Source organism: Paraburkholderia sp. FT54 (genome assembly GCF_031585635.1).
Taxonomy (GTDB): domain Bacteria; phylum Pseudomonadota; class Gammaproteobacteria; order Burkholderiales; family Burkholderiaceae; genus Paraburkholderia.
In genome coordinates this window covers 1,201,550-1,313,268 of record NZ_CP134195.1, presented here as the reverse complement: position 1 = coordinate 1,313,268, position 111,719 = coordinate 1,201,550, and the positions used below count along the sequence as shown (strand labels likewise).

Here is a 111,719-nt window from a genome sequence, read left to right as displayed (position 1 = left end):
CAAAGTCAAAATCCAATTTAGACCGATCATGGACTTATAAAGAATCGGTGGCTGCAGTCGCGACAATGGCTTGGTGCCAAGGAGAACGTCCAACGTGCGTTGCGTGAAATCGCGCGAAAAGAACAAGCCACTGATATACACAGACAACATGGCAATCGACGCGATCATCAGCCCCGCAACGAACTGATGCGCACCGTGAAGAGCCAAAGTATGGATTCTGAGATCTCCGTTTGCTGCCTGAGCGATCGCCACGATAGCAGCCAGCCCGGCACCGTTCAGGATGGCGAGGTGCTTTACAACCTCGAACCCCCAGTTCATTGCGCCCTGAACCACGGCGTCCGTCACGGCAGCGAGTTGGCGCCCTATTGCGGCTTGAGCGGCCGGCGTTAGGCTGGTCAAATAAGTCTGCTCAGCCCTTCTCTTTTTATCATCCGCTGCCCCCATTTGCGTCCTCGTTAGTTTGTTGATTCGTCCGGCACATTATCACCGAACTTCGAAGCGACATAGGCGCGCATTGCGGCTTCAAGCGCTGTCCCGCCGTGGCGCGCCAAACGGTATTGTTCTCCGGACTCAACCATGTCGCAGCCATTCTCATTCGTAACAATGGCGCGCCAAGCTGACGACCCGAGGTATTCAACGCCAATTCGCTCACGCTCGACAATCGGTCCCCCGTGCGTCCAGTTGCTCGACGGCTCGAAATACCGCGCACAGTTCCACGAGGTCTTTGAGATGGACAATCGACCAAGCGTGTTGACCAAGGCATTTCCCCACACACCCGGGCTCTGCGTGTAGCACTTGCCCTCAGCGCGCGCAACCCAGAGGTCGAGGACCGCCCCTTGCAATTCGGCCACCTTCATGCCGATTCCATCGTTTTGATGATGTTGCGAAGCGCGAGCATCGGCAGGAGTGCCTGCTTCGCCGATTGGTAGATTTCGTGCCGATCGGCCACCGGCGCGCGGCCGGTGTTCCAAACCTTGTGGCCGCATTCCTTGTTGCGCATGCTGGTGCTGATCGCCGCTCGCATCTCCGCCGTCAGCGTACCGCGGTGCGAAAGGTCATCCATGACGGTGTCGACCTGCGCAGCAAGCTGGTCGTCGACCCAGTCATAGGCCTCTTCGGTCAGTTCGTCGACACCGGCCGGCGTCTCATAGCCGCGGCACGTCCGATCTTCGGGGCGGTAGTAGTGCGCGAGCAGCTCGGCATTCGATTGGCATATCTGCCAGCGGTACCAGTTCAACAGCAGTTCTTCGATTTGTTCGCTTTGGTCCAGCGTCATGTTCACCCCGTCAGAATATTTCTTGCAGCGCCGCATTTCGTAGATGTCCGTCGAAGCTTTCTGGACGCCACTGCTACATACGTATTTCCGCGTTCCTGACCACCGGCTGATCTGCAACTGTTCGCAGCCGAGGCAGGTTGCTTCCTGTTTTTCCTCAAGCACAATCGCCGGGTCGCGCGCGTCGCGCCAGTAGGCCCTCATACACAGCCCGCCGATGCGCGGTACTTCGCGTAGGGCTTGCGGATATGCTGGTCGAACCGGGCACGTGCCGCGGCATCGTGGTCGAGATCCGCACGGCTCGCGACGCCGCACACGGCACGAATGAATGACGCCGCCATAGTCGGTCCGTTGCACGGGTTTTCCTGAATCAGGCCCACCCAATCCCAGAAGGCCTGCTCGTTCGACCACATACCGGCCAGCTTTGCGAGTTCTCCGCCCTTGCGGCGTTCGGCCCGCGCGCTCACATGACCACCGTGAAGTGAATGCCCCAGTGCATCAACCAGTCCACCAGCGCGCCGCGCAGCTCGGCACTCCGCGGGAACGGGAATTCGATCTGGATGCGGCTGTCGCTGAGAACTTCGAGATGGCCGCACATCGGGCAGCCGTCGAAGGCGATGACCTTGGCTTTTGTGACGCTGTCGACGTACTGGCTGCTCGACGCGATCAAGACGTCAGGGACGTTGGCGTATTGGATGTATGCGTGTGCGCTCATACCGAAGCTCCATAACGTTTCTGGACCGATAGCGCCTTTTCACACGCCTTACAGCGGGAGTAGTTGCCGGGCAAGAACAACTCAACATCGGTGGCATACACCCGGCCACATAGCGAATGACGCTCACCCTTCCGGTTCACATCGCCGCGCATCCAATGCACCTTGTCTCCGCCGAACATCTTCAGCGCCCATTGCGGGAAGCCACGACCTTCTGCCGCATTGCCGCTAAAGAACCCTTCGCGAATGCGCCCGTCGACGAAGACTGCCGGCTGCATTTCGCCTGGCACAATCGGAGTGAGTCTGATAACGCCCTTCATGCCATCTCCCTAACGTCCCACTCCAGATCACCACTGGCGAGAAACGCTGCCAGCGTCTTTCGATGCGTGTTCACCCACACCTGTATGCGTACCGTTCCGTCTTCTCTGAAAATGCAGTCGGCGTGTTGGCGAACATCCTCATCAAGCTCAATGTCGGCCCAGATATAGCCGCTGCCCTGACCTCGATACCAATTCGTGCGCTCTGGACCAATCAAGCGCACCGCCTTGAACCATCCGCTGTAATAGGTCGACTGCGCGCGGCCGGCAACTTTTCGGAGCGACTTGAGCGGCACATTCACAAACAACTGCATTACGCTGCCTCCTGCATTTCCAATCCCATCTTTCGGGCGCGTACCGGCGCCCACAATTCATAAGCCGCGTCCCACACATCAAACTTGACCTGCCTCGGTGTGCCGACGCGGTTCTGATCAATCCAGCCATGGCACGGATTGCAGCCCGGTACCGTGAATTCGTTGTCCGCCTTGAGCCCACCTGCCTTACCGTGGCGCAACTGATTCGAATGGCACGGCACCACGGTGTCGTCCGCCGGATTCAGCTGGCACACGCCCGGTACGCGCAAATAGCACGGCTCATTGCGGCAGGCAGCGAGATACTTCGAACCCTCGGCGACCGAGACGCGCTTCTTCTTCGTCTTGATCGCAGCCTTGCGCATCAGTGTTTGGGTGTGAAACGTTGTCTTGAAGGCGTCCGCCTGCTTACGTTTGAACCCGGTGCGCGCGAGCGGTGCGCCGCGCTTCATCGGTGCCGATCGCTTCATTCGCCACATCCCCTGCCGATCTCGCCTGGGTTTTCCGCTGCGGTAAAGCGCTTCCAGTGCACCCAGCCGGCGAACGGGCAGTGAAAACCCCATTCGCGGTAACGCGGGCCCGTGATGAAAATCGTCCAGCACTCGCCGTCGACGAGTTCCAGGCGGTGCGCGGCGCTTCCAAACAGGCGCAGCTTCCAATCGCCCGCGTATCGTTCCGTGCGCACATTGACGCCGCCGGCATCGATCGTGTGCTCGATGTACATGCCGCGCAGGAGGATCGACAGATTGGTCCACGGGTGATCATGGAGCGCGCGGTCGTCGTCGCTGCGGAGGAAACGATGCAGGTAGACGTTGAAGAATCGATTGCGAGGAATCACCCACCAGCGGATAAGGTAAGGGTCCGCCGGGTCTCCGATCACTACGTCCTGCTTGCGGCGCGTCACGCGCGCGATGATGCGGTCGGCGATCTTCATGCTGCACCGCCCCCAAAGAACGCCTCGGTGAGTGGATCGCGCTTTATCGCGCCGGTCTTGATCTTGCGGTTCAGCGTGTACTGCTTTCGCTTGAACTTGTGTTCGATCGGGTCGACGTTGTCACGGAAGCGCTTGCCCTTCTCTTGCTCGGTGAGCTTCGTCGGCCGTCCTGCTGATTTGCCTTTGCCGATCTTGAAACACGCCTCGTTGCGTCGGTAGCGTGGCGCCATACCATAGCCGGCAATGTGGAATTCTCCGCGCTCAACAGCGTTGACTAGCAGGACATGAAGATGGGATCGACCGGCGTTGATCGCGCGCGCGATTTCCTTCGAGCTGCGCGGCTTCCTGTCGGCCATCAGTACCTTGGCGCGCTCGAGCTGGTGCGAGGCGACATGCGCCTTTCTGCCCAGGCCCAGCTTCGATGCTTCCTTCGCAATACTCGCGAACGTGCGACCCGGAAGCACCGGGACCTCGCACTTAAGAAGCGAAGGCGTCTTCCAGATCGCCCTCACGATGTCGCGCTCGGCATCTGTCCATTTCGCTGCCATTACTTCACCTCCTTGATCGTGATGCCGCGCGCGGCCATCAAATGACGTTTGATGCGGTATCCCTCGGTGACTCGCCCCTTCACGTCTTCCACCACCGTCTTGCCGTCCTGCTCGTAGACGAAGTCAGCGACATAGCGCAGCGCCGGGCGCTTGCGGCCGGCGATCACCACCGGATCCGCCAAGACGAACGGCACCTGCAATTCGAGTTCGCTGATTTCGCCGCGCGCCTGCATCTGCACCAGGTCGTGCCAGCGCATCATCTCCCGCTTGCTGTCGAACTTGATGCCGCCGCTTTCGCACTTCGTGTTGCGGTACTTCGGTGTCTTCGCCGGGCCTGCCGGCTTCGTCAGGCGTGTGATCGCTTTGCCGAGCGGTGCGGGCTGGCCGATTTGGGCGGCGACAGTGGCAGAAGCCTTCACGCTCTCCGAGATGCCGTCGGCAACCTCGTCGAACGTGCTGTGCGGCGCATTGCCGGTGCGGCGCATCAACTCGCGCTCGGCAAAGCTGCGGCCGACCGTCTTGTCTTCGCGCACACGTGCGGTGCCGACGGTCTTCGTGCCTTCCGGGTAGCGGAGTGCGTTGGTGCGGGCCGTCACTTCATGAACCCCGCAACGATGACGCGCGTGATTTCAACCAACGTATTGCCTGCCACCGTGCCGCCGAAAAGGATGATCAGGATCGTCAGGACCGGATGCCGATCCATGAATTCGAAAATGTTCACTCTTTGCTCTCCTGTTTTGCGATTGCGGCGCGTACGCGGATCGCAATGGCCGGCACCGGTTCATCGTCCGAGAACGACACGCCCATTTCCTTCGCCATTGCTTTGATGCCGCTTGCGGACTTGTCCCAGTCGCCTGATGCGCGCGTGCCGTCCGGATTGCGCTTGACTGCCATGCGCCCTTTGACGTCGCCGAAGCCTTTCGGGCTGATCAGATAATCGAAGCCCGCGCGCGGCGGGAGATCGACCTTGTCGCGCACAGCCGGGAAATACCGCTTCCATGCCTCAGGATCAGCAGCCAGCTTCCCCATGAATGCGCGGATCGCGCCGGCGCGCGCCTCGACGAAGACCCCCTCGTCCACCGTGCCGATACGCTCCCCGAGTGCCTGGTTGAAGGCTCGGATCACGGCAAGTTCGTCATCGGTGTACGCAGCTTGAATCTCGTCCATCCAGCCGCCATCGCTTAACCACGTCGCTGCATGCGGCTGGTATTGCGGGTTTCGCCACTGCTCCGAAGTCTTGGCCCGCTCCAAACCTGCCATCAGGTCATTGAAGAGCTGCTCGTCCGGATTGACCTTGGCAAAGGCCTTTTCTGCTGCTTTCTTGGATCGCTTACGCGGGTAGCTCGCCCAGAAAATCTCGAAGCGTTCGCGAAGCGAGCGCGAAAGGTTTTCTTTTGGAGTTGTCTTTTGGTTATGTCTTTTGGAGTTGTCTTTTGTGGTTATCGTTTCGATAACACCATCGTTATCGTTTTGATAACCCTCACTGATCGTTTCGATAACAGTGCTGTTATTGTTTTGATAACCCCATACCTTCGACACGTCGACCTTGGCCTTACCCGTCCACTGGGCATACGCCTTATTCACAGCCAGACACGCTGCGTACTTGCCGGGCGTCTTGATTAGCACGCGCATAGCCACCAGTTCTTCAATGGCCGTGGAAACGTTCGGCGGCAGGATGCCCGTCTTGTCGTGGAACTGCGACAGGCTGACCTCGTCGGCCTTCTTGTTGTAGCCGTACGTCTGCCGGCACATCACCAGCATGATCTTGTAGTGGCGCTTGCCGAGATCAGCCAGCGCGAGCGCCTCCATGATCCCGTGAGCGACACGGGTGAACCCGTCCTCGACCTGGACCGAGCGAGGCTGTTCGGGCATCTGGATGACTTCCGCGAGCGCCATATCAGAACGTCCTGACCTTGATGATGAGTACGCCCTTAGCCAGCCGCTCAGCCTCGATCAGGCCAGCGCGCTCGAGGCGCTTGAGCTGGTCGCGCACGCACGACTGCGAGAAGCCACAGGCCTGCGCGAGATCCAGCGTCGTGGTCTCGACCTTCCCCGTCGACATCGTCGCGAGGTGCGAAAGGACGCAGAGAATCCACTTCGGCGTTCCCGGTAGGCTGATACCCATCGCGATGTTGACGAGGTGGTGGCTCACGCAGCCGCCTTTGCCACGACAGCCAGAAGCTGCTGTTTCGTGTGCGTGGCGAGATCTTTGCGACTGCCGACGACGGCCAGACGACCAGCGTCGAGCAGCTCGCGCACGCGGCCGCAGACGCTGCTGAGCTTCATGTTGGTGATCGCGGCAATGTCCTCGCGCGTCAGCGGCGGACGGCCGTTTTCGAAAGCCTCGAGCACCATGCGCTGCTTCGCGCCGAGCGTCTTGGCACTCAGAGCGTGATAGGCGTCCTGCTGCGTTTCGGCGACGCGGCGGCCAGAACGACCGCTATAGATTTCCGTCTGCATGGCGGATCTCCGGTTTAGAACGGATAGGTCGAGAATGAGTCGTTCGACTGATGCATCACCGGCGCGCTACGCGGGGTGCCGCTCGGGAAAGTGCTGACCATGTAGCAGCGATGCGCGCGCACCTGCTCTTTCTTGCCGATGTGCGGCATGTACTTGCTGCGGTTGTGCGGCGTCTGGGCCGACACCATTTGACGTGCACGCTTTGTCCCGCCAGCGATGCGACGACCACCACCAACGGCCGCGCCGCTCACAGCACGATCGAGTCGCGCCGACGCCGCGCCCATTGCCAGCGCCAGTGCGGCGCCGATAGATGCAATCTTCATGTGATCTCCTGGGATTAACTAGCGGCGTGCCGCTTAGTAGTGCTAAATCGGTACATAAGACGCCTACCCTGCAAGAGGCTTATGTGTCGATTCATCCCATTTGATGCGCCGGCCGGTCCGACCGGCGCCTTACTTCAGTGGCCCTGCTGTGTCTGCTGCATCAACTGCCCGACATGCCTGAATGCCTCGAACAGCGTTGGATCTTCGGTCCGTAATTTCTTGAGCCCCTCCCGGATTTTGTGAGTGTCGTTTCCGACCTTGTTTTTTACTTGTTCGAATGCCCCCTGGACTTTCGAGAGTGCTACCTCATCGTCCATATCACCTCTTGTTGGCGATCATCCTTTCCAAAATGGTCAACTCAGCCCGGTCCGCCAGCCATTGACTCACCGCGCGATTACCCACCACACGCTCGAACTCGTCGACCTTGTCGGCCGGCAAGTCCGCCCGCTTCTTGCCCTTCTGGTCGAACGCTTGTGGATTCACGAAGTTGGTCACGTGCGGCGCATACAGCCCGCACAACTCCGCCAGCGTTCTTTTCGTCATGCCGCGCACTGCCCGGTTTTCCCAGGCAAGCCAAACGGCATCGCGAAAAGACGCGCAGCCAGCGATCTCTTCTTCCGGCAAAAAGCGCGGCGCCGGCGCGTCACGCTCCGGCTTAAGGCTATGTGCAGCGGCCTTGTGCGGCGTTTGTTGCGTCTGCATCTAGTTACCTCGGTTGAAAAAATTCATCGGGTTACGACTTGGATTACTACTTTGGCGCGGTGCCAAATGAAGGGGTCCTAAGACCCCTCCGAACTACATGAACCAGCTAAACAATCATCCGAGCCATCTTGTCGCCGCGTTTCACATTCCCCGCAGGCGGCTGAGCATCGTCGCTTGCAGCCGCGCGGTCGGTGGCGCAGCCGCTGTCCTTGGTCGCAAGCTCCGGCCAGATAGACTCCCAGTCATCCGGGCGAAGCATCTGGCGAGTCACGCCGCCGGCGGTCGCCTGCTCGATCGGCGTACAGTGCTCGATGGGCACCTGCCGATCGGGAGACATCCATTGATGAACCGCGCCCTTCGTGACGCCAAGGATGTCGGCCAGTGCTTTGAAGCCACCGACAGTAGCCGCGGCAATCGCGACGGGGTGTTTGGTCATTTGGAGGTGGGCCGTGAGTGATCTTCCGAGCAAGTATAGATTTGCTAGACCTATAAGTAAAGAAAAACGAGACCCGACCCGTTTAGATTTCCTATACATTCCCGCCATGGAAATGAGAAACTGGATCCGGTCTGCCCGGAAGAAAGCCGATCTAACACAAGAACAACTCGGCGAAAAGCTCGGAGTGACCAAAGGAAACGTGTCTGCTTGGGAAAACGGCAGGCACGAGCCGAGCTATGCTCAGATCCAAGAGATTTCGGTCGTCACGAAGTGCCCAATGCCGGATTCTCAGCCAAGCATCGGCAGCACCACCGCGCTCGACGTCAAAGACGTCGCAGAGCGAGTGCAGGAGATGCTCACGGAAACTGGCATGGATGCCGGCGCCTTTGCTGAAAAGGCCGCGGTGCCGCTTGAGAGAGTGGAGTCGTGGCTGAAAGGCACCGCGATCAGCGTCGAGGACGCGGTCTCAATTCAAACTGCTTTCGGCTACAACAGCGCCTGGGTGCTGGCCCGCGTGGGTCAAAAGAAGGTCGCTATCCAGTACAACGACGAGTTCCGCCCCAAAGGCCTCGGGAAACGGAAACGACTAGCGGTGGTAGGTATGGCGCAACTTGGCGACAACGGATACTGGGCCGACATTGAATACCCTGTAGGCCATGGCGACGGCTATATTGACTGGCCGACATCTGATCCAGACGCGTACGCAATCGAGTGTTCCGGCGACTCGATGCGACCTCGCATCAAGCATGGTGAATTCGTGATTATCGAGCCGAATCATCCTATCCAGCCCGGCGAAGAGGTGATGGTCAAGTCCAAAGACGGCCGCGTAATGGTGAAAGAGCTGGCCTATAAGGCTGGCGGCCGCTACACCCTACTCTCGGTCAATGAGGCGCACGGCAAGATCACGCTTGGTGAGGATGAGATCGACAAGATGCACTACGTAGCGGGCATCGCCAAAGTCTCAATGTGGCGCCCCGATTGAGAACCCTTTATGACCTCCGATAACGTAAATTGGGACGAGGTGGCGCCTCATGTCAGGCACCGCCGCTGCCCCGGATGTAATGCCGAACTCTCACGCTTCCATCTGAACGCACTCTTAATGCCCATTGAACAGTTCAGCATCGGTCGCCTTCAGCAAGTCAACAACTTGATGGGGTGGTCGATACGTCCGTTCGGCCTTCAGAGCATCAGCGAGCTTCAATTGCTCGTGTTCGTATCGCCATGTGAAAACTGTTCACTGCTTTCGACATGGGACTTTGGCACCGAAGAACTGAACGAAATTTTCGGGCCACACGGTCAACCACCATATGCTCAAATCGCGTGGAATTATTCGCCCGATCTAATCGAGCGGCACCTTGGTAGTGCTCCAGACTGGCTAAAACCAAACCTCCAACAGCTCCTAGATGCAATCCGTCCGAAGCCACATGACCAAGCCAAATCTTAAGGTGGTATCGTTCACCGAAGGCGAAGAGAGGGAAGAGTCACCGGACGACGAGGTTCAAGCAATCTGGTCTAAGCTGATAGACTTGACTTCAGGCGTTTCCGACGCGCTCTCTGGACGGGAGCCTAGGACGCAGCTTCCGACTAGCAGCCAATCCTCAGATGGAAAAACCGGCATGAGCACTCCTACGCGCGAAGAATTCGAGGCGCGCCTCGAGACAGTCGAGGCACGCATGGACGCGCGCGTCGCGAGAATTGAGGGCAAGATCGATGCATTCATGGCTCAAGCAGCAGAGCGCGATAAGCGACTGGAGATACTCGCAGAGCACGCCACAAAGGCCGCTGAGCAAGCCGGATCTCTGAAATCGAACATGTGGTTGGCCGCCATCACTGTAGTGATCGCAGTGGTCGGTACTTATTACGCGACACAGTCGTCCAACATTGGAATGACGCAAGCCGTCATCGCGGCATTCCAGCAGGGCCAAAACAGCAGCACTCCGCCGCCGAAGAAACCTTAGCGGCCGACCGAACAAGTCCCGCGTGTGCGGGATTTTTTTCGTGTTACAAATTTCCCAAATCAGAAGTCTTGTTTTTCTTGACTTTGATTGTCTAGTTTTTCTATACTTCATCTCAAGCGCTAGATGACGGCGCGATCGTGACAAGCGCCCTAAGTTGAGCGGATTCCCGCGAGTCCTCTGTTCTTAGGGCGCATCTCACCACCTTCCAGAGTCTTGGAGTGAGAGATGAACGTCAGAAAAGCCATGCACCGCGCTGCAACCAAAAGTCTCGACGGCCATTGCCGTTTCGTCGCGCAGCTCGGCCGCTCAGTAGTTGTTCTCTCCCTCTCTGATCTGGCCCATTGTCCGAAGGCGCGCATTCAGGTCGCCTTCGCTCGCGGTAAAGAAGTTTTGCCGCGGTGACGGGAGACATTGAGATGCAAGCCACTCAACCGAAACACACCGAGCAGACTCGCACGCGCGACGAGCTCGAGCACTTCACGCGGGGCGAAAAGTGAACCGCGCCGCTTGCGATAACGATCTGTTGGCAGCCTGCTATCACGTGCACGGCCGCGTTCTGAAGGCATGCGGCGTGATCCTCGCCTACGGTTCTGCGATCGGCTGCGTGTGGTTTCTGTGTGATGCGTACCGCTCAGGGGTGCTGTCGTGGCCGATCTGAAATTCTGCCTGCGCCTGGGCGCTGCTTTCATCGCAATCGTCGTGATCCTCGGTATCGCTCAGAAATGGGACGACGCCGAAACCGAACACGTCCGCGTGTCGATGCGTAACACCTGATCCCGTAAAGGCTCACCCCAAATGTACACAGCCCTTGATCTCTGTTTAGCAGTACTTGGCAGCTTGTGGCTTGGCGTAAGCATCAGCGTGATCGTCGGCGGCATGAATCGCGTCGCAAAACGTGCTGACGAAAGCTCACTGTTTCATGTGCCGGCCGCCCATCAGGAGTTTGAACACGAAAGCGACGCGCACTTCTATCCGCGCATCGGCGATTAACCCGCAGTCCTTCACAACACGGAGTCAACCAATGAAGAAGGCCTTCACCCAAACCTTGATGGAACTGCGCGGCGGCGCCGTCGTCGAGGAAGCCACCAACGAACTGAACACGCTGGTCGCTATGGTCCGCGATACCGGCAAATCCGGAAAGATCACGATCACCGTCGAGGTGAAGCCGTTCGCCAAAGTGCAGGACGCACTCGAGGTGACCGGCAAGGTGGTCGCCACGCTGCCGAAGGAAAAGGAGTCGGCCGAAGTGTTCTTCCCGACCGTCGAAAACAACCTGTCACGCCACAGCGAACGCCAGACCGAGTTGCCTGGCATTTCGCTGGCTGACAGCCGTACCGCAGCGCACGGCTAATCGGCCGGCACGCTACCTCTCAATCTCACTTTCACACGGATAACCCATGTTCAACGAATTCCACGGCGAAAAAGACGCGTCAGCCATCCTCACAGCCGGCATTGCACTCGCTGGCCCGCACAAGAGCCCGCTCAACGATGGCGTCCCGTTCGTCGTCGTGCCAGAAGGCTGCAGGGTCGAGCATGTGTTCGAACGCGAGGAAAGCCCTTCGCGCGCGGTCGGCATCGTCAAACTGCGCGACGCAAACAGCTTCGTCGCGTACTTCAATCGCCAGAAGCGTTCGGAAAGCCTGATTTACGCTTCGCTCGATCCGGCCAAGATCCTCGGCGTTATCGACGATCACCGCGCTTACAGCACCGAATTCACGAATGAAGACGGTGCGAACTGGCGCGCATACCGCGTTGAGTTTGCAGTGCCCGCGTCGCGCGAATGGAAGACGTGGACTGGGAAGGATCGCCAGCCGATGACCCAGCTCGAACTTGCCGAGTTGATCGAGGACAACTTGCCGGACATCGTCAGTCCGGACGGCTCGACCATGCTGAGCGTTGCGCTCAACTTCGAAGCCAGCAAGGAAGGTAATTTCGTCTCGGCAACGCGCCTGCAGGACGGCAGCACCAACTTCGTGTGGAAGGAAGACGTCAACGCGACCGGCAACAAGATCGCGATGCCGTCGAATATCACGTTGGAGATCCCGGTATTCGAAAACGGCGCGAAGTACGCTATCGACGCCCGCATCAAATACCGCGTGCAAAACGGCACCCTGAAGATTTGGTACGAGCTGGTGCGCCCGCACAAAGTGCTCGAAGCCGCATTCCGCGCGATCTGGGCACAGATCGAAGAGCAAACCGCAACGAAGATTCTGCTCGGCTCCCCCGAGTAAGCGCTCCGGCGGCTCCCAGGGCCGCGGCTTTGTGGGCGCTGTACTGGCCCACTCTTTTTGGATACCTGACATGAGCTACGTGACGATGGATCACGCAGGATGGGTCGAAAGCAATATGCGGTATGGCAAGCAGCGCGAACTCAAGAGCCATCCGCTGAAGCGTCCGCGCGATGTCACAAAGGGCTATCGCGCGGCGCCTGACGAGCTCTCACCGTTCCTGCGAAACGTGTTCAACATCCTCGGCATGGTCGGCGGCGGAATCTACAACGCGCCGATCGCGTGGGATGCAGTTCGCTGGAAAGGCTGGGCGAACGGGATCGCAGTCCCCTGGAAGAGTGATCTGGCGACGTGGGACTTCAACGGCCTGACGAAGCTGGTTTTCCTGTGTCACGAAGCGCGCATCCGTTGCGAGATCCGTTCCAACGGATTCCACGGACTGCTGCTCTGCTTCTGGCCGCGCAAAGCTGAAGGCTGCATGGCGACTCGTCACCCGAACCTCGCCGAAGCCGTCGAGGCGTTTCGCGAATACCTGGGCGAAGGTCATTCGATCGTCTATCGCGATGAGCAGGCAGAAGTGAAGCAAGAGGTGGCGGCATGAAAGAGCGTCCGATCCTGTTCAGCGGCCCGATGGTGCGCGCTCTGCTCGACGGCAGCAAGACGCAGACGCGACGCGTCGTGAAACTACCGCATAACAACCGGCTCGGCGTATGGGAGCCGACGACATTCGGCGGTCCCAACGACGGCCACACGGCCGAAGGCGACACAGTTCCTCTGCAAGGCGCGATCTGGCATACGCGCACGGGCGACAGCCTCATGTGCCCGCACGGCCAGCCGGGTGACCGACTGTATGTGCGTGAGACGCATGAAGTCAATCGCATCGGCTTCGAGGAAGGTCCGAACACACCCGCGCGTCACTACGCAGGCGTCAAGTATCAGGCCGATGACGGACGCGCCGAATTTTCGATCTCGCAAGCGCTGTATCGGAATCTGGATTCGAAAGAAAGTCGCGGCTGGACTCCGTCGATCCACATGCCGCGCTGGGCGTCGCGCATCACGCTCGAAGTCACTGGCGTGCGCGTCGAGCGGCTGCATGACATCACCGATGCAGATGCCCTTGCCGAAGGCGTTGATCGCACGAACACGAGCATTCCCGGCTACGCACGCGAGCGCTTTGTTCGGCTGTGGACGTCGATCAACGGAAACGAATCCTGGACGGCCGACCCTTGGGTGTGGGTCGTCGAGTTCAAGCGAGTCACCTGAATGACCGGTCTCGAATGGTTTGCTCTCGCCGTATTAGGAGCGATAGCGGTGGGTACGGGTTTGGGTGTTATCACCGCGAGATCGCGTCGAAAGTAGTTTAACGGCGGTCCGATTGGATCGCTTTTCCAAGGAGATGCAATGCAACAGCTTCAGATTCCCCCGCTGGCCGAAGGCGAAGTGTATGTCGGCGCGATCGGCGACAAGAACGGTGATTTCCACCACGTGATCCTGCTGCCGAGCGATAACGACGGCGCCACCTTCGAAGCGCAACTCGAATGGGCCAAGAACATCGGCGGCGATTTGCCGAACCGCATTGAGCAAGCCATGTTGTTCGCCAACTTTCGCGACCAGTTCCAGAAGGATGCCTACTGGTCGAACACGCCGGATACCGATCCCGGCTATAGCGGTTGGGCCTGGTTTCAGCACTTCCTCAACGGTAACCAGTTCATCAGCCCCAAGTACCACGAGCTCCGCGCTCGTGCCGTCCGCAGATTGCCCATTTAATCATTCAGTAATTTTCAAGGAGCAGGAGCAATGACGATCACGCTTGAGGCCATCAAGGCCGAACACACGAAGGTCGCCGAGATGATCGCGGCTTTCGAGAAGCAGGCAGCCATCGAGTACCACATCAAGGCAGCAACGATCACGCTCGCGGCTGGCGAACGCTATGCAGGGTTGGTGCTTGGCGAGAACGGCGAGGCCGACTATCACCTCGTATTACTGCCGGGTGAAGCCGAGGACGTTACGTGGGAAGCCGCTGGTAAGTGGGCGGCAGATCTCGGTGGTGTATTACCGACCCGCCGCGAGCAGTCGCTGCTGTTCGCGAACCTGAAGGGAGAGTTCCAGTCGGCCTGGTACTGGTCGGGGCAGCAACACGAGAAAGAGAGCGGTTGGGCCTGGTCTCAGCACTTCAACTGCGGTACCCAGACCAGCGACCGCAAGACCAACGAGCTCCGCGCTCGTGCCGTCCGCAGATTAGTCATTTTGTAATTTAGTCATTTAACAGCATGGCCATCCATACACAGCTTCCCATTTACAAGGTCGCGTACGACTTGCTCGACGTGGTCACGGATCTGGTCAAGAACATGCAGCGCGATTTCAAACGATCCATCGGCGAGAAGATCAACGTCGAGTGCATTGAGATCACGGTTCTGGTATTCCGTGCCAACGTCGCGCAGGACAAGTCGCCGCACCTTACGGAGTTGGTCGAGCGACTGGAAGTGATCAACCTGCTGGTCCGCCTTGCGATGGACAAGCGGCTCATTTCCCGTCATGGCTACGCCAAAGCCATCGAACTCACGACGATCATCGGAAAGCAGGCAAATGGATGGCGTCGCGCCGCAACTCGCCCGCTTCACGGAGGTCAAGGCCGCCATGACTGAGCGAACTTTCAATCTGGTCGTGCCGCTGGCTCACGAGGCCACCGCCATGCGCACCATGGGTACCGACCGCCGGCGTGCGGATCGGTCCAGCGCAGTTTCCCGACTGAGCAATCGGCCGGGCGACGTAGATAGCACGAACAATGCGGTTGGGCCTGGTATCAGAACTTCAACAACGGTAACCAGAACAACAACCACAAGAACAACGAGCTCCGCGCTCGTGCCGTCCGCAGATTGGAACGCACATGCTGGCTTCACTTTCACAGAACTTGCCGAGGCCTATTTCGACTGTCGGCGTACGAAGCGCAACAGCGCCAGTGCGCTGACCTTCGAAGCGAACCTCGAACGCAACCTGCGCCGTCTCTTCGACGAGTTGGCCGACGGCAGCTATGCGCCCGGCCGCTCGATCTGCTTCGTGATCACGCGACCGAAGCCGCGCGAAGTATGGGCGGCAGACTTCCGCGATCGCATCGTGCATCACCTGCTTTACAACCGGATCGGCCCGCGCTTCGAGAAGTCGTTTATTGCGGACTCGTGCGCGTGTATCCCGGCTCGCGGCACGTTGTACGCAGCCCAGCGCCTCGAGGCGAAGATCCGGAGCGTCACGCAGAACTGGTCGCGACCCGCGTATTACCTGAAGTGCGACCTCGCGAACTTCTTTGTCTCGATCGACAAGGACATTCTGCGCGGCCTGCTACTCGCCAAAATCTCCGAGCCATTCTGGGCATCGCTGACCGAGCTCGTGTTGATGCACGATCCACGCGCCGACTTCGAATTCCGAGGCGATCGCAGGTTGCTCGCCCGCGTGCCGCTGCACAAGCGCCTGGTGGAGCAGACGGCGAATCGCGGACTGCCTATCGGAAACTTGTCGTCGCAGTTTTTCGCGAACGTCTATCTCGACGTGCTGGATCAGCACGCGAAGCATCAGCTTGGCGCGCGGCACTACATCCGGTACGTGGACGACTTTCTATTCCTGCACGAGTCGGCGGACTGGCTCAACACGACGCTGGCCGACGTCGACGCGTTCCTGCCGGAGCGTCTCGGCGTTCGGCTGAACCCCACGAAAACGATCCTGCAGCCGGTCGCGCGTGGCGTTGACTTCGTCGGGCACGTCATCAAGCCGTGGGCGCGCACGACGCGTCGACGCACGGTCAGCGAGGCGCTTCGGCAAGTCGCCAGCGTCAACGAACAGGACTTCCTGCAGGTCACGAACAGTTATTTTGGCCTGCTCGGGCAGGCGCCAGCGAGCCATCACGACCGCGCGCGGCTCGCCAATGTGGTCCGGCATCGTGGCCGCGCCGTCAACAAAGCATTCACGAAATCCTATCGGGGAAACTGCGCATGAATGCTATGGCTATGAGAACGCAACCGGCATTACTCGCAGTCACGGCGACCGCTACTGCTGCGTGTCTGTCCATCCTCGCAGGCTGGCAGCGCGGCGGATGGATAGCGGAGCGCGCGTTGTGGATCGCCGTCGGCGTGGTGGTGGTTGTAGCCGCTCACCTGCTCCCTGCCCTCTGCCGTTCGCGTGGTTGGCGTCTGCGGATGGTCGGTGCGGTGCTGTGGATCGCCTGCATGGCGGCTACCTGCTACGGCCATGCCGTTTTCTTCGTGATGGCACAGAAGCACGCTGGCGAGCTGCGCGCCGCGGCGGTTCCGGCGGTCGTGACTCACGGCCGCGGCTTGGCTGAGATCGCCGCCGACCGCGCCGACACTGTGGCGCGACTGGCCCGGGTAACAGAACGCCGGTGCGGTGACCGCTGCGCGACGGTCCGAATTGAGCGCGCGACGCTGACCGCCCGGCTTGATGCCCTAGGCGTCGAAGCGGTCGAGGCAAGGCGCGCCGAGACAGCCCAAGACAGCGCCGCCGCCGCGCGCGCCGCAGCGATGGCTGACCCGGTGACTGGTGCGCTGACCGCATTTGGTCTGCCGGTCGCGCACGCCGACCTGATTGCCGGCCTCGCGTTCGCTGCCGTGCTCGAAGGTGTCGCCTGCTTCGCCTGGCTGCTCGCGCTGCGCCCCGCTGAAGTGGCGGGAATCGCGGCAACGCCCGTCACACAAGGCAGTCACGCCGTCCCGGTCACAGCAGTAACGGATTCCAGTAACGCAGTAGCGCCGGTGGAGTCACCCGAAACCGAGAGTCCTGATGACGTTACTCGGGTGCGGGAAGCAGTCGCCGCCGGCACGCTGCGAGCGACCGTGACCGAGATCCGGAAGTTTCTCGGATGCTCGCAGACCAAGGCTGCGGACATCCGAAAGCAGGTAGCACCCACATGAAGCGAGATTGCTCGGATTGCATTCACAGCACTCTATCCCGCTACCCGGAGTGCAAGCACCCAAAGAATCTGCGGCCTGACCTATTTGGCGACAACCCGATCTTCCGCCTTTGCGAGTCGCATCGTGGTTTCGGTGGCGAGGAAGAAAAGCTGATGCCGTCGATCTGCGGGAAGTCCGGGCGATGGTTCGATAACGGAGAGAAGTGAGGGCGCGGCGCATGAGGTTTTTCACTGGCCTTCACCAGCCGTCAGACGCAAAGCACTTCGACGGCGCGTTCATCAGCAAGAACAGGCTGAAAAAGCGCAAGTCGGGTTTCGTGGTCGGCGACTGGATTCTGGATTCGGGAGCCTTCACAACGATCCTGACGCACGGCGGCTATCCGGAAAGCGTCGAGGTCTACGCAACAGAGATAAAGCGCTGGTCGAAGAACGGGAATTTGTTGGCCGATGTCGCACAGGATTACATGTGCGAGGCGCACATGCTGAAGCTGACGGGCAAGACGATTCTGGAACACCAGCAGCTCACGATCGAACGGTATGACGCCCTGATGCAATGCGACGTTGGCGGCGTCTACATCATGCCGGTGTTGCAGGGCTACGCGCCAGAAGATTACGTGCGGCACATCGAGATGTACGGCGATCGGCTGAAGCAAGGCGCATGGGTTGGAGTCGGATCGGTTTGTAAGCGCAACGGCGACCCGCGCGCGATCGAGCGCGTGCTGATGGCGATCAAGGCAGCGCGGCCGGATTTGCGCTTGCACGGCTTCGGGCTGAAGTCCACGGCGCTTTCGTCGTGGATTGTGAAAGACCTGCTCTACACGGCCGACTCGATGGCGTGGAGCTTCGCAGCGCGCAAGCAGGGGCGCAATGCAAACGACTGGCGGGAAGCGAAAGCATGGACAGAACGAATCAACAGCCGGCCGCCGCCGGCGCAGCAAGGGTTATTTACAGCGGAGGAGCTATGCACGATGTAGCTGAAACGATCGGCGCGCGCCTCAGGCGATTGCGCACTGACGCGCGCCTGTCCGCTTCAGAGGTGGCCCGGCGGATACACATGAGCCAAACCTATGTCTGCGAAGTGGAGCGAAACGAACACCTTCCTGGGCTGACGATGGCCGCCGATCTGGCGAAGCTGTTCGGCGTCAGCCTCGATTACATCGCCGGTCTGACGGATCGCGAAATCAACCCTTACGTGAAGTACCAATGACCATGACCGCCCCCACTAACAAGCTCGACGGAGCGATGATGACCCAGCTACAGCAATATGTGTTTCTCGAAGTCGGCGACGAACAGCTGGCGTCCGATGAAGTGTGGGGCGGCTCGAAGTGGGTTCCGAGTAGCCCGGCTTACGTCGGCCACAAGTATCAGGACGGCATGCCTCCCATTCGCCGCGCCATCGCCCTGCTATCTGCAAGCAAACCTGCCGCGCCGATTGCTGCAATGTCGGCGGATGAATGTGCGCAGGATGTGTATAAGCACGGGCAGTCCATTGGCCTGTTCGACATCCCCAAAGAAACTGCCAACGCAATTTGTGCAGGGATAACGTCCATCACGGGCGCCCGCGTGGACTGGCATTACATCGCGGGCCGCGTCCACATGAAGGCACTCGCCGCATCCCCTGCCGCGCCAGCGCAATCGGCGGAGCCGGTGGCGCTTACAGCGTTACGCCAGCTTGAGGATGCATGCGACAAGATCGCGAGCCTCAGAACGAGAGAACAATATCTTTCGATGATCGACGGCGGCCAGCAAGACGCGCTTATCGAACTCGACAATGCACGGATGTTCGCGCGCAACGCGCTACGCGGTCCCGCCGCCCCGCAGCCAGCACAGACTGCCGTGGTGCTGGACGATGAGCGGGAGCACCTGCGCGATGTCTTTCGCGGCCTGGACAGTGCGATATACAGCACGAAGCCATACGAGGCAGCGCAGCACGCCAACAGACTTCGCAATCTTGTGTTCGAACCAAATGGCTTGCTCGAACGCGCCGCATCCCCGCAACCTGCACAGACGGATCGACTGTTGATTTGGGACGCAATATGCAGTCTATCGATGCGCGCCGACGAACTGAAGGCGTCGAATACATCGCCTGATGGCACATGGTGCGATGCTGACGAAGAGGCTACATACGACGCTGAAGTTACTCTCATTGAACGATTGCGCGCCCTTCACGCCGCGCTGCCAGCAAGCGGAGGTGATCAACACCGGGCGCAGGAGGGGTGATGGCCGCACTCCTATTCATCGATCCCAACGAGGTCTTCAATGTCGCGCTGAACGAGTTGACGGGCCTCTTCGGTCGCATCGTTCATGGTTTTAGCCTGGAGAGGCCAGCGTGTTAGTTGACCAAGAAAATCATCGCCGCGGTAGACCATTGCGACGTAGGCAAAGCCGCCAGTGTCGATCTTATTCGTCATTACAAGCGTCACGTCGTAGGTGCGTTTTTCGCCGCGCTTGCGTGTGTACTGGAATTTCATCTGAGCCCCCCTTTAAAGAATCGCCATCCTAGCACCGGCAGGAGTTTTTTCGCGAAACCATACCAACGCAGAAGCACAACGAATGACTGAACACACGCGCAAACACTGGGGAGTGAAATGGCAGCAGTACTAGATCATCCACTTGAATTGACCGACGACGAACTGGTTCGGATGACAGGTTATCGCCGACCGGGCAAACAGATCGAGACGCTAAAGTCGCTCGGCATACCCGCGCGCCGGCGACCGGACAACACCGTCCTCGTCATGCGCGTGCATTGCCTCTATCCGGTGGGCGCACCCGAGCGCGCAGCGAACGACCGGCCAAAACTTAAATCCATCTCGCGCAAGAAATGAATCGACGTCGCAAAACTCACCGCGGGCTGCCGCGCCGCGTCCAGGCGAAACACGGCGCGTATTACTTCTTCGCGCCGGCGCCGATCCGAAATCCGTGGACCGGGAAGATGCAGACATGGATTCGCCTGTGCTCGATGGCTGACGGCGAGCCTGTGATGTATTCCAAGCTCGGCGAGCTGATGGGCGACCGCAGCCTCGTGGATGGGACGATGCCGAGCCTTTGCGTTGACTGGAAAGACCGCAAGCTCGACAGATTCAGCGACGAAGTGCAGAAGGAGTATCGGCGCATGGCCGACGTGATCTCGACCGCCTTCGAGGAATACACGGTCGCCCAGGTCACGACGAAGGACTGCGCCGACTTCCTGCGCGACAACTTCCGGACGAAGCACAACACCGCGCAGAAGTACGCCAACGTGCTGAGAAAGATGTTCAAGTTCGCCATCAGCGAGCGCGGCTTTCGCCAGGACAATCCGTGCGACCAGCTCGACCTCTCGGACTATCAGACGAAGCGCCGCGAAGTGCTGCCGGCGCACGCAGCCATCAAGGCGATTCGCGATGCAGCGTTGATCGGCAAAGACGGGTTGCCGACCGAGTCGGGCCCGATGTTCCAGTGCATCGTCGATATGTCTTACCTCGTCTGGCAGCGAGCCATCGACGTGCGCATGCTGCTCGAGACGCAGATCACCGACACAACGATACGGTTCAAGCCCTCGAAGACGGCTGGCACCAGCGGCAAGGTGCTCGACGTCGAGATCACTCCGCAGATCCGCGCCGTGATCGATCGCGCGAAGGCGATCAAGAAGAAGTATCTGATCATCAGCCCGTACCTGTTCCCCACGCAGAAGGGCGGAGCTTATTCGAAGACGGGCCTTCATTCGATGTGGCGCCGCGCGAAGGAACGCGCCAGCGTGACCGATGGCATCCAGTTCAAAGACCTGCGTGCGCTCGGCGCAACCGATGCGGCAAAGGCTGGCAAGGGACGCGCGGAGATACAGACACGACTCGCGCACACGACCGGGAAGACGACAGAGATCTACATCAAGGAGGCTATCCCGGAGACGTCATCGCTCGACCTGAAACTGCCGTGGTGACGCTCGGAGTTTTAGACAAACGTCTAATATTCTGTCTAAAAACCACTGTACGAACGCACAGTGAGGCGGGAAATGAAAAAGCCGCAACGCCTTACGGCGTGCGGCTTTGATCTTGGTCGGGGCGAGAGGATTTGAACCTCCGACCACCTGCACCCCATGCAGGTACGCTACCAGGCTGCGCTACGCCCCGAACAGCTAAAAATTATAACAGACACTTCATTCGATTAGAACCGCCTCGTGCTAACAAAGGGGACTAATGGCCCAACAAATCGATAACGTGCAGCAATTCCTTGCGCAATTGCTCGACGTCCACCGTGGCGGCGGTTGTGGTTGCCGCCGGCATCGCTGCGCCCTCGCCTTCCTCGACCATATCGGCCGGCGCACCGTGCGCTCCGCCGCCATGTGAATCGAGCCGGTTGCGCGCGCCATTGATCGTGAAGCCCTGCTCATACAACAACTCACGAATCCGCCGGATCAGCAGCACCTCGTGATGCTGGTAATACCGGCGATTGCCGCGCCGCTTGACCGGCCTCAACTGCGTGAACTCCTGTTCCCAGTAGCGCAAGACATGCGGTTTCACGCCGCATAGTTCGCTGACCTCACCAATCGTGAAGTAGCGTTTCGCCGGAATCGGAGGCAAGACGACTTTTTCGATCGTCGCTGTCATCGTCAGTTAGCCGTCGTGGTGGGTTGCGCAGGAACGCGCCAATCGATCAGCGCGTGAAGCTCGCTTCAGCGCCGTTCTCGACCAGCGCCTTCAGCTTTTGACTTGCATGGAACGTCACAACGCGGCGCGCGGCGATCGGAATCGCCTCGCCGGTCTTCGGGTTTCTGCCAGGACGCTGGGGTTTGTCGCGCAACTGGAAGTTGCCGAACCCCGACAGCTTCACGCTGTCGCCACTCTCCAGCGCGTCGCGGATCACCTCGAAAAACGCTTCGACCATGTCTTTCGCTTCCCGCTTGTTGAGCCCGACATTGTCGAACAGCAACTCAGCAAGTTCCGCCTTGGTAAGCGTCGGCGTTTCAGTGGAAACGACGGCGGGTGATGTCGGAATTTCGCGAATCATGGCGCTGCGTTGCGCCGTAAGAAGGGCTTCGAAATCACTCGAGTTCATTTCATTCATATCTATCAAATGGCGCGCCAAGCGGAAAACAATGGATGCGGAAACAGCCGTGCAATTGTTAAATGCGGGTTATCCGCGCAACCGTGCGCCATATACTCGAGCCAGACGTTCCACCAGAGTTTGAATGGCCAGATCGACCGTTTCATCCTGAAGGGTTCCGCCAGTATCTTGCAAGGTCACACGGAACGCAAGGCTTTTCTCGTGAGCGGCCAGACCACCGGAAGTGTTTGATTTTGGACGGAATTCGTCGAAAAGCGCAACCTTCTGAACAGTCTTGCAGGCGGGTTCGGACTGGGCCTTCTGAAGCTCGTCCAGCAGTGCCTGAACCTCGATTTTCTGATCGACGACCACGGCGATATCACGACGCACCGGCTGGAATTTAGACACTTCCGACGGAGTGGGCAATACGCGCTGCATTAATGCTTCCGCTTCGATTTCAAACAGAATCGGCGCATGCGGTAAATCATATTTTTGCATCCAGCGCGGATGCAATTCGCCAATCCAGCCGACTGCGCGGCCATTCAGTTCGATACGCGCGCTGCGTCCCGGATGCAGCGCTGGATGCTCCGCTTTGACGAAGCGCGCGACCGCCGGTGCCAGCACGGCTTCCAGATCGCCCTTCACGTCGAAGTAGTCGGCCGTGCGCGTCGTCGCGCCCCACTGCTCTTCGAGCGCGGAACCGTACGCGAGGCCGCCGATCATCTTCGGTTGCGCGAAGCCTTCGACCGTCAACTCGCCGGCCTTGATCGACGGATCGTGCAGGAACACACGACCGGCTTCGAATACGCGCACGCGATCCGCCGCACGACGGTTCAGGTTCGTACGCAGGACGTGGATCAGGCTGCCGAACAGCGTGGTGCGCATCACCGACAACTGGCTTGCAATCGGATTCAGCAGACGTACCGGCTTGTCGTTGCCGGCGAAGTCCTGCTCCCACTCGGCGTCGACGAAACTGAAGTTCACCGTTTCCGCGTAGTCGCGAGCGGCGAGCGCGTGACGGATCACGTGGATCGAACGCTGCGTCTCGTTGGTCGCGCGCATTTCGCTGGTCGCGACCGGCGGACGCGCCGGGATTTTCTCGAAGCCGTAAATGCGCGCGACTTCTTCGATCAGGTCTTCTTCGATTTCGATATCGAAGCGATACGACGGCGGCATCACGGAGAACGTATCTTCATCACGCTCGAACGACAGGCCGAGGCGCGTGAAAATCTGCGCGATTTCGTCCGCTTCGATCTTGATGCCGATGATGCGATTCGCACGCGAGACACGCATCTTCACGGGCTCACGCTTCGGCACGTTGACGATCTGATCGTCGACAGGGCCGGCTTCGCCGCCGCAGATGTCGAGAATCAGTTGCGTGATGCGTTCGATATGATCGACCGTGGTCGCATAGTCGACGCCGCGCTCGAAGCGATGGCCAGCGTCGGTCGAGAAATTGTATTTGCGCGAGCGGCCGCGAATGCTGTCGGGCCACCAGAAAGCGGCTTCGAGATAGATGTTGGTGGTGTCGAGCGTGACCGCCGTGCTGTCGCCGCCCATGATGCCCGCGAGACTTTCGATGTGCTGCTCGTCCGCGATCACACCAACGGTTTCATCGAGCTCCACCGTGTTGCCGTTCAACAGCTTGAGCGTCTCGCCCTTGCGGCCCCAGCGCACATCCATGCCGCCGTGGATCTTGTCGAGATCGAACACGTGCGACGGACGGCCCAACTCGAGCATCACATAGTTTGAGATGTCGACCAACGCGGAGATGCTGCGCTGACCCGAGCGCTCCAGACGCTCGACCATCCACTGCGGCGACCTGGCGCGCGCATTCACGCCGCGAATCACGCGGCCCGAGAAACGGCCGCACAGATCGGGCGCCGAGATTTTGACGGGCAGCGTCTCGTTGAGCTTGACTTCGACCGGCTTGATTTCCAGCGGACGCAACGGCGCGCCGGTGATCGCCGAAGTCTCGCGCGCCACCCCGAACACCGACAGGCAGTCCGCCTTGTTCGGCGTCAACTTGATCTCGAAAACGGTGTCGTCGAGATTGAGCGTTTCGCGGATGTCCTGGCCGATCGGCGTAGCTTCCGGCAAGACCATCAGGCCGCTATGATCTTCGGAGAGCTTCAGTTCGCGTGCCGAGCACAGCATGCCCTGGCTTTCCACGCCGCGCAGCTTCGAGAGCTTGATCTCGAACGGCGCGCCGCCCTCTTCGGCCGGCGGCAGTTGCGCGCCGACCAGCGCGACCGGCACCTTGATGCCGGGCGCCACGTTCGGCGCACCGCACACGATGTTCAGCGTCGCGCCCGTACCGGCATCGACCTGACACACGTTGAGCTTGTCCGCGTCCGGGTGCTTGACGACTTCCAGCACCTGGCCGACGACGATCTTCGAAGTCGGCGGCGCGGCCGGCCGCAGGTCTTCGACTTCGAGACCCGCCATCGTCAACGCGTGCGACAGTTCATCGGTCGTCAGTTGCGGATCGACAAAGGTTCTCAGCCAGGATTCCGGGAATTGCATGGTTCTGTGTACGTTCTGATCAGGTTAGGTCCACGTCCGGCAGTGCATTGCGTGACTCGGTGTTCAGGAGAATCGCCAGTCACTGCCGGGGACGCTGTGGCGGCATGCACTGCGTGCCTTGCCGCGCTCTATGCTTGTCGCGTTCGACCGCGTCGGTTCAGGCGAATTGACGCAGGAAACGCAGATCGTTTTCGAAGAACAGACGCAGGTCTTGCACGCCGTAACGCAACATGGTGAGCCGCTCGAGGCCGCTGCCGAAAGCAAAGCCGATGTAACGTTCCGGGTCGAGGCCCATGTTGCGGATCACCGTGGGGTGAACCTGGCCCGAGCCCGAAATTTCGAGCCACTTGCCGGCGTTCTTGCCCGTTTCGAACAGCATGTCGATCTCGGCCGACGGTTCGGTGAACGGAAAGTACGACGGACGGAAGCGCACGAGAATGTCGTCGCGCTCGAAGAATTTCTTGAGGAAGTCGGTGTAGACGCCCTTCAGATCCGCGAAGCTGATGTTCTCATCGATCCACAGGCCTTCGACCTGGTTGAACATCGGTGAATGCGTCGCGTCGCTGTCCACACGGTACGTGCGGCCCGGCACGATCACCTTGATAGGCGGCGTGTTGGTGCGCGCGTAGCGGACCTGCATCGGGCTGGTGTGTGTGCGTAACAGCAACTGGCGGCCGTCGGCATCTTTGCCGTCGACGTAGAAGGTGTCCTGCATGGAACGCGCCGGGTGATTTTCCGGGCTGTTCAGCGAGGTGAAGTTATACCAGTCGGTTTCGATTTCGGGGCCGTCGGCCACGTCGAATCCGATCGTGCGGAAAATCTGTTCGACGCGCTCCCACGTGCGCATCACCGGGTGCAGGCTACCTGCGCCGGTGCCGCGGCCCGGCAGCGTGACGTCGATGGCTTCAGCGGCGAGGCGCTGATTCAGCAGCACGTCGGCGAGCGCCTGACGGCGGGCCGTCAACGCGGCTTCCACTTGTTGCTTGACGAGGTTGATCCGTGCGCCTTCGGTCTTGCGCGTTTCGGGGTCGAGTTTGCCGAGGCCCTTCAATAGCTCGGTCAGCGCACCCGATTTGCCGAGAAAGCGCGCTTTCTCGTTCTCGAGGGTGGTGACGTCGGAGGCTTCTGCGAAGGCTTTTTGCGCGTCGGCGACAATCTGGTCCAGATCCATTGATCCCATCATTTCAACGTCAGTTTTCAATCGAAGCAAACTGGTTCTACCAACAAAAACGGGGCTCGGTAAGGAGCCCCGTTTTTGCTGCAGCGTCACCGAGACTACCGGATGTTCGCTGCAACGAACCACGCAGTGTTAATTGCCAAAAGCGCAATCAGGCTGCAACGGCGGCTTTCACCTGCTGAACGATCGCAGCAAAAGCAGCCTTGTCGAACACAGCCATGTCGGCCAGCACCTTGCGGTCGAGTTCGATCGAAGCCTTCTTCAGGCCGTTGATGAACACGCTGTACGTCATGTCGTGCTGACGCACCGCCGCGTTGATACGCGTGATCCACAATGCACGGAACACACGCTTCTTGTTGCGGCGATCGCGGTAGGCGTATTGGCCTGCGCGCATGACCGCCTGCTTGGCGATGCGATAGACGTTATTGCGACGGCCGCGGTAACCCTTGGCCAGCTTGATGATCTTCTTGTGACGGGCCCGTGCGGTAACCCCACGTTTTACTCGAGGCATGTCTTGCTCCTATGAGTTTCGGTTAAGGGTTAAGCGAACGGCAGCATTGCGCGCACGGAGTTCATATCTGCATCATGAACTGCCGTCGAACCGCGCAAATGGCGTTTGTTCTTGGTGGTCTTCTTGGTAAGAATGTGGCGCTTGAAGGCTTGACCGCGCTTGACGGTACCGCCCGGACGCACCACGAAGCGCTTTGCAGCACTCTTCTTGGTCTTCATCTTCGGCATGACAACTCCATTATTTGATGGATATGGGTGTGCGGTCGGCCATTGGCCATTACCCGCCCTTCGAAACCCACTCCACTTGGTATGCAGACCGCCTGAACCGCCGGCAGCCGCTTTTCGGGAAGCGACGCGCATTGTACACACGTCGCTCCGAAACCTGCTGACAACCGCACCGGACACCCGGCGCCGCATCGTCTTCGTCTTTCACAACCCGTCTTTCACAACCGGAGCACGCACCACGTGATGCGCCGCCACTCCAGCGGGTTACTTCTTTTTCTTCGGAGCGAGCACCATGATCATCTGGCGCCCTTCCATTTTCGGCATCTGCTCGACCTGACCGACTTCGTCGAGGTCCGTGCGCAGGCGCTCGAGCATGCGCATACCGATTTCCTGGTGAGCCATTTCGCGGCCACGGAAACGCAACGTGATTTTCGTCTTGTCGCCGTCGTCGAGGAAGCGGATGAGGTTGCGCAGCTTGACGTTGTAGTCGCCGTCATCCGTGCCCGGACGGAATTTGACTTCCTTGACCTGGACGATCTTCTGCTTCAGCTTGGCCTCGTGTTGCTTCTTCGCTTCCGAGTACTTGAACTTGCCGTAGTCCATCAAGCGGCAAACTGGCGGAACCGCTTGCGGAGCGATTTCGACCAAATCCACGTCCTGCTGTTCCGACATGCGGAACGCATCAGCGAGTTTCACGATGCCGAGTGGTTCGTTCTCGACGCCGACCAGACGCACCTCGGGTGCCGTAATTTCACCGTTGATGCGGTGCGCAGACTTATCAGTAGCGATGTTACGTTTCCTCTAAAAATTAAAAAACGAGCCGGGCTGCCAAGTGGCTCAATTGAACGACTGCACGTCCTGGCGCAGACGCTCAATGAAAGTGTCGGGAGGCATCACGCCCAGATCGACACCACCACGGGCACGCACGGCTACTGTTTGGGCTTCACGCTCTTTGTCGCCGACCACAAGCAGGTACGGCACCTTTTCCAGCGTGTGCTCGCGTATTTTATAGCTAATCTTCTCGTTGCGCAAATCGGCCTCTACTCTAACCCCTTGTTTTTGCAACGATTGGGCTAGAGATTGCGCATATTCGGTCTGACTTTCCGCGATATTCATCACGACGACCTGCATCGGAGCAAGCCATGCGGGCATTGCGCCAGCATGGTGCTCGATCAGAATGCCGAGGAACCGCTCCATTGATCCGACGATTGCACGGTGCAGCATGATCGGACGTCGACGGCTGTTATCTTCAGCGACATATTCAGCGCCCAGCCGCTCCGGCAGCACCATATCGAGCTGCAACGTGCCGCATTGCCACGAGCGACCAAGCGCGTCCTTGATGTGATACTCGACCTTCGGGCCGTAGAACGCACCCTCGCCCGCCAATTCTTCCCACGTCACGCCGCAGGCCGTCAGCGCCTCGCGCAGACCCTGTTCCGCGCGATCCCACGTCTCGTCCGTACCGGCGCGCGCATCCGGGCGCAGCGACAGCTTGATCTCGACATTGTCGAAGCCGAAATCCTTGTAGACGCTCATCGCCAGCGTATTGAACGCGATCGATTCGCTGATGAACTGGTCTTCGGTACAGAAAATGTGCGCGTCGTCCTGCACGAAGCCGCGCACGCGCATCAGCCCATGCAGCGCGCCCGACGATTCATTACGGTGGCACGAGCCGAATTCCGCGTAACGCAGCGGCAGATCGCGGTACGAGCGCAGCCCGTGGTTAAACACCTGCACGTGACCCGGGCAGTTCATCGGCTTGATCGCGTAGTCGCGCTTTTCCGATTCCGTCGTGAACATGTTTTCACGATAGTTTTGCCAGTGGCCCGACGCTTCCCAGAGCGAGCGGTCCATGATCATCGGCGTCTTGATTTCAAGGTAGCCCGCATCGTTCACGCGACGGCGCATGTACTGCTCGACCTGCTGCCACAGCGTCCAGCCGCGCGGATGCCAGAACACCATGCCCGGCGACTCGTCTTGCATGTGAAACAGATCGAGCTGCTTGCCGAGCTTGCGGTGGTCGCGCTTCTCCGCCTCTTCGAGCATGTGCAGATACGCTTCCTGGTCCTCCTTCTTCGTCCAGGCCGTACCGTAGATGCGCTGCAATTGTTCGTTCTTCGAATCGCCGCGCCAGTAGGCGCCCGCGACCTTCATCAGCTTGAAGACCTTCAGCTTGCCAGTGGACGGCACGTGCGGACCGCGGCACAGATCGGTGAAACCGCCGTGCGAGTACAGCTTGATTTCGTCGCTGGCGGGAATCGATTCGATGATCTCGGCCTTGTACTTTTCGCCGATGCTCTTGAAGTAGTCCACCGCTTCGTCGCGCGACACCACGCGACGCGAAACCGGCTCGTCTTTCTTCGCGAGTTCCTGCATGCGCTTTTCGATCTTCTCGAGATCTTCCGGCGTGAAGGGACGGTTGTACGCGAAGTCGTAGTAGAAGCCGTTGTTGATCACCGGGCCGATCGTGACCTGCGCTTCCGGATACAGATCCTTCACCGCGTACGCGAGCAAGTGCGCCGCGGAGTGACGGATGATATCGAGACCGTCTGCATCTTTCTCGGTGACGATGGCGAGTGCCACGTCGTGATCGATCAGTGCGGACGTATCGACCAGCTCACCGTCGATCTTGCCGCCGAGCGCGGCTTTCGCGAGGCCGGGGCCGATCGACGCGGCCACTTCGGCGACGGTCACCGGATGCTCGTACTGTCGAACAGAACCGTCAGGCAGACGTATCGAAACCATTGCGTTCTCCGTGGTGCCGACCGGCGGCGGCACATACAACCAGGTCAAAAAAGCCAAAAAAAATGCGGCCCCGCTTTCGAGGGGCCGCATTCACATTTTCTGCAAACTACATTGGCGAAAGTGGTCCTCGACTAGCGTCGCTCCGAAGTGGTTTCGGTCAACGTTCGCGGTGTCATAACCGTATTCGCCTTTTGCGCCGAAGGCGCTTACTGCAGTTTGCGAAACCCCGGCAAAACCGGAATTTCTCTTTCGTTGGTAGGCTCGATTGGACTCGAACCAACGACCCCCACCATGTCAAGGTGGTGCTCTAACCAGCTGAGCTACGAGCCTGAAGAAACGAGATTATATGGAGCCCCACACCGCTTGGCAAGTACTTTTATGCACCGACTTTAAATTTCTACTCACGCGCCTGGGCGCGTCCAGCGGATGCGTCCACTGGACTCGCGTATCAACTTTTACGTGAAGCGCGCACCACGCCCGTGACTTCGCCGAGCAGCGTACACGCGCGCTGAATCTGCGCCGCACTCGACACCTCGACGGTAAATTGCATGAACGCAGCGTTACGGCGTGTCTGCGTCTTCACGCCGATCACGTTCATTTTTTCGCGCGCGAACACTTCGGAAATGTCGCGCAGCAGGCCCTGCCGATCCGTTGCGTCGATCGAGAGATCGACGGGATAGACCGACTGGCCACGGCCGCTCATCACCTCAGCCGACCACGCCGTTTGCAACACGCGCTCGGGCGCTCTTTCGGCCATGCGGACGAACGTCGGGCAATCGCTGCGATGAATCGACATGCCTTTGCCGCGCGTAACGAAGCCGCAGATATCGTCGGGCGGCGCAGGCCGGCAGCAGCGCGCGAGTTGCGTGAGCAATGCATCGACGCCGACCACCAGAACACCCGTGGACGCGCCGCGCGCCACGCTCGCGCCGCTGCTGCGCTTTTCGAATTGCTCCGGCGCTTCGACCACCGGCTCCGGCGGCGGCGCATCGTGCAGCGCCTGCTCGACGAGCCGCAAACTGAATTCTTCCTTGCCCACCACCGAGAAGAGATCGTCGGTGGTTTTGAAGCCGAGCTTGGCCGCGAGCTGATCGAGATTGACCGAGGTCTTGCCTTCACGCTGCAAGGTTTTTTCGACCATCGCGCGGCCGCTCGCGATATGTTCCTGCACTTCGACCGCGTTGAACCACGCGCGCACCTTCTGCCGTGCGCGCGGACTTTGCAGATAGCCAAGTTGCGGGTTGAGCCAGTCGCGCGACGGACCGCCCTCCTTCACCGCAACGATCTCGACCGTCTGACCGTTTTGCAACGGCGTGTTCAACGGCACCATCGCGCCGTCGACGCGCGCGCCACGGCACCGGTGCCCCAGTTCGCTATGCAGGTGATACGCGAAGTCGACAGGCGTGGCGCCGTGCGGCAACGGAATCACCCGCGCCTGCGGCGTCAGCACATAGATATGGTCGTCGTCGAGCGTGGCCTGGCGCAGTTGTTCCCACGGCTGCGCTGCGCGCTTCTCGCCGTGCTCGCCCTCGGAGACTTCGTCTTTCCACGCGAGCAATTGACGCAGCCACGCGATCTTCTCGTCGTACTTCTCGTTGGCGGCGAACTGGCCGCCATAACCACGCGTGCCGGCTTCCTTGTAGCGCCAATGCGCCGCCACGCCGTATTCGGCGAACTGATGCATCTCCTGCGTGCGGATCTGCACTTCGAACGCGCGGCCGTCGTCGCCGATCACCACCGTGTGCAGCGACTTATAACCGTTCGGCTTCGGCCGCGAGATGTAGTCGTCGAACTCTTTGGGCACCGGCTGCCACAGGTTATGCACGATGCCGAGGACCGTGTAGCAATCCTTGATGTCCGGCACGATCACGCGAAATGCGCGCACGTCGTAGAGTTCGGCGAAATCGAGTTCCTTGCCGCGCATCTTGCGCCAGATGCTGTAGATGTGTTTTGGCCGGCCGCTCACCTCCGCGCGAATATGCGCCGCGGCCAATTCCTTTTGCAGCCGTTCGATAGCCTGCGCGACATAGCTCTCGCGCTCGACGCGCTTCTCGTCGAGCAGCTTGGCAATGCGCTTGTAAGTCACCGGCTCTTCGAAGCGCAACGCGAGATCCTCGAGTTCCCACTTCAATTGCCAGATGCCCAGACGATTGGCGAGCGGCGCATAGATATCAAGCGTCTCGCGCGCCACGTCCGGTGAAGGCGTGATTTTCGCCGCCGCGTAGTAACGCAGCGATTGCAGGCGTGACGCAAGCCGGATCAGCACCACCCGAATATCCTGCGCGAAGGCGAGCAGCATCTTGCGCAGCGCCTCGACCTGCGCGCGGCGCGCCGCCTGGGCATCGCGCCCGGCTTCGGGCATGGCATTCTGCGCGGCTCGCAGGCTCACCGTGCCAAGGCGCAGCAGCTTGCGCACATCGCCGACCAGTTGCGCGACTTCCTCGCCGAAATTGTCGGCGATCACGCGCTCCGGGTCTTGCAGGTGCGGCGTCAACGCAAACAACGCCGCCGCCAGTACGGCCGGCGGATCGACGTTCAGCTTGCGCATGATCGACGCCGTACCCGCCGCGTGATCCGCCAGCATTTCGCCCGACGACAGCCGCACCTCGCCCGCATGTTCGCGCACGAACGCCATCGCTTCATCGAAAGACGGAAGGGGGTTCGGCGTGCTCGTAACGGTTTCGGTATTCATGGTGCGACGGCCCACCGGGCCAGACGATTCAACGGAATTTCAACAACACGTGCCGGGTTTAGCTGCGCTGCGCGGCGACCACGCAGATTTCGACGAGGCACTTCGGATTGGCGAGCTTGGCTTCGACGGTGGCGCGCGGCGGCGTGGCGCCTTGCGCGACCCACTCGTCCCACACGGCGTTCATGCCGGCGAAATGCACCATGTCCGCGATGTAGATCTGCACCGACAGCAAATGCGACTTGTCGCTGTTCACTTCGCCAAGCAGACGGTCGATGTGGCCGAGCACTTCGCGCGTCTGACCCGTGATGTCCTGATCCGCGTCTTCGGCGATCTGGCCCGCGAGGTACACGGTGCCGTTGTGCACGGCGATTTCCGAGAGGCGCTTGCCGACGTGGTGACGAATGACTGCCATGGCGAATCCTGTGTTGGTTTGAAAATTGATCGGAGATGCGGTCCGCATCGCGCCCCGTCAAGGACGCCGAGCGGAACTGGATATTATGACGCGTCGGCGGCCGGTCCGATAAAGAACTGCCTCGCGACATCGATCTGATCGGCCGACAGAAACGCCGGCGCATGTCCGACGCCGGCGATTTCCGCGCTCGACACCGCACGCCCGGTCTCGACCATCTTCGCAACGGTTTCACGCGAGAGCAGATCCGATAGCTCGCCGCGCACCACCAGCACCGGTCCCTGGAACGAGGCCAGCGAATGCCACAGCGCAGCCTCACCGAGCCTGGACGCTTCCTCGGTGGTCGCGGTAAAAGGCTGTGCGATACGCGGGTCGTAACGGAACAGCCACTTGCCGTCCTGTTCGTGCAGAAGCGGCGTGTTGATCTCGCGCCAGTCGTCCGGCGTGAGCGGGCCAAAAGTCTGCGCCAGCAAGGCCGCGTAGTCGATGCCTTGCTGCAACGTTTCGAACTGCACGGGCTTGCCCAGATAGTCGCCGATGCGCTGCACCGCGCCAGGCTCCAGATGCGGCCCGACATCGTTCAGCAACATTCTGCGAATTGGCGTTTCCGGCAGGCCGGCAAGTCCAAGCCCGATCAGGCCGCCCATCGAGGTGCCGAACCAGTCCACCGTCTCGACATTCAGGCGCGCGATCAACGTGACCATGTCGGCGACGTATTGCGGGATCGCATAGAAGTTGGGGTTGGCCAGCCACGATGACAAGCCCCGCCCCACGACATCCGGACACACCACGCGGTAAGTGCCGGCGAACTCCTCCGCGAGGCGGTCGAAATCGCGCCCTGATCGGGTCAAGCCGTGCACGCACAGCAGCACGCGCGGATTGGCCGGGTCGCCCCACTCGGTGTAGGCGATACGGTGCAAGCCACTAGCGCTCGCGCACTGCACATAGCGTTGACGCGGCGCGAGTCGCCCGGTGGCGGAAGCGGACGTGATTTCGGTCATCTGGGTTCCTTGCAAAAGCGCTGCGGATTTGGCCTGGGCACAGCAGAGATCGATATGCGTCCAATCTTCGAACGATTGTAAACCGCTTTGCCGCGCGGTAAGAGTCGGCCGGATGGCATAGGACGGCTCGGACCGAATGTCCGCGGCACAAAACAAAAGCGGGCGAGGCTCTCGCCTCGCCCGCCTGGAAACCGCCGCGCCTGCGGCTCAAACCGGCCTCATACAGCCTCAGACCGCTTCAGACGGCCTCACAGCACGCCATTCAACTCACCGCGCTCACATCGAGCGGCGCGCCCGTCTTCGCCTTGATTTCGTCGATGCTCACGCCCGGCGCCAATTCGGTCACCTTCAGCCCATCGTCCGTGACTTCGATCACGCCGAGGTCGGTGATGATCTGATTGACCACGCCCACACCCGTGAGCGGCAGCGTGCATTCTTCGAGGATCTTGTGCTGGTCGCCCTTCGCGACATGCTCCATCAGCACGACCACGCGCTTGACGCCGGCGACCAGATCCATTGCGCCGCCCATCCCCTTGATCATCTTTCCCGGGATCATCCAGTTGGCCAGATCGCCCTTCTTGCTGATCTGCATCGCGCCCAGAATCGCCAGATTGATGTGGCCGCCGCGAATCATCGCGAACGAATCCGCCGACGAGAAAATCGACGAACCCGGCAGCGTGGTCACCGTCTGCTTGCCGGCGTTGATCAGGTCGGCGTCCACTTCCTCTTCGGTCGGCGACGGGCCGATGCCGAGCAGGCCGTTTTCCGACTGCAGCCACACTTCGACGCCCGCCGGCACGTGATTGGCCACCAAAGTCGGCAGGCCGATGCCGAGGTTCACATAAAAACCGTCCTGCAATTCCTTCGCCGCGCGCGCGGCCATTTCGTCACGAGTCCATGCCATGATCAGTCTCCTTTCGCGCGGACGACGCGTTGTTCGATGCGTTTTTCCGGATGCGCATTGAGCACGATGCGCTGCACGAAGATGCCAGGCGTATGGATCGCGTCCGGATCGAGTTCGCCCACTTCGACGATCTCTTCGACCTCTGCGACCGTGATCTTGCCGGCCATCGCGCACATCGGGTTGAAGTTGCGCGCGGTGCGGCGGTAGATCAGGTTGCCCGATTTGTCGGCCTTCCACGCCTTCACCAAAGCGACGTCAGCCGTCAGCGAGTGTTCGAGCACGTAGTGGTTTTCGCCGAACTGGCGGGTTTCCTTGCCTTCGGCGATCAGCGTGCCGTAGCCGGTATTGGTGAAGAACGCCGGAATGCCCGAACCGCCCGCGCGCAGCTTCTCGGCGAGCGTGCCTTGCGGCGTGAATTCGAGCTCGAGTTCGCCGGCCAGATACTGGCGTTCGAACTCCTTGTTCTCGCCGACATACGACGAGATCATCTTCTTGACCTGGCGCGTTTCGAGCAGCAGACCGAGGCCGAAACCGTCGACGCCCGCATTGTTGCTGATGCAGGTGATGCCCTGCACCTTCGAATCGCGCAGCGCGCCGATCAGCGCCTCCGGAATGCCGCACAGCCCGAAGCCGCCGACGGCAAACGTCTGCCCGTCCTTGACGATGTCTTTCAGCGCCTCGGCGGCGCCTGGATAGACCTTGTTCATCAGTATGTCCCTTCCTTTATGGAAACCCGAATTCGGATCGTTGCGACTGGTATGACGTTCTGCGGGCACAAGCCCGACACGTCATTCTAGTCATCCCCGGCAGGCCGTGCGTCCAGGTTTCCCCGCACTTCGTGCAGACGCCCGCCGCGGACGGCTTCGCCGCGTTGTCATGTGCTCGCAAGAGTACGCTGGGCGCGCCATGCGGCACAATACGCAAAAATACATAAGTACTTGCCGCTAGCCCATGCCCGCACTGGATTATCAAACCGCGTTCCACCTCGCTCCGATCGGACTCGTGTTGTCGCGCGAACGGATTATCGAAGACTGCAACGACGAGCTCGCGTCGATTTTCGGCTGCGCGCGCGAATCGCTGCTAGGCCAGTCGTTCCAGGTCCTGTATCCGTCGACGGACGAGTTCGAACGGATCGGCGCGCGGATTCCGCCGATCATGACAGCGCACGGCAGCTACACGGACGACCGCATCATGAAGCGGGCCAACGGCGAATTGTTCTGGTGCCACGTGACGGGCCGCGCGCAGGAACGCGCCGACCCGCACGCAGCGGGCATCTGGACCTTCGAGGATTTGAGCGCGACGCGGCGCGTGGCGGTCGAACTGACACCGCGCGAACGCGAAATCGCCGCGCAGCTGGCGACGGGAAAAACCAGCAAGCAGATCGGCCGGGTGCTGGATATCAGCCCGCGCACGGTCGATGTCTACCGGGCGCGGCTGATGCGCAAATACGATACGAGCAACGCAACGGAGTTATTGCAGCGGCTGCTCGGACATTGAAGACGCCCCCAGGCAAACCCGGGGTTCGTTCATCTTCCGCCGCTCAGGCCGCCTTGACCAGCGCGGCGCGCTCGATGGTTGCACGCAGCATGTCAGGCACCGGCACCGACTTGCCGGCCGCATAGTCGATCCATACGCAGCGTGCGGCGCCGCGCGCATAGACAGTATTCGGATCGTCGGCGCGCACCAGCTCGAAACCGGTGTCGAAGCTGCTGCGGCCGGGCGTGGCCACCGTCATCCGGCCAATTACGTCGCCGGGATAGTGCAGTTGCTTGAGAAACTCCATCGACGCATTGACGATCACCGGCCCCTGGCCGTCGGCGTTGCTGCCAGCCAGGCCCAGTTGTTCGAACCAGGAAATCCGCACCTGCTCCATGTAGCGGAAATAGACCGTGTTGTTCACATGGCCGAAGGCGTCCATGTCGCCCCAGCGGATCGGCATCGACATCTCGAAAACTGCGTGAAAATCGCTCATCGTACTTCTTTATCGGGTTGAAATCAGCTTGAAACCGGCGCGTGGACCGGCGTAGAGGTAAACAACAACATAGCGCGCGCCTACAGACGGCGCATAGGCCGCAGCGCGTAAAACAGTTTCTTCGGACGGGCGCTAATCCGGCGCGCGCGACCTGGAACGCGAGCGCCGGTTGCGCCGTCTTGCGCTCAGCAGAGCCCGAATCCGTCGTCGGCGGCGATTACCGAGCCGTTGATGAACTGCGATTCGTCCGCCGCGAGCAGCAGCAGGAGCCCGTCGAGATCCTCCGGTTTGCCGACGCGGTGACGCGGCAGCATCGACACGAGCTTCTGCCCTTGCTCCGTCGACCAGTGATGGTGGTTGATCTCTGTGTCGATATAGCCCGGGCAGATCGCGTTCACGTTGATGCCGTGCTTGCCCCATTCCAGCGCCATGGCTTTCGTCATATGCACGACGGCCGCCTTGCTGATCGAATACAGACCGATCTGCGGCAGCACCCGCAAGCCGGCCATCGACGCGATATTGATGATCCGGTACGACGGTTTCTGCGCGTTGTTGCCGCGCATGATCATGCGCTTGGCGACTTCCTGGGCCACGAAGAACGCGCCGCGCGTGTTGGTATCGAACACGTATTCGAAGTCGGCGGGCGTGACCTCCGAGAGCTTCTGCGTGGTCGATACGCCCGAATTGTTCACGAGGATGTCGATCGTGCCGGCCTCGGTTTCCGCGTGGGCGACAGCGGACTTGATGCTCTGGTAATCGGTCACGTCGAGCGAAACGACGTGCGCCGCGCCGCCCGACGCCTCGATCTCGGCCCGCAATTCCTTCAGCCGCTCGGTCCGCCGGCTCGCCAGCACGACCTTGGCGCCCGCCTGCGACAACACTTGAGCAAAGCGCTTTCCCAACCCGCTCGAGGCGCCGGTGATCAGCGCAACCTTGCCTTCCAGATTGATCGAACGGCCCATTGTCGTTCCTTGTTCGGTTGTTGTTGCAGATGCGGTTGACGGGTGCGGTAAGACCGTCACTACGGGTCATACCGTATCATAAAAATAGAACGGTCGTGCTAATCTGTGCTCATCTGGTTGCAGTGCGGGTGTGCATCGCCCACAATACGAACCCGAAAAAAGCATTCTAACGGTAAGAGGAGCATCAATGACCCCCGCAAGTCTCATTGAGCAGTACGGCCCACGCGAGTCGATGGAATACGACGTCGTGATCGTCGGCGGCGGCCCGGCTGGCCTGTCCGCGGCGATCCGCCTGAAGCAGCTGGCGGCGAAGAAAGGCGTCGAGCTTGGCGTGTGCGTACTGGAAAAAGGCTCGGAGATCGGGGCTCATATCCTCTCGGGCGCGGTGATGGATCCGCGCGCTCTGAACGAGCTGATTCCCGACTGGAAGGAAAAGGGCGCGCCTTTGGACGTTGAGGTGACGGAAGACCGCTTCCTGTTCCTCACGGAAACCGGTTCGAGGAGCGTGCCGACCTGGGCGTTACCGGACAATTTCAAGAATCACGGTAACTATGTGATCAGCCTCGCGAACGTCACGCGCTGGCTGGGTCAGCAGGCTGAGGCGCTGGGTGTCGAGATTTTCCCGGGCTTTCCGGCCGCTGAAATCCTCTACAACGACGATGGCTCGGTCAAAGGCGTCGCCACCGGCAATCTCGGCATTGGCAAGGACGGTGAGCCGACCGAGAACTTCCAGCTCGGTATGGAACTGCACGCGAAATACACGCTGTTCTGCGAAGGCGCGCGTGGGCATCTCGGCCGTCAGCTGAACGATAAATTCCGGTTGCGCGAAGGCGCCGATCCACAGGTCTACGGGATCGGCATCAAGGAACTGTGGGAAATCGATCCGAGCAAGCACAAGCCGGGTCTGGTGATGCACACCGCTGGCTGGCCGCTGGAGAACGACACGTACGGCGGCTCGTTCCTGTATCACATGGATAACAACCAGGTGGTGGTGGGCTTCGTGGTGGGTCTGGGCTATACCAACCCGTACCTGTCGCCGTTCGAGGAATTCCAGCGCTACAAGACGCATCCGGCGATCCGCGCGGTGCTCGAAGGCGGCAAGCGTGTGTCGTATGGCGCGCGTGCAATCACGGCCGGCGGCCTGATGTCGCTGCCGAAGCTGGTGTTTCCGGGCGGCGCGCTGGTGGGCGACGACGCGGGCTTCCTGAACGCATCGCGGATCAAGGGTTCGCACGCGGCGATCAAGACCGGCATGCTGGCGGCCGAAGCCGCTTTTGAAGCCGTACAGGCAGGACGCACCAGCGACGAGCTCACCGCCTATCCGGAAAGCTTCAAGACCTCGTGGCTGCACACCGAACTGCATCGCGCGCGCAACTTCAAGCAGTGGATGAGCAAAGGCCTGTACCTCGGCACGCTGATGGTCGGCATCGAGCAGAAGCTGCTGGGCGGCAATGTGCCGTGGACGCTGCATCATCAGCATTCGGACCACGAGATGCTCAAGCCCGCGTCACAGTGCAAGCCGATCACGTATCCGAAGCCGGATGGCAAGCTGACGTTCGACCGCTTGTCGTCGGTGTTCATCTCGAACACGAATCACGAGGAAAACCAGCCGGCCCACCTGACGCTGAAAGATCCGTCCGTGCCGGTGAACGTGAACTGGCAGACCTATGCGGGTCCGGAATCGCGTTACTGCCCGGCGGCGGTGTATGAGTTCGTGAAGAACGACGACGGCAGCGAGCGTCTCGTGATCAACGCGCAAAACTGCGTGCATTGCAAGACCTGCGATATCAAGGACCCGACGCAGAACATCGTGTGGATGACGCCTGAGGGCGGCGGCGGGCCGAACTATCCGAACATGTGATCGATGCTTCACTTGCCTTTACAGCGCCTGCTTCCGAATGCCTGCGCTGTGAAGGCAAGAAATTCACCTCCGTCCTACCGCTTCGATCCGCTTCCTCACCTTCGCCACGACCGGCGCCCAGTCGCCGACGCCCGGCTGTCGAACCAGCTCGATCGAATCGTACCAGGCCGTCACCGGCGAGCCATCGCCCCAGAACCAGGCGGAGACGTGATCGATCATCAGGCAGGTCGGCACGCCGAGCGCCCCTGCCAGATGCGCCGGTCCGCTGTCGATCGTGACCACCAGATCCAGGTTCGCCAGCAACGCCGCAACGTCGTCGAACCCGGACTGAAAATGATGCGTCAGATCGACGACGTCGAGACCCTTGGCGCGCCACTGAGCGACCGTCTCTCCGCGACCCGGCGACAAAGCAAAATAGCTCACGCCGGGTACATTCAACATCGGTTCGATTTGCTCGACGGGCACCGAACGCCGCATGTCGCGAATATGGTCAGGATTGCCGTTCCACACCAACCCGACTTTGCGATTGCCTCGCTTGCCGCCCGTGTGCGCTTCAGTTCGCTCACGCCATATCTGCTCACGCGCCGGATCGGCGCTCAGGTACGGCGCGCCCCACCCCGTTGCGTCGAAAATACCGAGCCGCAGCGGCAGGCTCATCAGCCCGCAATGAAAATCAGGCTGCGTCTCCAGACTCGTTTCGAGCGGCAGATCGACGGGCAGCATCCGTTCGAATAAATGCCGCAACGGCCCGTCGTGACCGAAAATCACCCGACCGCCCTCGCGTCGCGCCCGCTCGGCCAGCAGCGGCAGAAAGCGCACCGCCCAGAGGCAGTCGCCATTGCCTTGCTCGCCGTAGACCACCAGTGTTTTACCGGCAAGCGATTCGCCCTGCCAATGCGCGCTGATCGACGCGAGCGCCTGCTGCGCGTTATTCAGTTCGCCCGCGGCAAACGCAATGCGCGACTCGTAATGCGCCCAGCCCTCGGCAAAACGTCCGCTGCGAATCTCGAGTTCCGACAGGTCGAACAACGCATGGGCGTTATGCGGCGAGAGCGTCAGTACGTGCCGCAGCGACGCCTCGGCCTCGCCGAACCGCGCCTGCTCCTTGATACACAACGCCAGCTTGTGAAGCGCCACCGGATTGCCGGGCACGACGCGCACGGCTTCGCGCAACAGCGCCTCGGCCGTGGCGAAGTCGTTGCGCTGCTGCACGGCCGCCGCCCGCCAGATCAGCGCATTGGCATCTTCGGCATCGCGCGAGAGCAGCAGCCCGGTGGCGGAGTCGACCAGCGCCCAATCGCGCAGCACGAAGGCCATTTGCGCGATCGTATGCAGCAGCGTGGGTTCGCAGGAAGGGTCGAGTTGGTAGCCGCGCACCAGCGCAGCAAGCGCCTCGCGCTGGCTCGCCTTGTCGCGGCCGGCTTGTTGCAGCAGCGCCCGGCCGAACACGACGCAATCGCCAGCGTTGGCATCAGGCGCAGCAGCACGTATGCGCAGGCCCGCGAGTTGGCTCGCTGACGGCCCGGAATTGAGATCGGTCATGGAGGTGGCACTGCCCGCGCAGAACGGCTACAGAGGCGCGTGATGCAGGCCCATTAAGGCGCGCTCGCTGCGATCTTCGGCGTGCTGACGGCCACGTCGCCGCATTGCGCGCGATGGCGCAGCGCGTGGTCGATCAGCACCAGCGCGAGCATGGATTCAGCGATCGGCGTGGCGCGAATGCCCACGCACGGGTCATGCCGTCCGAACGTTTCGACGATGACCGGTTGCCCCGCCTTGTCGATCGAGCGGCGCGGCGTGCGAATGCTCGAAGTCGGTTTGATCGCGATCGACACCGTCACGTCCTGTCCGGTCGAAATACCGCCGAGCACACCGCCCGCGTGATTGCCGACGAAGCCCTCCGGCGTCAATTCGTCGCCATGCACCGACCCACGTTGCGCGACGCTGGCGAAGCCCGCGCCGATCTCGACGCCCTTCACCGCGTTGATGCCCATCATGGCGTGCGCAATGTCCGCGTCGAGGCGGTCGAACAGTGGCTCGCCCAAGCCGACCGGCACGCCGGACGCCACGACGTTGATGCGCGCGCCGATCGAGTCGCCTTCCTTGCGCAGCGCGTCCACATACGCTTCGAGTTGCGGAACGATCTCCGCGTTGGGTGCGAAAAACGGGTTCTCGCGCACGTGCGCCCAGTCGACGAACGGCACGTCGATCTCGCCGAGCGCGGCCATGTAGCCGCGAATCTCGGTGCCGAACTTCTCGCGCAGCCACTTCTTGGCGACCGCGCCCGCGGCCACCGTCGGCGCCGTGAGACGGGCCGACGAACGGCCGCCGCCGCGATAGTCGCGAATGCCGTATTTCTGCCAGTAGGTGTAGTCGGCGTGGCCCGGGCGGAACGTGTCGGCGATGTTGCCGTAGTCCTTGCTGCGCTGGTCCGTGTTGCGGATCATGAGCGCGATCGGCGCGCCGGTGGTCTGGCCTTCGAACACGCCCGACAGAATCTCGACCTTGTCTTCTTCCTGGCGCTGCGTGACGTGGCGTGACGTGCCGGGCTTGCGGCGGTCGAGTTCGAACTGGATGTCGGCTTCGTTGAGCGCCATGCCCGGCGGGCAGCCGTCGATCACGCAGCCGATAGCGGGACCGTGCGATTCGCCGAAGGTCGTGACAGTGAAAAGCGTACCGAGCGTATTGCCGGACATGGGCGTCGTCCAAAGAAATGCGGGGAAAGCACTATTATGCCAGCCCCGTGGCGCGTGGACCGCGTCGTCCGGTGTTCTCGCCGATTGGCCAGGGTGTGCATGCATGGCCGCTTCCCGACGGATCACTCAGCTTGTCAGGACGCACGCGCCGGTTCACCGGTCGCGCGGGCATCGTTTCGTTTTCCGCGATGCGACTGCCGGGCTTCAGCGCTCGGGCCGCGCTACTTTCGCGCCCCGCGCAATTCGGTGACGATTTGCTGCAGCTTCTCCGGCGTCGCCAGCGCCGGCTCGATCGGCTCGCCTACCGCCAGCGTGAGACGGCTCATGACGCCCTTCTGGATCGGCCGCGGCCAGCGCGCGTCATTGGCGCGCGAAAACACGCTGCCCCACAGGCCGCGCAGCGCCATGGGGATGACCGGCGCCGGCGTGCGCCGGATGATCTCGGTCACGCCATGACGGAACGGATTCATGTCGCCGGTTCTGGTCAGCTTGCCCTCAGGGAAGATGCAGACCAGATCGCCCTCCGCAAGCGCCTGCGCACAGCGCTCATAGGCGCGCGTCAGCATCTGCGCGTCCTGATGCGCCGGTGCGATCGGAATCGCCTTGGCGTGACGGAACACCCAGCCGGCGAACGGCGTCCTGAAGATCTGGTGGTCCATCACGAAACGGATCGGCCGCGGGCTTTCGGCCATGATGACGATCGCGTCCACGAAGCTCACGTGGTTGCACACCAGCACGGCCGCGCCCTCCTCCGGAATCCGCTCGGCATGCACGAGGCGGATCCGGTAGAACGTGTGCACGAGCACCCAGGCGATGAAGCGCAGCAGAAACTCCGGCACCAGTGAGTAGATATAGGCCGCCACCACGATGTTGAGCAGCGCGGTGACAAGGAAAATCACCGGAATGCCGAAGCCCGCCGAGGTCAGAGCGACCGCCATCAGCGACGAGACGATCATGAATAGCGAATTCAGAATATTGTTCGCCGCGATGATGCGCGCACGGTGGCTCGGCTGGCTGCGGCTCTGGATCAGCGCATAGAGCGGCACGCTGTAAAAGCCGCCGAACATGGCGAGCAGGAACAGATCGGCCAGCACGCGCCAGTGCGCCGGCCGCACAATGAACTCGCCGACGCTCAGTAGATGCCCCGCGGGCGGCAACGCGTGGCTCGCGAAAAACAGATCGATCGCGAACACGCTCATGCCGATCGAGCCGAGCGGCACGAGGCCGATTTCGATGCGCCGCTTCGAGAGCTTTTCGCACATCAGCGAGCCGAGGCCGATGCCGATCGAGAAAGTGCCGAGCAGGACGGTCACGACGTCCGGGTCGGCGGACAGGACATTCTTCGCGAAGCTGAAGAACGACGACAGGAAGATCGCGCCGACGAACCACAACCAGGAAATGCCGAGCAGACTCAGAAACACGGTGCGGTTTTCGTGCGCCAGCTTCAGGTTGCGCCACGTCTCGCTGACCGGATTCCAGTTGATGCGCAGATCGGCCTGCGGCGCCGGCGTCGCAGGAACGAAGCTCGACACCACGCGCCCCACCAGCGCGATCGCGACGCACGCGCAGGCCAGCACCACCGCGCCGTGTTCGACGAAACCCGCGCCCGCGCCGCCGACGATCGTGCCGATCAGGATCGCCACGAAAGTGCCCATTTCGACCATGCCGTTGCCGCCCACCAGTTCCGCCTTCGACAGATGCTGCGGCAGATACGAATATTTGACCGGCCCGAACACGGTTGAGTGCACGCCCATCAGAAACGTGCACAGGTACAAAAGCGGCGCGCTATGCAGCCAGAAACCCGCGCCGCCGATCAGCATCACGACGATTTCGAAACTCTTGACGAAGCGCGTGAGCATCGCCTTGTCATACTTGTCGGCAATCTGGCCGGAAGTGGCGGACAGCAGCACGAACGGCAGAATGAAGATGGCCGAGATCAGGAACGCGGCCGTTTTCGGATCGACGCCTGAAAAGCGCGCCGCCTGATACGTGACGAGCGACGTGAAGCCGATCTTGAACACGTTGTCGTTCATCGCGCCGAGGAACTGGGTCCAGAAAAACGGCGCGAAACGGCGCTGCCCGAGCAGCCGGAACTGGGATTCGTGCGCCTCGTGTTGACGGGCGGGGCGGCGGGCGGCAGGTAACGGACGATCGCTCATGAAGTTCCGGAAACAGGCGAAAAGAGCAATAAAGGAGAAGGCGCCGCACGCGGGCGGTTCACGGAACGACGCGCGGCGCGGGACTGCACGCCGATTACCCGCGCTCGCACCGGCCTCGGCATCGAGCCGGCCTCGCAACCAGATACATGGCAGCACATGAAGCCGGACCCAGCGCGGGACACAAAAAAAGCGCACGCTTTCGCGCGCGCCTTGACTGTCTCTTCGCGCTCACGGCAACGGCTAACGCGTTGCGGCGAATCGCCGCGCATTAGCGCGCCGGCTGCTGGTCCTGCTGTTCTTCCGGCCAGTCGCGGATATAGGCCTTGAGCATGCGGTTTTCGAAGCCCTGCTCTTCGACCACCGCCTTGGCGACGTCGTAGAACGAGATCACGCCCATCAGCGTGCGGCTTTCCATCACCGGCAGATAACGCACGTGATGCTCGAGCATCATGCGACGCACTTCGTTGACGTCCGTTTCAGGCGTGCAGGTGAGCGGATGGTCGTCCATGACCTTGCGGATCGTGGAGGTGCCGACGCTGCCGCCGTTCTCGCTCAGCGTCAGAATGATTTCGCGGAACGTCAGCATGCCGACGAGGTCGCCGTACTCCATCACCACCAGCGAGCCGATGTCGTGCTCGGCCATGGCATTGACTGCGTCGTGCAGCGTGGTATCCGGCGTGACCGTGAAAAGGGTATTCCCTTTGACTTTGAGGATGTCGCTGACTCGCATGATATGTCTCCCGTAGTGCCCGCCAAGCTGGTAATGCATCGATGTTTTTCGATCCTAGCGGAAAGACCCATAAAAGAAAAGCAGCCCGCCCACCAAGGCACAGCGGGCGTTCGCAGGTTTGAAGCCGTGATTCTGAGCGTACGCGCATCGGGAAAACCGCGCTTGATGCGCCGCATGCCGGTGATAGGATGGCCGCCACTTTCACCATTCGCGAGGCCGTCCGTGGCCTCGCCGCCCACGATGTCCGCCAACCGTTTCGACACGCTTGCGCTGCACGCCGGCGCTGCTCCCGACCCGACAACCGGCGCGCGTGCCACGCCGATTTACCAGACTACCTCGTTTTCGTTCCGCGACTCGGACCACGCCGCGGCGCTCTTCAATATGGAGCGCGCCGGCCACGTCTATTCGCGCATCTCGAACCCGACCGTGGCCGTGTTCGAAGAACGCGTCGCCGCGCTGGAAAACGGCGCGGGCGCGATCGGCACGGCGAGCGGCCAGGCGGCCTTGCATCTGGCCATCGCCACGCTCATGGGCGCGGGCTCGCATATCGTCGCCTCCAGCGCGCTGTACGGCGGCTCGCACAATCTGCTGCACTACACGTTGCGGCGTTTCGGCATCGAGACGACCTTCGTCAAGCCCGGCGATCTCGACGCTTGGCGCGCCGCGCTGCGCCCGAACACGCGGCTGCTGTTCGGCGAGACGCTCGGCAATCCGGGCCTCGACGTGCTCGACATCGCCGCCGTGGCGCAGATCGCGCATGAGCACCGCGTGCCGCTGCTGGTCGACTCGACCTTCACCACGCCTTACCTGCTCAAACCGTTCGAACACGGCGCGGACTTCGTCTATCACTCGGCGACCAAATTTCTTGGCGGGCACGGCACGACGATCGGCGGCGTGCTGGTGGACGGCGGCACGTTCGATTTCGAGGCCTCCGGGCGTTTCCCCGAATTCACCGAGCCTTACGACGGCTTTCACGGCATGGTGTTCAGCGAGGAAAGCACCGTCGCGCCGTTCCTCCTGCGAGCGCGCCGCGAAGGCCTGCGCGACTTCGGCGCCTGCCTGCATCCGCAGGCCGCGTGGCAACTGCTGCAAGGCATCGAAACGCTGCCTTTGCGGATGGAACGGCACGTTGCCAATACGCGCCGCGTGGTGGAATTCCTCGCCGGTCACGCCGCGGTCGAAGCCGTTGCGTATCCGGAATTGCCGACGCACCCGGATCACGCGCTCGCGAAACGCCTGCTGCCGCGCGGCGCAGGCGCGGTGTTCAGCTTCAATCTGCGCGGCGACCGCGCCGCCGGACGCAGTTTCATCGAAGCGCTCTCGCTGTTCTCGCATCTCGCGAACGTGGGCGACGCGCGCTCGCTGGTGATTCATCCCGCGTCGACCACGCACTTTCGCATGGACGCCGCCGCGCTCGCCGCGGCCGGCATCGCCGAAGGCACGATCCGTCTCTCGATCGGCCTCGAAGATCCCGACGATTTGATCGACGACCTCAAGCGCGCGCTGAAGGCCGCACAGAAAGCGAGCGGTTCAAGCGCGCCGCAAAGTGGCGCACCCGGCGCGGTCGCTCAAGCTCGCCCGGAGTCCGCATGATCCTCACTGTTCAAGGCAAACCCACCTACGCCTACACCGGCGGCAAAGCGTTCGACGCGAGCCTGCCGACCGCCATGTTCATCCACGGCGCCGAGCACGATCACAGCGTGTGGGCGCTGCAAACCCGCTACTTCGCGCATCACGGTTTTGGCGTGCTGGCCGTGGATCTGCCCGGCCATTGCCGCAGTGGCGGCCCGGCGCTGAGCGCGGTGCCGGCCATGGCCGACTGGCTGGCCGCGCTGCTCGATGCCGCCGGCGTGCAACGCGCGTTCGTGGCCGGCCATAGCATGGGCTCGCTGATCGCGCTCGACTTCGCCGGCCGCTATCCGGAGCGGACGACACACCTCGCCCTGCTCGCCACGGCGATGCCGATGGCCGTCTCCGACGCATTGCTCGAGGCCGCCTTGCACCGCGAGCCCGATGCGATCGGCATGGTCAATCAATGGTCGCATTCGACCTTCGCGGCCAAACCGTCCTGCCCCGGTCCCGGCTTCTGGCTGCACGGCATGAACCAGCGGTTGATGGAGCGTGTCTCGGCACGCGGCGAGCCGAACCTGTTCCACACCGACTTCACCGCCTGCAACGCCTACGCGGACGGCCTCACCCGCGCCGGGCAGGTGCGCTGTGCCACACGGCTGATTGTGGGCCGGCGCGACGCAATGACGCCGCCGCGCGCGGCCAAAGCGCTCGCGGGCGCCCTGGCGCAAGCCGGCGTACCGGTCGACACGATCACGCTCGAAGCCGGCCACGCGCTCATGACCGAGCAACCGGACGCCACGCTCGACGCCCTCTTCAGCTTCGCTTCCAAAGCGCCCCGCGAGGTCTGATAAACGTTGCGAGCCATCACGATAACCGCGTGAGGAGCGGCGCGCCATCGGCCGAATGGCCAGGTTGCGCGCGCTGCCCGATAGCCGCACAATGGATCAAGCCTGTCCTGTTTCGAGCGCGTGCGTCCAGCATGCCGGCGCGCACCGAAGCATCGAGAAGCGTCGCAATCCGGAGGCCGTGATGGCTCACACCGCGCACACCGATCACTTCGCGAGTTTTGCGGAGTTCTATCCGTACTACCTGAGCGAGCATCGCAACACAGTCTCGCGGCGGCTGCATTTCGTGGGATCGCTCGGCGTCATCGGCTGTCTCGCCATGGCGCTCGCCACCGGCGACTGGCTATGGCTGCCCGCTGCCGTGATCTGCGGATACGGCTTTGCCTGGGTCGGACATTTCTTCTTCGAGAAGAACCGGCCGGCTACCTTCCGCCATCCGCTTTACAGCCTGATGGGCGACTGGGTGATGTTCAAGGACATCTGTGTCGGGAAGATTTCGTTGTAGCAAGGCGGTAGTTTCGCCGCCGACCGGGCTCTGCGTCTCTGCCCGCATCGAGCCACATCTACCCGCGTCAAGCCGCCTGATGCGGCATGGAAGGCGTACCGGTTTCGCTGCTGGCGGCACGCGACGCGCGAGCGGCTCGCGCCGCCAGCAACGTAGCGAGCGTGACTTTCAGCTTGTCGTTTTCCAATGCCGCCAGCAGCATCTGGCCATCCACGCGGGTTGACGCCAGCTGGAGCTGATACTCGAGCTCCGCGCGGTCGATCACGAACAGTTCGAACATGCGCTCGACCGTGATCTGCGCGGGGTTCGCCAGCAGAAGGAAATGCGGACGCATGCCGTCCTCCTGCAAGCGCGCGATCCACTCGATCTCCTCGAGCTTCTGCAGCAGGTTGATCGTGGTGTCCATATCGCGACGAAGCATCCGCGAAAGTTCGGGTACGGTATAGCCGCGCTTGCCCGCTTCGCGTGCTTCCGAGAGCCGCGCGAGCAGTTCGAGCGAGTCGAACAGATTGCTGCCCTCGAAGGTGGGCCGGTGAAACTGGCCGATGCGAATGGCCGGCAACGCGGACGCGATCATCGCGCCCGCAAGCGTGATGAACCAGCACAGGTACATCCACACCAGGAACAGCGGCACGGCCGCGAACGCGCCGTACACCGCGGTGTAGGTCGGAATCCGCCGCACGTAATAGCCGAAACCGCGCTTCGCGAGCTCGAAGGCGATCGCCGCGGTCACGCCGCCGATCACCGCGTCGCGCCACTCCACGCGGCAATTCGGCAAGTAGACGTAGAGAATCGTGAAGGCGAGCGCGGTGAGCGGCAACGCGGCGCCGGCGAGCGCCCACTCGATGACCGGCGTCATGCGTTGCGCCGCCGTGAAGGTCATGGACTGCGTGAACAGGTACGATGAAATCGACAGGCTCACGCCGATCAGGATCGGGCCGAGCGTGATGATCGCCCAATACACCAGAATGCGCTGCGCGATCGGCCGCGCCTTGCGCACGCGCCAGATCACGTTGAAGGCGGACTCGACCGTCATCATTGTCATCACGGCGGTGACGAACAGAAAAATCATGCCGATGGTCGTCAGCCCCTTCGCCTTCGAAGCGAACTGGTTCAGATAATTGAAAATCTGACTGTTGAGCTGCGCCGGCATCAGATGATCGGCAAGAAAAATCTGCAGCGACATCTGAAACGAAGCAAAGATCGGAAACGCGGTGAACAATGCGAACGCGACCGTGGCGAGCGGCACGAGCGAGAGCATGGTGGTGAACGTGAGGCTACCGGCCACCTGCGGAATGCGGTCTTCGCTGCTGCGCTGCGCGGCAAATTGCGCGAGCCGTTTGAGCGTGTCGAGATCGAAACGCACCCTGGACAACAAACCCCACCTCCTTGCTTCGTGTACCGGTGTTTCAGGACCGCGCGCGAGACCTGGCCGAATGGCTATGGGTGGCCTGTGGAGCGGACCCAGCCCCTATAATACCCGTTCACCGATGAGGCCTATGAAAGACATTCTCGTGCTCTATTACAGCCGTCACGGCGCCACGCGCGAGCTCGCGCTGGCGATCGCGCATGGCGTCGACAGCGTCCCCGGCATGCAGGCGCGCGTGCGCACCGTGCCGGCGGTGTCCACCGTCTGCGAAGCAACCCAGCCCGACATTCCCGCCGAAGGCCCGCCCTACGTCGAACTGCGCGACCTCGAAGAATGCGCCGGTCTGGCGCTCGGTTCGCCTACGCGCTTCGGCAACATGGCTGCGTCGCTCAAATATTTTCTCGACGGCACCACGCCACAGTGGCTTTCCGGCGCCCTCTCCGGCAAGCCCGCGTGCGTGTTCACGTCCACCGGCAGTTTGCACGGCGGCCAGGAATCCACGCTGCTCTCCATGATGCTGCCGCTTCTGCATCACGGCATGCTGATCGTCGGCATTCCGTACACCGAGAGCGCGCTGAGCACCACGCAAACCGGCGGCACGCCCTACGGCGCGTCGCATTTCGCGCGCGCGGGCAGCGCCGAACACGGCATCTCCGCGGACGAGAAGACGCTCGCCATCGCGCTCGGCGCACGCGTCGCGCGCACAGCGGCATCCATGAGTGAAAGGCCGTGAACGAGCCGCACGCCCAACCCGACGCCACGTCGGGCGCCGACACCGCAACGCGCGCACCCATGACCGCACACGCCATGCTCGTGCCACGAAATCGCGCCGCCGCGCTCGGCGCCACCACTGCCCTGGTGGCGCTGATCGCCCTGTCCGTCGCGTGGGAATGGTGGCTTGCGCCGCTGCGTCCCGGCGGTTCGGCGCTCGTGCTCAAGGCCATACCGCTGCTGCTCGCGCTGCCGGGCGTCTGGCGGCGCCGGCTTTATACGCTGCAATGGGCGTCGATGCTGATCCTGCTGTATTTTGCCGAAGGCATTGTGCGCGGCTGGAGCGAGCGCGCGCTGAGCGCCGGTCTTGGCTGGCTGGAAGCCGCGCTCTCCGTGGTCTTTTTCATCTGCGCGCTGGCGTATGTCGCGCCCTTCAAACGCGCGGCGAAGCGGGCTGCAAAGCAGGCCGCAACCGCAACGGCAAACCAGGCCGCAACCCAAGCCAACACGTCCGGCTGACACAAAAACTCTGCCTCACCCGAATTTCCGCCCGAACACGCTGACCGACCGACATGACCCAAACCGCTTTTCTCGCCGCCTGCCGCGACGCCATCGGCGCCGCGCAGGTGCTGACCGATCCGCACGACATTGCCCCGTACCTGACCGACTGGCGCCGGCGCTACACCGGCGCGGCATGTGCGGTGCTCTGCCCGGCCACGCCTGATCAGGTCGCGGCGCTCGTGAAGCTCGCCGTCGAACATCGCATCGCGCTGGTCCCGCAAGGCGGCAACACGGGTCTCGCCGGCGGCGCCACGCCGGACGCAAGCGGCGCGCAGGCGGTCATCAGCTTGCGGCGTCTGAATCGGGTGCGCGACATCGATCCGCACAACAATACGATCACAGTCGAAGCCGGCGTGATTCTCGCCGAAGTGCAAAAGCATGCCGCGGAAGCCGGCCGTCTGTTCCCCTTGAGCCTTGCCGCCGAAGGCAGTTGCACGATCGGCGGCAATCTCGCCACCAATGCCGGCGGCACCGGCGTGCTCCGCTACGGCAACACGCGCGAGTTGTGCCTCGGCCTCGAAGTCGTCACGCCGCAAGGCGAACTGTGGGACGGCCTGCGCGGACTGCGCAAGGACAACACCGGCTACGATCTGCGCGACCTGTTCATCGGCGCGGAAGGCACGCTCGGCATCATCACCGCCGCCGTGCTCAAGTTGCATCCGCAACCGGCTGCGCGCGTCACGGCGCTCGCAGCACTCGCGTCGCCGCACGCCGCGCTCGATTTTCTGTCGCTCACGCAGCGCATCGCCGGGCCGCTTCTGACCGGTTTCGAATTGATGTCGGATTTCTGCCTGCGCCTCGTCGGCCGGCATTTCGAGCAGATGCGCTATCCGTTCGCGGAGCCGCACGCGCAAGTCGTGCTGCTCGAACTGTCGGACAGCGAAAGCGAGCAGCACGCGCGCGGGCTGTTCGAGCGTCTGATGGAAACGGCGCTCGAAGCGGGTCTCGTGCAAGACGCGGTGGTCGCGGAAAATCTCGGCCAGTCGCGCGCGTTCTGGAATCTGCGCGAACACATTCCGCTCGCTCAGGCCGAGGAAGGCCTGAACATCAAGCACGATATCGCGGTGCCGATTTCGCGCATCGGCCACTTCATCGAGGAAACCGACGCGGCCATCGCGCAGGCCGTGCCCGGCGCGCGCATGGTGACGTTCGGTCATCTCGGCGACGGCAACCTGCACTACAACGTGCAGGCGCCCGAGGGCGGCGACGCGAAAGCGTTCCTCGCGCAATACCAGAGCCCGATCAACCAGATCGTCTACGACAGCGTGCACCGGCATCGCGGCAGCATTAGCGCGGAACACGGGCTCGGCCAGTTGAAGATCGACGAGGCGATGCACTACAAGCAGGAGGTCGAGGTGCAGTTGATGCGCGCCGTCAAACGTGCGCTCGATCCGCTGAATCTGATGAATCCGGGCAAGGTGCTACGCTAGCGTCTGATGCTCCGCGCTCCCCTGCGGAGCCCCTTGCAGGAGTCGTGGCCGTGAAGATTCGAGTGCTGTCCGATCTGCATCTGGAGAACGACGAGCCCGAGCTGATCCCGCATGCGCAGGCGGATCTGATCGTGCTGGCCGGCGACATCCACAATCACGCGGCCGGACCGCGCTGGGCCGCGCAGACTTTCGACGGCGCCGTCCCGGTGGTCTACGTGCCCGGCAATCACGAGTACTACGACGGCGAGTTCGGCGCGCTCGACGCCGCGCTCTACGACGCGGCCGCGCAGGTCGACAACGTGCACGTGCTGAACAACGCCGCGCTGGTCGACCCGCAAGGCCAGTGGCGCGTGCTCGGCACGACCTTGTGGACCGACTTCGCGTTATACGGAATCGATCCGGACACGCTCGCCGAGTCGATCGAAGCGTCGCGCCGGGTCATGCTCGATTTCCGCGGGCTGATCCAGATGAACTGGCCGCACGACACCCACGACGCCACGCGCGATTTCACGCCCGACGACTCGCTCGCGCTCCATCGGCAAGCGCGCGCCTGGCTCGAAGGCGAACTCGCCAAACCGTTCGGCGGCAAGACGATTGTCGTCACGCATCACGCGCCGCATCGGCTGAGTCTGGCCGAGCGTTATGCGGAAGACCTCGTGTCGGCGGGCTTCGTCAATCACTTGCCGGACCTCGTGGGGCCGCCTGTCTCGCTGTGGATTCATGGGCATACGCATACGCCGTTCGACTACAGCGTGAACGGCACGCGCGTGGTCTGCAACCCGCGCGGTTATCTCGACCGGCGCACCGGCCTGCTCGAAAATCCGCTTTTTGCATGGGATAAGGTCGTCGAGATCTAGCGGTCACTTGAGATGGCTTGGGTCGGCTTCGGCGCGGGTCAGTCGGCTTGAGTCGGCTTCGGCTTGAGTCGGTTGGCTTGGGTTGGCTCGGGACGCTCGGCCCGGTTGGCCGCGTTGGGGCTGATCTGGGTAGCGGGCCCGCACGGCAGGCACTACGCTGTTGAGGTTGTCGAATCGCGGTTACCGAACTGCGGTCGCAAAAAACCCAGGCGGGTCGTCTCCGGAGGTCGCTCATGTGTGGTCGAATCAGCCAGTACCGCGATCCGCATCTCTACGCCGAGCACCTCGGTCTCGCCGATCCGCTCATGCTCTTCGATGCCGCCGACCGCCGTCCCGGCTACAACCTCGCGCCCGGCACCCACCCGCTCGCCATCTATCCGGATCAAACGGTACACGCGATCCACTGGGGGTATTGCCCGGACTGGGCACGCGAACAGCATCTGCCGCAGACGATCAATGCGCGCGCGGATGCCGCGCCGAACGGGCGCTACTTCAAGGAACTGTGGAAAACCGGACGGGTTTTGGTACCGGCGGACGGGTGGTTCGAGTGGCGCACGGAAAGCGCGCCCGTGACCACTATCGCGGACAGCAAAGGCAGACTAGACGAGCCGCCGAGCCGCCAGCCCTACTTCGTGCATCTGAAGAGCGACTCGCCGATGTATCTGGCGGCGCTCTCGAGCGTGCGCGGCACTGAACCGCAAACGGAAGGCATGGGAATGGTGATCGTGACGGCCATCGCGGACGCGGGCCTCGTCGGTGTGCACGACCGCCGTCCACTCGCATTCGCGCCCGATGCGGCGCGGCGCTGGCTTGACCCGAAGCTGCCGCTCGACGAACTCGAGCAGTTGACGCGCAGCGCGGGCTTGGCGGCCGGGCGCTTTCGCTGGCATCGGGTGAGCCACGAGGTGGACCGCACGCTCAACGACGAGCCGGGTCTGATCGCGGCGGCGAACTGAATTTGAACGCCGGATGTGAGCGCGGAACGTGGACCGACCGCGACGCAGCAGGACGGAAGCGCCCGAGCGCCGCACTGAACTGACTGTAAGCGCCGGACGTCAGCCACGAAACGTCGGTCAACCGCGGCGCCTCCAGGACAGAAATAAACCTGCCCGCCAAAGTGGCGCCATGCCAAACCTCAACGATCGCGCCGCTGCCCCTGCAAATCCGGGCGCTCTACCTTGACCGGCACCAGTTGCGGCTGCTGTTCGCGCAGACGGCGGAGCAAATCGCGCGATGCGGCGATCCCGATCAAGCCAAACATGACGGCCACGCCAATCATCAGATGCGTATCCATGAATCCCTCGTCCTTCTGTTGTTGCGGTCTGCCGAACGGCGGCGAACTGGGCGCGTCCAGTGCAATACCGCAGCGCATGAACGACACGTTAGCAAATCGACCGCGCGGCAGAAGTAAGGAAATGTTGCGACGCCGCAGTTATGTAACAGGCGCTCGCGCCGTGCTGCCGCAAACCGTCGGCCATCGCCGCAACGCCCGCGCGGCGCGGCTTCAGGTGCGCGCGAACTCGCGCAACTCCTCCTGATCCGCGGCGAGCGTGGCCGGCAATTCGTCGCGCAAAAACTCAACCCACGTGCGGATCTTGGCATCCAGATATTGGCGGGACGGGTACAACGCGTACAGATTCATTTCCTGCGACGTGTATTCCGGCAGCAGCCACACCAGCTCGCCACTTCTCAAACCGCTGATCGCCGAGTAGATCGGAATCAGCCCGACCCCCATGCCGCTCGACACGGCCACCGCCATGGCTTCGGCCACGTTCACCTGAAAGGTGGTCGCGCCGAGAGCAATGGTTTCCTCGCCGTTCGGGCCGTCGAAGGTCCATCTGTCGGTTGGGAACACCGGTGTGACCATTTGCAGACACGCGTGGCGCGTGAGGTCCGCCGGCGTTTGCGGCACGCCGTGACGCTCCAGATAAGCCGGCGACGCGCACGCAATGCTGAACGCGCTGCCGAGCCGCTGCGACACCAGGCCCGAATCCGGCAGACCGGTGGCAAGCGTGAGCGACACGTCGAAGCCTTCGTCGAGCAGATCGGGCATGCGCTGCGCGAGCGTCAGTTCGATGTGCACGTCCGGATAGCGGTCCTGATAGCGGCCGACGGCCGGCACCACGTAGTGCTGGCCGAAACTCGTCATGGCGTGAACCTTCAGTTTGCCGGACGGACGGGCGTGGGCATCGCTCGCCTCGGCTTCCGCCTGATCCACGTACGCGAGGATCTGCTCGCAGCGCTGCAGGTAGCGTTCGCCGGCCTCGGTCAGCGCGATGCGGCGCGTGGTCCGGTTCAGGAGGCGCGTGCGCAGATGCGCTTCCAGATCGGAGACCGCGCGCGACGCATAGGCCGTGGTCGTATTCAAATGCTGCGCGGCGCCCGTGAAGCTGCCCGCTTCGACGACGCGGACAAATACGCGCATGTTTTGAAGCGTATCCATAACTTTCCCTTGTAAGCGGAAGCGATTGTTACACGATTCGCAAAGGCGATTGTCTCATATCGCGTAAAAATGCCTTGCATCTTTACCGGTTATTCCCCAATCAATCAAAAAATATAATGACGCACATGCTTCTATAGCCAATCTTGGAGGAAATCGTGCAGTCTCCGGTACAGAAAGGGATCGCCGCGACCGCGGTTCTTGCGATCCTATTAACAATCGCCGGCTGTGCAAGTACCGGAGGCGTCGCGCCGCAAGCGAGCGGAATCGAACCTGCTTCGCTCGACGCCGGCAACGCGATCCGCGCCGCCAACGCGGACGCTCAATGGCCCGCCGTCGACTGGTGGCGCGCCTATGGCGATCCGCAACTGAACCAGTGGATCGAAGATGCGCAGGCCGGCAACCCGAACCTCGCGGCCGCCCAGGCGCGCGTGCGCGAAGCGTTGTCGATGGCGGGCGTCGCCCGTTCGGCGTTGTCGCCGCAAGTCAACGGCAGCCTGTCGATCCAGCGCCAGAAGTGGGCCGACAACGTCTACTACGGCCCGGGCCCGCTCGCGGGCGAGCAATCGTGGAACAACACCGCCACGCTCGGCCTGTCGTATCACCTCGACATCTGGGGCAAGGACAGGAACGCCGCCGAGCGCGCGCTCGACGCCGCCCACGCGAGCGCTGCCGACGCGCGCGCCGCCCAGCTCGAACTGGAAGGCAACGTGGTGCGCACGTACATCGAGATGTCGCTGAACTACGCGCTGCTCGACATCGCCAAGGCCACCTTGCAGCAACAGCAGCAGATCGTGGATCTGGCCAACCGCCGTCTGAAAGGCGGCATCGGCACACAACTCGAAGTGAGCCAGGCCGAAACGCCGCTGCCGGAATACGAGCGCCAGATCGACGAAATCGAAGAGAAGATCGCGCTCGGTCGCAATCAGCTGGCCGCGCTGGCCGGCAAAGGTCCGGGCGCGGGCGATTCGATCCAGCGCCCGACGCTATCGCTGAACACGCCGGCCGGACTGCCGAGCGCGTTGCCCGCGGACCTGATCGGCCATCGCCCGGACGTGGTCGCGGCGCGCTGGACGGTCGCGGCGCAAGCGCGCGGCATCGATGTCGCCAAGGCCGACTTCTACCCTGACATCAACCTGCTGGCGTCGATCGGCGGCTATGCGGCGATGGGGCCGCTGTTCCAGTTTCTGAAGAACCCGTCGCATAGCTGGAGCGCGGGGCCGGCGCTGTCGCTGCCGATTCTCGACGGCGGACGGTTGCGTTCGCAACTCGGCGCGGCGTCGGCGGGCTATGACGAAGCCGTCGAGGGCTATAACCAGTCGATTGTCGGCGCGCTCAAGGACATCTCCGATCAGGTGATCCGGATCCGCTCGCTTGCCACGCAGGCCGACGACGCCGACCGTTCGGTCGCGGCCGCTCGCAAGAACTACGACCTGGCGCGCGAAGGTTATCGGCGCGGGCTGACCGATTACCTGAACGTGCTGATCGCGCAAAACCAGTTGCTGCACGCGCAGGAAGGCGTCGCGAAGATTCAGGCCGAACGGCTGGGCGCGCATGCGTCGCTGGTCACCGCGTTGGGCGGCGGTCTCGACGACCCGGCTAATGGTCCGCAGGCGAATGAGACACTGCCGGCGCATGGCAAAGGCAAAGCGGCAACGGCGGGCTCGAACACTGGAGCCGTGCCCGCGAACGCGACGGCAAAAGTCGAGTCGGCTGGCCGCCCGGATAAAGCCGCACCGGCCACCGCTTACACAGACCGCGCGCGGAACGCCAGGCCGAGCGCCATGAAACCGTCGCCCGCTGCTGCCAGCGGTGCGAACGCTAGCGCAATGAGCGCAGTAACGGCCACTTCGGTCCCGGCCGCCGCTGCCCTGCCCGCCAAGTCAGGAAGCTGACCATGTCCATCTCTTCTTCCGCCTCGCGCCCGGCGAAGTTCGCCGCGTTATACGCGGCCGCCGCCGACTGGGCGCGCAACGACGGCCTCACGTGGATCTATCTCTTCAAAGCGCTCGCCGCCTGCTTCCTCGCGCTCGGCGTCGCGATGAAGCTCGACCTGCCGCAGCCGCGCACCGCGATGACCACTGTGTTCATCGTGATGCAGCCACAAAGCGGCATGGTGTTCGCCAAGAGCTTTTACCGGATCTGCGGCACGCTCGTCGGTCTCGTCGTGATGCTCGCGCTGATCGGGCTGTTCGCGCAGCAGCCGGAACTGTTCATCGTCACGACGGCCATCTGGGTGGGCATCTGCACCGCCGGCGCCGCGCGCAACCGCAACTTCCGGTCGTACGGTTTCGTGCTGGCCGGCTATACCGCCGCGCTGATCGGCATCCCCGCTTCGCAGCATCCGGACGGCGCGTTTCTGAGCGCGCTCACGCGGGTTGCCGAAGTGGTGGTCGGCATCGTCTGCGCGGGCGCCGTGAGCGGCCTCGTGTTTCCGCAATTCGCCGGCTTGCAGATGCGCGGCACGGTGCGCGCGCGTTTCTCGGCGTTCGTCGAGTATGTGTCGGCCTCGCTCGCCGGCCGCAACGACCGCGCGCAGATCGAAGCGACCAACGCCCGTTTTGTCGCCGACATCGTCGGATTCGAAGCCGCCCGCAGCGTGGCCGTGTTCGAAGGCCCCGATTCGCGCATGCGCGGCGGCCGTCTGGCGCGTCTGAACAGCGAGTTCATGACGGCGTCGACGCGCTTTCACGCGCTGCATCAGTTGATGAACCGCTTGCGAAGCACGCAAACGAGCGGCGCGGCCACCGCGATCGATGCGCTTGAGCCGTACTTCAAGGAGATCGCCCCGCTGCTCGCGAAATCCGGCGAGCCCGTGCTGAGCGCCGCCGACGCCGCCCGCGTCGCCGAGCAACTCGAGGCCTACAAAGGCGAGTTGCCCAGACGCGTGCGCGCGACACGGTCGGAACTGGAGACGCGTCCCGAAGCACCGCTGCTCGACTTCGACACCGGTGCCGAGCTGCTGTACCGCTTCATCGATGATCTGCATGCGTATGCGGCCACGTACGCCTCGCTCGCCGTCGATACGCATGAGCGCGAGCGCTGGATCGAGCGTTACGAACCGAAGACGAACGCGATCGCGGCCGGCGTCGCGGGCGTGCGCGCCGCCATCGTGATGATGGTGCTCGGCGCGTTCTGGATCGCGACCGCATGGCCGAGCGGTTCGACCCTGACGCTGAATGCCGCGGCGATTTGCGCGCTGGCGTCGTCGTCGCCGAATCCGAAGCGCACCGCGTTCCAGATGGCCGGCGGCACGCTGGTCGCCACGGTGATGGGCATGATCGCGGTGTACGGCGTGTTTCCGCACATCGACGGTTTCCCGCTGTTGTGCGCCGCGCTCGCACCGTTCCTGCTGCTCGGCGTGTTCATGACGACGCGGCCCGCGTTGGCCGGGTATGGCGTCGGCTATTGCATCTTCTTCTGTTTCCTGGCCGGCCCGGACAACGTGATTCACTACGACCCGAGCGCGTTCATGAACGATGCGATGGCACTCGTGCTGTCGATCCTGGCGTCGTCGATCGCGTTCGCCGTGCTGCTGCCGCCTTCGACACCGTGGTTGCGCAGCCGCCTGCTGGTCGATCTGCGCCGCCAGGTCGGGCTGGCGAGCCGCGCGGGCATGCGGCGGGTGCGTTCGCGCTTCGAGAGCGGCGCGCGTGATCTGATGTTCCAGATCAACGCGCTCGCGCAAAACGAGCCCGAACTCAAACGCGACACCTTGCGCTGGCTCTTCTCGGTGCTCGAAGTCGGCAACGCGATGATCGACTTGCGCCACGAAGTGGCGGCGCTGCCCGCCGACGCGCGCTATGCGAAGTCGATGCCGTGGCGCGTCGCGTTGCGTTCGATGCGCGATACGCTGGCCGCGCTATTCGAGCGGCCGCGTGAAGACCGCTTCGACCGCGCGCTTGCCGCGACCACGGACGCCATCGCCGCCGTTCAGCAGATGCTGGCCACCTTCACGCCGCCGCGTGACGAGCGGCATCGGCTGCAACGCATTTTGAGTCAACTGCATTTCATTCGTACCGCGCTGCTCGATCCGCAATCGCCGCTTGAACCGCTGATGAGCGGACGTGCCGACGCGTCAGAAGGAGTTCGTCATGCCACGTGATATCGCCGTTTTCGACGCCTACGTGCCGGCCATCGTGCTGCTGTTCATCGCGGGCGCGGGGCTGACCTGGGTGTTGGACCGCGTGATTGCCTATACGGGCCTGTATCGCGTGGTGTGGCATCCGTCCTTGTTCCGGGCCAGCTTGCTCGTGTGTGTGTGCGGCGTGCTGGGTCTCGCCGTTTATCGTTGATCAGAGTCGAAACATGACCATCCGAAATGTTGTGGGCTTCGTCGCGACGACTGTTATTTTTATCGTCGCGATTTTGATTGGACGCGTGCTGTGGGTTCATTACATGGACGAACCGTGGACGCGCGATGGGCGCGTGCGCGCCGAGATCGTGAATGTCGCGCCGGATGTGTCGGGCGCGGTTGTCGATCTGCCTGTGAAAGACAATCAACTGGTGAAGAAAGGCGATCTGCTGATGCAGATCGATCCGTCGCACTATGAGATTGCGGTTGAACAGGCGCAGGCCGCGGTTGCCGCGCGAAAGGCCGAGTTGCAGATGAGGCGCGATGATGCGCAACGGCGTGCGGATATGGATGCCTTGGTCGTGTCCAAAGAGAGCCGTGAGAATGCGACTCATACGGCTTCGGCTGCGGAGGCTTCTTATCAGCAGGCTTTGGCTGCGCTCGATGCGGCCAGGTTGAATCTTTCGCGGACGCGGGTTGTGTCGCCCGTTGATGGGTATGTGACTAACCTCAGTGTGTTCCGCGGCGACTATGCGACTGCGGGCGCGGCCAAACTGGCGATTGTCGATAGTCATTCGTTCTGGGTCTATGGGTATTTTGAGGAGACCAAGCTTCCTCACGTGAGCGTCGGCGACAAGGCCGAGGTTCGGCTGATGAGCGGCGGCACGTTGCAAGGACACGTCGAGAGTATTTCTCGTGGGATCTACGATCGGGATAATCCCGAAAGCCGGGAATTGCTGGCTGACGTGAATCCCACTTTCAATTGGGTGCGGTTGGCGCAGCGCGTACCGGTGCGGGTGAAGATCGATTCTGTGCCGGATGACGTGGTGTTGGCGGCAGGAATTACTTGTACTGTTGTTGTCACGCCTGGGGTGGGTAAGGCTGGTTGATTTTTTTTGCCCTTGCGGTGGTTTTTGTTTGTGATCCTTAGAGTGTTGGCCGGGGACGTAGCACGTTAGATAGACCGCCCCGGCCCCAGGCGACCGGGAAGCATAGCGTGGCGTTATGGGTTGCCGGTCGCTTTGCGCACCTGAATTGATAACTTTTAAGCCCGCCACGTGCGGGCTTTTTTTCTTGCCTGTTCCCTACCGCGCGGGTGACGTTCGGGCTTCAGATGACTGCGCAGTTCTAGACGAAAGCATCGGGCGAACTCGTCACTTACAATCAGCCTCAGTGACACAGCCGTCATACGTCGCGCCTCGCGCTTCGCGCTCGCCGGAACGGTCGGTGCAAGAACCAGTGGGGGCCCGCGTGGCCGGAGCCATCGCCTTCGCCTCGGCGATGCCGCGAAATGGCGCGCGGTTTCAGAAGCGCCAAGGGAGTAAGGCGGGACTCGCGCTACCGAAGATGCCTTCCGGCGCGAAAATCACAGACGCCTCGACGAAAAAAAGACCATCGGGCATCGAAACCACCGACGCTTCGCAAAACGACCACGACGGCGCGCGCAGCGCCGCCGGAAGAATGACTGCCTTGTCACGAATGCGGAATGCGCGACAACACAGATTCCAGATGCGCCACTACCGTAACTGCGCGGGGGACCCGCTTATACGCTGGCGGTTTGAAGCCGCTTTCTTTGCCTACTTTCTTTGCGGCGGCAAAGAAAGTAGGTGCCGCCCCGCACAGGGGCAACGCCAATAGACCACAAACAATTCAAGAAGAGGCCAACACCCCAAAAAAACCCCACCCAAACCGCCGCACAGGCAAAAAACCCCAAACCTCACAACCTGAACTTCCCCACCATAACCTTCAACCCCCGCGCCTGATCATCCAACGATCTGGCAGCAGCGGTTGCCTCCTCCACCAGTGCCGCATTCTGCTGCGTCCCGGAATCCATCTGCGTCACCGCGAGATTGATCTCCTCGATCCCGGCACTCTGCTCGGAAGACGCCGCCGAAATCTCCCCCATGATATCGGTCACCCGCTTCACAGCCTTGACGACCTCATCCATAGTCTGCCCGGCATCCTGAGCCAAAGCCGACCCATTGCTCACCCGCTCGACCGAAGTACTGATCAAGCCTTTGATCTCCTTGGCGGCCGCAGCACTGCGCTGAGCCAGATTCCGCACCTCGGCAGCCACAACCGAAAATCCCCGCCCTTCCTCCCCAGCCCGCGCAGCCTCAACCGCCGCATTCAACGCAAGAATGTTGGTCTGAAACGCAATCCCTTCGATCACGCCAATGATGTCGCCGATACTGCGCGCGCTATCGTTGATATCGTTCATCGTCGCGACCACGCGGCTCACCACCTCGCCACCCTTCTCCGCGATCTCCGACGCGTTATTGGCCAACGTGCTCGCCTGCTTCGCGTTGTCGGCGTTCTGGCGAACCGTCGAGGTCAGCTGCTCCATGCTGCTCGCGGTGCGCTCGAGCGCCATCGCCTGCTGTTCGGTGCGCTGCGAGAGGTCCAGGTTACCCATCGAAATCTCGCCCGAGGCCGTCGCAATCGCGTCCGCGCTCGACGCAATATCGGCGACCGTCGTCGCGAGCCCGCTCTGCATGTCGTGCAGCGCGAACAGCATGCTCGACCTGTCCTTGCGACCCAACGCGATCTCGACCGACAGATCGCCCGCCGCGATCCGGCTGGCAATTTCCTTCGCATACGCCGGCTCGCCGCCGAGCTGGCCGGCGAGGCGCCGCACCACCCACTCGCTGATGCCGAACGCGAGGACGATCAGCCCAAGCGTCGCCACCGCGATCATCACGAACGACGAGTGGTAAATAAAGCCCGACGCCTCGATGGTCGCCTTCGCTGCCGTGCCGCGCTGCGCGACGAGTTCGTCGACCATTTTTTCCAGCTTGCCGGTTTCGACCAGCAGCGACACGTCCTGCGTGCCGACCTGCCAGTTCATCTGCGACAGATCGAGCGGCTGCGCTTTCACGAGCGTCACGAAGTCGCGCAGATGGCCGCTCCATACCGTCACGGCGGCGGCGAATTTCTTCTGCTGGTCGACGGCCTTGGCGTCGAACGTCTCGACGTACTGTTGCAGCGTGCCGAGTTGCGTGGCAAGACCGCTCAGCCCCGCCTCGATGTCGGTGCCGAGTTCATCGCGCTCTTTCGCGGTGGTCGCGGTGAGCAGCATTTTTTGCGCGCGGCTCGCGCGCAACATGTGGCCGCGCGCTTCTTCGGCCGCGCGGCTGGCGACGTGCCCCTGATCGTAGATGGATTGCGCGGACGCATTCAGGCGGCTGATCTGGGTCAGCGAAAACATGCCGATCAGCAGCGTGCCGATCAGCAGCACGGCAAACGCGAGGCGCAACATCGCCTTCACCGACAAACCCTTGAGCCTCACCGCTCGCGAGCGGCTACCCTGGCCACGCGGCGGCTTGCCAGCCGATGCCCCCTCCGGTACGAATCCCGCGCCCGTCTGGCTACCCAGCGAAACTGCTTTCATATTCCCCGTCCCCACGTTTAGAACTGCCGGAAAGGTTGGTTCCGGCATTGCCGCTTATCTCTCCGGGTCTACGGCAAGAACGTCCGCGATCTTTAACGTCGCTCGCAAAATGCCGGCCGCTTTCGCCACGCGTGTTGCCACGTGAGTCGCCCGGTCCTCGGCGCGCCGCTTTGTAAGCTTCGCGCCCGCGACCGTTTATACACGGCCAAAAATCGCCGGTCGGCATATATCGGAACGACTGGCCATCCGCGCGTGGCCGTGGCAGGACAGACGTCCCCCGCACCGCCGAGGTGCGTGCGACTCCCGGCTTCGGAGCACAGCCTCTGCCCCTAATCACCACCGTGTGTCCGATTCGCGACAAAACTTGTCCTTACAATTCGGTCAGGCCACATTAAACTTCGACACACAGTTGAAGGAGCAAAACGTCGCGTCGAGATGCCGCAGCAATGAAAACGTGCCCGAAACAGCGTCCGACGGCTCCAGATCACTCTTTCTTCTCTCTCATCTAGCGTATGGAAACGAGCCTCGATAAAAGCGCCCTCACCGGCGCGCCAGCCGGAACAGGAACCGCCGCCGCGCAACCGGCCGCCAAGGTGCAGCGCACCGTCTATTCCGTGCTCGGCGCGATCAGCTTTTCGCACCTGCTCAACGACATGATCCAGTCGTTGATTCTCGCGATCTACCCGATGCTGAAGGACAACTTCTCGTTGTCGTTCGGCCAGATCGGCCTGATCACGCTGACCTACCAGATCACCGCGTCGCTGCTGCAGCCGCTCGTCGGCATTTATACGGACAAGCATCCGAAGCCGTATTCGCTGCCCGTCGGCATGGGCTTCACGCTCGCGGGTCTGCTGCTGATGTCGGTCGCGCCCAACTTCAGCGTGCTGCTCGTGGCGGCGGCGCTGGTCGGCTGCGGTTCGTCGGTGTTCCACCCGGAATCGTCGCGGGTCGCGCGCATGGCGTCGGGCGGTCGTCACGGGTTGGCGCAGTCGCTGTTCCAGGTGGGCGGCAATGCGGGTTCGTCGCTCGGGCCGCTGCTCGCAGCATTGATCGTGATTCCGCACGGCCAGCGCAGCATCGCGTGGTTCTCGGTAGCCGCGCTTGTCGCGATGGTCGTGCTGACGCAGATCGGCCGCTGGTACAAGCAGCATCCTTCGGTGAAGAAGGCGCGCGGCGTCGCCGGTCACGCCACGCTTTCGCGCAACAAGGTCATGTTCGCGATGAGCGTGCTGATCCTGCTGGTGTTCTCGAAGTACTTTTATCTCGCCAGCATCAACAGCTACTTCACGTTCTATCTGATCGACAAGTTCCATCTGCCGGTGCAGGCCGCGCAGGTCCATCTGTTCGTGTTCCTCGCGGCCGTCGCGGCGGGCACGGTGATCGGCGGTCCGATCGGCGACAGGATCGGCCGCAAGTATGTGATCTGGGTGTCGATCCTCGGCGTGGCGCCGTTCACGCTGCTGCTGCCGTATGCCAATCTGTTCTGGACCGGCGTGCTGACGGTGGTGATCGGCGTGGTGCTGGCCTCGGCGTTCTCGGCGATCCTCGTGTATGCGCAGGAGTTGATTCCCGGCAAGGTGGGCATGGTCGCGGGCCTCTTCTTCGGCTTTGCGTTCGGCATGGGCGGGATCGGCGCGGCGGTGCTCGGGCAACTGGCCGATGCCACCAGCATCACGTACGTGTACAAGGTCTGTTCGTTCCTGCCGCTGATCGGCGTGCTGACGGTGTTCCTGCCGGATGTGGAAGGCAAGCGCGCGAAGGCGTGATGCCCGTCTGACCGCGGGTCTGATGAGAGAAAGGCGCTTCGGCGCCTTTTTCTTTGCCTTTGCGTGAAGCAGATGAGCGCGGCGTGTCCGGAGCGCGACTCATCGCCGTGCCGGACAGCGCGCCGCATCGCTCATGGTGAACCCGCGTTGTCCGCCGAGCCACGCCTGCTCTATGCTTGTGCGGATACACGCCCTGCTCTCGCGCCGCGCGCAACGCGGCCCACACGACCCGCCATCCGTTCACTCACGCAGCAGAAGGATCGCCGCAGATGACAAGCTACCGCGACTTCCACCGCCGTTCGATCGACGACCCCGAGGCATTCTGGCGCGACGAGGCGCGGCGCATTCATTGGCAGACGCCGTTCGACACGGTGCTCGATCGCTCGAAGCCGCCGTTCGCGCGCTGGTTCGTCGGTGGCCGCACGAACCTGTGCCATAACGCGGTGGACCGTCATCTGGCCGAGCGCGCGCAACAGAACGCGCTGGTGTATGTCTCGACGGAAACCGGCATCGAACGGCGCTACACCTACGCCGAGCTGCACGCGGAAATCAACCGGATGGCCGCGGTCATGCGCTCGCTCGGCGTGAAGCGCGGCGACGTGGTGTTGCTCTATCTGCCGATGATCCCCGAGGCCCTGTTCGCGATGCTCGCCTGCGCGCGCCTCGGCGCGATTCACTCGGTGGTGTTCGGCGGCTTCGCGGCGCCCAACCTCGCGGCCCGCATCGACGACGCGAAGCCCGTGCTGATCGTCACCGCCGACGCCGGCGCGCGCGGCGGCAAGGTAATCGACTACACGCCGCTGATGGACGAAGCGCTCGCCCGCGCGAAGCACAAGACGCCGCACGTGCTGCTGATCGACCGGCAACTCGCGCCCGAGCGGCTCAACGCCAGCTACCTGGTTGCATACGAGCCGCTGCGCGAACAGTTCTTTGACGCCCACGTGCCGTGCGAGTGGCTCGAATCGAACGAGCCTTCGTATGTGCTGTACACGTCGGGCACGACCGGCAAGCCGAAGGGCGTGCAACGCGACGTCGGCGGCTACGCGGTCGCGCTGGCGGCATCGATGGAACACATTTTTCAGGGCAAGGCGGGCGACACGATGTTCACCGCGTCGGACGTGGGCTGGGTGGTCGGCCACAGCTATATCGTCTACGCGCCGCTGATCGCGGGCCTCACCACCGTCATGTACGAAGGCACGCCGATCCGTCCGGACGGCGGCATCTGGTGGCGCCTCGTCGCCCATCACCGGATCAATCTGATGTTCACCGCGCCCACCGCCTTGCGCGTGCTGAAAAAGCAGGACCCGGCGCTGCTGAAGAAAGCCGATCTGTCGAGCCTGCGTGCGCTGTTCCTCGCCGGCGAGCCGCTCGACGAACCGACCGCCGCGTGGATCGCCGGCGCGCTCGGCAAGCCGGTGGTCGACAACTACTGGCAGACCGAAACCGGCTGGCCGATGCTGGCGATCCCGCGCGGCGTCGAGGCGTTGCCCACCAAGCTCGGCTCGCCGGGCGTGCCGTCGGCGGGTTTCAATCTGACCTTGCGCAACGAGCTGAGCGGCGAGCCCTGCCGGCCCGGCGAAAAGGGTGTACTGACGCTGGACTATCCGCTGCCGCCGGGTTGCATGTCGACGGTATGGGGCGACGACAAGCGTTTCGTCAGCACGTACTGGTCGAGCATTCCGAACCGGCAGGTCTATTCGACCTTCGACTGGGGCGTACAGGACGAAGACGGCTACGTGACGATCCTCGGCCGCACTGACGACGTGATCAACGTCGCCGGCCACCGGCTCGGCACGCGCGAGATCGAGGAAGCGTTGTCGAGCCACGCGGCCGTGGCGGAAGTGGCGGTGGTCGGCGTGACGGATCCGTTGAAGGGTCAGGCGGCGATGGCCTTCGTGGTGCTGCGCGACGCACAGGCCTACGCGGACACGAAAAAGCGCAACAAACTGGAAGCCGAACTCACCGCGACGGTGGACCGCCAGCTCGGCGCGATTGCGCGGCCGTCACGCGTCGTGGTGGTGTCGATGCTGCCGAAGACGCGCTCCGGCAAGCTGCTGCGCCGCGCGATCGCGGCGCTCGCAGAAGGACGCGAGCCGGGCGACCTGCCGACCATCGAGGATCCGGCGGCGTTGCAGCAGGTGCGCGAGGCGCTGGGCGAAGGTGGGGGGAACTAGCTTGCAAGACCGCGGCGTGTCTCGCGCCAGGCGATTTGTTGACCATCGCGGATTAGACAGCGGTCTCGTGGCGGAGGCGTGAGGCGTTGGGCGACGCCAAGGCCAAGTAACTTGCAAAGTCGCGGCGGGACTAAAGCGCGTGTCGTTGTGAATGCGCCGACACGCGCGCCCCTCGACGCCCGCGTCAGACCGTCGAACCACGTGCTTCTAAAAACCGCGTCAGAATCGCATTCGAATAGGTCCCCGCGATCTCCGTGAGAAACGATACGAAAGACGCCGGCGCGTGATCGTCGGCGGTATCCGAGACGGTACGCACCACCGCGCACGGCACACCGTATTCGTAACAGACCTGCGCGATCGCCGCGCCTTCCATCTCCACGGCGAGCGCATCCGGCAACGCCTCGCGCAAGGCCTGAACGCCCGCCGCGCTGGCCACGAACTGATCGCCGCTGATGATCAAACCGCGATGCACGCGCGGCTCGCGCGTGCCGAAGCGCGCCGCCGAGGCCGCGCCCTCTTCGGCGACGAAGCGCTGGCAGGCCGCGGCGAGCTGATCGGCCAGCGCCGCATCGGCGTCGAATCGCGAGATGCCGAGCAACGGCACTTCGAAACGCGGAAACAGCGGCGACGCATCGAGATCGTGCTGCAGCAGCGCGTCGGCGACGACGATATCGCCCACCCGCACTTCGCTTCCCACGCCGCCGGCCACGCCGGTGAACACGATCGCTTCGACGTCGAATGCATGGATCAGCGCGCTGACCGTGGCCGCCGCCGCAACCTTGCCGACGCGCGCCAGCGTCACGACACACGGCGCGCCGTGGACGGTGCCCAGGTGATAGTCCCGCTGACCATGCGTGATGGTGCGCACACCGGACTCAGCGCGCATCGCGGCGATCAGGTCGCCGAGCTCTTGCGGCAACGCCGCCAGAATCCCGAGCGGCCGATGCGAAACCGGCGCGCCGCTGCGGTTCGGATCGATGTCGGACATGCTTGCTGCCACTGAGCCTCCATCAGCCGTTCGTGCGCCGGCCTCACTGTCACTGGCCGCGCCTGGCGCCGCCGTACCCACACCCGTCTTGCTCATTCCACCGCCTGCAATTTAGCGACCGCCAAGGCCAGCCATTTCTCGCCGTGCCGCTTGAATTTGACCTGCGCCTTCGCGTCGGTGCCGCCGCCTTCGAGCGCGGTGATCGTGCCTTCGCCGAACTTGGTGTGGAACACCTGCTGGCCCACGCGGAAACCCGTTTCCGCCGCACGCTGTTCGTTCGCGAACGCGGGCAACGGTGCCGGCGTCGACGACGCAGCCCCCGTATAACCCGGCCGCGCGAACCAGTCGCGCCCATAACCCGCGTTGTCCGAGCGGCCGCCCCAGCGCGCGCCCGCCTCGACCTTCGGCGTGAGCCACTTGAGCGTTTCCTGCGGCAGTTCGTCGAAGAAACGCGAACGGATGTTGTAACGGGTCTGGCCGTGCAGCATGCGGCTCTGCGCGAACGACAGGTACAGCCGCTCCTTGGCGCGTGTGATCGCCACGTACATCAGGCGGCGCTCTTCTTCCAGACCGTCCGATTCCATCGCGCTATTCTCGTGCGGGAACAGCCCCTCTTCCAGACCGGTGATGAACACCGCCGTGAATTCAAGGCCCTTGGCGGCATGCACCGTCATCAGTTGCACGGCTTCCTGGCCGGCTTGCGCCTGGTTGTCGCCCGCCTCCAGCGACGCGTGCGACAGGAAGCCGGCGAGCGGCGTCATCGTGTCCGGGTTTTGCGCGGGATCGGCAATGCCGGGGGCGTCGAGCACGACCGTATTCGGATCGTCGGTGGCAACGGCCAGTTCGGGTGCGGCGGTCGCGCCCGGACGCAGCGGAATGGAGCGCGCCGGCGTGTCCATGCCGTAGCCCTCTTCGCTGACGAACGCGGCGGCCGCGTTGACCAGTTCCTGCAAGTTTTCCAGCCGGTCCTGGCCTTCGCGTTCGTTCTGATAAAACTCCGAGAGACCGCTCGTGCGGACCACGTATTCGACGGTTTCCGGCAGGCTCATCTGCTGCGTTTCCGCGCGCATCTTACCGATCAGGTTCGCGAAACCCGCGAGGCTCGAACCCGCCTTGCCCGCCACGTACGGAATTGCCGCGGCCATCGAGCAGTTGTACAGACGCGCCGCGTCCGCGAGTTGCTCGACCGAGCGCGCGCCGATGCCGCGCGTCGGGAAATTGACGACGCGCGCAAACGCGGTGTCGTCGTTCGGATTGTCGATCAGGCGCAGATAGGCGAGCGCGTGCTTGACTTCCTGGCGCTCGAAAAAGCGCAAGCCGCCGTACACGCGATAGGCGATGCCCGCGTTGACCAGCGTGTGTTCGATCGTGCGCGACTGCGCGTTGCTGCGGTAGAGAATCGCGACTTCGCTGCGCGACGTGCCGGTGCTGATCAGCGCCTTGATTTCCTCGACGATCCAGCCGGCTTCCTGCGAATCGGTCGCGGATTCGTACACGCGAACCGGTTCGCCGTGCCCTGCGTCGGTACGCAGATTCTTGCCCAGACGGCGCGAATTGTTGGCGATGAGCTGATTGGCGGCATCGAGAATATGGCCGTGCGAGCGGTAATTCTGCTCGAGCTTGATCAGATGGCGGACGTTGAACTCGTGTTCGAAGTCGCGCATGTTGCCGACGTTCGCGCCGCGGAAGGCGTAGATCGACTGGTCGTCGTCGCCGACGGCGAAGATCGAATTGGTCTGACCCGCCAGCAGCTTGAGCCACGCGTATTGCAGCTTGTTGGTGTCCTGGAATTCGTCGACCAGAATGTGCCTGAAGCGCGCCTGATAATGGGCGCGCAGCGGCGGATTGTGCGCGAGCAGTTCGTAGCAGCGCAGCAGCAGTTCCGGAAAGTCGACCACGCCCTCGCGCTGGCACTGCTGGTCGTAGGCTTCGTAGAGTTCGACGAATTTGCGGTTGAAGTTGTCGGTGGCGTCGACGTCTTTCGGCCGCAGGCCTTGTTCTTTCGCGTTGTTGATGAAGTACTGGAGATTTTTCGCCGGGTACTTTTCGTCGTCGATATTGAGGCCCTTCATCAGACGCTTGATCGCGGACAGCTGATCGGCGGTATCGAGAATCTGGAAGGTGGCCGGCAGGCCCGCGTCGCGATGGTGCGCGCGCAGCATGCGGTTACACAGCCCGTGGAAGGTGCCGATCCACATGCCGCGCGTGTCGATCGGCAGGAGCGCCGACAGACGCGACATCATTTCGCGGGCGGCTTTGTTGGTGAAGGTCACCGCAAGGATCGTGGCCGGCGACGCCAAGCCATGCTGGATCAACCATGCGATGCGCGTGATCAGAACGCGGGTCTTGCCGCTGCCCGCGCCGGCGAGAATGAGCGCGGGCTCGTTGGGGAGCGTGACGGCGGCGTGTTGTTCGGGGTTTAGATTGGCTAGCAGGTCGGGCATTTTTGGGGAGGGGCGGCAGGTCGTTCGACATTATATGCCCCGGCGGGGGGGCGGTTTTTCTGGTTGTTGGGCTTGGGGGTTGGGCTTTCTGTTTGCTTTCGGGTTGGTTTTTATGTTTGCCAGCGGTGTTGGCCTTTCCTTGAGTTCTTTGTGGTCTATTAGCGTTGCCCCTGTGCGGGGCGGCACCTACTTTCTTTGCCGCCGCAAAGAAAGTAGGCAAAGAAAGCGGCTTCAAACCGCCAGCGTATAAGCGGGTCCCCCGCGCAGTTACGGTAGTGGCGCATCTGGAATCTGTGTTCTCGCGCATTCCGCATTCGTGACAAGGCAGTCATTCTTCCGGCGGCGCTGCGCGCGCCGTCGTGGTCGTTTTGCGAACCGCCTGTGGTTTCGCGCCGGATGGTCCTCATCAATCATTGGCGGTTTTTCCGCGTGGTTGCGGCTCGCGGGCGCTCGGCCTTTCTCCCGCTCACGACCGTTTTCGTCCCAGCCATTTCCCACGCCCGACTGCTTTTCCCCTCGCCAGCTCCGTCCGGGCGCCTCTAAAGCCTCTCGCCCTGTTTCGCGGTATCGGCCTGGCGAAGCGGATGGCTCCGCCACGCAACGCGCACCCACTTGTTTTCAGAGCGACCGTTCTGGCGAGCGCGCAGCGCGAGGCGGGAGGTATGACTGCTGTGTCACTGAGGCCAAATGTGCGAGAGCACAGATTCCAGATGCACCACTACCGCGACTGCGCGAGGGGCCCGCTTATGAGCTGGCGGTGTGAAGCCGCTTTCTTTGCCTACTTTCTTTGCGGCAGGCAAAGAAAGTAGGTGCCGCCCCGCACAGGGGCAACGCCAATAGACCACTAAGAATTCAAGGAAAGGCCAACCCCGTAAGAAAACACCCCCAAAACCGCCACCCGGCACCCACCCCCCACCTGCGGTAGAATTTGACCCTCCAGCGTCAAAAAAAGACACCCCGTCCCCGAAGGTCATCGTCGATGCAAATTCAGATTCACAAGGAAGTCGATGCACGCGGGCTCATGTGCCCGCTGCCCATTTTGCGCGCCAAGAAGGCGCTCGCCGACATGGAAAGCGGCCAGATTCTCAAGGTGCTCGCCACCGATCCGGGCTCGCAGCGCGATTTCGCCGCGTTTGCCAAGCAAACCGGCAACGAAATCGTCGAAAGCTCAGCGCACGACAAGGTCTTCACCTTCCTGCTGAAGCGCCGCTGAAACCGGCTCACTCCCGCGTACGCACCGCTTCACCAGGCGGCCACAAAATAAAAGGCGCTGTGCCCGCAAATGCGAGGCACAGCGCCTTTTTTCTTCTGCCGACGCTATCGAGAGACTAGCGACTCAAACCCCTCAACCTTCCAGCACAGGCGAACGGGTGCGCAGATATTCTTCGAAATCGGCGGCCACTTCCGGATGGCGCAACGCGAACTCCACCGTCGCCTTCAGATAACCCAGCTTGCTGCCGCAATCGAAACGCGTGCCGTGATACTTGTACGCCAGCACCTGTTCGTCGGCGAGCAGCGATTGAATCGCGTCCGTCAGCTGCAATTCGCCGCCCGCGCCCGGCTTCAACGCACGCAGATGTTCGAAGATGCGCGGCTTCAGCACGTACCGGCCCACCACGCCGAGATTCGACGGCGCCACGCTCGGCTCCGGCTTTTCGACGATGCCCGACATCTTGATGATCGAGTCTTCCCACTCCTTGCCGTCGACGATACCGTACGACTTGGTTTCCTGAGCAGGGATCTCTTCGACGCCGATCACCGAGCTGTGATAATGGTCGAACACCTCGATCATCTGCGTCATGACGGGCGGCGTGCCGTACAGCAAGTCGTCCGCGAGAATGACGGCGAACGGGTTGTCGCCCACCAGTTTTTCGGCGCACATCACCGCGTGGCCCAGGCCCAGCGCTTCCGGCTGACGCACATAGAAACAGTCCACATGGCTCGGCTTGATGCTGCGCACGAGCTCCAGCAGCTTGTCCTTGCCGCGCGCCTCGAGTTCAGCCTCGATTTCGTATGATTTATCGAAGTGGTCCTCGATCGCGCGCTTGCTGCGGCCCGTGACGAAGATCATTTCGGTGATGCCGGCTGCCATCGCCTCTTCGACCGCGTACTGGATCAGGGGCTTGTCGACAATCGGGAGCATCTCTTTCGGACTGGCCTTCGTGGCAGGGAGGAACCGGGTGCCAAGACCTGCTACCGGAAAAACCGCCTTCGTAACTTTTAGCATGTGATTACCCTGAATCCTCTGAATTAGCTATCGGTCCTTGCCCGCCTCTTGGGGCGGGCACGGAGCGTCGATCAGACCGGCAAGCGCGCCAACTGGGCTTTCAGCTTGCCCACCGTTGCTTCGAATTCTGCCAGTCTTTTCTGCTCCTGCTCAACGACTGCCGGTGGTGCCTTTGCAACAAAACTTTCGTTCTGCAATTTGCCGTTGCACTTGATGATTTCCGTGCTCAACCGTGCAATCTCCTTCGACAACCGCTCGCGCTCGACTGCCACATCGATTTCCACCTTCAGCACGAGCTTGTCATTCCCCACGATAGCAATTGGCGCGCCATCTGCCTGCGCGTCCAGGCTTGCCTCGTCGGCAATGATCTGCACTTCGGACAAACGGGCCAATGCCTGTGCGTACGGAGCAAAAGTGCGCAGGCGCTCCGCGTTGCCGGTAGCGAGCAACGGCACCTTGACCGCCGGCGACAGATTCATTTCGCCACGCAGATTCCGGCACGCATCGATCACTGCTTTCAGGTCGGCCGCCCACTGCTCCGCGTCTTCATCGATCTTCGACGGCTCGGCAACGGGGTAAGGCTGCACCATGATGGACGCTTCGCCCTCGGCTTTGCCCTCGGGATAACGCCCGGCCAACGGCGCCACTTTTTGCCACAGCGCCTCGGTGATGAACGGAATCACCGGATGCGCCAGTCGCAGCACCGTCTCGAGCACGCGCAGCAGCGTGCGGCGTGTTGCGCGCTGCTGGTTCGGCTGACCCGTCTGGATCTGAACCTTGGCGAGTTCGAGATACCAGTCACAGTATTCGTCCCATACGAACTTGTATAGGGCGTTGGCCACATTGTCGAAACGATAGTCGGCGAAACCCTTGGCGATTTCCGCTTCCACGCGTTGCAGACGCGAGACGATCCAGTAGTCGGCCGACGAGAAATGCAGGTGTCCGTCCGGACCGCATTCGCCGCATTGTTCCGGCTTGCCGAAGCCGCAATCGTGGCCTTCGCAATTCATCAGCACGAAACGGGTGGCATTCCACAGCTTGTTGCAGAAGTTGCGATAGCCTTCACAGCGCGCGAGATCGAAGTTGACGTTGCGCCCGAGCGTGGCCATCGAGGCCATCGTGAAGCGCAGCGCGTCGGTGCCGAACGCCGGAATGCCGTCCGGGAATTCCCTACGGGTTTTCTTTTCGATCGACGCGGCCTGCTTCGGGTTCATCAACCCGGTGGTGCGCTTGGCGACCAGTGCGTCGAGATCGATGCCGTCGACGATATCGATCGGGTCGAGCGTATTGCCCTTGCTCTTCGACATCTTCTGGCCTTCGGCGTCGCGCACGAGACCGTGCACGTACACCGTGTCGAACGGCACCTGGCCGGTGAAGTGCGTGGTCATCATGACCATGCGCGCGACCCAGAAAAAGATGATGTCGAAGCCGGTAACCAGCACCGACGACGGCAGGAAGTGCTTCAGTTCCTGCGTTTCATTCGGCCAACCGAGCGACGAGAACGGCACTAAAGCAGACGAGAACCACGTGTCGAGCACGTCTTCGTCGCGCTTGAGCGCGCCCGTATAACCGGCGGCCGTGGCCTTGGCGCGCGCGTCTTCTTCGGTCTTCGCCACGAAGATTTCGCCGTTTTCGCCGTACCACGCCGGGATCTGATGGCCCCACCAGAGCTGGCGCGAGATGCACCAGTCCTGAATGTTCTCGAGCCATTGATAGTAAGTGGTGGTCCAGTTTTCCGGCACAAACCTGATTTCGCCGCTGCGAACCACGTCGAGCGCCGTCTCGGCGATCGATTTGCCCGGATTGAAAGTGCCTTCCGGCGCCGGCTTGCTCATGGCGACGAACCATTGGTCCGTCAGCATCGGCTCGATCACGACGCCGGTACGGTCGCCACGCGGCACCATCAGCTTGTGCGGTTTGACCGATTCGAGCATGCCGAGCGCTTCGAGGTCGGCCACCACCTGCTTGCGGGCTTCGAAGCGGTCGAGACCGCGGTATTTTTGCGGCGCGTTCTCGTTGATCTTCGCGTCGAGCGTGAGGATTTCGATCATCGGCAGCTTGTGGCGCAGGCCGACCTGGTAGTCGTTGAAATCGTGCGCGGGCGTGACCTTCACGACACCGGTGCCGAATTCGCGGTCGACGTAGTCGTCGGCGATGATCGGCACTTCACGGCCCGACAGCGGCAGCGTGACCGTCTTGCCGATCAGGTGCGCGTAGCGCTCGTCTTCCGGGTGGACCATCACGGCGGTGTCGCCGAGCATGGTTTCCGGGCGCGTGGTCGCGACCGTCAGGCGAGCCGAACCGTCGGTGAGCGGATACTGGATGTGCCACAGCGAGCCGTTTTCTTCCTCGCTGACCACTTCGAGGTCGGAGACGGCGGTGAGCAACACCGGGTCCCAGTTCACGAGGCGCTTGCCACGGTAGATCAGGCCCTGTTCGTACAGGCGGACGAACACGTCGCGCACGGCGGCCGACATCTTGTCGTCCATCGTGAAGTATTCGCGCGACCAGTCGATCGACGCGCCAAGGCGGCGTACCTGATTCGTGATGGTCGAGCCGGATTCCTGTTTCCATTCCCAGACGCGTTCGACGAACTTTTCACGGCCGAGGTCATGGCGCGAGGCGCCTTTTGCGTCCAGTTGCCGTTCGACGACGATCTGCGTGGCGATGCCCGCGTGGTCCGTGCCCGGCACCCACAGGGTGTTTTCGCCGAGCATGCGGTGATAGCGGGTGAGGCCGTCCATGATCGTCTGGTTGAAGGCATGGCCCATGTGGAGGGTGCCCGTGACGTTCGGCGGCGGCAACTGGATCGAGAAATCTTTCCGGTTTTCCTCGATGACGGGCGTCGCGTAGGCGCGCTTTTCCCATTCGGGGCCCCAGTGGGCTTCAATGGTGTGAGGCTCGAAGCTTTTGGCAAGCGTGGAGGTGGTGTCGCTCGGGGTCTCGCTCATTGTGTCGATTCGGCTGGTGAATGCTAAGAATCCTCGATTATAAGCGGCGCCCCGGCGGCGGGGATTTTTGGGCGGCGCGAGCCGGAGTTTTTTTAAGGCGCCGCGGCGTTCCATATCGCATTTCAGGATGACATCCAGCACGCACTGCCGCGCCGCCAATTCGTTGCCGGCGGTGCCTTGGCGCAATTATCCCGTCTAATTGAGACCCGTCTGATCGTGTCGCCTCGCTCCATGTGCGACCGTCGCAGCATCCTCAATCGATGCGAGAGAACCATGAAGACGTTTGCAATTCTGACTGTGATGACGGCGTGCCTGAGCGGCTGCGCCGCACCCACGTACACCTATGACCAGATCCATTCACGCGGCTGGACGCGCGAGAGCATCGACCAGCGGTTTCCGGCCGGGACGCCCCAGGCAACGGTATTGGATAAACTCGGCGGTCCGTTCGCGGTGAAATCGGCCGGCGATCTTTCCCGATGGGATTACGTCGGCGGCGTGTCGGGTCAACAGCACGTCGTGTTCATATTCCGCAACGGCTTGCTCGCCGAGAAGCGGTACGAGAATTTCTGACGCGCTGATATTGCAGCCGAACAGATTCATCGCCGTCCGCGGGGCAGCGCGGCGGCCGGTCATGGCTTGCGGTGCTGCATCAGGCGACCAGCATCGCAAGAAACCCAAACTACAAAACCACAGCCTCCCCTCGCTCCAGCGACTGTCTCATCGCCACCCCGATCCGAGTCGCTTCCAGCGCATCGGCCAGCGTGGCCCCCGCACTTGCGCCGGCATGCGCATCACCAGCGCCGCGCACCGCCGCAACAAACGCCCGGGCTTCATATAGAAACGCATCCTCAAAGCGATCAAAAAAGTTCGCCGTGCACTCGTTACGCACCCCTGAAGCGTCGTAAATCTCAACACGATTCGCACGCGGATTGTGGCCAATCGCCAACGCCCCGGCTGTGCCAATCACCTCGCTATGCGTGTCATTTCCATGCGCCTGCGTACGTGACGCATAAAACATGGCGAGCTTGCCATCCTCGAACTCGCAGATCGCCACGCCGTTATCCACGTCGCCGAATTCCCGCAGTCCGTCGTGCAGCGCGATCGCGCCGGCGGCAAAAACACGTTTTGCGCGCGGTTTGCCGAGCAGCCAGCGCGCCACATCGATATCGTGCACGGTGCAATCAAGAAAGATGCCGCCGGAGGTCGCCGCGAAGCGCACGAAAAAACCGTCGCTGTCATTCTGGTCCGCCGTCTGCGAGCGCACGAGAAACGGCCGGCCGATCTTGCCGGCTTGGATCTTGTCGAACGCATCCTGATAGCTTGGATCGAAGCGCCGCATGAAACCGATGGTGGCCTGCAGATGCGGATAACGCGCGGCCTCGGCCAGCACCCGCTCGCACTCCGCGAGATCCAGCGACAAGGGCTTCTCGCAGAACACATGCTTGCCGGCGCGCAAAGCGTCGACAATCTGTTGCGCGTGCAGCGAAGACGGCGTGACGAGCCAGACCGCATCCACCTCGCGATCGGCGAGCAGCTCCGCGTAATCCTCGTACAGACGCGGCGTGGGCAACGCTTCACGCGCCCACGCGCGCTCCTCTTCCACCGGACTGCAGGCGGCCACGAGCGACGCGCCCGGCACGCGATACGCCAGATTCTCCGCGTGCCGCTTGCCGAGACGACCGAGGCCGACCACGCCGACCCGAAGCCGCGCTGCGGCGCCCGTCATCACGATGCCTCGCCGAGTTTGACCGCGCGGCCTTCGCGCCACGAGCGGCTCGCGGCGTCGGCGAGTTCGAGCGCCTTCAAACCGTCGGCGACGGTCGTGCGCACCGGTTTGCCGTGCGTCACCGCATCGAAGAAATGCGCGATCTCGTGCGCGTAAGCCGCACGATAACGTTGGAGGAAAAACGCTTCGGGCACGTCGCTCGACACTTCGGTTTTCGAATACGCCGTGACTTCCGTGGGCCGTACATTGCCCGCTTGCAACATGCCGTGGCTGCCCAGTATTTCGAAGCGCTGGTCGTAGCCATACGCGGCGCGACGCGCGGTGTTGATCTGGCACAGTCGGCCGCGCTTCGTGCGGATCGTGACCGCGGTCGAATCGATATCGCCCGCCTCCGCAATCGCCGGGTCGCTCAGACAACTGCCGGTGGCATGCAGCGTGTCGGCCTCGTCGTCGAGAATCCAGCGGAAGATGTCGAAGTCGTGAATCAGCATGTCCTTGAAGATGCCGCCGGAATGCTTGATGTACTCGACCGGCGGCGCGCCCGGGTCGCGGCTCGTCACCACCAGCATTTCCGGCGTGCCGATTTCGCCGGCGTCCAGCCGCGCTTTCAGCGCCGAGAATGTCGGATCGAAGCGCCGCTGAAAACCGATCATGCACACCACGCCCGCGCGCTCGACCGCTGCCGCGCATGCTCGCGCGCGTTCCAGCGTCAGATCGACCGGCTTCTCGCAGAACACATGTTTCTTCTGCGCGGCGGATTGCATGATCAGATCGGCATGCGTGTCGGTGCTCGAACAGATCACGGTCGCTCCGATCGACGCATCGCCCATCGCGCCGTCGATATCCGCGACCTGCGCGCCGTGCTCGGCGGCGAGCGCCGCGGCGGCCTCGCGATTCACATCGACTACATACTTGAGCCGCACGCCCGGCTGCCGCGCGAGATTCGCCGCATGAATCTTGCCGATGCGCCCCGCGCCGAACACCGCTACGTCGATCGTCTTTGCCGCCTGATTTGCCCCATCAGTCATCGTATCCTCCAGTGTCTTTGGATTCTTCAACATTCAATTCGAGCTTGTACGCGAGCGCGATGAACAACGCCTGGCACAAACAGATCGTGCTGGTCAGCGAGCGGAACGCGAACGCGCTGCCCTCTTTCACATACAGTTGCGTGCTGGCATAACGCGCGAGCGGAGATAGTTGGCTATCCGTAATAACCAGCGTTTTGGCTTGATGATGATGCGCGACCCGCAAGCAATACTGCGTTTCCTTGCCGTAGGGCGCGAAGCTGATCGCGATCACCACGTCGCCCTTTTTCACACTGCGAATCTGTTCGCGGTACATGCCGCCGAAACCGGACACCAGATGCACGCGCTTGGGCGTGTGCTGCAGCGCATAGACGATATAGCTCGCCACCGGAAACGAGCGCCGCACGCCGATCACGTAGATGTTGTCGGCCTGCTGCAGCATCTTCACCGCGGCGTCGAACTCCTTGTCGTCGAGGCCTGCTTCCAGTTCTTCGAGACCGCCGCGCGAGGCCGCGATGAATTCGCGCGCCACGGAACCGCCCGACAACGCGCCCGGCTTTTCGTCGATCAGCTTGCGAATGCGCTGCTGATAACTCGGCGACGAACTGCCTTGGCCCGTGTAAGCCTGCCGAAACACCGCCTGCAAATCGGAGAAGCCGGAAAAGCCGAAGCGCTGCGCAAAACGCACCACGGCGGACGGATGCACGCCACAACTCGCGGCAATGTCGCTGGTGCGGTCCACCATCACGCTGGACCGGTGCTGCTCGATGTAGGTTGCGACATTCTTCAACTGACGCGGCAACGCGTCGTAGTTTTCCGCGATGCGCTGCATCAATTCTTCGACGCTGGGCAATTCCTCGGTACTCTCTTCCGCCATGGCTCTCTCTCGGGTGCTTTATTGCAGTGCGGCAGCCGCTCCAAACCGCCGCCACACGGCCTCCTGACGCTGCCGATTATAGGCAGCCGCCCAGTCAAATGGAACGTATTTTCCATTTTTATTTGTAATGAAATTTTCATTGCAACGACTTGGAAGATCGCCTAATCTTGGTCGTGAGCGATGGTGCTTTGGTGGCAACCCCCGGGTTTGTACGCGGATGGAAAGCCGCCGCCCGCCAGACGCTCCCTTCAAAAACGACATACCGAGAAAGGTGGAGACAATGAGACTTTGCAAGGGCAAGGCTACGCTCAGGATTCTGGTGACGGCATTGACGTTGGCGACGGGATTCGGCGCGGCCTCGGCGGCCCGCGCGGCTGACGCTCACTTCGTGCTGATCAGCCACGCGCCGGATTCGGATTCGTGGTGGAACACCATCAAGAACGCCATCAAACAGGCCGACGAGGACTTCAACGTCGAGACCGACTACCGCAATCCGCCGAACGGCGACATCGCCGACATGTCGCGTCTGATCGAACAGGCGGCCGCGCGCAACTACGACGGCGTGATCGTCACCATCGCGGATTTCGACGTGCTGAAAAGCTCGATCAACAAAGTGACCGCGAAGAAGATTCCGCTCGTCACGATCAATTCCGGCACGGAGGAACAGAGCGCGCAGCTCGGCGCGATCATGCACGTGGGTCAACCCGAATATGTCGCGGGCAGAGCGGCCGGCGAGAAAGCCAAGGCCGCGGGCGTGAAGTCGTTCCTGTGCGTGAACCACATCGCCACCAATACGGTGTCGTTCGACCGCTGCCGTGGTTTCGCCGAAGCGCTCGGCGTCGACTACAAGGCTTCCACGATCGACTCCGGCCAGGACCCGACCGAGATTCAGTCGAAGGTCAGCGCGTATCTGCGCAACCATCCGAACACCGGCGCGATCCTGACGCTCGGACCGACCCCGGCTTCGGCCACACTGAAAGCGGTCACGCAGATGGGTCTGGCGGGCAAGATCTACTTCTGCACGTTCGACTTCTCCGACGACATCGCCAAGGCGATCCAGAGCGGCACGATCCAGTTCGCGATCGACCAGCAGCCGTACCTGCAGGGTTATATCCCCGTCGCCGTGCTGGCGATCGTGAAGAAAGAGCACACCACCGATCCCGCGAAGATCCGCCAGATTCTCGAAGCCAATCCGAAGTTCAAGGAACGGCTCGCGACTTACGGCCTCGCGCCGTCGTATGGGCCGAAGAACATCCGCTCGGGCCCGGGCTTCATCACCAAGGAAAACCTCGACAAGGTCATCAAGTACGCGGGGCAGTATCGCTGATTCTTTTCTCTAGCTAGTCACGCGCACGGCGGGCACCGCTTCGATACCGGGCGGGCCGCCCGCCGCCACCGCGCATTTCACCGGCTGTCGTTCTCGCCACGCATCCTCGCGTACGAGCCGCACACGGTCGGGCTCCAAGGAGACATCATGGGTGTAGCCGGCAAACACTTCCCACCGCACGTCAAGTCGAATACCGGCGAGGCAGCGCCCGCGCTGCCCGATTCGGATGAACGGCTGCGCAAGGAATCCAGGTTCGGCCATGTGCTGAATCGCCCCGAATTCGCGGCAATTTCCGGCGCGGTCCTGGTGTTTCTCGTTTTCGCGCTGACGGCCGGCAACTCCGGCATGTTCAATCTCGACGGCGTGATGAACTGGTCGCAGGTGTCCGCGTATCTCGGCATTCTCGCCGTCGGCGCGTGTCTGCTGATGATCGCCGGCGAGTTCGATCTGTCCATCGGCTCGATGATCGGTTTCGCCGGCATGATGGTGGCGATTCCCTCGGTCTATTTCCACTGGCCGATTTCGCTCGCGATCCTCTTCGCGTTCGCCGGCTCCATGCTGCTCGGGGCGCTGAACGGCTATCTGGTGATGCGTACGCGGCTGCCCTCGTTCATCGTCACGCTCGCGTTTCTGTTCATCCTGCGCGGCCTGACTCTGGCGCTCTCGATCATGTTCGCGGACCGCACCATCGTCTCCGGTGTCGGCGACCTCGCGCAACAGGACTGGTTCGCGGATACGCTGTTTCACGGCGTCGCGCTGAATGGTCTGTTCACGATGCTCGCGCATCACGGCATCGGCACCTTGCTCGATAACGGGCACGCGCTCGTGCCGGGCATTCCCAAGGTGATTCTGTGGTGGCTTGGACTCGCGGCGGTGTGCGCGTTCGTGCTGGCCAAAACGCGCGCGGGCAACTGGATTCTCGCAGTGGGCGGCGACGCCAACGCGGCGAAGAACGTCGGCGTGCCGGTGCGTCGCGTGAAGATTTCGCTGTTCGTGCTGACCGCCTTCTGCTCGTGCCTGTTCGCGGTGCTGCAAGTGTGCGACATCGGTTCGGCCGCGGCCGACCGCGGTTTGCAGAAGGAATTCGAAGCGATCATCGCCGCGGTGATCGGCGGCACCTTGCTGACGGGGGGTTACGGGTCGGTGGTCGGCGCGTGTTTCGGCGCCTTGATCTTCGGCGTCGTGCAGATCGGCATTACCTACACCAACGTCAGTTCCGACTGGTTCCGCGTGTTCCTCGGCGTGATGCTGCTGATCGCCGTGCTGTTCAATCACTATGTGCGCCGCCGCGTCGCGCAATCGTAACGAGGAGACGACCATGTCCGATACGAACACCGCAGCGAATGGCCTGGACGGCTCGAACCCGAACGCGGGCGCGCCGCAGGAAGACGTGATCCTTGCTCTCGAGAACGTCAACAAATACTTCGGCAAGGTGATCGCCCTAAGCGGCGTGACCTTGCGCCTGAAACGCGGCGAAGTGCACTGTCTGCTCGGCGACAACGGCGCGGGCAAGTCGACGCTGATCAAAACGCTTGCCGGCGTGCATCAGCCCTCTTCCGGCCAGTATCTGGTGGACGGCAAACCGGTGCTGTTCGAATCGCCCAAAGATGCGCTCGATCTCGGTATCGCCACCGTGTATCAGGATCTCGCGCTGGTGCCGCTGCTCTCCGTGGCGCGCAACTTCTTCATGGGACGCGAGCCGCAAAAGAAACTGTTCGGCTTCCTCAGTGTGATGGATCTCGAAACCAGCGCCATCACCGCGCGCGACAAGCTCGCCGAAATGGGCATCAACGTGCGCGACGCGCATCAGCCGATCGGCACCATGTCCGGCGGCGAGAAACAGTGTCTGGCGATCGCGCGGGCAATTCACTTCGGCGCGCGCGTGCTGATTCTCGACGAGCCGACCGCCGCGCTCGGCGTGAAGCAGAGCTTCAACGTGCTCAAGCTGATTCACAAGGCGCGCGCCAAGGGCATCTCGGTGATCTTCATTACGCACAACGTGCACCACGCGTATCCGATCGGCGATTCGTTCACGATACTCAATCGCGGCAAATCGCTCGGCACCTTCACCAAGGAAACCATCAGCAAGGACGAAGTGCTCGACATGATGGCCGGCGGCGCCGAGATGCAGAAGATGATCGGCGAACTCGAAGGCGCGACGATCTGATTCATTCGCGCGGCGGTTCGACGCAATCGCGCAGGGCGCCGCGCCCAGCTATTCAGGAAACTCCATGGATCATTCCAGCACATCCAGCGGCGTCACGTACGACGCGTCCGCTTCGGCGCCGGCCACCGGCAGCCGTTTCGCGCCGGGCCGCAGCCGCGACATCGTCTGCCTCGGCCGCCTAGCCGTCGACCTTTACGCGCAGCAAGTCGGCGCGCGGCTCGAAGACGTGTCGAGTTTCGCGAAGTATCTCGGCGGGTCGTCGGCGAATATCGCGTTCGGCTGCGCGCGGCTCGGCCTCGCGTCGTCGATGCTGGCGCGCGTCGGCAACGATCACATGGGCCGCTTTCTCACCGAGACGCTCACCAAGGAGGGCTGCGACGTCAGCCACGTGCGCATCGATCAGGAGCGTCTGACCGCGCTCGTGCTGCTCGGCCTGAAAGACCGCGATACTTTCCCGCTGATCTTCTACCGCGAGAACTGCGCGGATATGGCGGTGGATGAAGCGGATTTCGACGAGGCCTTCATTGCGTCGTCGAAAGCGCTGTTGATCACCGGCACGCACTTTTCCACCGAACAGGTGAACCGCACGAGCCGCCGCGCGCTGGACTACGCGCGCCGCAACCAGGTGGGCACCGTGCTCGATATCGACTATCGCCCCGTGCTGTGGGGTCTTACCGGCAAAGCGGACGGTGAAACGCGTTTTGTCGCGAGCGAAGGCGTCACCGCGCATTTGCAGCGCATTCTGCCCTTGTTCGACCTGGTGATCGGCACCGAAGAGGAATTCCGCATTGCCGGCGGCAAGACCGAACTGGTCGATGCACTCGCGATGGTGCGCGCCGTCACGCCGGCCACGCTCGTACTCAAGCGTGGACCGCTGGGCTGCCAGATCATCGACGGCCCGGTGCCCACCTCGCTCGACGACGTACCGATTCAAGGCGGCGTGGAAGTCGAAGTGCTGAACGTGCTCGGCGCGGGAGACGCGTTCGCCTCAGGTTTTCTCTCGGGATGGCTGCGCGATCAACCGCTCGAAGCGTGCGCGCGCGCCGCCAACGCGAGCGGCGCGCTGGTCGTCTCGCGGCACGGCTGCGCGCCGGCCATGCCGACGCCCGCCGAACTCGACTACTTCCTGCGCGAAGCGAAAGCCGATCCGCAGCGCATGCGCCGCCCGGATCGCGACGCGACGCTCGCGCGTTTGCATCGCGTCTCGCCGGCTCGCAAACAATGGGACGAAGTGCTCGGTTTCGCCTTCGACCATCGCAACCAGTTCTTCGAACTGGCGCAGCAAACCGGCGCCGACGAAGCGCGCATTGCGCGCCTGAAGGGCCTGTTCGTCGAAGCCGTCGCGCAAACCGAAAGCGCGTTGGGTCTGCAGAACCGCATCGGCGTGCTGATCGACGACCGCTACGGCCAGGACGCGCTGAACGCGGCCACCGGGCGTGGCTGGTGGATCGGCCGGCCGGTGGAACTGCCAGGCTCCGTGCCGCTCGTGTTCGATCACGGCCGTTCGATCGGCACCACGCTGATCCCGTGGCCGCAGGAGCATATCGTCAAATGCCTCGTGCAGTTTCATCCCGACGAACCCATCGAGCAGCGTCTCGAACAGGAAGCGCAACTACGCTCGCTCTACGACGCCACGCAAGCGAGCGGCCATGAGCTGCTGCTAGAAGTGATTCCGCCGAAACACGCGCATCTGCCGCACGCGCCGGACACCGTGTATCGCGCGTTGAAGCGGCTGTACAACATCGGCATCTATCCCGAGTGGTGGAAGCTCGAACCGATGGATGCCGTGCAATGGCGCCACGTCGATGCGCTGATCGCCGAGCGCGATCCCTATTGTCGCGGCGTGGTGCTGCTCGGCTTGTCGGCGGCCGTCGAGCAGCTGGACGAGGGCTTTCGCGCGGCGGCGCAGTCGGCGACGTGCCGCGGCTTCACGGTCGGCCGCACGATCTTCCACGAGCCGAGTCATGCGTGGCTCGCCGGAGAAATCGGCGACGACGAGCTGATCGCGCGCGTGCGCCGCACCTTCGAGACACTGATCGCTTCGTGGCGTGCGACGCGTGGCGCGAGCGCCGCGCAAACCAGCGCGCCGAACCATGTCCATCAGGAGCAAGCCGCATGAATCAGCGCGTATTGCATCACGACGCGGCGTCCGCCAACGACGCCAGCCACACTCGCACAGGCTCGGGCGGCACGGTGCGCCTGACGACCGCGCAGGCGCTGGTCCGCTATCTCGCCGCGCAACGCGTCGCGACGGAGGACGGCCAGGGCGCCGAGCCGCTATTCGGCGGCGTGTTCGCCATCTTCGGCCATGGCAACGTCGCGGGGATCGGCGAGGCGCTCTATCAGCACCGCGAAGAATTGCCCACCTTGCGCGCCCACAACGAACAGGCGATGGCGCATAGCGCGATCGCCTATGCGAAGGCGCATTTCCGCCGCCGCATGATGGCCGTCACGACGTCGATCGGACCGGGCGCCACCAACCTCGTGACCGCGGCGGCGCTCGCCCACGTGAACCGTTTGCCGGTGCTGCTGTTGCCCGGCGATATCTTTGTCTCGCGCGCCCCCGACCCGGTGTTGCAGCAGCTCGAAGACTTCCAGGACGGCGGCGTGTCCGCCAACGACGCGCTCAAACCGGTGTCGCGTTACTTCGACCGCATCGTCCATCCGGCGCAATTGTTGAATGCGCTGCCGCGTGCCGTACGTGTGCTGACCGACGCCGCCTTGTGCGGTCCCGTCACGCTCGCGTTGCCGCAAGACGTGCAGGCGCAGGCATGGGATTTCCCCGTCGACTTCTTCAAGCCGCGCGTCGTCACGTTTCATTCGCCCGCGCCGCGCGTCGACGAGATCGAGGCCGCCTTCGCGCATCTGCGGCATGCGAAGCGGCCATTGATCGTTGCGGGTGGCGGCGTGCTCTACAGCCGCGCGACCGATGCGCTGCACCGTTTCTCAACCACGCACGGCGTTCCGGTCGCGGAAACGCAGGGCGGCAAGGGCGCGCTTGCCTGGAACGATCCGCTGAACGCCGGTGCGCTCGGCGTGACGGGCTCGCCCGCCGCGAACGCGCTCGCGCACGACGCCGATTGCGTGCTGGCCATCGGCACCCGCTTGCAGGACTTCACCACCGGCTCGAACACCTTGTTCACGCAAGCCGATGTGGTGGCCATCAACGCCAATGCGTTCGACGGTCTCAAGCATCGCGCGCTGGTGGTCGAAGCCGACGCGCGTCTCGCGCTCGAAGCGCTCGCCGAACCCCTGCAAGGCTGGCACGCGGACCGCACATGGACCGCGCGCGCGCACAAACTCGCTTCAAGCTGGCGCGATACGGTGAGCACGCTCACGCATGCACAGCAACGCGACACCGTGCTGCCTTACGAGGGCGATGTGATCGGCGCGATACAACGTTCGAGCGGCAGTTCGCCCGCGAACGACATCGTCGTATGCGCGGCCGGCACCCTGCCCGCCGAATTGCACAAGCTGTGGCGCGCCGGCAAACCGGGCGCATATCACGTCGAGTACGGCTATTCGTGCATGGGCTACGAGATCGCCGGCGGACTCGGCGTGAAGCTCGCCCGGCCCGCGCGTGAAGTGATCGTGATGCTCGGCGACGGCAGCTATCTGATGATGAACAGCGAGATCGCCACCTCGGTGATGATCGGCGCGAAGCTGATCGTCGTGGTGCTCGACAATCGCGGCTATGGCTGCATCAACCGCCTGCAGCAGGCCTGTGGCGGCGCGCCGTTCAACAACCTGCTCGAGAACTGCATGCAAGGCCCGCTCGGCGCGCCGAAGATCGATTTCGCCGCGCATGCGCGTGCGCTCGGCGCACAGGCCGAGCATGTCGCGAATATCGCGGAACTCGAGACTGCTTTGGAACGCGCCCGCGCGGCGGATCGCACCTACGTCATCAGCATCGATACCGATGCGGCCCGCACCACCGACGAGGGCGGCTGGTGGTGGGAAGTGGCGGTGCCGGAAGTGTCGGCGCGCCCCGCTGTGCGAGACGCGCGCGCGAAGTACGAAACGCAGCTTGCGGCCCGCGCCGAACCGGCGGCCAGCTCCGACCCGAACACAGGCCCCACGGACAACGAATGAGGACGCCCGCATGACTGCTTTCGACGTACGTATCGGCATCAATCCGTTATCGTGGATGAACGACGATCTGCCTTCGCTCGGCGGCGAGACGCCGCTCGAGGTGGCGCTGACGGAAGGCCGCGAGATCGGCTATCAAGGCTTCGAACTCGGCAACAAGTTTCCGCGCGAACCGCAGGCATTGAAGACACTGCTCGCGCAATACGATCTCGCGCTGGTTTCGGGCTGGTATTCCGGACGACTCGCGCGACGCAGCGTGGACGAGGAAATCGCCGCCGTCGGCCCGCATCTCGAACTGCTCGCGCAAAACGGCGCGACGGCGATGGTGTACGGCGAGGTCGCCGATTCGATTCAGGGCGCGCCGCAGCCGCTTTACCAGCGCCCGCGTTTTTTTAGCGACGCGCAATGGGCCGCCTACGCGGCGCGCGTCGACGAATTCGCGCGTTATACGTCAAGCCGTGGCGTGCGGCTCGCCTATCATCACCATATGGGCGCGTATGTCGAGACGCCGGCCGATGTCGATCAACTGATGGCACGCACGAGCGATGCCGTCGGCCTGCTGTTCGACGCGGGGCATATCACGTTTGCCGGCGGCGATCCGCTCGCCGTGCTCGACAAGCATATCGGGCGCGTTTGCCACGTGCATTGCAAGGACGTGCGCCCCGCCGTCATGAAGCTCGCGCGCAATCGCAACTGGAGTTTTCTCGACGCGGTCATCGCCGGCGCCTTCACGGTGCCGGGCGACGGCGCGGTGAATTTCCCCGCGATCATCGAGCGCCTGAAGCGGCACGGTTATTGCGGCTGGCTGGTGGTGGAAGCCGAACAGGATCCGGTCGTGGCGCCCTCGTTCGAGTATGCGCAGAAAGGCTACAGGACATTACGCGCGCTGGTCGATGCGCCGCTCGGCGTCGCCGGCGGCACTCAGCAGGAGGCAGCATGAGCTTATTGGTGAAGGCGCAGCGCGAAGGCCAGACAATCGCGCGAGTAACACCGGAGTCGGCGTGTTGGCGGTATGTGGGATTTGCCGCCTATCGCCTGGGCGCGAGCGAAGTCGTGCATGTGTTCGAACCGTCGCGCGAAGTGTGCATCGTCGTGCTTACGGGCGCGGTCGATATCGAAACCGCGGACACGCGATGGAGTTCGCTGGGTTCGCGCGACAGCGTGTTCGAGGACGCCGCGCCGTATGCGGTGTATCTGCCGCCGAACGTGCGGGCGACGGTCCGCGCTAGCCGTGATGCCGAAATCGGCGTGGCGAGCGCGCCTGCCAAAGGCGAATTTCCGGCGAGGTTGATCGAGCCCGCTTCGATGAAACGCTCCACACGCGGCAAAGGGCTGAATACGCGATATGTATGCGATATTCTTCCGCAGACCGAGCCCGCGGAGTCTCTGTTGGTGGTGGAAGTCAGAACGCCTGGCGGACACGCTTCGAGCTACCCGCCGCACAAGCACGACACCGACAATGTCCCGCACGAGAGTTCGCTCGAAGAGACTTACTATCACCGGCTCGACCCGCCGCAAGGCTTCGCGTTTCAGCGCGTGTACACCGATATGCGCGACATCGACGAGTCGATGGCCGTCGAGAATCACGACGTCGTGATGGTGCCACGTGGGTATCATCCGGTGGTCGTGCCATACGGGTACGACTCCTATTATCTGAACGTGATGGCGGGCGGACAGCGCGTCTGGCATTTCCGCAACGACCCGGCGCATGAGTGGATCATCAATAAGGACGCTTGATGTTGCGGCCCGCGCGGCGCTTTCGAAAAGCTCCGCGCGTGAGGTTCGCTCAACCTACTCCGAGCCATTCGCGCATCACATCGGTCCGCTGCAGGAACGACGCGAGCGCACCGTCGAACACGACTTCACCGTGCCCCATCACCGCGACGCGGCTGGCGATGTCCTGCGCGATCACCAGACGCTGCTCGATCAACAGCATCGCCACGCCGCGATCGCGCAGCGTCCGCAAGCATCCGGCGACCTGCGCCATCACGAGACTCGCGAGGCCCTCGCCGGGTTCGTCGATGACGAGCAGATCGGGGTCGCCGAGCAACGCCCGCGCGAGCGTCAGCATCTGCTGCTCGCCGCCTGACAGCGCGCCCGCGCGCGTGCGCTTTCGTTCGCCCAGCACGGGGAATAGCGTGTAGGCGTCGTCGATGGTGAAGCGCGGCGCACGGCCACGGTTCTGCGGTGCGACACCGAGTTGCAGATTCTCGTGCACGCTCAGCGTCGGAAAAACGTCGCGATGTTCGGGCACATAGCCGAGGCCGAGACGCGCAATCTCGAAGGTGCGCAGACCGCCGAGCGCACGGCCCGCGAAACGCAACTCGCCTTCGCTGCGCACGAGGCCCATGATCGCGCGCGCGAGCGTCGAGCGGCCCGAGCCGTTGCGGCCGACCAGCGCCAGCACTTCGCCCGCCTCGATGCCCAGCGTCACGCCGTGCAACGCCTGGCTCGCGCCGTACCACGCGTTCAGCGCGCGAATCTCGAGCAAGGCGCTCATGAGCCGAACCCTTCGCCGAGATACGCGGCGCGCACCGCCGCGTCCGCGCGAATCGCCGCCGGCGTGCCGCTCGCGATGATGCGTCCTTGCACGAGCACCGAAATGCGATCGGCGATCGCGAAGACCGCGTCCATGTCATGCTCGACCATCAGCAGCGTGCGGCCCGCCGTGGTCTCGCGAATCAGTTCGATGGCGCGCGCCGCTTCCGCGCGATTCATGCCGGCCGTCGGCTCGTCGAGCAGCAAGGTATGCGCGCCGCCCGCGAGCGCGATGCCGAGATCGAGCGCGCGCTGCTCGGCATAGCTGAGCGTGCCGGCCAGACTGTGACGGCGCGCGCTCAAGCCCACTGCGTCGAGCACCTGTGAGGCGCGCGCATCGACCGTTTGCGAGCCGCTGAAACGCTGCCACCAGCGCGTGCGGTCGCGCTCCGCCAACATCGCCGCGCAGCGCAGATTGTCGAACACGGTGAGGCGCGAGAACACGCTGGTGTTCTGGAAGCTGCGCGCGAGCCCGCGACGCGTGATCGCGGCCGGCGCGAGGCGCGTGATCTCGGCACCGAACAGATCGATGCGCCCGGCGTTCGGCCGCGCGCCGCCGGCGATCAGATTGAAGAGCGTCGACTTGCCCGCGCCGTTCGGGCCGATCAACGCGTGACGCTCGCCGGGTTGGATCGCGAGATCGACACCGCGCAGAATCTGCGTGGAGCCGAAGCGTTTTTCGATGCCGTAGAGCGCGAGCGCGGGGATCATTGCGAGGCTCCGGCGGAGTGCGTGGTGCTCGAACGCATGGCTGCAAGAAGCGCTTGCGCGCGAATCGCGTAATGCGCGGACAGTCCTCCCAGCGCAGCCAGCACAAAGAGCGTGGCGCCGAAATAAAGTGGCGACGCGTCGATCCACGACGGCACACCGGCGACGTTGAACGCCGCGCCCTCGTCCAGACCGAATTGCGCCGCGTAGGCCCATTGCACGGCGAGCACAGCGGCCGCGGTCCACAGCAACGCGGCGGCCGTGCCCCACAGGTAAGCCGCGCGGCACCGGCGCCAGCCATGCGCGGCCACACGCGTCGTATGACGCTGAGCGAAGCCCGCCAATCCATCCGGCGAAAGCACCACGACCACGATGAAGAACAGGCCCAGATAAAACAGCCAGGCCCGCGTGACGCTCGCCACCGCGACGCTGAAAAACGTCAGGACGACCGCGCCGGCGACCGGCCCGAAGAACGCCGCCGTGCCGCCGATCACCGTGGCGATCAGCACCGCGCCCGAGCGCATCATTGCGACGCTTTCCGTCGACACCAGTTCCACATTGATCAGCGCCAACGTCCCCGCGATACCCGCGAAAAACGCCGATATCACCACCACGCCATAGCGAATGCGGCGCGGGTAGCAGCCAATCGCCGCGGCCCGCACCGGATTGTCGCGCACGGCGTTGGCAAGGCGCATGAAAGGCGTGCGCGTGAGCGCGAACATCGCGGCGCACGCGAGCAGGCACCACACGGCGATCAGTGCATAAGCCTCGCGCGCCGGACCGAAGCTCCAGCTTCCCAGCAGCGGTCCGCTCGCGCGGTCGATCGCCACGCCCGCTTCGCCGCCGAACCAGTCGGGCAGCGTCCACGCCGCGGCCGCCACGAGTTCGCCAAGACCGAGCGTGATCATCGCGAAGGCCGTGCCGGCGCGCCGCGTCGAGATAAAACCGAACAGCACGCCGCACAGCGCGCCGCCGATCCCGCCGACCAGTGGCAGCAAGACGAGCGGCACGCCGATCCGATTGAACACCTGCGCGGCCAGCAACGCGCCAAGGCCGGAGTAAGCGGCGTGACCGAACGACAGCAGTCCGGTCTCGCCCAGCAGCAGGCTGTAGGAAAGCGCGAACACGATCATCGTCGCGGTCTGGGCGAGATAGGCGAGCAGCCAGCTCTGCGGCCAGATGAAAGGCGGCACGGCGAGCAACAGGACGAGCGCAAGCCATGGCGCAAGCACGCGCCACTGCGCGCGGAGCGCGCTCACGGACATTGCTGACGATTCATTGGCCTCATGCATGATCGTCACGCCGCCCGAAAAGTCCGCGCGGACGCAGCGCCAGCATCGCCACCAGCAGCAGATAGGGGATCAGCGGCGCGAGTTGCGCGAGCGTCAGCGCGTCCCATTCGGCCGGCAGCGTCGCGTCGAAAATGGACAGCACGTCGCCCAGCGACACGTTGCTCGCTACCGCCAGCGTCTGCACGCAGCCGACCAGCAGCGACGCCGCCAGCGCGCCGCTCAGCGAACCCAGCCCGCCGATCACGACCACCACGAACACGATCGAGCCGAGCGACTCCGCCATCGCCGGTTCGATCACGAAGAGCGGCGCGCCGATCACGCCGGCCAGCGCGGCAAGCGCCGTGCCCGCTGCGAACACGCCGGTGAACACGCGCGGCACGTTGTGGCCGAGCGCTTCGACGGCGCTCGCGTGCGTGAGCGCGGCGCGCACGATCAGGCCCGCCTTCGACACGCGCAGCACCGCGAACAGCACGGCCAGCATGACGAGCGACACCGCCATCATGAACGCCCGGTAGCGTGCGAAGGCCGCGCCATATACCGTGAAAAGCGGCCCGTCGAGCACGGCCGGCACGGTCGCCGAGAGCGGACTCAAACCCCAGCCGAGCTTGACGAGTTCGCCAAGCAGATACGCGGCGCCGAACGTCAGCAGCAACTCGGCGAGATGGCCATGCACGCGCACGCGTCTCAATAGCCAACGCTCCAATGCCGCGCCGAGCAGCCCAACCACAAGCGGCGCAACGACCAGCGCGCTCCAGAACCCCGCGTGCGCCGCCACCGAAAATCCGACGTAAGCGCCGAGCATGTAGAAGCTCGCGTGGGCGAAATTCAGCACGCCGAGCATGCTGAAAATCAGCGTGAGTCCCGCCGACAGCATGAACAGCAGCAGGCCGTAACTGACGCCGTTGAGCAGGTTGATGACGAACGACTGCACGTGCCTAGTCCGGCTGGTCGGCGACGTTCAACGGTTCGAGCGCCGCGCGCAGTTCGGCGGGCAAATGCACCGGGCGCCTCGTGACACGATTCACATACACATGCACGAAGTGTCCTTGCGCGGCGGGCTGATCGTCGCCTTCCTTGAAGAGACCCACCTGATAGCGCACGCTCGACGTGCCGAGGCGTATGACGCGCAGGCCCGCGTCGATCCGGTCGGGAAACACCAGCGGCGCGAAATAGCTGCAATGCGTCTCGACCACGAGGCCGATCGTCTCGCCCTGCTCGAAATCGAGCACGCCGGTGCGGATCAGATACTCGTTCACCACGGTGTCGAAGTAGCTGTAGTAGACGACGTTGTTCACATGGCCGTAGACGTCGTTGTCCATCCAGCGGGTGGGGATCGTCAGGAAATGCCGGTAGGCACTGCGCGCGGCGGATGCGGGTTTGTTCATGCTGGCGTGGTTGTCTCGGGCGTGATCGTGAACGTTGTGTGGTTTGTCGGCCGGCTCACTGGCCCGGCCTTTCGACAAACTCGAACGGCAAGCCGCGCCGCCGCATCCATTCGCCGAGCGCCTGGCCGGTGCCCGCGCGCCACGGCCGCAGCCTGGCCGGCTCAACCAGCCGGTACTCCAGCAACTCCGGCGACAATGCGATCGTGCCGTACGCCTTCACGTGATACGCGATGATCAGTTCGTTCTTGCGGATGAATTCGTACACACCGATCAGCTCGACCGTCTCCGCGTGCAACGAGGTCTCCTCGAGCACTTCGCGGGCAACGCCCTCTTCCGGCGTTTCGCCGTTTTCGAGGAAGCCTGTGATCAGCGCGAACATGCCCTCCTGCCAGGCCGCATTACGCGCCAGCAGAATCCTGCCTTCGTACTCGACGATCGCCGCCACCACCGGCAGCGGGTTGTTCCAGTGGACGTACCCGCACGCCGGATCGGGGCAGGTCTGGCGGATGCGGCCGCCTTCGTGTTCGGCATCGGCGCGCTCGGTCAAACGCGTGGCGCAGCGTGGGCAAAATCGGTATTCGGTCATGGCGAAGAGGACGTTCCGTTGATCTCGTATGATGGCTTGCAGCTTCTGGACGTGACGCGCGGTTTGCGGTTGCCGTTCCAGTCGGTGCACGCAAGGGTGCTTGAACTCGCGTTCTGGTTGGTGCGTGAAATAGTGCTCGGCTTACGTTCTGGCTTACGTTCCGGCCCGTGCGCGCGTTGGCGCTCAGGTCAACGCGCGATCTCGACGCGATCATGGCCCGGCACTTCGGCGCCCCTGGTCGAACACGGCCTCACGCCGCGCACAACTCGCGAACCTCGGCGGCGAACCGTTCGACGGTTTCCGGCTGGGTATCCCACGCGCACATCAGCCGGCATCCGCCCGCGCCGATGAATTCGTAGAACTTCCAGCCGCGCGCGCGCATGGCCTTGGCGGCTTGCGCGGGCAATTGCGCAAACACCGCGTTCGATTCTCCGGGAAACATGATGCTCACGCCCGGAATCTCCTGCAACCGCGTTTGCAGCAGTTGCGCCATCGCATTCGCGTGGCGCGCATTGCGCAGCCAGACATCGTTATCGAGCAGACCGAGCCACGGCGCGGAAATGAAGCGCATCTTCGAGGCCAGTTGGCCGGCCTGCTTCAGGCGGTAGGCGAAATCGGCGGCGAGCGCGCGGTCGAAGAACACCACCGCTTCACCGACCGGCAAGCCGTTCTTGGTGCCGCCGAAGCACAGCACGTCGACGCCCGCGCGCCACGTGATCTCCGACGGATGCACGTCCAGCGCGGCGACCGCGTTGGCGAAACGGGCGCCGTCCACATGCACTTTCAGATGACGCCGTTTGGCGATCGCCGCGATTGCCCGCACTTCCTCGACGCTGTAGACCGTGCCGACTTCCGTCGATTGGGTCAGCGTGACGACTTTCGGCTTTGGATAGTGGATGTCGGCGCGGCGTGTGACCACCGCTTCGATCGCATCCGGCGTGAGCTTGCCGCCGATGCCCGGCGCCGTCAGCAGCTTCGAGCCGTTCGAGAAGAACTCCGGGCCGCCGCATTCGTCGGTCTCGATGTGCGCGAGTTCGTGGCAGATCACCGAGTGGTACGACTGGCACAACGACGCGAGCGCCAGCGAATTGGCCGCCGTGCCGTTGAACACGAAGAACACTTCGCAGTCGGTCTGGAACAGTTCGCGCAGACGGTCGCACACCTGGCTGGTCCAGGAGTCGTCGCCGTAGGCCGGCTCGTGGCCGCTGTTGTTGGCGGCGATCAGCGCCTGGAGCGCTTCGGGACAGATGCCGGCGTAGTTGTCGGACGCGAAATGTTGCATGGCTGGCGGCGCGTCCGGCAATGGGCGCGCTGGGATGACGGGAAAGCGGTCATTTTAGTGCGCTCGTCGGTTATTTGTTTTCCGACCGCTACGGCATGGGCAGCGACACCTTTATCGATGTGCGCTCAGTTGCAGCCGCAATCGGGCATGCGGCCCCGGCCACGCGGCATGCGCGCGACGACGATCAGCCCGGCCGCGCCCAGCAGCAGCGCGCCCGCCGCCAGCCACAACGCCGGCGAAAACGATCCGGTCTGCTCGGCGATCGGCGCGGCAACCAGCGGGCCGACGATCTGACCGACGCCGTAAGCCGCCGTCGCGTAGCCCATCAGACCGGCAGCGTCGTCACCACGCAGGCGCCGGGCTTCGCGCATCGCGAACAGGGTGATCGCGGTGAACGGCAAGCCGATCAGGATGCTGCCGAATGAGAAACCGCCGGCTGTCGGCCAGATGATACCGAGGGCGATGCCGGATGCCTGGAGCACGTAGCAGCCGGCGAGCAGCGCGCGATTGTCCCAATGCGCCGGCAAACGCGCCGCCAGCAGCGCGCCGACGATCAGCGCCGCGCCGAACATCGGCCAGAACAGATCGGGCCATGATGAGCCCGGTAATGCGTGACGTGCGATGACTGGCAGGAACGTCGCGGTGATGATGTAGCCGAAACCGGGAATACCGTAGAGGAGGACGAGCCAGAAGGTGTCGGTGTGGTGGTGAACGGGGGCTGTGGTGGCGTGGCTGACTGCGCCTCGAGTTGCTGCGCTTTGGGCTGCGGCGCTTTGAGCTGCGGCGCTTTGAGCTGCTGCGCTTTGAGCTGCTGCGCTTTGAGCTGCGGCGCTTCTGGCTGCGGCGCGTTCCGTCTCGCCGAACTGGCGGGCGACACGTCGGCTCGTTGTGCCGACGCTCGCCTGGTCGCCACTACCGGAACCAACCATGCGAGCACTCAGACGTTTTCCCCCACCGCCGGATGCCGCGCCAAACACCGGCCAAACCGCAATCGACAGAACTGCGGCAATCAGCCCGAAACCGAGCCATCCCATCGTGGCCCCATACCCACCCGCCACGCTAACCAGCAGGCCCGTTCCGACGATGCCCACGCCCGGCCCCGTGTAGATCACTCCGTCCCACCCATGCGCACCGAGTTCGGCGAGCCGCCGCAAGCCCCACTGGGACGCGAAAACGAACGTCCAGGCACTGACCGCGCCGGCGATGAAACGTACCGTCGCCCAAATCCAGAACTGGTTCGTCACGCCCATCATCAGCGTCAGTAGCACCGTCGCGGCGAGCCCCGCGCGCACCATCCGCGCCGACTCGATCCGCAGTGCCGCGCACGTGACCGCGCCGACGAAATACCCCGCGTAATTAAACGACGCCAGCCAACCGCCATGCTGAATGTCGATCTGCGGCTGACCGAACGCGCCTCCGTGAAGCATCAGCGGCAAGAGCGGCGTGAACGCAAATCGCCCGATACCGAGCGCAACGGCCAAGGTAACCATGCAGGCCAGCGCCGCACTGCGGGCGGCGTGGCGTCCGGCGAAGCTGCCGGGAGCGGTGGATGCGAGGTCGTTCATGGGCGGGCGGCGATACGTGCGGTCAGTGGGTCAGATGGCTTGCATCCATAGTAGCTTGACCTTTCAATCACAAAAAATGAATAATTCGTATATCACTCATCTCCTAGAGAGAATCATGGATCTGGCTGCCTTGACCATTTTTCGCGCCGTCGTGCGGGAGAACGGCGTGACGCGCGCTGCCGCCAAGCTCAATCGCGTGCAATCGAACGTCACCACGCGCATCAAGCAGCTTGAAGAACAACTGGGTACCGACCTGTTCATCCGCGACGGCCGCCGTCTCGTGCTGACGCCCGCCGGCGAGACGCTGCTGCCCTACGCCGAGCGCCTGCTCGCGCTCGCGGACGAAGCGCGTCACGCGGTGCGCGAGGACCGGCCGAGCGGGCGGTTGCGTCTGGGCACGATGGAAAGCGTCGCGGCAACGCGCCTTCCCGCCCTGCTCGCGCGTTATCACCAGCAGTGGCCCGCCGTCGCGCTGGAACTCGAGATCGGCACGACCGGCAAGCTGATCGATCGAGTGCGTGAATTCGAAGTGGATGCCGCGCTGGTGGCGACGCCGCTGGACCGGGCTGCGCTCGGCGAATTATTCGAGTCGGTGCCGGTGTTCAGGGAAGAACTGGTGATGCTGACGCCGCGCGGGCATCGGCCGATTCGTGACGTTCGGGACATTGCGCTGTCGACGCTCATTGCGTTCGAACGTGGTTGCGCTTACCGGACCTACATCGAAAAGTGGTATCTGGAGCACGGCGTGAGGCCGGCGCGCGTGCTGGAGCTGGGCTCCTATCACGCGATTGTGGCTTGCGTGGCCGCCGGCGCGGGTGTCGCGGTGGCGCCGCGTTCGGTGCTGGATTTGCAGACCGACGCCAGCAATATCGCGGTGCACGAGCTGCCCGATATCGGGGTGATCGAAACACTGCTGTTGTGGCGACGCGGGCACTTTTCGTCCGCGCTGAATGCGTTGAAGCAGGCGCTGGTGATGCGGCAGGATGCCGTGAGTTTGCCCGAGGCCGCAACGGCTGCGGAAGGGGCGTCCTGATTTTTTGACGGTACAGACGAGGTGTAGCGCGGCGCTAATCCACAACCCGTCGCGCCAGCCCCTCAAAAAGACTTAGGCCACGCGAGACGCCCATACCCCTGGCGCCCCCCGCGTGGCCCAATCACATCAGAATCAAAGCTGGCCTTCGACCCAACCCTTGACGCCAGCCAGCGCCGCCGGCAGATTCGCCGGCTCGGTGCCGCCAGCCTGAGCCATATCCGGACGGCCGCCGCCCTTGCCGCCGACTTGCTGCGCCACGAAGTTGACCAGTTCGCCCGCCTTGACCTTCTTGCTCGCGTCCGCCGTGACGCCGGCGATCAGGCTCACCTTGCCGCCTTCCACCGAGGCCAGCACGATCGCCGCGCTCTTCAGCTTGTCCTTCAGCTTGTCGACGGTTTCGCGCAGCGTCTTGACGTCCGCGCCTTCGAGCGTAGCCGCCAGCACGTGCACGCCGCCCACTTCGATCGCCTGACCGGCCAGCTCGTCGCCCTGGCTCGACGCCATCTTCGACTTCAGCGCGCTTAGTTCCTTCTCAAGCGATTTCACCTGGTCCTGCACCTGCGTGATCCGCTGCGTCAGCTCAGACGGTTGCGCCTTCAACACAGCCGCGGCCGCATTGATACGCGCGTCGAGATCCTGCACGAAGCGCACGGCGTTGTCGCCCGTGATCGCTTCCACACGACGGATGCCCGCCGCCACACCGCCTTCCATCACGATCTTGAAGAGACCGATGTCGCCGGTGCGATGAACGTGCGTACCGCCGCACAATTCACGCGAGAAGCCCAGGTCGAGCACTCGCACTTCGTCGCCGTACTTTTCGCCGAACAGCGCCATCGCGCCGCCCTTCACCGCTTCGTCGAACGGCATGACGCGCACGATGCCCGGCGCGTTCGCCAGCACCTCGGCGTTGACGATTTCCTCGACGCGGCGGACCTGCTCGTCCGTCATCGGCGCGTTGTGCGCGAAGTCGAAACGGGTCTTGTCCGCGTCGACGAGCGAGCCCTTCTGCTGCACGTGCGACCCGAGCACTTCGCGCAACGCCTTGTGCATCAGGTGGGTGGCCGAGTGGTTGCGTTGCGTGCGGGCGCGGCGCACCGCGTCGATTTCCGCCTTGACGACGTCGCCCACCTTCAGCGTGCCCTGCTCGAGCGTGCCGTGATGACCGACTACGTCGGCCTGCACCTTCAGCGTATCGCTCACCGCGAAACGCACGCTCGCGTTGGCCAGCACGCCCTGGTCGCCGACCTGGCCACCCGACTCCGCGTAGAACGGCGTGTGGTCCAGCACGACGACAGCCTGCTGGCCGTGACTGACTTGCTGCACCGAGGCGCCGTCCACATACAACGCGACCACCTTCGCGTCGTCGAAGACGATTTCTTCGTAGCCGTGGAAGGTGGTCTTCGCGCCCGAGTATTCGAGGCCTTGCGCCATCTTGAACTTGCCCGCCGCGCGAGCCTGTTCGCGCTGACGCGCCATGGCTTCGTCGAAGGCGGCTTCGTCGACCGTCACTTCGCGCTCGCGGCACACGTCCGCCGTCAGATCCAGCGGGAAGCCGTACGTGTCGTGCAGCTTGAATGCGAGTTCGCCGTCGAGCGTCTTGCCGCCCCTGGCTTCGAGGTCGGCCAGCGCGCTCTCGAGAATCGACATGCCGTGCTCGATGGTCTCGAAGAAGCGCTCCTCTTCCTGACGCAGCACGTCGGTCACGCGTTGTTCGGCTTCCTTCAGTTCCGGGTACGCGCCGCCCATTTGCGCAACGAGGTCGGCCACCATACGATGGAAGAACGAACCCTTCTTGCCCAGCTTGTAGCCGTGGCGGATCGCACGGCGCACGATGCGGCGCAGCACATAGCCGCGGCCTTCGTTGCCCGGAATCACGCCGTCGACGATCAGGAACGAGCACGCGCGAATGTGATCCGCGATCACCTTCAGCGAGTTGTTGGTCAGATCGCTCACGCCGGTTTCGCGGCCGGCGGCCTTGATCAGCGCTTGGAACAGGTCGATCTCGTAGTTGCTGTGCACGTGCTGCAGCACGGCGGCGATACGCTCCAGACCCATGCCGGTGTCGACGCACTGCTTGGGCAGCGGCGTCATGTTGCCTTGCGCGTCGCGGCTGAACTGCATGAACACGAGATTCCAGATCTCGATGTAGCGGTCACCGTCTTCTTCCGGCGATCCCGGCGGGCCGCCCCACACGTCCGGACCGTGGTCGTAGAAGATTTCCGAGCACGGGCCGCACGGGCCCACGTCGGCCATCTGCCAGAAGTTGTCCGACGCGTAGCGCGCGCCCTTGTTGTCGCCGATGCGGATGATGCGCTCGACCGGCACGCCCACTTCCTTCGCCCAGATGTCGTGCGCTTCGTCGTCTTCGTGATAGACAGTGACCCACAGCTTGTCTTTCGGCAACTGGTACACGCCCGTGAGCAGTTCCCACGCGTAGTGGATCGCGTCGCGCTTGAAGTAGTCGCCGAACGAGAAGTTGCCCAGCATTTCGAAGAACGTGTGGTGACGCGCGGTGTAGCCGACGTTTTCCAGATCGTTATGCTTGCCGCCGGCGCGCACGCTGCGCTGCGCCGTCGTGGCGCGCGAATACGGGCGCGATTCCGCGCCGAGGAACACATCTTTGAACTGCACCATTCCCGAATTGGTGAAGAGCAGGGTCGGGTCGTTGCCGGGCACAAGGCTCGACGAGCGAACGATCGTATGGCCCTTCGATTCGAAGAACTTGAGGAATTTCTCGCGGATTTCGGCGGCTTTCATAGCGTGCGGGGGACGGGTTTGCCAGTTCCCTGGCTGTTACCGGCGGCATCGTGGGATGCGCCAACTGTTTGTTTCTTAAACGACTGATTATACGGGATCGGCGCCCGTGCGCGGCAGCGCGCGGCATGGTTGGCCGTTCGGCCAGGTTTGAGCGGGCAGCATGAGACATGGCGGGACTTTCCGGGGTCCGTCATTCGTCCTATGCCGTTCGGCCGACTGCGCCTGCGCGCGGGAATCGCTTAAGATTGCCTCCATCCCGCAGCGCCTCGTGCGCCGCCTTGGCTACAAAGAAGGAGACATCGAACAATATGGGCGCTCTCAGTCATATCCGCGTGCTGGATCTCACACGCGTGCTCGCCGGACCCTGGTGCGCGCAGACTCTCGCCGATTTCGGCGCCGACGTTATCAAGATCGAACGCCCCGAGGTCGGCGACGACACCCGCCACTGGGGGCCGCCGTACCTCAAGACGCCGCAAGGCGAAGACACGCGCGAGGCCGCGTATTACCTCGCGGCGAACCGCAACAAGCGCTCGGTCACCGTCGACATCGCCTCGCCAGAAGGCCAGCGGATCATTCGCGAACTGGCCGCGCAGAGCGACGTGGTGCTCGAGAACTACAAGGTCGGCCAACTGAAGAAGTACGGCCTGGACTACGCGTCGCTCAAGGAAGTGAAGCCCGACCTCATTTACTGCTCGGTGACCGGCTTCGGGCAGACCGGGCCGTATGCGCAGCGCGCCGGGTACGACTTCATCGTGCAAGGCATCGGCGGCTTCATGAGCATTACCGGTGAACGCGACGGCCAGCCGGGCGGCGGCCCGCAGAAGGCCGGCGTTGCGATCGCCGATCTCATGACCGGCATGTACTCGACCGTTGCCGTGCTCACCGCCCTCACCCACCGTGACCGGACGGGCGAAGGCCAGTACATCGACATGGCGCTGCTCGATGTGCAGGTGGCCATGCTCGCCAACATGAATTCGAACTACCTGGCAAGCGGCCAGCCGCCGGTGCGCTGGGGCAATGCGCACCAGAACATCGTGCCGTATCAGACCTTCCAGACGAGCGACGGCTGGATCATCGTCGCGGTCGGCAATGACGGCCAGTTCCGCAAGTTCGTCGAAGCGGGCTGCCGCCCGGAACTGGCGGACGACGAGCGCTTCGCCACCAACCCGGCGCGTGTGCGCAACCGCGACATCCTCGTGCCGATTCTCGCGGACATGGTCCGTCTTCAGGGCAAGCAGCAATGGATCGCCGCGCTCGAATCGACAGGTGTGCCGTGCGGACCGATCAACGATCTCGGCGAGGTATTCGAGAACGAGCAGGTGGTGGCGCGCGGGATGCGGGTGGATCTGCCGCATCCGTCGGGCGGCACGGTCAAGCTGGTGCGCAACCCGATCAATATGAGCGGCACGCCGCCTGAAGCACTGGCGCATCCGCCCACGCTCGGGGAACACACGGAGAGCATTTTGCGCGACGTGCTTGGCTATGACGAAGCGCGGATTGCGGCGTTGCGGGCGCGGTCGGTGATCTAGATCCGGCGGCGGCGCGCTGGTTGCGTTTAGCGCGCGCCATTCAGCGACGGTTTGACGCGGCGAACGACTCCAGCCACTCGCGCCCTTCGTCCCAATCACCCAGGCCGCTATCCGCATTGATATGGCCGCGCGGGCCGAGATCGATCCAGCGGCTGCCCCACGCGTTCGCACAAGTCTGTGAAAACGTCACGCCGCCGTAGGGATCGTCGCCGCTGGCCACGACAATGGTCGGGAACGGCAACCGCTCGAGCGGCACAGGTGCAAAACCGCTTGCGTCCCGCGGAAAATGCGCCTCGGCGGGATCGGGCAGCGCGACCAGCAATGCGCCCGCCACCTTCGCCAGCTGCGTCGCGCTCGCGTAGCGCGACGCCCAGAAAGCCGTCGTCAGGCAACCGAGGCTGTGCGCGGCGAACACCACGGGCGCTTCGGCGGCGGCTACGGCGGCATCGAGCGTGCGGCACCAGGCGTCGCGCTCAGGGTGGTCCCAGTCCGGCATCGGCACGCGTACGAATGCCGGGTTCAGTGCTTCCCAGCGCGTCTGCCAATGGCCGGCGCCGGAGTTCTGGTAGCCTGGCAGCACCAATGTGCTCAGTCGTTCTTGTCCGCTCATCGCTTTCCCCGTCGTTGGTCGTTTATTTGCCGTTTGTTGTCTTTGCTCTGCTCGCCGCCGAGCCTCGTCAGTGCATCACGCGCCCCACGCCCACGCCGCGTGGATCCGCCGCGGGCTCGGGCGTCGTGCCCTCGATGCGGATCATCTGCACGTCGCCGTTGAACGACTGGCCCTCGAGCGTGTAACCCTTGGCTTGCAGTTGCTCGGCCAGCTCACCTGTGATCGGCCGGTACGGCTCGAAATAGATCGTCTTCTGCGGCAGCAACTGGTGGTGGAAACGCATGGCGGCGAGCGCGTCGGTGGGCGACATGTTGAAATCATACAGATCGGTCATCACCTGGAAAATCGATGTCAGGATGCGCGAGCCGCCGGGCGTGCCGATCACGAGCGACACCTTGTTGTCCTTCAGCAAAATCGTGGGAGTCATCGAGGACAGTGGACGGCGCCCCGGCGCCACCGTGTTCACTTCAGCGCTGCTCGCGCCGGCGGGCTTGGTGACGAAGTCGTCCATCGCGTCGTTCAGCAGAAAGCCGCCGCCGTCAACCACCACGCCCGAACCGAAGTCCCCGTTCAGCGTGTAGGTGTTCGACACGGCATTGCCCCACTTGTCGACCACCGAGAAATGCGTGGTTTGCGCTTTCTCCAGCGCTGCGTCGCCGAGGCCCGGCTTCACCGGCGCCACGCCCGGCACTGCGTCGGGTTTGATTTCGTCGGCGCGCTGCGCGAGGTAGGCGTCGTCGGTCAGTTTGCCGACCGGCACCTTGTATGCATCGGGATCGCCCAGGTATTGCTGGCGATCGGCGAACACGCGGTCCTCGATCTGCGCGACCAGCTGGATGTACGGCACGGAGTTCAGCTCAAGCCCATCGAACGCCTGCTTCAGATCGGCTTTCATCTTCAGCATCTGGATCAGCCCGACGCCGCCCGAACTCGGCGGCGGCGCGGTGACGACCTGATAGCCGTTCCAGTCGGCCGTGAGCGGCTGGCGCCAGACGGCCTTGTATTGAATCAGGTCCTGCTTCGTGATCAGACCGTGGCCGTACATCTGCTGGGCGATCAGGTCCGCGGTGCGGCCCTCGTAGAACTCGCGCCCGCCATCGCTCGCAATGCGCGACAGCGTCTGTGCGAGTTCAGGCTGCCGGTACGTCACGCCCGCCTTGAGATTGGAAAAGTAGGCGTCGAAGTTGGTCTTGCCGGCGAAGCTCTTCGCCGCCGCGTCGTGGCGCTGCTGCAACCACGGCTCGACCTGGAAACCGTCGGTAGCATAGTGGATCGCGGGCGCCAGCACTTGCTTCCATTTCAGCTTGCCGAAGCGCTGCTGCGCCTGCCACATGCCCTCGACCGTGCCCGGCACGCCCACCGCGCGATGCCCGACGGCGCTCATGCCCGGCAGCAGGTTGCCCTTGTCGTCGAGGTACATGTCGCGGGTCGCCTGTTGCGGCGCACGTTCGCGATAGTCGAGAAAGTACGGCTTGCCGTCCATGAACACGGTCATGAAGCCGCCGCCGCCCAGGTTGCCCGCATCCGGCGCGGTCACGGCCAGGGTGAAAGCGATGGCGACGGCAGCATCCACCGCGTTGCCGCCGGCGGCGAAGATCTGCTGCGCCGTGTCCGCGCTGTAGCGGTCCGGCACGGCCACCGCCGATGCGTCGAACACGGCCTTGGGCGGTGGCGTTTTCGCGAGCGCGTGCATGGGCGCGACGATGCCGCCGGTGAATGCGGCAAGCATGGCGGACACCGTCAGGATCCGGGCCAAACAAAGAGAAGTGAAAGGCGCGCGAGGCGCGCCGTGCGTCGGGACGGACATCCGAGAAACTCCGGCAACTAAGGGCGCCATGGTGCACGAACGGCAGAAGCTCGTGCAAGGCGACAAAGGGCGGTGCGGCCTGCGTGGACGGCTGCGACGAGTGCATGCGCTGCGCGTCGTGGCGCAAGCTGCACTGCCCCGGGAAAATATCGGGCGGCGGACACGTGGGGCGAGAAGGGACGGCCAATGCATCTCGCATGCACGGCAATGTCGCGCTCGCAGCGGGCTCATGTTCCGCGATAAGCGGCCTGGCGCCGCGCGACACGGCCTGAACGCGGGTGCATACGGTTCATTGCGGCGCCGCAAACTCCACGCAAAATTACCACGCAGCCTTCGCGGACGAACCCGCGCCGCCCGCATCCTAAGTCGACGGCGGGTGCGCCAACAAAACGTTTTACCTCCTGTTACAGCACCGCCCTCGCCCCTGCATCGGCGCCGAAACCGCTCAAACGTTGGCTGCACGCCGCACTCGCCTGCCGCGACGGGACGCGTCAGGTAGAATTGTCGGATAAGAGGGCGCATTGCGCGCCCCCGACAGACTTTCACCTTCTCGCATGAATACCGAACGCAACGACGCGCCAGCGGCATCCAATTTCATCCGCAACATCATTGACGACGACAACCGTACCGGCAAGTGGGGCCAGCGCGTCGAAACGCGCTTCCCGCCCGAGCCGAACGGCTATCTGCATATCGGTCACGCCAAGAGCATCTGCCTGAACTTCGGCGTGGCGCGCAGCTACGGCGGCGTGTGCCATCTGCGCTTTGACGACACCAATCCGGAAAAGGAAAGCGTCGAATACGTCGACTCGATCATCGACGCCGTGCGCTGGCTCGGCTTCGAGTGGGAAAAAGGCGGCAAGTCAGAGCTTTACTACGCGAGCGACTACTACGACAAGCTGTACGAGTTCGCCGAACTGCTGATCGAACGCGGCAAGGCCTACGTGGACAGCCAGTCGGCCGAAGAAATGCGCGCGAACCGCGGCTCGGCTACGGAAGTCGGCACGCCGTCGCGCTTCCGCGAGCGGTCGGTGCAGGAGAACCTCGACCTGTTCCGCCGCATGAAGGCCGGCGAGTTCCAGGAAGGCGAGCACGTGCTGCGCGCGAAGATCGACATGTCGTCGCCGAACTTCAATATGCGCGACCCGGTGATCTACCGCATTCGCTTCGCCCATCACTACCGTACCGGCGACAAGTGGTGCGTGTACCCGATGTACGACTACACGCATTGCATCTCGGACGCGCTGGAAAACATCACGCATTCGCTGTGCACGCTGGAGTTCGAGGACCATCGTCCGCTGTACGACTGGATTCTGAACGAGCTCGCCGAGGCCGGCATTTTCACGCGCCCGCTGCCGCAGCAAATCGAATTCTCGCGCCTGAACCTGACCTATGCGATCACCAGCAAGCGCAAGCTGCTGCAACTCGTGACGGAAGGCCATGTGGACGGCTGGGACGATCCGCGTATGCCGACCATCGTCGGCGTGCGCCGGCGCGGCTTCACGCCGGAAGCGATCCAGTTGTTCTGCGAACGCATCGGCGTGACCAAGGTCGATTCGTGGATCGACATGAGCGTGTTCGAAGGCGCGCTGCGCGACGATCTGGACGACAAGGCGCCGCGCACGGCTGCCGTGCTCGATCCGGTCAAGCTGATCATCGACAACTTTCCCGAAGGCGTGAGCGAGCCGTGCAATGCGCCGGTCCATCCGCACCATCCGGAAATGGGCGTGCGCGAGTTTCCAATTTCGCGCGAGCTGTGGATCGAACGCGACGACTACAACGAAACGCCGCCGAAGGGCTACTTCCGCCTGTTCCCGGGCAACAAGGTGCGCCTGCGTTACGGCTACGTGATCGAATGCGTCGGCGCGGACAAGGACGAGAACGGCAACATCGTCGCGGTCCATTGCAACTACTTCCCGGACAGCAAATCGGGCACCGAAGGCGCGAACAACTACAAGGTCAAGGGCAACATCCATTGGGTCAGCGCGGCAGGCGCCTGCCCGGCCGAAGTGCGCATCTATGACCGCCTGTTCAAGGAACCGCAACCGGACGCCGGCGGCCGCGATTTCCTCGAAGCGCTGAATCCGGATTCGAAGCGCGTGGTCAACGCCTACCTCGAACCGGGCGCGCGCGAAGCGCTGCCGGAACAGCGCTATCAGTTCGAGCGCCACGGCTATTTCGTCGCCGACCGCGTCGATTCGAAGCCGGGTAAGCCCGTATTCAATCGCATCGTCAGTCTGCGCGACAGTTGGGGCAAGCCGGCGTAAGCTGGAACGCACCTTTTTGCAGCGCATCAGAAGTTGGACACGGCGTGCGTCTTGATCGAAAGATGCACGCCGTTTCGTTGCACCATGTTCCATCGACAGGGACGGCGCGGCATCCGCAAACGCCAGTCCGGGAGGTCCGATGAAAGTTGCAGCCCGCCGCAGGGCGAGTACTCGGGGCACAGCGAGAAGCACGGCGCACGCCGCGCGTTTCGGCCATGGCGCGCGTTGCGCGCTCGTCGCGCTGACCACATTCGGCGCGGCGTCGCTTGGCTGGTCTGCTCAGGCGGATGAACTCACCGGCACGCTGAAGAAAATTCACGACGACGGCGTGGTGGTGCTCGGCGTGCGCGAAGCGTCGATTCCTTTCTCCTACTTCGACGGCAAGGGCACGGTCGGCTACTCGCAGACCATCGCGCTGCAGATCGTCGACGAAATCAAGAAGACGCTCGGCATGCCGCAACTGAAGGTGCACGAGATCACGGTGACCTCGTCGAACCGCACGCCGATGTTGCTGAACAACCAGATCGATCTGGAATGCGGCTCGACTACGCACACGGTGGAACGCGAAAACGTGGCCGCCTTCTCGAACAGTTTCTTCCAGTACGCCGTGCGCATGATCGCGCGCAAGAACAGCGGCATCACGGATTTTTCGGATCTGGCCGGCAAAGCGGTCGTGACGACGGCGGGCACCTCGGATGAACGCCTGTTGCGCCGCCTGAATACCGACAAGCACCTGAACATGCGCATCACCAGCGCGCGGGATCATTCCGAGGCCTTTAACGCGCTCAAGGACGACCACGCCGTGGCCTTCGTGATGGACGAGCCGATCGTGTACGGTTTCAAATCGACCGATCCGCGCCCCGACGATTTCGTGGTGACCGGCACGCCGCTTGGCTACGAAGTCTACGCGTGCATGTTCCGCAAAGGCGACGAACCGTTTCGCACCCTCGTGAATGGCGTGATCACGCGTGGCCAGACTTCCGGCGAAGCGGAGCGTCTGTACAAGCAGTGGTTCACGCAACCCATTCCGCCGCACGGCATCAATCTGAATTTTCCGCTGTCGGAGCAGAATCGCGCGCTGTTTGCGCATCCAAACGACCGCGCGCTCGACTGAAGCGTTGGGCGGTCCACGCAGCCGCCAGACTCGCCGCCGCTATAACGACCGATGCAGTTCCGCGAGCGACAGCGTCGTCTCAAAGAGCCGGGTGAGGCTGCGGCTCGCATACTTCTCGACTTCGTCCGGCGCGGCCCAGCGGTAGGCGTCCATTTCGGGAATCAGCGTGCCGTCGGAGCGGCGCGGAAAGAGCGACGTGCAGGTGCACACGCTCAGATCGAGTTCGTCGACGGTGGCACGCGCGCCGAACAGATGCAGATCCTTGTCACGCCGGTAGACGAACAGGCCGAGATCTTTCAGACGCTCAGGCTCGATGGCAATACCGGTCTCCTCGACCATCTCACGCAGCGCCGTGATATGCGGCGCCTCGCCCTCTTCGCCGTGCCCTTTCGGAATGTCCCAGTGCGATGTTTCAGTGGCGTGCGCGAGCAGCACGCGGCCGTGCGGATCGAGCAAGACGATGCCGCACGAGATCACCCGCGCGCTCATCGCCGCACCTTTTCGAACGAACCCAAACACCCATCGACACGCGCACGCATACGCACACGCACGGCTTCGAGCCGCGCCGACTGCATACCGGCGCGCGCCGCGATCAAGACTTGCATGCTCAGTGCTTTTTCTGCAATTGCCAGGTGCCGCTGCCCTGCTTGCAGAACTGCGGGCGCAGGTTCATGGATTGCCCCTTGGCGCTCAGCACGACGCCGACGTCACGGCAGGTGCGATCGCCGTCCTTGGCCGTGCTGGCCATCGTGATTGCAGCGTCGATCTTCACGCTGTTGCCCGTGCCTTCGTTGACCCAGTTCGTGGTTTCGCCATCCTGCTTGTTGTTTAGTGCGGAGAAGACGGCCTTTTTGACGGAGTCGATGTCGCGCTGCTTCATGTAGCTGATCGGCGTGTCGTTCAGAAAACCGAGGTTCGCAGCTTGCGCGCCGATCGCACCACCCAGCAACAGGCTACCGGCGGTCAGTTGAAACAGGACACGGGTTCGCATCGACATGAAGGGTTCTCCTCGAAAGTGTTCGGCGGTCTCGAGCGCGCATGGCGCCTCGTGATCTGGACCCCAAAAGCATAGCATGTCCCCTTCGAAGGGACCGCGAGAAACAGCCGGGCCTGGCGCCAGAACAGCCTGCAACCGATAGCAACGCGGCGCGCGCCGTTCCTTGAACTACGCACGATCGGACAATGTAAGCGCCCTAATTTTAGGACACCTCCCATTCCGAGCAGCAGTGCCTATTCTTAAGATTGTTTGGTTGCGCTCCGCGCTAATCAGAATCTCAAGACGCCCCGCTATGCATACCTTATCGGCCCTGGAAATGTTTGCCATCGCGCTTGCATTGCTGTGTATCGCGCTCGTGCCAATCGCGATCCGCCGCGATCCGGGACTTGCGCGGCGCGTCGTGCGGATGGACGCATTGCCGCGCGCACGCTGGCCGAATCTGCTGACGCGCGTGGGCATCGCCTCTCTGCTGCTGTCGTTCGCTTTGCTGCTCATCGGCTGCTATTACCTCCTGGCAAGCGTCGGCAACTAACCTTGGCTTGAACAAACGGCTACGCCAGCAGCCATCGCATTGCCTCCCTCACCTCGCGGCCACTGAATTCGCCGCCCCGCTTCCCGCCTTATATCCGTCCGTCAGCGTATTCAGAAACGCGACCACGTCCTTGATTTCAGTTTCGTCCAAGGCCGGCTTGTCGCCCGGCTTGCGGTCGAACGGCGGATCCGTATTTAGATTGGCCCAGTACGACTGAGGCAAATCGTCGAACTTCCGGACCTTGCCTTTGACAACCGGATAGAACTTCTCCGGATTCGTGTCACGCTCGGCATAAAAGCGCACCACCTGATCGAGCGAATGATAAATGCCGTTGTGGAAGAAACTCTTCTTCAGGGCCACATTGCGCAGCGTCGGCGTGCGGAAGATCCCGCAAAACTCGGCGCGCCCCTTCAGATCCGTGCGCTCCGGTCCGCAGGCGCCGAGGTCGTAGAAATGCGGATCGCGATTCACCGGCAGCGCGCGATTGCGCGGCACGCCGATCGCGATCAGACCGAAATCGCTGAACTGCGGCGGCGCGCCGTCCATGGTGCGCTGGCTGATATGGCAGCTCGCACAATTGCCTTTTTTCTCGTCGTTGAAGAGTTGCAGGCCGCGCAGTTCGGCTTGTGTCAACTGTGCCTTGCCCGCCAGATACGCGTCGTACTTGCTGGTATACGGATAGAAGGTTTCCGGCGTCTGCTCGAAGGTTTCGAGCGCTTGCAGCACGGCTTTGAAGGTGGCGTCGTCGCTATCGAAAATGTGTGCGCCGAAGGCCGCGCGGAAAGCGTCGGCATAGGGCGCGGCCTTGACCGCCGCACTGACTTTGGCCGGCGTGCTGCCCATTTCAAACGACGACAGCAGCGGAATGCGCGCCTGGTCGCTGCCACGATCGACGCGGCCGTCCCAGGTCAAGCCGCCGGTCGGTCCCGCGTCCACGCTTTCGTCGCCTTCGTCATCGGACTCGTGATAGTGCTCGGCGAATGCGGGCACGGATTGCAGATACTTCAGCGTCGGCGCGGCGCGCATGCCGGTACGGTGCATGTCGTTGCCGCCGAGCTGCACCGACAACGCATTGGCCGGCGAAAACCCATGCTCCGGATTGTGGCACGACGCACAAGCGAGCTTGCCCGAACCTGAGAGCGACGCGTCGAAAAACAGTTGCTTGCCAAGCGCCGTCATTTGCCGTACGGATTCGTAGACCTGCGCACGGGACTGGCCCGCATCATGGGCGGCCATTTTCACGGCCGACGCCGCCGGCGGCGCAGCCGCGTGCGCCGCACCGGAGTCAGTGCCCGTGCTCGCCGCCGCAGTTGCGACGGCGCCCGTCCCCGGCGCACCCGCATCGCACGCGGCGAGCGTCAAGGTCATGGCCGTCAGCGCAACCGCCGCCCCGCGCCGCGCGCACGTCGTCGCGAGCCCGGCGCCATGCCGCGCCCCGACCCGAGCCATGATTTTCCGAATCCCCGTCAGACCTGGCCGCATATGAAAAATGTGAGTTTGCGATTGGTGAAGTCCGCGAGCGTATTTCATTCCCATGTCGTTTAAAAGACATGAAGCCGACGATATTTCCATATCAGAAGCAATTCGTAATTAATTACATCTTTCTGTCAAATTGCCTTGCCAAACTTTCGCCCGCGGTCATCCGTGTAAGGAGCGCACGAGACCCGTCCCCAACGCGAGAGAGAGAAACCACATTAAATGAACAAGAAACTGATCTGCGCGACGCCTATCGCAATCGCAGCAGCGTTGAGCCTGTATGCGTGCGGCGGTGACAAAGTCAACGAACCGGACATCACGTCAATCAAGAACGTCGTGGTGATCTACGCGGAAAACCGCAGCTTCGACAACCTGTACGGCAACTTCCCGGGCGCCAACGGTCTGCAGAACGTGACGGCCGCGAGCGCCAGCCAGGTGGACCGCAACGGCACGCCGCTCGCGACGCTGCCGCAGGTGTGGAACGGTCTGACGCAAACCGGCGTGACGCCGGTGGTCACGCAAGCGATGACGGCGAATCTGCCGAACAGCCCATTCGCCATCGACGATCCCAAGGGTTTCAACACGCCGATCACGGCCACGACGCGCGACCTGTACCACCGCTTCTACGAGAACCAGATGCAGATCAACGGCGGCAAGAACGACAGGTTCGCCGCATGGGCGGATTCGGGCGGCCTCGTGATGGGCCACTACACACTCGACGCCGACAAGCTGCCGCTGTGGAAGATCGCCCAGCAGTACACGCTCGCCGACAACTTCTTCATGGGCGCGTTCGGCGGCTCGTTCCTGAACCACCAGTGGCTGATCTGCGCGTGTACGCCGACGTATCCGAACGCGGACAAGAGCGTGGCGGCCGGCTCGATCTCGTCGGTGGAAAGCGACGGCGTCACGCTGAAGCTTGCCTCCAACTCGCCGGCTTCGGCATTGAGCGGCCCGCCCAAGTACGCGAATTCGGGCAACCTCACGCCTGACTTCTACGCGATCAACACGATGCAGCCGGCGTATCAGCCGAGCGGCAACAAGGCGGCGACGGGCGGCGACCTGAATTTCGCCGATCCGGCTCAAGCCACCACGCTGCCGGCGCAAACGCAGCAGCACATCGGCGATCTGCTGAACAACGCGAAGGTGTCGTGGGCATGGTACGGCGGCGCGTGGGGCGCGGCGGTGTCGGCGGCGCAAAACGGCACGTCGAATGTGATTTACGGTGCGAATCTGACGGCGCCGAACTTTCAGCCGCATCATCAGCCGTTCAACTATTTCGCCGATCTCGCACCGGGCACCGCGAACCGCTCGCAGCATTTGCTCGACGGCGGCCTGGCCGGCTCGGAGTTCATCAAGGCGATCGACAACGGCACGCTGCCGCAAGTGTCGTTCTACAAGCCGCAGGGCAACCTGAACGAACATGCGGGTTATACCGACGTGGCGTCGGGCGACCAGCACATCGCGGACGTGATCTCGCATCTGCAGAAGAGCCCGCAGTGGAACAACATGGTGGTGGTCGTGACGTACGACGAAAACGGCGGCTTCTGGGATCACGTGTCGCCGCCGAAGGCCGACCGCTGGGGTCCGGGCACGCGCATTCCGGCGCTGATCATCTCGCCGTTCGCGAAGAAGGGTTTTGTCGATCATACGCAGTACGACACCACGTCGATCCTGCGTTTCATCACGCACCGCTTCTCGCTGCCGACGCTGCCGGGTATCGCGGCGCGCGACGCGGCGCTGGTGAGCAACGGCAGCAAGCCGATGGGCGACCTCACGGCTGCGTTGAACATCAAGCAGTGA

115 protein-coding genes and 2 tRNA genes (1 of these 117 cut by a window edge) are annotated in these 111,719 nt (G+C 62.9%); 51 read left to right on the top strand and 66 right to left on the bottom strand.

Annotated features, from left to right (window positions below; translation table 11 throughout):
- From RI103_RS06215 to RI103_RS06125, 19 genes are all read right to left on the bottom strand, one after another.
- Nucleotides 1-444, bottom strand: the 5' portion of a protein-coding gene (locus RI103_RS06215; RefSeq protein WP_310814495.1) for a hypothetical protein. Its footprint begins 54 nt before the window's first position; the window shows 444 of its 498 coding nt (coding positions 1-444); the start codon lies at nt 442-444; its stop codon lies off the left edge, out of view.
- Nucleotides 445-455: 11 nt separating this feature from the next.
- A complete protein-coding gene (locus RI103_RS06210; protein WP_310814494.1) occupies nt 456-857 on the bottom strand; it encodes a phage protein NinX family protein in 402 nt (133 codons plus the stop codon).
- Nucleotides 854-1,477, bottom strand: a complete 624-nt coding sequence (locus tag RI103_RS06205; RefSeq protein WP_310814493.1) for a hypothetical protein — start codon at nt 1,475-1,477, stop codon at nt 854-856. The genes RI103_RS06210 and RI103_RS06205 overlap by 4 nt, the downstream gene beginning before the upstream one ends.
- Nucleotides 1,474-1,740: a hypothetical protein gene (locus RI103_RS06200; protein ID WP_310814492.1), complete on the bottom strand. Its 267-nt coding sequence runs from the start codon at nt 1,738-1,740 to the stop codon at nt 1,474-1,476. The genes RI103_RS06205 and RI103_RS06200 overlap by 4 nt, the downstream gene beginning before the upstream one ends.
- Entirely contained in the window at nt 1,737-1,988 is a 252-nt protein-coding gene (locus RI103_RS06195) for a phage portal protein (RefSeq protein ID WP_310814491.1), read from the bottom strand. Before RI103_RS06195 ends, RI103_RS06200 begins: the two co-directional genes overlap by 4 nt.
- The gene (locus RI103_RS06190) at nt 1,985-2,305 is read right to left on the bottom strand and encodes a hypothetical protein (RefSeq protein ID WP_310814490.1); all 321 of its coding nucleotides are present in this window, start codon (nt 2,303-2,305) and stop codon (nt 1,985-1,987) included. The genes RI103_RS06195 and RI103_RS06190 overlap by 4 nt, the downstream gene beginning before the upstream one ends.
- Entirely contained in the window at nt 2,302-2,616 is a 315-nt protein-coding gene (locus RI103_RS06185) for a hypothetical protein (protein ID WP_310814489.1), read from the bottom strand. Before RI103_RS06185 ends, RI103_RS06190 begins: the two co-directional genes overlap by 4 nt.
- Complete coding sequence (locus RI103_RS06180; RefSeq protein WP_310814488.1) at nt 2,616-3,083, bottom strand: nuclease domain-containing protein; 468 nt, start codon at nt 3,081-3,083, stop codon at nt 2,616-2,618. The genes RI103_RS06185 and RI103_RS06180 overlap by 1 nt, the downstream gene beginning before the upstream one ends.
- Nucleotides 3,080-3,547 (bottom strand): hypothetical protein, encoded by a 468-nt coding sequence (locus RI103_RS06175; protein WP_310814487.1) that lies wholly within the window; start codon nt 3,545-3,547, stop codon nt 3,080-3,082. The genes RI103_RS06180 and RI103_RS06175 overlap by 4 nt, the downstream gene beginning before the upstream one ends.
- Nucleotides 3,544-4,095: a hypothetical protein gene (locus RI103_RS06170; protein ID WP_310814486.1), complete on the bottom strand. Its 552-nt coding sequence runs from the start codon at nt 4,093-4,095 to the stop codon at nt 3,544-3,546. Before RI103_RS06170 ends, RI103_RS06175 begins: the two co-directional genes overlap by 4 nt.
- The gene (locus tag RI103_RS39595; protein WP_409076975.1) at nt 4,095-4,352 is read right to left on the bottom strand and encodes a DUF1064 domain-containing protein; all 258 of its coding nucleotides are present in this window, start codon (nt 4,350-4,352) and stop codon (nt 4,095-4,097) included. Before RI103_RS39595 ends, RI103_RS06170 begins: the two co-directional genes overlap by 1 nt.
- Before the next feature lie 335 nt (nt 4,353-4,687).
- Nucleotides 4,688-4,816: a hypothetical protein gene (locus RI103_RS06160; protein WP_310814484.1), complete on the bottom strand. Its 129-nt coding sequence runs from the start codon at nt 4,814-4,816 to the stop codon at nt 4,688-4,690.
- Complete coding sequence (locus RI103_RS06155; RefSeq protein WP_310814483.1) at nt 4,813-5,991, bottom strand: replication protein; 1,179 nt, start codon at nt 5,989-5,991, stop codon at nt 4,813-4,815. Before RI103_RS06155 ends, RI103_RS06160 begins: the two co-directional genes overlap by 4 nt.
- A gap of 1 nt (nt 5,992) precedes the next feature.
- Entirely contained in the window at nt 5,993-6,247 is a 255-nt protein-coding gene (locus tag RI103_RS06150) for a winged helix-turn-helix domain-containing protein (RefSeq protein ID WP_310814481.1), read from the bottom strand.
- Complete coding sequence (locus RI103_RS06145; protein WP_310814480.1) at nt 6,244-6,555, bottom strand: hypothetical protein; 312 nt, start codon at nt 6,553-6,555, stop codon at nt 6,244-6,246. Before RI103_RS06145 ends, RI103_RS06150 begins: the two co-directional genes overlap by 4 nt.
- Nucleotides 6,556-6,569: 14 nt before the next feature.
- Entirely contained in the window at nt 6,570-6,878 is a 309-nt protein-coding gene (locus RI103_RS06140) for a hypothetical protein (protein ID WP_310814479.1), read from the bottom strand.
- 134 nt (nt 6,879-7,012) lie between these two features.
- Nucleotides 7,013-7,195, bottom strand: a complete 183-nt coding sequence (locus RI103_RS06135) for a hypothetical protein (RefSeq protein ID WP_310814478.1) — start codon at nt 7,193-7,195, stop codon at nt 7,013-7,015.
- Between the two features lies 1 nt (nt 7,196).
- Nucleotides 7,197-7,502, bottom strand: coding sequence for an XRE family transcriptional regulator (locus RI103_RS06130; protein ID WP_310814477.1), 306 nt, complete (start codon nt 7,500-7,502; stop codon nt 7,197-7,199).
- A gap of 184 nt (nt 7,503-7,686) precedes the next feature.
- Complete coding sequence (locus RI103_RS06125; protein ID WP_310814476.1) at nt 7,687-8,016, bottom strand: Cro/CI family transcriptional regulator; 330 nt, start codon at nt 8,014-8,016, stop codon at nt 7,687-7,689.
- A 112-nt stretch (nt 8,017-8,128) separates the two neighbouring features.
- Between RI103_RS06125 and RI103_RS06120 the strand changes: the two genes are divergently transcribed.
- The 18 genes from RI103_RS06120 to RI103_RS06035 all read left to right on the top strand — a co-directional run bounded on the left by RI103_RS06120 (nt 8,129) and on the right by RI103_RS06035 (nt 19,340).
- Complete coding sequence (locus RI103_RS06120; protein WP_310814475.1) at nt 8,129-8,998, top strand: helix-turn-helix domain-containing protein; 870 nt, start codon at nt 8,129-8,131, stop codon at nt 8,996-8,998.
- Nucleotides 8,999-9,007: 9 nt separating this feature from the next.
- A complete protein-coding gene (locus tag RI103_RS06115) occupies nt 9,008-9,460 on the top strand; it encodes a hypothetical protein (RefSeq protein ID WP_310814473.1) in 453 nt (150 codons plus the stop codon).
- Entirely contained in the window at nt 9,441-9,974 is a 534-nt protein-coding gene (locus tag RI103_RS06110) for a hypothetical protein (RefSeq protein ID WP_310814472.1), read from the top strand. Before RI103_RS06115 ends, RI103_RS06110 begins: the two co-directional genes overlap by 20 nt.
- 225 nt (nt 9,975-10,199) lie before the next feature.
- Nucleotides 10,200-10,376, top strand: coding sequence for a hypothetical protein (locus tag RI103_RS06105; protein WP_310814471.1), 177 nt, complete (start codon nt 10,200-10,202; stop codon nt 10,374-10,376).
- 243 nt (nt 10,377-10,619) lie between these two features.
- Nucleotides 10,620-10,748, top strand: a complete 129-nt coding sequence (locus RI103_RS06100; protein ID WP_310814470.1) for a hypothetical protein — start codon at nt 10,620-10,622, stop codon at nt 10,746-10,748.
- Between the two features lie 21 nt (nt 10,749-10,769).
- Nucleotides 10,770-10,964, top strand: a complete 195-nt coding sequence (locus RI103_RS06095; RefSeq protein WP_310814469.1) for a hypothetical protein — start codon at nt 10,770-10,772, stop codon at nt 10,962-10,964.
- A 31-nt stretch (nt 10,965-10,995) separates the two neighbouring features.
- Nucleotides 10,996-11,325, top strand: coding sequence for a hypothetical protein (locus tag RI103_RS06090; protein ID WP_310814468.1), 330 nt, complete (start codon nt 10,996-10,998; stop codon nt 11,323-11,325).
- Nucleotides 11,326-11,371: 46 nt separating this feature from the next.
- Entirely contained in the window at nt 11,372-12,205 is an 834-nt protein-coding gene (locus tag RI103_RS06085; protein ID WP_310814467.1) for a DUF2303 family protein, read from the top strand.
- Between the two features lie 31 nt (nt 12,206-12,236).
- Nucleotides 12,237-12,803: a hypothetical protein gene (locus RI103_RS06080; protein WP_310814466.1), complete on the top strand. Its 567-nt coding sequence runs from the start codon at nt 12,237-12,239 to the stop codon at nt 12,801-12,803.
- A complete protein-coding gene (locus RI103_RS06075) occupies nt 12,800-13,465 on the top strand; it encodes a hypothetical protein (RefSeq protein ID WP_310814465.1) in 666 nt (221 codons plus the stop codon). Before RI103_RS06080 ends, RI103_RS06075 begins: the two co-directional genes overlap by 4 nt.
- 138 nt (nt 13,466-13,603) lie before the next feature.
- Nucleotides 13,604-13,969, top strand: coding sequence for a DUF1566 domain-containing protein (locus tag RI103_RS06070; protein WP_310814464.1), 366 nt, complete (start codon nt 13,604-13,606; stop codon nt 13,967-13,969).
- Nucleotides 13,970-13,999: 30 nt separating this feature from the next.
- Complete coding sequence (locus RI103_RS06065) at nt 14,000-14,455, top strand: DUF1566 domain-containing protein (RefSeq protein WP_310814463.1); 456 nt, start codon at nt 14,000-14,002, stop codon at nt 14,453-14,455.
- Between the two features lie 17 nt (nt 14,456-14,472).
- Nucleotides 14,473-14,847 (top strand): four helix bundle protein, encoded by a 375-nt coding sequence (locus RI103_RS06060; protein ID WP_310814462.1) that lies wholly within the window; start codon nt 14,473-14,475, stop codon nt 14,845-14,847.
- A gap of 217 nt (nt 14,848-15,064) precedes the next feature.
- On the top strand, nt 15,065-16,189 hold the full coding sequence (locus tag RI103_RS06055; RefSeq protein ID WP_310814461.1) for a reverse transcriptase domain-containing protein: 1,125 nt from the start codon (nt 15,065-15,067) through the stop codon (nt 16,187-16,189).
- Nucleotides 16,190-16,305: 116 nt separating this feature from the next.
- A complete protein-coding gene (locus tag RI103_RS06050) occupies nt 16,306-17,121 on the top strand; it encodes a hypothetical protein (protein ID WP_310814460.1) in 816 nt (271 codons plus the stop codon).
- A 217-nt stretch (nt 17,122-17,338) separates the two neighbouring features.
- A complete protein-coding gene (locus RI103_RS06045) occupies nt 17,339-18,094 on the top strand; it encodes a hypothetical protein (RefSeq protein WP_310814459.1) in 756 nt (251 codons plus the stop codon).
- Nucleotides 18,016-18,327 (top strand): helix-turn-helix transcriptional regulator, encoded by a 312-nt coding sequence (locus RI103_RS06040; RefSeq protein ID WP_310814458.1) that lies wholly within the window; start codon nt 18,016-18,018, stop codon nt 18,325-18,327. The genes RI103_RS06045 and RI103_RS06040 overlap by 79 nt, the downstream gene beginning before the upstream one ends.
- Entirely contained in the window at nt 18,324-19,340 is a 1,017-nt protein-coding gene (locus RI103_RS06035) for a hypothetical protein (RefSeq protein WP_310814456.1), read from the top strand. The genes RI103_RS06040 and RI103_RS06035 overlap by 4 nt, the downstream gene beginning before the upstream one ends.
- Nucleotides 19,341-19,351: 11 nt before the next feature.
- On the opposite strand, the gene RI103_RS06030 is transcribed toward RI103_RS06035, so the two are convergent.
- On the bottom strand, nt 19,352-19,591 hold the full coding sequence (locus tag RI103_RS06030; RefSeq protein ID WP_310814455.1) for a hypothetical protein: 240 nt from the start codon (nt 19,589-19,591) through the stop codon (nt 19,352-19,354).
- Nucleotides 19,592-19,708: 117 nt separating this feature from the next.
- Between RI103_RS06030 and RI103_RS06025 the strand changes: the two genes are divergently transcribed.
- Nucleotides 19,709-19,945, top strand: coding sequence for a DUF4224 domain-containing protein (locus RI103_RS06025; RefSeq protein ID WP_310814454.1), 237 nt, complete (start codon nt 19,709-19,711; stop codon nt 19,943-19,945).
- Nucleotides 19,942-21,036, top strand: coding sequence for a tyrosine-type recombinase/integrase (locus tag RI103_RS06020; protein WP_310814453.1), 1,095 nt, complete (start codon nt 19,942-19,944; stop codon nt 21,034-21,036). The genes RI103_RS06025 and RI103_RS06020 overlap by 4 nt, the downstream gene beginning before the upstream one ends.
- A gap of 113 nt (nt 21,037-21,149) precedes the next feature.
- Here RI103_RS06020 and RI103_RS06015 read toward each other — a convergent pair.
- From RI103_RS06015 to RI103_RS05945, 15 genes are all read right to left on the bottom strand, one after another.
- Nucleotides 21,150-21,226, bottom strand: a tRNA-Pro gene (locus RI103_RS06015).
- 63 nt (nt 21,227-21,289) lie between these two features.
- A complete protein-coding gene (locus tag RI103_RS06010) occupies nt 21,290-21,703 on the bottom strand; it encodes a MerR family transcriptional regulator (RefSeq protein ID WP_310814452.1) in 414 nt (137 codons plus the stop codon).
- A gap of 46 nt (nt 21,704-21,749) precedes the next feature.
- Entirely contained in the window at nt 21,750-22,160 is a 411-nt protein-coding gene (locus RI103_RS06005) for an integration host factor subunit alpha (RefSeq protein ID WP_012433735.1), read from the bottom strand.
- Nucleotides 22,161-22,229: 69 nt separating this feature from the next.
- The gene (gene pheT / locus RI103_RS06000; RefSeq protein WP_310814451.1) at nt 22,230-24,665 is read right to left on the bottom strand and encodes a phenylalanine--tRNA ligase subunit beta; all 2,436 of its coding nucleotides are present in this window, start codon (nt 24,663-24,665) and stop codon (nt 22,230-22,232) included.
- A gap of 157 nt (nt 24,666-24,822) precedes the next feature.
- The gene (pheS, locus tag RI103_RS05995) at nt 24,823-25,836 is read right to left on the bottom strand and encodes a phenylalanine--tRNA ligase subunit alpha (RefSeq protein ID WP_181196504.1); all 1,014 of its coding nucleotides are present in this window, start codon (nt 25,834-25,836) and stop codon (nt 24,823-24,825) included.
- A gap of 157 nt (nt 25,837-25,993) precedes the next feature.
- Entirely contained in the window at nt 25,994-26,353 is a 360-nt protein-coding gene (gene rplT, locus RI103_RS05990) for a 50S ribosomal protein L20 (protein WP_006052502.1), read from the bottom strand.
- Nucleotides 26,354-26,382: 29 nt separating this feature from the next.
- The gene (rpmI, locus tag RI103_RS05985; protein ID WP_012433738.1) at nt 26,383-26,580 is read right to left on the bottom strand and encodes a 50S ribosomal protein L35; all 198 of its coding nucleotides are present in this window, start codon (nt 26,578-26,580) and stop codon (nt 26,383-26,385) included.
- A gap of 261 nt (nt 26,581-26,841) precedes the next feature.
- Entirely contained in the window at nt 26,842-27,366 is a 525-nt protein-coding gene (gene infC, locus RI103_RS05980; protein ID WP_074263967.1) for a translation initiation factor IF-3, read from the bottom strand.
- 48 nt (nt 27,367-27,414) lie between these two features.
- On the bottom strand, nt 27,415-29,322 hold the full coding sequence (gene thrS, locus RI103_RS05975; protein ID WP_310814450.1) for a threonine--tRNA ligase: 1,908 nt from the start codon (nt 29,320-29,322) through the stop codon (nt 27,415-27,417).
- Nucleotides 29,323-29,575: 253 nt separating this feature from the next.
- A tRNA-Val gene (locus RI103_RS05970) sits at nt 29,576-29,652 on the bottom strand.
- Between the two features lie 118 nt (nt 29,653-29,770).
- On the bottom strand, nt 29,771-32,014 hold the full coding sequence (locus RI103_RS05965) for a bifunctional (p)ppGpp synthetase/guanosine-3',5'-bis(diphosphate) 3'-pyrophosphohydrolase (protein ID WP_310814449.1): 2,244 nt from the start codon (nt 32,012-32,014) through the stop codon (nt 29,771-29,773).
- A 58-nt stretch (nt 32,015-32,072) separates the two neighbouring features.
- Complete coding sequence (locus RI103_RS05960; RefSeq protein WP_310814448.1) at nt 32,073-32,426, bottom strand: RidA family protein; 354 nt, start codon at nt 32,424-32,426, stop codon at nt 32,073-32,075.
- An 83-nt stretch (nt 32,427-32,509) separates the two neighbouring features.
- Complete coding sequence (locus RI103_RS05955) at nt 32,510-33,424, bottom strand: alpha/beta hydrolase (RefSeq protein ID WP_310814447.1); 915 nt, start codon at nt 33,422-33,424, stop codon at nt 32,510-32,512.
- A gap of 262 nt (nt 33,425-33,686) precedes the next feature.
- A complete protein-coding gene (locus RI103_RS05950) occupies nt 33,687-34,328 on the bottom strand; it encodes a CoA transferase subunit B (protein ID WP_310814446.1) in 642 nt (213 codons plus the stop codon).
- A gap of 2 nt (nt 34,329-34,330) precedes the next feature.
- On the bottom strand, nt 34,331-35,035 hold the full coding sequence (locus RI103_RS05945; RefSeq protein ID WP_028200192.1) for a CoA transferase subunit A: 705 nt from the start codon (nt 35,033-35,035) through the stop codon (nt 34,331-34,333).
- Between the two features lie 244 nt (nt 35,036-35,279).
- Between RI103_RS05945 and RI103_RS05940 the strand changes: the two genes are divergently transcribed.
- Nucleotides 35,280-35,825 (top strand): PAS and helix-turn-helix domain-containing protein, encoded by a 546-nt coding sequence (locus tag RI103_RS05940; protein ID WP_310814445.1) that lies wholly within the window; start codon nt 35,280-35,282, stop codon nt 35,823-35,825.
- A gap of 43 nt (nt 35,826-35,868) precedes the next feature.
- Here the strand turns inward: RI103_RS05940 and RI103_RS05935 are convergent, their stop codons facing one another.
- The gene (locus tag RI103_RS05935) at nt 35,869-36,300 is read right to left on the bottom strand and encodes a thioesterase family protein (RefSeq protein WP_310814444.1); all 432 of its coding nucleotides are present in this window, start codon (nt 36,298-36,300) and stop codon (nt 35,869-35,871) included.
- 185 nt (nt 36,301-36,485) lie between these two features.
- Entirely contained in the window at nt 36,486-37,262 is a 777-nt protein-coding gene (locus RI103_RS05930) for an SDR family oxidoreductase (protein WP_310814443.1), read from the bottom strand.
- A 187-nt stretch (nt 37,263-37,449) separates the two neighbouring features.
- Here RI103_RS05930 and RI103_RS05925 point away from each other — a divergent pair, with 187 nt between their 5' ends.
- Entirely contained in the window at nt 37,450-39,123 is a 1,674-nt protein-coding gene (locus RI103_RS05925; protein WP_310814442.1) for an electron transfer flavoprotein-ubiquinone oxidoreductase, read from the top strand.
- A 63-nt stretch (nt 39,124-39,186) separates the two neighbouring features.
- Here the strand turns inward: RI103_RS05925 and RI103_RS05920 are convergent, their stop codons facing one another.
- From RI103_RS05920 to RI103_RS05905, 4 genes are all read right to left on the bottom strand, one after another.
- Complete coding sequence (locus RI103_RS05920; RefSeq protein ID WP_310814440.1) at nt 39,187-40,665, bottom strand: glycosyltransferase family 9 protein; 1,479 nt, start codon at nt 40,663-40,665, stop codon at nt 39,187-39,189.
- Between the two features lie 53 nt (nt 40,666-40,718).
- Nucleotides 40,719-41,819: a chorismate synthase gene (gene aroC, locus RI103_RS05915; protein WP_310814439.1), complete on the bottom strand. Its 1,101-nt coding sequence runs from the start codon at nt 41,817-41,819 to the stop codon at nt 40,719-40,721.
- A gap of 221 nt (nt 41,820-42,040) precedes the next feature.
- On the bottom strand, nt 42,041-43,978 hold the full coding sequence (locus tag RI103_RS05910; RefSeq protein WP_310814438.1) for an MFS transporter: 1,938 nt from the start codon (nt 43,976-43,978) through the stop codon (nt 42,041-42,043).
- A 268-nt stretch (nt 43,979-44,246) separates the two neighbouring features.
- Entirely contained in the window at nt 44,247-44,708 is a 462-nt protein-coding gene (locus tag RI103_RS05905) for a CBS domain-containing protein (protein ID WP_132373686.1), read from the bottom strand.
- 240 nt (nt 44,709-44,948) lie between these two features.
- On the opposite strand from RI103_RS05905, the gene RI103_RS05900 reads away from it, so the two are divergent.
- The 3 genes from RI103_RS05900 to RI103_RS05890 all read left to right on the top strand — a co-directional run bounded on the left by RI103_RS05900 (nt 44,949) and on the right by RI103_RS05890 (nt 47,630).
- Nucleotides 44,949-46,301: an O-acetylhomoserine aminocarboxypropyltransferase gene (locus tag RI103_RS05900; RefSeq protein ID WP_310815183.1), complete on the top strand. Its 1,353-nt coding sequence runs from the start codon at nt 44,949-44,951 to the stop codon at nt 46,299-46,301.
- Nucleotides 46,298-47,128, top strand: coding sequence for an alpha/beta hydrolase (locus RI103_RS05895; RefSeq protein WP_310814437.1), 831 nt, complete (start codon nt 46,298-46,300; stop codon nt 47,126-47,128). The genes RI103_RS05900 and RI103_RS05895 overlap by 4 nt, the downstream gene beginning before the upstream one ends.
- 181 nt (nt 47,129-47,309) lie before the next feature.
- Nucleotides 47,310-47,630: an Mpo1-like protein gene (locus RI103_RS05890; protein ID WP_074282753.1), complete on the top strand. Its 321-nt coding sequence runs from the start codon at nt 47,310-47,312 to the stop codon at nt 47,628-47,630.
- Between the two features lie 67 nt (nt 47,631-47,697).
- Here RI103_RS05890 and RI103_RS05885 read toward each other — a convergent pair whose 3' ends face one another.
- Nucleotides 47,698-49,008, bottom strand: coding sequence for a YihY family inner membrane protein (locus tag RI103_RS05885; RefSeq protein WP_310814435.1), 1,311 nt, complete (start codon nt 49,006-49,008; stop codon nt 47,698-47,700).
- A 121-nt stretch (nt 49,009-49,129) separates the two neighbouring features.
- Between RI103_RS05885 and wrbA the strand changes: the two genes are divergently transcribed.
- From wrbA to RI103_RS05860, 5 genes are all read left to right on the top strand, one after another.
- On the top strand, nt 49,130-49,732 hold the full coding sequence (gene wrbA, locus RI103_RS05880; protein WP_310814434.1) for an NAD(P)H:quinone oxidoreductase: 603 nt from the start codon (nt 49,130-49,132) through the stop codon (nt 49,730-49,732).
- Entirely contained in the window at nt 49,729-50,229 is a 501-nt protein-coding gene (locus RI103_RS05875; protein ID WP_409076966.1) for a DUF2069 domain-containing protein, read from the top strand. Before wrbA ends, RI103_RS05875 begins: the two co-directional genes overlap by 4 nt.
- Before the next feature lie 53 nt (nt 50,230-50,282).
- Nucleotides 50,283-51,701, top strand: a complete 1,419-nt coding sequence (locus tag RI103_RS05870) for an FAD-binding oxidoreductase (RefSeq protein WP_310814433.1) — start codon at nt 50,283-50,285, stop codon at nt 51,699-51,701.
- 50 nt (nt 51,702-51,751) lie between these two features.
- Nucleotides 51,752-52,558, top strand: coding sequence for a metallophosphoesterase (locus RI103_RS05865; protein WP_310814432.1), 807 nt, complete (start codon nt 51,752-51,754; stop codon nt 52,556-52,558).
- Between the two features lie 233 nt (nt 52,559-52,791).
- A complete protein-coding gene (locus RI103_RS05860; protein WP_310814431.1) occupies nt 52,792-53,514 on the top strand; it encodes an SOS response-associated peptidase in 723 nt (240 codons plus the stop codon).
- A gap of 179 nt (nt 53,515-53,693) precedes the next feature.
- Here the strand turns inward: RI103_RS05860 and RI103_RS05855 are convergent, their stop codons facing one another.
- Together RI103_RS05855 and RI103_RS05850 are read right to left on the bottom strand one after the other, a co-directional pair.
- Complete coding sequence (locus tag RI103_RS05855) at nt 53,694-53,852, bottom strand: hypothetical protein (RefSeq protein ID WP_166679038.1); 159 nt, start codon at nt 53,850-53,852, stop codon at nt 53,694-53,696.
- 210 nt (nt 53,853-54,062) lie between these two features.
- Nucleotides 54,063-55,001 (bottom strand): LysR family transcriptional regulator, encoded by a 939-nt coding sequence (locus RI103_RS05850; RefSeq protein ID WP_310814430.1) that lies wholly within the window; start codon nt 54,999-55,001, stop codon nt 54,063-54,065.
- Between the two features lie 155 nt (nt 55,002-55,156).
- Between RI103_RS05850 and RI103_RS05845 the strand changes: the two genes are divergently transcribed.
- Genes RI103_RS05845 through RI103_RS05830 form a run of 4 tightly spaced genes read left to right on the top strand, consistent with a single transcriptional unit; the run spans nt 55,157 to nt 60,182 of the window.
- Entirely contained in the window at nt 55,157-56,893 is a 1,737-nt protein-coding gene (locus RI103_RS05845; RefSeq protein WP_310814429.1) for an efflux transporter outer membrane subunit, read from the top strand.
- A gap of 2 nt (nt 56,894-56,895) precedes the next feature.
- A complete protein-coding gene (locus RI103_RS05840; RefSeq protein ID WP_310814428.1) occupies nt 56,896-59,103 on the top strand; it encodes an FUSC family protein in 2,208 nt (735 codons plus the stop codon).
- Nucleotides 59,093-59,293 (top strand): DUF1656 domain-containing protein, encoded by a 201-nt coding sequence (locus RI103_RS05835; protein ID WP_310814427.1) that lies wholly within the window; start codon nt 59,093-59,095, stop codon nt 59,291-59,293. Before RI103_RS05840 ends, RI103_RS05835 begins: the two co-directional genes overlap by 11 nt.
- 13 nt (nt 59,294-59,306) lie before the next feature.
- Entirely contained in the window at nt 59,307-60,182 is an 876-nt protein-coding gene (locus RI103_RS05830) for an HlyD family secretion protein (protein WP_310814426.1), read from the top strand.
- 827 nt (nt 60,183-61,009) lie between these two features.
- Here RI103_RS05830 and RI103_RS05825 read toward each other — a convergent pair.
- Complete coding sequence (locus tag RI103_RS05825) at nt 61,010-62,683, bottom strand: methyl-accepting chemotaxis protein (protein ID WP_310814425.1); 1,674 nt, start codon at nt 62,681-62,683, stop codon at nt 61,010-61,012.
- 512 nt (nt 62,684-63,195) lie between these two features.
- On the opposite strand from RI103_RS05825, the gene RI103_RS05820 reads away from it, so the two are divergent.
- Together RI103_RS05820 and RI103_RS05815 are read left to right on the top strand one after the other, a co-directional pair.
- A complete protein-coding gene (locus RI103_RS05820) occupies nt 63,196-64,449 on the top strand; it encodes an MFS transporter (RefSeq protein ID WP_310814424.1) in 1,254 nt (417 codons plus the stop codon).
- A gap of 269 nt (nt 64,450-64,718) precedes the next feature.
- A complete protein-coding gene (locus RI103_RS05815) occupies nt 64,719-66,623 on the top strand; it encodes a propionate--CoA ligase (protein ID WP_310814423.1) in 1,905 nt (634 codons plus the stop codon).
- Nucleotides 66,624-66,807: 184 nt separating this feature from the next.
- Here the strand turns inward: RI103_RS05815 and RI103_RS05810 are convergent, their stop codons facing one another.
- Together RI103_RS05810 and RI103_RS05805 are read right to left on the bottom strand one after the other, a co-directional pair.
- Nucleotides 66,808-67,611 (bottom strand): 5'-methylthioadenosine/adenosylhomocysteine nucleosidase, encoded by an 804-nt coding sequence (locus RI103_RS05810; protein WP_310814422.1) that lies wholly within the window; start codon nt 67,609-67,611, stop codon nt 66,808-66,810.
- 92 nt (nt 67,612-67,703) lie between these two features.
- Nucleotides 67,704-70,055, bottom strand: coding sequence for a UvrD-helicase domain-containing protein (locus RI103_RS05805; RefSeq protein ID WP_310814421.1), 2,352 nt, complete (start codon nt 70,053-70,055; stop codon nt 67,704-67,706).
- A 985-nt stretch (nt 70,056-71,040) separates the two neighbouring features.
- On the opposite strand from RI103_RS05805, the gene RI103_RS05800 reads away from it, so the two are divergent.
- A complete protein-coding gene (locus RI103_RS05800; protein WP_310815181.1) occupies nt 71,041-71,268 on the top strand; it encodes a sulfurtransferase TusA family protein in 228 nt (75 codons plus the stop codon).
- Nucleotides 71,269-71,400: 132 nt separating this feature from the next.
- Here RI103_RS05800 and galU read toward each other — a convergent pair whose 3' ends face one another.
- Nucleotides 71,401-72,282, bottom strand: coding sequence for a UTP--glucose-1-phosphate uridylyltransferase GalU (galU, locus tag RI103_RS05795; RefSeq protein ID WP_012433783.1), 882 nt, complete (start codon nt 72,280-72,282; stop codon nt 71,401-71,403).
- A 71-nt stretch (nt 72,283-72,353) separates the two neighbouring features.
- Nucleotides 72,354-75,233: a valine--tRNA ligase gene (locus tag RI103_RS05790; RefSeq protein ID WP_310814420.1), complete on the bottom strand. Its 2,880-nt coding sequence runs from the start codon at nt 75,231-75,233 to the stop codon at nt 72,354-72,356.
- A gap of 273 nt (nt 75,234-75,506) precedes the next feature.
- On the opposite strand from RI103_RS05790, the gene RI103_RS05785 reads away from it, so the two are divergent.
- Nucleotides 75,507-75,803 (top strand): hypothetical protein, encoded by a 297-nt coding sequence (locus RI103_RS05785; protein ID WP_310814419.1) that lies wholly within the window; start codon nt 75,507-75,509, stop codon nt 75,801-75,803.
- A 109-nt stretch (nt 75,804-75,912) separates the two neighbouring features.
- Here RI103_RS05785 and RI103_RS05780 read toward each other — a convergent pair whose 3' ends face one another.
- The 3 genes from RI103_RS05780 to RI103_RS05770 are packed head-to-tail and all read right to left on the bottom strand — an operon-like array spanning nt 75,913 to nt 78,861.
- Entirely contained in the window at nt 75,913-76,959 is a 1,047-nt protein-coding gene (locus RI103_RS05780; RefSeq protein WP_310814418.1) for a Gfo/Idh/MocA family oxidoreductase, read from the bottom strand.
- Complete coding sequence (gene iolG, locus RI103_RS05775) at nt 76,959-77,987, bottom strand: inositol 2-dehydrogenase (RefSeq protein ID WP_310814417.1); 1,029 nt, start codon at nt 77,985-77,987, stop codon at nt 76,959-76,961. The genes RI103_RS05780 and iolG overlap by 1 nt, the downstream gene beginning before the upstream one ends.
- Nucleotides 77,980-78,861 carry a MurR/RpiR family transcriptional regulator gene (locus RI103_RS05770; RefSeq protein ID WP_106283662.1) on the bottom strand — a complete coding sequence of 294 codons (882 nt, stop codon included), beginning with the start codon at nt 78,859-78,861 and terminating at the stop codon, nt 77,980-77,982. The genes iolG and RI103_RS05770 overlap by 8 nt, the downstream gene beginning before the upstream one ends.
- Before the next feature lie 280 nt (nt 78,862-79,141).
- On the opposite strand from RI103_RS05770, the gene RI103_RS05765 reads away from it, so the two are divergent.
- The 7 genes from RI103_RS05765 (at nt 79,142) to iolB (ending at nt 88,181) form a co-directional block, all read left to right on the top strand.
- The gene (locus RI103_RS05765; protein ID WP_310814416.1) at nt 79,142-80,188 is read left to right on the top strand and encodes a sugar ABC transporter substrate-binding protein; all 1,047 of its coding nucleotides are present in this window, start codon (nt 79,142-79,144) and stop codon (nt 80,186-80,188) included.
- A gap of 147 nt (nt 80,189-80,335) precedes the next feature.
- On the top strand, nt 80,336-81,493 hold the full coding sequence (locus tag RI103_RS05760; RefSeq protein ID WP_310814415.1) for an ABC transporter permease: 1,158 nt from the start codon (nt 80,336-80,338) through the stop codon (nt 81,491-81,493).
- Nucleotides 81,494-81,506: 13 nt separating this feature from the next.
- Nucleotides 81,507-82,355 carry an ATP-binding cassette domain-containing protein gene (locus RI103_RS05755; RefSeq protein WP_310814414.1) on the top strand — a complete coding sequence of 283 codons (849 nt, stop codon included), beginning with the start codon at nt 81,507-81,509 and terminating at the stop codon, nt 82,353-82,355.
- A gap of 64 nt (nt 82,356-82,419) precedes the next feature.
- Entirely contained in the window at nt 82,420-84,474 is a 2,055-nt protein-coding gene (iolC, locus tag RI103_RS05750) for a bifunctional 5-dehydro-2-deoxygluconokinase/5-dehydro-2-deoxyphosphogluconate aldolase (protein ID WP_310814413.1), read from the top strand.
- Nucleotides 84,471-86,447 (top strand): 3D-(3,5/4)-trihydroxycyclohexane-1,2-dione acylhydrolase (decyclizing), encoded by a 1,977-nt coding sequence (gene iolD, locus RI103_RS05745; RefSeq protein ID WP_310814412.1) that lies wholly within the window; start codon nt 84,471-84,473, stop codon nt 86,445-86,447. Before iolC ends, iolD begins: the two co-directional genes overlap by 4 nt.
- A gap of 10 nt (nt 86,448-86,457) precedes the next feature.
- Complete coding sequence (iolE, locus tag RI103_RS05740) at nt 86,458-87,384, top strand: myo-inosose-2 dehydratase (RefSeq protein WP_310814411.1); 927 nt, start codon at nt 86,458-86,460, stop codon at nt 87,382-87,384.
- On the top strand, nt 87,381-88,181 hold the full coding sequence (gene iolB / locus RI103_RS05735; protein WP_310814410.1) for a 5-deoxy-glucuronate isomerase: 801 nt from the start codon (nt 87,381-87,383) through the stop codon (nt 88,179-88,181). The genes iolE and iolB overlap by 4 nt, the downstream gene beginning before the upstream one ends.
- 49 nt (nt 88,182-88,230) lie before the next feature.
- Here the strand turns inward: iolB and RI103_RS05730 are convergent, their stop codons facing one another.
- The 8 genes from RI103_RS05730 to RI103_RS05695 form a co-directional block, all read right to left on the bottom strand.
- Complete coding sequence (locus RI103_RS05730) at nt 88,231-88,944, bottom strand: ABC transporter ATP-binding protein (RefSeq protein WP_310814409.1); 714 nt, start codon at nt 88,942-88,944, stop codon at nt 88,231-88,233.
- Nucleotides 88,941-89,693, bottom strand: a complete 753-nt coding sequence (locus RI103_RS05725; protein WP_310814408.1) for an ABC transporter ATP-binding protein — start codon at nt 89,691-89,693, stop codon at nt 88,941-88,943. Before RI103_RS05725 ends, RI103_RS05730 begins: the two co-directional genes overlap by 4 nt.
- Nucleotides 89,690-90,982, bottom strand: a complete 1,293-nt coding sequence (locus tag RI103_RS05720) for a branched-chain amino acid ABC transporter permease (RefSeq protein ID WP_409076965.1) — start codon at nt 90,980-90,982, stop codon at nt 89,690-89,692. Before RI103_RS05720 ends, RI103_RS05725 begins: the two co-directional genes overlap by 4 nt.
- Nucleotides 90,975-91,913: a branched-chain amino acid ABC transporter permease gene (locus tag RI103_RS05715; RefSeq protein WP_310814406.1), complete on the bottom strand. Its 939-nt coding sequence runs from the start codon at nt 91,911-91,913 to the stop codon at nt 90,975-90,977. Before RI103_RS05715 ends, RI103_RS05720 begins: the two co-directional genes overlap by 8 nt.
- A gap of 4 nt (nt 91,914-91,917) precedes the next feature.
- Complete coding sequence (locus tag RI103_RS05710; protein ID WP_310814405.1) at nt 91,918-92,367, bottom strand: thioesterase family protein; 450 nt, start codon at nt 92,365-92,367, stop codon at nt 91,918-91,920.
- A gap of 55 nt (nt 92,368-92,422) precedes the next feature.
- Nucleotides 92,423-92,953, bottom strand: a complete 531-nt coding sequence (locus RI103_RS05705) for an NUDIX domain-containing protein (protein WP_310814404.1) — start codon at nt 92,951-92,953, stop codon at nt 92,423-92,425.
- 250 nt (nt 92,954-93,203) lie between these two features.
- Nucleotides 93,204-94,235 carry a low specificity L-threonine aldolase gene (locus tag RI103_RS05700; RefSeq protein ID WP_310814403.1) on the bottom strand — a complete coding sequence of 344 codons (1,032 nt, stop codon included), beginning with the start codon at nt 94,233-94,235 and terminating at the stop codon, nt 93,204-93,206.
- Between the two features lie 125 nt (nt 94,236-94,360).
- Nucleotides 94,361-95,800 carry a YbfB/YjiJ family MFS transporter gene (locus RI103_RS05695; protein WP_310814402.1) on the bottom strand — a complete coding sequence of 480 codons (1,440 nt, stop codon included), beginning with the start codon at nt 95,798-95,800 and terminating at the stop codon, nt 94,361-94,363.
- 115 nt (nt 95,801-95,915) lie between these two features.
- Between RI103_RS05695 and RI103_RS05690 the strand changes: the two genes are divergently transcribed.
- Nucleotides 95,916-96,833 carry a LysR substrate-binding domain-containing protein gene (locus tag RI103_RS05690; RefSeq protein ID WP_310814401.1) on the top strand — a complete coding sequence of 306 codons (918 nt, stop codon included), beginning with the start codon at nt 95,916-95,918 and terminating at the stop codon, nt 96,831-96,833.
- 132 nt (nt 96,834-96,965) lie between these two features.
- Here RI103_RS05690 and alaS read toward each other — a convergent pair whose 3' ends face one another.
- The gene (alaS, locus tag RI103_RS05685) at nt 96,966-99,590 is read right to left on the bottom strand and encodes an alanine--tRNA ligase (RefSeq protein ID WP_310814400.1); all 2,625 of its coding nucleotides are present in this window, start codon (nt 99,588-99,590) and stop codon (nt 96,966-96,968) included.
- Between the two features lie 308 nt (nt 99,591-99,898).
- Here alaS and RI103_RS05680 point away from each other — a divergent pair, with 308 nt between their 5' ends.
- Nucleotides 99,899-101,119 (top strand): CaiB/BaiF CoA-transferase family protein, encoded by a 1,221-nt coding sequence (locus RI103_RS05680; RefSeq protein ID WP_310814399.1) that lies wholly within the window; start codon nt 99,899-99,901, stop codon nt 101,117-101,119.
- A 40-nt stretch (nt 101,120-101,159) separates the two neighbouring features.
- Here RI103_RS05680 and RI103_RS05675 read toward each other — a convergent pair whose 3' ends face one another.
- Both RI103_RS05675 and ggt read right to left on the bottom strand, forming a co-directional pair.
- Nucleotides 101,160-101,729: an alpha/beta hydrolase gene (locus tag RI103_RS05675; RefSeq protein WP_310814398.1), complete on the bottom strand. Its 570-nt coding sequence runs from the start codon at nt 101,727-101,729 to the stop codon at nt 101,160-101,162.
- A 67-nt stretch (nt 101,730-101,796) separates the two neighbouring features.
- On the bottom strand, nt 101,797-103,536 hold the full coding sequence (gene ggt / locus RI103_RS05670; RefSeq protein ID WP_310814397.1) for a gamma-glutamyltransferase: 1,740 nt from the start codon (nt 103,534-103,536) through the stop codon (nt 101,797-101,799).
- Nucleotides 103,537-104,090: 554 nt separating this feature from the next.
- On the opposite strand from ggt, the gene RI103_RS05665 reads away from it, so the two are divergent.
- Both RI103_RS05665 and RI103_RS05660 read left to right on the top strand, forming a co-directional pair.
- Nucleotides 104,091-105,800 (top strand): glutamine--tRNA ligase/YqeY domain fusion protein, encoded by a 1,710-nt coding sequence (locus RI103_RS05665; protein WP_310814396.1) that lies wholly within the window; start codon nt 104,091-104,093, stop codon nt 105,798-105,800.
- Between the two features lie 139 nt (nt 105,801-105,939).
- Nucleotides 105,940-106,914, top strand: a complete 975-nt coding sequence (locus RI103_RS05660) for a transporter substrate-binding domain-containing protein (RefSeq protein ID WP_310814395.1) — start codon at nt 105,940-105,942, stop codon at nt 106,912-106,914.
- A gap of 39 nt (nt 106,915-106,953) precedes the next feature.
- Here the strand turns inward: RI103_RS05660 and RI103_RS05655 are convergent, their stop codons facing one another.
- The gene (locus RI103_RS05655) at nt 106,954-107,403 is read right to left on the bottom strand and encodes an NUDIX domain-containing protein (protein ID WP_310814394.1); all 450 of its coding nucleotides are present in this window, start codon (nt 107,401-107,403) and stop codon (nt 106,954-106,956) included.
- A gap of 118 nt (nt 107,404-107,521) precedes the next feature.
- The gene (locus RI103_RS05650; RefSeq protein ID WP_310814393.1) at nt 107,522-107,911 is read right to left on the bottom strand and encodes an RT0821/Lpp0805 family surface protein; all 390 of its coding nucleotides are present in this window, start codon (nt 107,909-107,911) and stop codon (nt 107,522-107,524) included.
- A gap of 292 nt (nt 107,912-108,203) precedes the next feature.
- Between RI103_RS05650 and RI103_RS05645 the strand changes: the two genes are divergently transcribed.
- Nucleotides 108,204-108,443, top strand: a complete 240-nt coding sequence (locus RI103_RS05645) for a hypothetical protein (RefSeq protein ID WP_310814392.1) — start codon at nt 108,204-108,206, stop codon at nt 108,441-108,443.
- 48 nt (nt 108,444-108,491) lie between these two features.
- Here the strand turns inward: RI103_RS05645 and RI103_RS05640 are convergent, their stop codons facing one another.
- On the bottom strand, nt 108,492-109,892 hold the full coding sequence (locus RI103_RS05640) for a cytochrome c peroxidase (RefSeq protein WP_310814391.1): 1,401 nt from the start codon (nt 109,890-109,892) through the stop codon (nt 108,492-108,494).
- Between the two features lie 249 nt (nt 109,893-110,141).
- Between RI103_RS05640 and RI103_RS05635 the strand changes: the two genes are divergently transcribed.
- On the top strand, nt 110,142-111,719 hold the full coding sequence (locus RI103_RS05635; protein ID WP_310814390.1) for an acid phosphatase: 1,578 nt from the start codon (nt 110,142-110,144) through the stop codon (nt 111,717-111,719).

Coding starts and splice junctions, on each gene's coding strand:
- RI103_RS06210 (WP_310814494.1), bottom strand. CDS start 857: ATGAAGGTGGCCGAATTGCAAGGGGCGGTCCTCGACCTCTGGGTTGCG.
- RI103_RS06205 (WP_310814493.1), bottom strand. CDS start 1,477: ATGAGGGCCTACTGGCGCGACGCGCGCGACCCGGCGATTGTGCTTGAG.
- RI103_RS06195 (WP_310814491.1), bottom strand. CDS start 1,988: ATGAGCGCACACGCATACATCCAATACGCCAACGTCCCTGACGTCTTG.
- RI103_RS06190 (WP_310814490.1), bottom strand. CDS start 2,305: ATGAAGGGCGTTATCAGACTCACTCCGATTGTGCCAGGCGAAATGCAG.
- RI103_RS06185 (WP_310814489.1), bottom strand. CDS start 2,616: ATGCAGTTGTTTGTGAATGTGCCGCTCAAGTCGCTCCGAAAAGTTGCC.
- RI103_RS06180 (WP_310814488.1), bottom strand. CDS start 3,083: ATGAAGCGATCGGCACCGATGAAGCGCGGCGCACCGCTCGCGCGCACC.
- RI103_RS06175 (WP_310814487.1), bottom strand. CDS start 3,547: ATGAAGATCGCCGACCGCATCATCGCGCGCGTGACGCGCCGCAAGCAG.
- RI103_RS06170 (WP_310814486.1), bottom strand. CDS start 4,095: ATGGCAGCGAAATGGACAGATGCCGAGCGCGACATCGTGAGGGCGATC.
- RI103_RS39595 (WP_409076975.1), bottom strand. CDS start 4,352: ATGCGCTGGCACGACCTGGTGCAGATGCAGGCGCGCGGCGAAATCAGC.
- RI103_RS06155 (WP_310814483.1), bottom strand. CDS start 5,991: ATGGCGCTCGCGGAAGTCATCCAGATGCCCGAACAGCCTCGCTCGGTC.
- RI103_RS06145 (WP_310814480.1), bottom strand. CDS start 6,555: ATGCAGACGGAAATCTATAGCGGTCGTTCTGGCCGCCGCGTCGCCGAA.
- RI103_RS06140 (WP_310814479.1), bottom strand. CDS start 6,878: ATGAAGATTGCATCTATCGGCGCCGCACTGGCGCTGGCAATGGGCGCG.
- RI103_RS06135 (WP_310814478.1), bottom strand. CDS start 7,195: ATGGACGATGAGGTAGCACTCTCGAAAGTCCAGGGGGCATTCGAACAA.
- RI103_RS06125 (WP_310814476.1), bottom strand. CDS start 8,016: ATGACCAAACACCCCGTCGCGATTGCCGCGGCTACTGTCGGTGGCTTC.
- RI103_RS06120 (WP_310814475.1), top strand. CDS start 8,129: ATGAGAAACTGGATCCGGTCTGCCCGGAAGAAAGCCGATCTAACACAA.
- RI103_RS06115 (WP_310814473.1), top strand. CDS start 9,008: ATGACCTCCGATAACGTAAATTGGGACGAGGTGGCGCCTCATGTCAGG.
- RI103_RS06110 (WP_310814472.1), top strand. CDS start 9,441: ATGACCAAGCCAAATCTTAAGGTGGTATCGTTCACCGAAGGCGAAGAG.
- RI103_RS06105 (WP_310814471.1), top strand. CDS start 10,200: ATGAACGTCAGAAAAGCCATGCACCGCGCTGCAACCAAAAGTCTCGAC.
- RI103_RS06095 (WP_310814469.1), top strand. CDS start 10,770: ATGTACACAGCCCTTGATCTCTGTTTAGCAGTACTTGGCAGCTTGTGG.
- RI103_RS06090 (WP_310814468.1), top strand. CDS start 10,996: ATGAAGAAGGCCTTCACCCAAACCTTGATGGAACTGCGCGGCGGCGCC.
- RI103_RS06085 (WP_310814467.1), top strand. CDS start 11,372: ATGTTCAACGAATTCCACGGCGAAAAAGACGCGTCAGCCATCCTCACA.
- RI103_RS06075 (WP_310814465.1), top strand. CDS start 12,800: ATGAAAGAGCGTCCGATCCTGTTCAGCGGCCCGATGGTGCGCGCTCTG.
- RI103_RS06070 (WP_310814464.1), top strand. CDS start 13,604: ATGCAACAGCTTCAGATTCCCCCGCTGGCCGAAGGCGAAGTGTATGTC.
- RI103_RS06065 (WP_310814463.1), top strand. CDS start 14,000: ATGACGATCACGCTTGAGGCCATCAAGGCCGAACACACGAAGGTCGCC.
- RI103_RS06060 (WP_310814462.1), top strand. CDS start 14,473: ATGGCCATCCATACACAGCTTCCCATTTACAAGGTCGCGTACGACTTG.
- RI103_RS06045 (WP_310814459.1), top strand. CDS start 17,339: ATGAGGTTTTTCACTGGCCTTCACCAGCCGTCAGACGCAAAGCACTTC.
- RI103_RS06040 (WP_310814458.1), top strand. CDS start 18,016: ATGGACAGAACGAATCAACAGCCGGCCGCCGCCGGCGCAGCAAGGGTT.
- RI103_RS06035 (WP_310814456.1), top strand. CDS start 18,324: ATGACCATGACCGCCCCCACTAACAAGCTCGACGGAGCGATGATGACC.
- RI103_RS06030 (WP_310814455.1), bottom strand. CDS start 19,591: ATGAAATTCCAGTACACACGCAAGCGCGGCGAAAAACGCACCTACGAC.
- RI103_RS06025 (WP_310814454.1), top strand. CDS start 19,709: ATGGCAGCAGTACTAGATCATCCACTTGAATTGACCGACGACGAACTG.
- RI103_RS06020 (WP_310814453.1), top strand. CDS start 19,942: ATGAATCGACGTCGCAAAACTCACCGCGGGCTGCCGCGCCGCGTCCAG.
- RI103_RS06010 (WP_310814452.1), bottom strand. CDS start 21,703: ATGACAGCGACGATCGAAAAAGTCGTCTTGCCTCCGATTCCGGCGAAA.
- RI103_RS06005 (WP_012433735.1), bottom strand. CDS start 22,160: ATGAATGAAATGAACTCGAGTGATTTCGAAGCCCTTCTTACGGCGCAA.
- pheT (WP_310814451.1), bottom strand. CDS start 24,665: ATGCAATTCCCGGAATCCTGGCTGAGAACCTTTGTCGATCCGCAACTG.
- pheS (WP_181196504.1), bottom strand. CDS start 25,836: ATGGATCTGGACCAGATTGTCGCCGACGCGCAAAAAGCCTTCGCAGAA.
- rplT (WP_006052502.1), bottom strand. CDS start 26,353: ATGCCTCGAGTAAAACGTGGGGTTACCGCACGGGCCCGTCACAAGAAG.
- rpmI (WP_012433738.1), bottom strand. CDS start 26,580: ATGCCGAAGATGAAGACCAAGAAGAGTGCTGCAAAGCGCTTCGTGGTG.
- thrS (WP_310814450.1), bottom strand. CDS start 29,322: ATGGTTTCGATACGTCTGCCTGACGGTTCTGTTCGACAGTACGAGCAT.
- RI103_RS05965 (WP_310814449.1), bottom strand. CDS start 32,014: ATGAATACCGAAACCGTTACGAGCACGCCGAACCCCCTTCCGTCTTTC.
- RI103_RS05960 (WP_310814448.1), bottom strand. CDS start 32,426: ATGGCAGTCATTCGTCACCACGTCGGCAAGCGCCTCTCGGAAATCGCC.
- RI103_RS05955 (WP_310814447.1), bottom strand. CDS start 33,424: ATGACCGAAATCACGTCCGCTTCCGCCACCGGGCGACTCGCGCCGCGT.
- RI103_RS05950 (WP_310814446.1), bottom strand. CDS start 34,328: ATGGCATGGACTCGTGACGAAATGGCCGCGCGCGCGGCGAAGGAATTG.
- RI103_RS05945 (WP_028200192.1), bottom strand. CDS start 35,035: ATGAACAAGGTCTATCCAGGCGCCGCCGAGGCGCTGAAAGACATCGTC.
- RI103_RS05940 (WP_310814445.1), top strand. CDS start 35,280: ATGCCCGCACTGGATTATCAAACCGCGTTCCACCTCGCTCCGATCGGA.
- RI103_RS05935 (WP_310814444.1), bottom strand. CDS start 36,300: ATGAGCGATTTTCACGCAGTTTTCGAGATGTCGATGCCGATCCGCTGG.
- RI103_RS05930 (WP_310814443.1), bottom strand. CDS start 37,262: ATGGGCCGTTCGATCAATCTGGAAGGCAAGGTTGCGCTGATCACCGGC.
- RI103_RS05925 (WP_310814442.1), top strand. CDS start 37,450: ATGACCCCCGCAAGTCTCATTGAGCAGTACGGCCCACGCGAGTCGATG.
- RI103_RS05920 (WP_310814440.1), bottom strand. CDS start 40,665: ATGACCGATCTCAATTCCGGGCCGTCAGCGAGCCAACTCGCGGGCCTG.
- aroC (WP_310814439.1), bottom strand. CDS start 41,819: ATGTCCGGCAATACGCTCGGTACGCTTTTCACTGTCACGACCTTCGGC.
- RI103_RS05910 (WP_310814438.1), bottom strand. CDS start 43,978: ATGAGCGATCGTCCGTTACCTGCCGCCCGCCGCCCCGCCCGTCAACAC.
- RI103_RS05905 (WP_132373686.1), bottom strand. CDS start 44,708: ATGCGAGTCAGCGACATCCTCAAAGTCAAAGGGAATACCCTTTTCACG.
- RI103_RS05900 (WP_310815183.1), top strand. CDS start 44,949: ATGTCCGCCAACCGTTTCGACACGCTTGCGCTGCACGCCGGCGCTGCT.
- RI103_RS05895 (WP_310814437.1), top strand. CDS start 46,298: ATGATCCTCACTGTTCAAGGCAAACCCACCTACGCCTACACCGGCGGC.
- RI103_RS05890 (WP_074282753.1), top strand. CDS start 47,310: ATGGCTCACACCGCGCACACCGATCACTTCGCGAGTTTTGCGGAGTTC.
- wrbA (WP_310814434.1), top strand. CDS start 49,130: ATGAAAGACATTCTCGTGCTCTATTACAGCCGTCACGGCGCCACGCGC.
- RI103_RS05870 (WP_310814433.1), top strand. CDS start 50,283: ATGACCCAAACCGCTTTTCTCGCCGCCTGCCGCGACGCCATCGGCGCC.
- RI103_RS05860 (WP_310814431.1), top strand. CDS start 52,792: ATGTGTGGTCGAATCAGCCAGTACCGCGATCCGCATCTCTACGCCGAG.
- RI103_RS05855 (WP_166679038.1), bottom strand. CDS start 53,852: ATGGATACGCATCTGATGATTGGCGTGGCCGTCATGTTTGGCTTGATC.
- RI103_RS05850 (WP_310814430.1), bottom strand. CDS start 55,001: ATGGATACGCTTCAAAACATGCGCGTATTTGTCCGCGTCGTCGAAGCG.
- RI103_RS05840 (WP_310814428.1), top strand. CDS start 56,896: ATGTCCATCTCTTCTTCCGCCTCGCGCCCGGCGAAGTTCGCCGCGTTA.
- RI103_RS05835 (WP_310814427.1), top strand. CDS start 59,093: ATGCCACGTGATATCGCCGTTTTCGACGCCTACGTGCCGGCCATCGTG.
- RI103_RS05830 (WP_310814426.1), top strand. CDS start 59,307: ATGACCATCCGAAATGTTGTGGGCTTCGTCGCGACGACTGTTATTTTT.
- RI103_RS05825 (WP_310814425.1), bottom strand. CDS start 62,683: ATGAAAGCAGTTTCGCTGGGTAGCCAGACGGGCGCGGGATTCGTACCG.
- RI103_RS05820 (WP_310814424.1), top strand. CDS start 63,196: ATGGAAACGAGCCTCGATAAAAGCGCCCTCACCGGCGCGCCAGCCGGA.
- RI103_RS05815 (WP_310814423.1), top strand. CDS start 64,719: ATGACAAGCTACCGCGACTTCCACCGCCGTTCGATCGACGACCCCGAG.
- RI103_RS05810 (WP_310814422.1), bottom strand. CDS start 67,611: ATGTCCGACATCGATCCGAACCGCAGCGGCGCGCCGGTTTCGCATCGG.
- RI103_RS05805 (WP_310814421.1), bottom strand. CDS start 70,055: ATGCCCGACCTGCTAGCCAATCTAAACCCCGAACAACACGCCGCCGTC.
- galU (WP_012433783.1), bottom strand. CDS start 72,282: ATGCTAAAAGTTACGAAGGCGGTTTTTCCGGTAGCAGGTCTTGGCACC.
- RI103_RS05790 (WP_310814420.1), bottom strand. CDS start 75,233: ATGAGCGAGACCCCGAGCGACACCACCTCCACGCTTGCCAAAAGCTTC.
- RI103_RS05785 (WP_310814419.1), top strand. CDS start 75,507: ATGAAGACGTTTGCAATTCTGACTGTGATGACGGCGTGCCTGAGCGGC.
- RI103_RS05780 (WP_310814418.1), bottom strand. CDS start 76,959: ATGACGGGCGCCGCAGCGCGGCTTCGGGTCGGCGTGGTCGGCCTCGGT.
- iolG (WP_310814417.1), bottom strand. CDS start 77,987: ATGACTGATGGGGCAAATCAGGCGGCAAAGACGATCGACGTAGCGGTG.
- RI103_RS05770 (WP_106283662.1), bottom strand. CDS start 78,861: ATGGCGGAAGAGAGTACCGAGGAATTGCCCAGCGTCGAAGAATTGATG.
- RI103_RS05765 (WP_310814416.1), top strand. CDS start 79,142: ATGAGACTTTGCAAGGGCAAGGCTACGCTCAGGATTCTGGTGACGGCA.
- RI103_RS05760 (WP_310814415.1), top strand. CDS start 80,336: ATGGGTGTAGCCGGCAAACACTTCCCACCGCACGTCAAGTCGAATACC.
- RI103_RS05755 (WP_310814414.1), top strand. CDS start 81,507: ATGTCCGATACGAACACCGCAGCGAATGGCCTGGACGGCTCGAACCCG.
- iolC (WP_310814413.1), top strand. CDS start 82,420: ATGGATCATTCCAGCACATCCAGCGGCGTCACGTACGACGCGTCCGCT.
- iolD (WP_310814412.1), top strand. CDS start 84,471: ATGAATCAGCGCGTATTGCATCACGACGCGGCGTCCGCCAACGACGCC.
- iolE (WP_310814411.1), top strand. CDS start 86,458: ATGACTGCTTTCGACGTACGTATCGGCATCAATCCGTTATCGTGGATG.
- iolB (WP_310814410.1), top strand. CDS start 87,381: ATGAGCTTATTGGTGAAGGCGCAGCGCGAAGGCCAGACAATCGCGCGA.
- RI103_RS05730 (WP_310814409.1), bottom strand. CDS start 88,944: ATGAGCGCCTTGCTCGAGATTCGCGCGCTGAACGCGTGGTACGGCGCG.
- RI103_RS05725 (WP_310814408.1), bottom strand. CDS start 89,693: ATGATCCCCGCGCTCGCGCTCTACGGCATCGAAAAACGCTTCGGCTCC.
- RI103_RS05720 (WP_409076965.1), bottom strand. CDS start 90,982: ATGCATGAGGCCAATGAATCGTCAGCAATGTCCGTGAGCGCGCTCCGC.
- RI103_RS05710 (WP_310814405.1), bottom strand. CDS start 92,367: ATGAACAAACCCGCATCCGCCGCGCGCAGTGCCTACCGGCATTTCCTG.
- RI103_RS05705 (WP_310814404.1), bottom strand. CDS start 92,953: ATGACCGAATACCGATTTTGCCCACGCTGCGCCACGCGTTTGACCGAG.
- RI103_RS05700 (WP_310814403.1), bottom strand. CDS start 94,235: ATGCAACATTTCGCGTCCGACAACTACGCCGGCATCTGTCCCGAAGCG.
- RI103_RS05695 (WP_310814402.1), bottom strand. CDS start 95,800: ATGAACGACCTCGCATCCACCGCTCCCGGCAGCTTCGCCGGACGCCAC.
- RI103_RS05690 (WP_310814401.1), top strand. CDS start 95,916: ATGGATCTGGCTGCCTTGACCATTTTTCGCGCCGTCGTGCGGGAGAAC.
- alaS (WP_310814400.1), bottom strand. CDS start 99,590: ATGAAAGCCGCCGAAATCCGCGAGAAATTCCTCAAGTTCTTCGAATCG.
- RI103_RS05680 (WP_310814399.1), top strand. CDS start 99,899: ATGGGCGCTCTCAGTCATATCCGCGTGCTGGATCTCACACGCGTGCTC.
- RI103_RS05675 (WP_310814398.1), bottom strand. CDS start 101,729: ATGAGCGGACAAGAACGACTGAGCACATTGGTGCTGCCAGGCTACCAG.
- ggt (WP_310814397.1), bottom strand. CDS start 103,536: ATGTCCGTCCCGACGCACGGCGCGCCTCGCGCGCCTTTCACTTCTCTT.
- RI103_RS05665 (WP_310814396.1), top strand. CDS start 104,091: ATGAATACCGAACGCAACGACGCGCCAGCGGCATCCAATTTCATCCGC.
- RI103_RS05660 (WP_310814395.1), top strand. CDS start 105,940: ATGAAAGTTGCAGCCCGCCGCAGGGCGAGTACTCGGGGCACAGCGAGA.
- RI103_RS05655 (WP_310814394.1), bottom strand. CDS start 107,403: ATGAGCGCGCGGGTGATCTCGTGCGGCATCGTCTTGCTCGATCCGCAC.
- RI103_RS05650 (WP_310814393.1), bottom strand. CDS start 107,911: ATGTCGATGCGAACCCGTGTCCTGTTTCAACTGACCGCCGGTAGCCTG.
- RI103_RS05645 (WP_310814392.1), top strand. CDS start 108,204: ATGCATACCTTATCGGCCCTGGAAATGTTTGCCATCGCGCTTGCATTG.
- RI103_RS05640 (WP_310814391.1), bottom strand. CDS start 109,892: ATGGCTCGGGTCGGGGCGCGGCATGGCGCCGGGCTCGCGACGACGTGC.
- RI103_RS05635 (WP_310814390.1), top strand. CDS start 110,142: ATGAACAAGAAACTGATCTGCGCGACGCCTATCGCAATCGCAGCAGCG.